Raw genomic sequence first — 115,343 nt, 5'->3', positions numbered from 1 at the left:
CTAATGGTTTAATTAGAGAAAAATTTCCTAAAAAATTTAATTTTTCAAACACTACTAAAAATGCAGTTCATAAATTTATATTGTCTTTAAACCAAAGACTAAGAAAAATACTAAATTATCTTTCGCCAATCGAATATTTGGTTAGAAAAATAATTTAGTTGCACTTAACTTTACAATTTGGCATTTAAAAAAATCTCGTATAAAATATATATGGGAAAAAGAAGTAGGTGTGAATAATGGAATTTAAATATAAGCGATGTTTATTAAAAATTAGTGGTGAAGCTTTAGGCGGTGTTAGCATTTATGATCCACAACGAATGAAAAATATTGTTAAACAAATTATTACTTTATCGCAAGAAGGAATTGAAATTGCTGTTGTTGTTGGTGGTGGTAACATTTGAAGAGGAGTTAATGCTAAAATCGCTGGTTTGGATAAGGTTAATGCTGATTATATGGGGATGTTAGCTACGGTAATGAATGCTTTAGCTTTAGAAGCTGAATTTAAAAATCAAAACTTTGATAAAGTAATTATTCAATCATCAATTGAAATGAATAAAATTTGTGAACCTTATTATTTTAAAAAATGTCTATCACGATTATCTAAGGGTTATGTTGTTATTTTAGCAGCTGGAACGGGATATCCTTATTTTACAACTGATACCGCAGCAGCATTACGAGCGGCGGAAATTAAAGCTGATGTCTTATTAATGGCTAAAAATGGTGTTGATGGTGTTTATAGTGCTGACCCAAAAATAGATAACACTGCTACTCATTATAAGTTTTTAACTTATGAGGATATAACGCAAAAGCAATTACGGGTAATGGATTTAACAGCAATTACAATGAGTATGGAAGCTAATTTAAAGATTATTGTGTTTGATATTAATGAACCAGATAATATTGTTAAAGCTTTACAGGAAAATACTAAAATTACAATTATTAGTAGTAGCAATAAATAGTTAAAGTTTTTAAGAAATAAGATTAAATTACAGTAATAAAAGTAAGGAGAATAATTAATGTTAATTGAGGCATTACAATTAGAAATTGAACAAATAAAAGAAGAAATGGAAAAGGTTTTAGAAAGTTTACGATATGAATTAAGTAAGATTCGTACAGGAAGAGCTAATCCTTTAATTCTTGATTCTGTTTTGGTAAATTATTATGGTAGTTTAATGCCAGTTAATCAAGTTGCTGCAATTACGGTTGTTGAAGGGCGACAACTTGTTATTAAACCTTATGATCGAAGTATTATTAAGCAAGTTATTGCTGCGATTACTAAAGCTAATTTGCAAGTTTCATTGCAAGACCAAGGTGATTATATTAGAATGAATGTCCCGCAGTTAACTGAAGAAAAACGCAAAGAATTTGTTCGGCAAGTAAAAAAGATTACTGAAGAAATGCGAGTTCGGATTCGTAATTTAAGAAGAGATATTAATGAAATTATTAAAAAATCTAAATTGCCTTTAGATGATGTTAAATCTTATCAAGAAGATATTCAAAAATTAACTGATGAATATATTGCTAAGGCTGATGCTATTGCGTTAGAAAAAGAAAAAGAATTAATGACAGTTTAATGGAAATAAAACTCTCCTTTATTTAGGAGAGTTTTATTTTTTAAAGTTATTTATGAGCATATTTTTTACAGTAATATAAATTTCAATATAATGCGGGACAAAATAGGAAAATCAGAATTAGAGCGGAGACAGCAATCTCGCGATAACTGCATCACATTGTTCCACCAAAATCTTCAATTCTAATAAGCGACATTGTTGCTACTAAAGTTAAGAGAATTAAGGCAAGCAATGAAATGCTAAAAAGCACAATTGCTATTTTTGCTTTTATTTGACTGAAATAAGAAAAAATTTGTAAACTGATAAAGATAATACTAAAAGTAACAAAGGTTATAAAATAATGAAATGGAAAAAAAGTAACATTATTTGGGATAAGACATTTTTCAAGAATAATTTTAATTTCATCATAGGCATTGGCACGATTACTTCCAGTTAAACTATTAGGGCTGAATTATACTTGTAAGTGCAAGTAAATAAAATTGCAAAAGATTTCATATAAAAATTTCATGATGCTAAGTTTATTTTAGAAAAAGTAAATTTAAGGAGTTTTTATATGGGATACAAACATCTTGGCATAGATGAAAGAATTTATATTGAGAATCAATTGAAATTTAAAGTAAAAATTAGTGAAATAGCTAAAAATCTTAATCGAAGTATTAGTACTATTAATCGAGAAGTTAATAGAAATAAAGATAATAATCATTATTTTTCATTAATTGCACAAAATAAAGCAGAAAATAGAAAACAATTACATGTTTATTTTCATAAATTTAAAAATAGAGAATTAGTAAAATATGTACAACAAAAATTATTATTAGGTTGATCGCCTGAACAAATTTATGGCAGAATTAAAAATTTTCATCAAGAATGAATTATTAGTTTTAAAACAATTTACAATTGAATTTATTCTGGATTACTTGAAAAGGTTACTAGTAAAAATTTAAGAAGAAAAGGTAAGAAACGAAAATCTCAAGAAAATCGGGGTAAATTTAATGGTAAATCCATTAAAGAACGAAATGTTAATAATCGCATAACTCTTGGCCATTGAGAAGGTGATACTGTAGTATCATCACGAGGTAAAAGTAAATCATGTTTAATAACTTTAGTTGAAAGAACATCAAGATTTACTTTAGCAATATTAGTTGAAAATAGAACTACTAAAGTTATTAACAAAAATATTAGTCATTATTTATCAATTCTTCCAAATAATCTTGTTAAGACTATAACATTTGATAGGGGTAAAGAATTTGCTAATTGACAACAACTTGAAAAAAATTTAAATGTGAAAATTTATTTTGCTGATGCATATTCACCTTGACAAAGAGGTACTAATGAAAATACTAATGGTTTAATTAGAGAAAAATTTCCTAAAAAATTTAATTTTTCAAACACTACTAAAAATGCAGTTCATAAATTTATATTGTCTTTAAACCAAAGACCAAGAAAAATACTAAATTATCTTTCGCCAATCGAATATTTGGTTAGAAAAATAATTTAGTTGCACTTAACTTTACAATTTGGCAGGATAAAGAAACATCATTGTTATTCAAAAAATAATGTTGAGGATTAGCCACACTGTTGTGACTGTAAAAACTATGTTGCGATTTGTCATATGTTTTTCTCAATCAGTTCTGTTCAGCGGTCTTTTCAGTGAATGGCACAATCTGGATAAGGCCCTCCTCAGCAATCTGTTCAAGTGTGGTATCTAATTCTATCAAGATCACTAACATAGCACTAACATAGTGAAATTTAATTTCATCACCATTATCTAGTTTATCTTGTGAAAATAGTCCAATTCAATCATAACTAAATCGTTTTCATCAATTTAATCCGTTGTTGATAATGCATAAGGCACTAAAATATCTAGCTAGTACTTTTGTATTCATTATTTTTACCTCTTTCTTAAAAGATCTTATTTTATTTTTTAAAAAGCAAAAATATTTTTTAATTTGGTCAAAACCCCTCCTTATTAAATTTTATTATAGCATTGATTGTCTGAATATATTTTCACAATTAGATGCGATTTTATTCTTTCAATTTAATTATCAGTTATAATTAGTTAATATTGATAGAAGGAGTGCTTAAATGAAAAAGCGAATTATTACTAGTATCTTTTTAATTTCTTTTGCAATTTTATATTTATTTGTTGGGGCGATATATCAAGAGTGAAAAGGTTTTAATGTTTGATATATGCCATATGCATTTTTAACAGTTAATAGTATTTTATTAGGGATTACAATTTTTGAGGTGATGAATTTAAGTAAAGGAGAAAGTTTTAATTGAATTATTAAAGCTATTATTTTTGTTTTTGCAATTATATTATTATGGTTTCCCATAGCAGAGAATATTAAGTATGAACCGTATTGAAATAAGTACGATGGTCCAAGTCGTATTGAATGATGACAATCATGAATGGTATTGTTAATTTATATGATATTTTTATTAGTTATTTTACTAATGGTGAAAGTTTTTAAGAAATTTAGTGCTAATGATGCGCTATTTATATTTTGTATGACACTTTATTTAGTATTTGCTTTTAAAGCAATGAATTATATTATGCTCCAACCAGGGTTTGGTTGACCAGCAGTTAGTGTAGTTTTATTAATTACTATTAGTAATGATACATTTGCTTATATTGGCGGAACATTAGTTGGCAAAAATGCTCTTGCTCCAAAAATTAGTCCTAGTAAAACATGAGAAGGGGCGATTATTGGTATTTCAGTAACCTTGGTGCTTATTTTAGGATATATTGTGTTATTAACGGAATTTACGAAGTATCAGCCATTTGTTAACTTTTTTACAACGAAAACAGATGATTATAAATATGTAATTTATTTCTTGTTAATTTTATTTTTATCATTAATAAGTCATATTGGTGATTTACTTTTTTCATTTATTAAACGGAATCATAATGCAAAAGATTTTTCTAAGGTTTTACCAGGTCATGGCGGATTTTTGGATCGGATTGATAGTTTGTCGTTAGTATTAATATTTACTGGATTTTTTATGTTAATCCAGAGTTTTTCAACAATTTAAGTCAGGGGTGAAAGTATGGAAAAGAATTTACAGCAATTGTGAAAAATAATGAAGTTTTCTTTAAAAAATGACATTTTACAACAAGCAAAATTATTGAAAATAGAATTTAAGAAAAAGAATGATACGCTGTATTTTACATTGCAAATTAACAAAATTTTACCAATTGAAATTATTAGAGAACTTGAACAATGTTTATTGAAACTTGATTTTCGTAGTAAAATAACTTTTTTATGTGTTGATGCTAATTATGTAATAGAACAAATTGTTAATTATTGAGAATATATTAAGCAAACTAAGACAAAACAAAAAGAGTACATTAATAGTAATATTTCTTGTGATAATTTAGTGTTGGAAAATAATGATTTACTTATTAAAGTTCATAATGAATCACAAGGGGCATTGACTAATCGGCATTTAAAATATTATCAGGAGCGAATGCGTCGGTATGGTTTTCAAAACTTGTCTTTAAAAATAAAAATTGAACAATATGATGTTTCTGTTGATCCAGCAATGATACAAATTGAAGATGAAGAACGAATGAAAGTCCAACAAAGAGAACAACAACAAGTAAAGGCTTTGCCTGCAAAAAAACGGGCGTTTAAAGGCAATTTGTCTAGTAGTGACAATTTATTGTCGCAAGTATCGTGTAAAATTTCAGAATTGGAAGAAGATGTGCGGGGGGTTTCTATTCAAGGACAAATTTTTCGTAAAGATTGTAAATTAACAAAAACTAAACGATGAATTTATTCAATATTAATTAGTGATTTTAGTGATGCGATTGCTTTACGATATTTTACAAGTGATGATATGAAAGACAAGCTTTTGGAAGAACTACAAGAAAAGGATTGAGTTGTTGTTAAAGGTGATGTGCGGTTTGATAATTTTTCTTGTGAACAAGTTTTGTGAGTAAATAAAATTCAAAAGATTGCTGATCCGCATTTACGAACTGATGATATGGTAGAAAAGCGGATTGAATTTCATTTACATACAAAAATGAGTGCGATGGATGGGGTTACAAGTATTGGTGAATATATTAAACAAGCAAGTCTTTGAAAACATTCAGCAATTGCGATTACTGATCATTTAAATGTTCAATCATTTCCTGATGCGCAAATCGCCCAAAAGAAATATCCTACTGTTAAGGTTATTTATGGTGTGGAAATGCAAATGATTGATAGTAGTGTTAAAGCAATTACTAATGCTACTAGTGATGCGATTAATGCTTGTAAGTTTGTTATTTTTGATATTGAAACAACAGGATTATCTAGTCGTTATGATGAAATTATTGAATTTGGAGCGGTAGTTATTGAGGGTCGAGGATTAAGCAATAAAAAATATGATTTTTTAATTAAACCCAAAAGTAATGTTAGTGCTTTTAGTGAATCATTAACTGGGATTAGTAACGAAATGTTACAAGATAAGCCCCCAATTGAAATTGTGGTTGCTGAGATTAAAGAAGTTTTACAAGATGCTGTCCTTGTGGCTCATAATGCATCGTTTGATGTTGGTTTTATTCAAGAACTGTGAAATCAAATGGGTTATGGAAAACTTACTAATCCGATTATTGATACCTTGCAATTATCACGGTTATTACAGCAACAGTTACGCTATCATCGTTTAGGAACGGTTGCTAGAAAATATAATATTAAGTATAATGAAGAAATTGCTCATCGTGCTGATTATGATGCTGAAATATTAGCTGATGTGTTTGCTGTGATGTTAACGGATTTAGAAGATAATTATCAAGTAAAAACATTATTAGATATTGAAAAAATTAATTATGAACCAATTTTTGCCAAGTTATTTGGTAATCATACGACAGTAATTGCTAAAAATGAGCAAGGATTGAAAGATTTATTTTCGTTAGTTTCGTTATCGCATACTAAGTACTTTTATAGTAGTCCTAAAATTACGATTGCGGCATTGCAAGAAATGCGTGCTAATGTTTTTATTGGTTCTGGTTGTGTTAATGGTCAGGTTTTTGAGTTTGCTCGTAATCGGAGTCAACAAGAATTGGAAGCAATAATGCAATTTTATGATTATATTGAAGTACAACCGCTAAGTGTTTACAATCATTTAGTTGAAAGTGGTGAGATGACAGTTGAACATTTAATGCGGATTGTAAAAAATATTGTTCATACTGCAAAGAAACTTAATAAAGTGGTTATTGCTTCTTCTGATGTTCATTATTTAAATCCGCAAGATAAGATTTTTCGTGATGTATATATTAATACTAAGGGTTTAGGAGGAAGAATGCATCCTTTATTTGACCGTAAAGGTCGTGTTAAAAATAATCCTGAGCAACATTTAAGAACGACTGCTGAGGTGTTAAATGAGTTTAGTTTTTTAGAAGATGAAGTTTTAATTAAAGAGTTGGTTGTTATTAGTCCTAATTATTTAAATGAGCAAATTTCGTGGTTGCGACCGATTAAAGATGATTTGTATACCCCAGTAATTGATAATGGTAATGTTGATAGCAATTTGAAAAGATTATGTTATGATAACGCGAAAAAAATTTATGGTGCAGTATTGCCAATAATGGTAGAAGAAAGGTTAACGCGGGAGTTAGACGCGATTTTAAAGCATGGTTTTGGGGTTGTTTATTGAATTGCTCATTTGTTAGTTACAAGGTCATTAAATGATGGTTATTTGGTTGGTTCTCGTGGTTCTGTAGGGTCATCATTAGTTGCGACAATGGCGAAGATTACCGAAGTAAATCCATTAGTGCCACATTATGTGTGTTCGCAATGTCAATATAGTGAATTTGTTAGTGATGAAAATATTCGTAGTGGTTATGATCTACCACCAAAAAATTGTCCGCAATGTCGGCATCTTTTAACTGGTGATGGTCATGATATTCCGTTTGAAACCTTTTTAGGTTTTGATGGTGATAAAGTACCAGATATTGATTTGAATTTTTCTGGTGAGTATCAAATGATTGCTCATAATTTTACTAAAGAGATGTTTGGTGCGGATAATGTGTTTCGGGCGGGAACAATTTCTACCGTGGCACAGAAAACAGCATTTGGTTATGCTCGTGGTTATTTGGAAGATGTGAAAGGTAATCATTTTGTTAAAAAGGCGTATTTGGAATGATTAGCACAAGGTTGTGAGGGTGTTAAACGAACAACCGGACAACATCCGGGGGGAATTATTGTTGTTCCTAAGAACTATGATGTTAATGATTTTACGCCAGTAAATTTCCCAGCTGATGATATTACTTCGCAGTGAAAAACAACGCATTTTGATTTTCATGCTATTCATGATAACTTGTTAAAGTTAGATATTTTGGGACATGTTGATCCCACAGCTTTAAAAATGCTACACGACCTTACTGGATATGATCCGCAAAATATTTTGTGTAATGATGCCGAAGTGCTTTCATTATTTAGTTCCCCAGAAATTATGAAGATTACTAGTAGTGATATTAATAATGAAAAAACTGGAGCGGTGGGCTTACCTGAGTTTGGCACTCAATTTGTTCGTAAAATGTTAGAAGAAACAAATCCGACGAGTTTTGCTGATTTAGTGCAAATTTCTGGATTATCGCATGGTACTGATGTGTGAGTAAATAATGCTCAAACATTAATTACCCATCAAGATTTAAAATTAAAAGATGTTATTGGTTGTCGTGATGATATTATGACTTATTTAATTCATCGTGAAATTCCGTCAGATATTGCTTTTAACATTATGGAAACCGTTCGTAAAGGAAAAGGTATCACTGATGAGCAACAAAAAATTATGATTAGTCATAATGTTCCCCAATGATATATTGCATCGTGTCAAAAAATTAAGTATATGTTCCCTAAGGCACACGCGACAGCTTATGTTCTAATGGCTTTGCGAATTGCTTGATATAAAATTAATTATCCGCATGAATATTATGCGACTTATTTTTCAACACGATGTGATGTTTTTGATATTAAAACGATTGCTAAGGGAAGGAACGCTGTTTTAACAAAATTAACCGATATCTTATCACGAATGGATAATGGTTATAATGCTGTTAATAAGTTAACTCAAAAGGAGAAGGATTTAGTACCAGTGTTGGAAGTAGCATTAGAAATGTATGCTCGCAAAATTGAATTTATTGGTATTAATTTAGAATATTCTTTAGCAACAAATTTTGTTGTTCAAGAGTTTGCTGGTTTTAAAAAGATTGTTCCGCCATTATCAGCATTAGATGGTTTGGGTAGTACTGTTGCTAATTCAATTGTTGAAGCTAGAACTGAAAGAGCGATTGCTTCTTTGGAAGATTTGCAAAAAAGAACTAGTATTACTAAAACTCATTTAAAGGAATTTGAGGAGATGGGTATTTTATCAGGTTTAGATAAATTTGATCAAATATCTTTGAACTTTTTTGAATAGTTAAAAGTGAAAAAATGCATTAGTTAAGAGTTAAATAAAACCTATTAAGGTTTTACTTTTTCTGTAAGATGCTAAACAAAAATTTTTGTTGTTGCTTTTCTTTTATTAAAATGATACCTAAAATATGTAGTTTAGTTTTTTAAAAATATTTAATTTATATCGTTAAATAGTTAAAATTTGTGGTAATATATATTTACGGTTTTGAAATACTCCGAGGATATATATTGAATTTAATTGATTAAATATTGGTTTAAAAGATAATTAGAATTATTTTAAAAAAAGTTTAAATTTATGTTGACATTTATTTCCAAATTCAGTATTATCTTAAATGTACTAGTAATTAAGTCGTTAAACTTCTTACTATTACAAAATGATCTTTGAAAACTAAACAGAACAATCTGTCAATCTGATGAGTTATGAAACAAACAATAAAAATTGAAAACATTACTATAAAATGTTTTTTTATTTTCACTTTTTAATGAGAGTTTGATCCTGGCTCAGGATTAACGCTGGCGGCATGCCTAATACATGCAAGTCGAACGAGAGTGCTTGCACTCTAGTGGCGAACGGGTGAGTAACACGTATCTAATTTGCCTTTTTGAGGGGAATAACCGTTGGAAACGACGGCTAATACCGCATAGGTTATCGTTAGGCATCTAATGATAATTAAAGGTGCATTTGCACTACAAAAAGATAAGGATGCGTTGCATTAGTTAGTTGGTAAGGTAATGGCTTACCAAGACGATGATGCATAGCCGACCTGAGAGGGTGAACGGCCACACTGGGACTGAGACACGGCCCAGACTCCTACGGGAGGCAGCAGTAGGGAATTTTTCACAATGGGCGAAAGCCTGATGGAGCAATGCCGCGTGACTGATGAAGGCCTTCGGGTTGTAAAGGTCTGTTGTAAGGAAAGAATAGTAAGAATAGGAAATGATTCTTATTTGACGGTACCTTACCAGAAAGCCACGGCAAACTATGTGCCAGCAGCCGCGGTAATACATAGGTGGCAAGCGTTATCCGGATTTATTGGGCGTAAAGGGTGCGTAGGCGGTAATATAAGTCTAAGGTTAAAGATCGAAGCTCAACTTCGATTCGCCTTGGAAACTGTATAACTAGAGTACAGGAGAGGTTAGTGGAATTCCATGTGTAGCGGTGAAATGCGTAGATATATGGAGGAACACCAGCGGCGAAGGCGACTAACTGGCCTGTAACTGACGCTGAGGCACGAAAGCAGGAGTATCAAATAGGATTAGATACCCTAGTAGTTCCTGCCGTAAACGATGAGTACTAAGTGTCGGCTTTAATGTCGGTGCTGCAGCTAACGCATTAAGTACTCCGCCTGAGTAGTATGCTCGCAAGAGTGAAACTCAAAGGAATTGACGGGGACCCGCACAAGCGGTGGATCATGTGGTTTAATTCGAAGCAACGCGAAGAACCTTACCCAGACTTGACATCCAGTGCAATGCTATAGAAATATAGTGGAGGTTAATACTGAGACAGGTGGTGCATGGTTGTCGTCAGCTCGTGTCGTGAGATGTTGGGTTAAGTCCCGCAACGAGCGCAACCCTTATCATTAGTTGCTAACATTTAGTTGAGGACTCTAATGAGACTGCTAGTGCAAGCTAGAGGAAGGTGGGGATGACGTCAAATCATCATGCCCCTTATGTCTGGGGCTACACACGTGATACAATGGTCGGTACAAAGAGTCGCAAACTCGCAAGGGCAAGCTAATCTCAAAAAGCCGATCTCAGTTCGGATTGAAGTCTGCAACTCGACTCCATGAAGTTGAAATCGCTAGTAATCGCGGATCAGCAATGCCGCGGTGAATACGTTCTCGGGTCTTGTACACACCGCCCGTCACACCACGAGAGTTGGTAATGCCAGAAGTTCGTATCTTAACAGTTTACTGAGAGAGCGACCCAAGGTAGGATTGACGATTGGGGTGAAGTCGTAACAAGGTATCCGTACCGGAAGGTGCGGATGGATCACCTCCTTTCTATGGAGTTTATATTTATAAACTAATTACATTAGATTTTAACAAATAACTTTGGTTGAGGATGTTCTGTTTAGTTTTGAGAGATTATTTATCTCTCAAACGCAATATGAGAAATTACACTGTAATTTCTATGAGCATTGTTCTTTGAAAACTGGATATAAACATTTATTTTTATAATTGCAATAGGTTTTTCTTTTGACAAAGAAAAATTAGTAAGTTAATAAGAGCATATAGTGGATGCCTTGGGATTAGGAGCCGATGAAAGACGTGACTACCTGCGATAAGCCTTGGGGAGCTGGAAGTAAGCTTTGAGCCAGGGATTTCTGAATGGGGCAACCTACTATTCTTAATCGAATAGTGTCATATGATGAATACATAGTCATATTGATGGGATACCTAGGGAAATGAAACATCTTAGTACCTAGAGGAAAAGAAAGCGAATGCGATTCCCTTAGTAGCGGCGAGCGAACAGGGAACAGGACAAACCACTCTTCGGAGTGGGGTTTGGACCATCTATATAGAGTTTTAGAAAATTTTTTGATAGTAGAAATCGCTGGGATGCGATGCCATAGAGAGTGAAAGCCTCGTATACGAAATTGAAAAGTCTCTTGATGGGATCCAGAGTACGGCGAGACACGAGAAATCTTGTCGGAAGACGCGCAGACCACTGCGTAATCCTAAATACTACCTAATCACCGATAGTGAACCAGTACCGTGAGGGAAAGGTGAAAAGTACCCCGAGAGGGGAGTGAAATAGTATCTGAAACTATATGCTTACAAGAAGTCGGAGCTCGTTAATGAGTGACGGCGTGCCTTTTGTAGAATGAGCCGGCGAGTTACGATTATATGCAAGGTTAAGTGGAAAACATGGAGCCGTAGTGAAAGCGAGCCTTAATAGGGCGTTTAGTATGTAGTCGTAGACCCGAAACCAGGCGATCTAGCCATGAGCAGGTTGAAGTTAAGGTAATACTTAATGGAGGACCGAACCAACGTTCGTGAAAAGACCGTGGATGACTTGTGGCTAGTGGTGAAATTCCAATCGAGCCTGGAGATAGCTGGTTCTCCCCGAAATAGTTTTAGGACTAGCGTCAAAATTAGCGCAACGGAGGTAAAGCACTGAATGTATGATGGCCCCACCTCGGGGTACTGAATGCAATCAAACTCTGAATGCCGTTGTTGTATGTTTGGCAGTCAGTCTGTGGGTGATAAGGTCCATGGACGAGAGGGAAACAGCCCAGATCATCAGTTAAGGTCCCAAAATCAATGCTAAGTGTAAAAGGATGTGGAATGACTTAAACAGCTTGTAGGTTGGCTTAGAAGCAGCCATCCTTTAAAGAGTGCGTAACAGCTCACAAGTCGAGTTATTTTGCGCCGAAGATGTACCGGGGCTAAGCATTGTACCGAAACTATGGATTTTAAATTATTTTAAAGTGGTAGGGGAGCGTTCTAAACGGGACGAAGGTAGATCGTAAGGACTACTGGACTGTTTAGAAGTGAGAATGCCGGCATGAGTAACGATTGAAAGTGAGAATCTTTCATGCCGTTTGACTAAGGTTTCCTGGGCAAGGTTCGTCCACCCAGGGTTAGTCGGGACCTAAGGCGAGGCCGAAAGGCGTAGTCGATGGACAACAGGTTGATATTCCTGTACCACCATGGTATGGAATGGAGTGACGGAGAAGGCTAGGATATCCCGGTTAATGGATTCCGGGCTAAGCGCAAAGAGGGTCATTTAGTAAATTTTATGGCATAACCTTGAAGCGTTATGGGGAGTGAAAGCTTCGGCAAGTAGCGAAGAGTCTGACGCCACGCTTCCAAGAAAAACTTCTACTATTAACTATCATGGTGCTCGTACCGAGAACGAACACACGTGGTCAAGGAGAAAATCCTAAGGCAAGCGAGATAACTATAGCTAAGGAACTCTGCAAAATCATCCCGTAAGTTAGCAAGAAGGGATGCTCATATAAGTAATTATGTGAGCCGCAGTGAAGAGGCCGGGGCGACTGTTTAGCAAAAACACAGCTCTCTGCTAAGTCGTAAGACGATGTATAGGGGGTGACGCCTGCCCAGTGCTGGAAGGTTAAGAGGATGGGTTAATAATTTATTATGAAGCTCAGAATTGAAGCCCCAGTGAACGGCGGCCGTAACTATAACGGTCCTAAGGTAGCGAAATTCCTTGTCAGGTAAGTTCTGACCCGCACGAAAGGCGTAACGATCCCGGCGCTGTCTCGGCTATAGACTCGGTGAAATTTTAGTACCTGTGAAGATGCAGGTTACCCGCAACTAGACGGAAAGACCCCGTAGAGCTTTACTATAACTTGATATTGATTTTTGATCTAATATGTACAGGATAGGTGGGAGACTTTGAAGTAGATACGCTAGTATCTATGGAGTTAACCTTGGGATACCACCCTTATTATTTTGAAAATCTAACCTTTATTCAGTTATCCTGAATAGGAACAGTGTCAGGTGGGTAGTTTGACTGGGGCGGTCGCCTCCTAAAGAGTAACGGAGGCGCCCAAAGGTACCCTCAGTATGTATGGAAATCATACGCAGAGCGCAAAAGTAGAAGGGTGCTTGACTGTGAGACTTACAAGTCGAACAGGAACGAAAGTTGGGTTTAGTGATCCGGCGGTCCTGAGTGGAAAGGCCGTCGCTCAACGGATAAAAGTTACCTCGGGGATAACAGGCTTATCTCCCCCAAGAGTTCACATCGACGGGGAGGTTTGGCACCTCGATGTCGGCTCATCACATCCTGGAGCTGAAGTTGGTTCCAAGGGTCGGGCTGTTCGCCCAATAAAGTGGTACGTGAGCTGGGTTTAGAACGTCGTGAGACAGTTTGGTCCCTATCTGTTGTGGGCGTAGGAAGTTTGAGGAGATCTGTTCTTAGTACGAGAGGACCGGAATGGACCTACCTCTGGTGCTCCAGTTGTCATGCCAATGGCACAGCTGGGTAGCTATGTAGGGAATTGATAAGTGCTGAAAGCATCTAAGCACGAAGCAAACTTCAAGATGAGACTTCCCATCCAGAAATGGAATAAGACCCCTTAAAGATTATGAGGTTGATAGGTTGGGTGTGTAAGTATGGTGACATATTTAGCTGACCAATACTAATAGGTCGAGGACTTACTTTATTTTAAAAGTAATTCCTATTGTTGAAAGTCTAAAATAATGTTTATGTCTAGTTTTGAGAGAGCAATCTCTCTATCTGGTGCCTATAGCGGCGTGGCCACACCTGTTCCCATTCCGAACACAGAAGTTAAGCATGCCAGCGCTGACGATACCTTCACGGGGAAAATAAGACGGTGCCAGATTTTTTAATTTATTAATTCACTTTTTTTATTAAAAATATAATACAATAATAATTGTATTATATTTTTAATAAAAAAATGTTAATAAGGTGTTGAGATTAATGAGTCGCAAAGTATCTAATACATTAATAGTCATTATTATTGGCTTTGTTATGTTTTCAGTTACTTTGGGACTTTTATTAAGTTATGTTAATTTTAATCCTATGACTTATAACATTAAAACTGATAATGTTAGTTGTAATATTAAAGGATTAGAAATTTCCGAACAAATTGTTAATGATTCAATTCGTAAAGAAAATTCTTTATTAAATTCTGATGTTTTTCAAGAATTGAAAATTGCTCAACAAGAACGAGGCGCAAAAGGTGAAACTAATTTTGTAATTCGTAATTTAACAAAGTATGATGTCAAATTTTTACGAAATTGTGAGGCAGTACTTTTTAAAAAAGCTTCTTTAAAAAGTACTGAAGAGTTTAATAAAGTTAATAAAAGTTTAACTAATTTTAAAAGTTTTGATGCATTACAAAATGATTTTAATAATACAAAATTGAAATCATCTATTAATGTTGATATTAGATGAAATGAATTATTGGATAATCTTAATAATAGTGATAAAATAATGATGAAAGCTGAATTACTAAAGTTTTATAATACATTTGCCCATTATTATGATAAAGATAGTATTTTAAAATTAATAATTTTAATAATAATACTGTTGCGGTTACAAGAGCAAATGTTGCTCGTTTATGACAATATATAGTTTTTTCTAATAATTTTAATAATTATGAAAATATTAGAGATCAATTTGAAAATGGATATTGGTCAGCAAATAATATTACAACCGTTATTGTTCATGAATATGGTCATGCGATTGAAAACTTTTTAAATTCATTATTCCATACTAGAAGTAGATTTAATAGTAATTATTATCCTTGTGAAGATAAAAATTTAAACCCTTCAATAGGAATGTGTTGAAAATATTATGCTAATGCTTGTCCTAATAATAGTACTGTTTCATCTTTAAAATCCTTTAAAAATCGTAGTGATGAAAAAAGAATTCAAACAGCTAGTGATTATTTAGTAGAATGACTTGCCCATCAAATTGGTATTGAAGAAATTATGCAAAAAAGATTATTTGCGTGGTCTATTATTAGAAGTAATTATGGTCGAACTAATAGTTTGCGAGAACTTTTTGCTGAAGCTTTTTCACAATGATTATTAACAGAAGAAGAATATAAAACGGTAATGTGAGAATTACTAAATAAGTTTTTTACCCAATTTTTACCTAAATATGATCCGCTTGAGTCGCCTTCTTATTAAATTTGTTTGGTAACTGTGATATAAGAAATTATGAAATTAATTACACTTTTTGATTTTTAGTTTCATTTTTAGTTAGAAATATTTATAAAATTTTATGAATGTTTATAATGACATTATTACTAATTTGCAAAGGAAGGTGATAAATGAAATAATAGTAATTTTTTAATTCTTAATATTTTTAAATATTAATAAAATTGAAAGGAATATTAATGATGAGAGGTCATTTTTTAGGATTTGCTAGCATATTTATAATGGGTTCATCTATTAATATGCTATATCCAATTATTAATAATGAAATAACAGAAAAATTATGTAAAGTAATAGGATTATCAAAATATAAAGAAGTTATTAAGAAACAAATTGTTGATGAAATTAATTATCTACCAACTTCATCGCAAATTGATGCTGTTATTAAATTTTATAATAAATTGTATGTTCAAGGAATTATTAATATTATTGAGGATAATAAGAAATTAAAAATTGTTCATAATATTTCATTTAGTGAGGAATTTAAATCTTCTTATATTGGGGTTAATAAAATTGATTTTTTTTGGTGAGGATTTAATTTTTATCTTGATGAGTCAATTGGTAAAGGTATTTCTATTGGTGGCATAATAAATGGTGGTTTTCAAACGATTGTTGCTGCTCTTAGTAAAGTATTATTAGGGGAAGTGCAGCAGTTGCCCCTGCATTGCTGATAATTGCTGCGGCCTTATTAATTCAAGGTAGTATTATGGCGGAAGTTAGTAATGGATGTGGCACAGGTGCTACAATGTCATATTTTTTGCCAGGTATTTTAGTAAATTATTGAGCTCAACCATGTTAAGGAGTAATTAATGGATGCAAAATTAAAACAAGAATTAATGACTCAATATACTAGTAAAAATAAGTTATTAGTTTATAAAATGATTTTATTTTTTATTCTTTTTCTTCAAGGATTGTTTTTAATTTTAGCGATAATTTTCTTGGTATATAATGGAATTTCCATTGCTACGATTTTTGGAATTGGTCTTTTAATGTTACCATATGCTTATTATTTATTTAATCGTTTATATAATCAATATTTTTATGGTTATCGATGCTATTTACAATTAGAAAATAATTCTCAAGTTAATGTTGAAGATTTAGTTTTTTTTAAACATTATCGTTTTAGAAAATGAAAAAAGAAAATTTTATAGATAATAATATATTATAATAATGCTAGAAGTTTCTAGCATTATTATTTTGTTTAAAGAATTAAATCATAAAATTCATAAATTTTGATTTTATTTTACTTTTTCCAAAATTTTATAGATTTATCATTGAGAATTATATTTTTTTATGCCAAATTGTAAAGTTAAGTGCAACTAAATTATTTTTCTAACCAAATATTCGATTGGCGAAAGATAATTTAGTATTTTTCTTGGTCTTTGGTTTAAAGACAATATAAATTTATGAACTGCATTTTTAGTAGTGTTTGAAAAATTAAATTTTTTAGGAAATTTTTCTCTAATTAAACCATTAGTATTTTCATTAGTACCTCTTTGTCAAGGTGAATATGCATCAGCAAAATAAATTTTCACATTTAAATTTTTTTCAAGTTGTTGTCAATTAGTAAATTCTTTACCCCTATCAAATCTTATAGTCTTAACAAGATTATTTGGAAGAATTGATAAATAATGACTAATATTTTTGTTAATAACTTTAGTAGTTCTATTTTCAACTAATATTGTTAAAGTAAATCTTGATGTTCTTTCAACTAAAGTTATTAAACATGATTTACTTTTACCTCGTGATGATACTACAGTATCACCTTCTCAATGGCCAAGAGTTATGCGATTATTAACATTTCGTTCTTTAATGGATTTACCATTAAATTTACCCCGATTTTCTTGAGATTTTCGTTTCTTACCTTTTTTTCTTAAATTTTTACTAGTAACCTTTTCAAGTAATCCAGAATAAATTCAATTGTAAATTGTTTTAAAACTAATAATTCATTCTTGATGAAAATTTTTAATTCTGCCATAAATTTGTTCAGGCGATCAACCTAATAATAATTTTTGTTGTACATATTTTACTAATTCTCTATTTTTAAATTTATGAAAATAAACATGTAATTGTTTTCTATTTTCTGCTTTATTTTGTGCAATTAATGAAAAATAATGATTATTATCTTTATTTCTATTAACTTCTCGATTAATAGTACTAATATTTCGATTAAGATTTTTAGCTATTTCATTAATTTTTACTTTAAATTTCAATTGATTCTCAATATAAATTCTTTCATCTAGGCCAAGATGTTTGTATCCCATATAAAAACTCCTTAAATTTACTTTTTCTAAAATAAACTTAGCATCATGAAATTTTTATATGAAATCTTTTGCAATTTTATTTACTTGCACTTACAAGTATAATTCAGCATATAATTAAAAAATAAGTTAATACCATTTATTTATTAGAATAATGCATAACTAATAAATAAAATAACTTAGGATGACTTACCTATTAGCATTGAAAAATAGTCAGTTTTTAAATATTTTTAGAAACTATAGCAGTTTGGGAATGTGTTCTGCAATAAAAAAATGATTAAGGTTTAAACTTTGTAAAGTTTAAACCTTTTTACTTTACTTTATTAATAAAACAAAAATGAGGATTTAAATCATTTGAATAAGAATGATAAAAAATAACTTCAATAAAGAGTGTGAAACTAACAAATTTTTATGTTTTAATCTTAAAAAATAAAAAAATGCTCTGCCAATAAATTTTAGCAGAGCATTTTTTGTGTTATTTTTTATTACTAAATTGTTTTTCTTGTCCAGTAAAAATTCGATAAATATTTTGATAGTGTCGTAAAATAACAATTAAAACAATCAAACCAACAATTAATTGCGTTCAATAATTAGGCAATAAGTATGAAAAAAATAACTCGGAGTGATTAATTCACATATTTACAGGCAAATTGTTTATTTGCGTAATTCAAGAGCAACAAAAAATAGATATAGCACATATTAATGAGGCAATAGAAACAATGCGAATAGTTAGAAATATTGTTCATCATACAATAGTTGCAATAATGAAATAAATTGGATTAAGAAAAAGTGTAAAGCCTAAAAAGGGTCCAACACCTTTACCACCTTTAAATTTATGATAAATTGGCAAGCAATGTCCGAAAACAACAAAAACAGCACTAATATAAACTGAGCTTTCACTAAGAGTAAAGCTTGGTGAATTAATTAGTGATAGTAATTTTACAATTGCTAAAACAAGACCAATTTTTAAACCATCTAAAATAAGAATAATTAAACCAAATTTGGTTCCCATAATTCTGGCAGCATTAGTAGCACCGGCATTTTTGGAATAATGGTTACGGACATCAGTTTTAAAATAATATTTACTAATAAGAATTGCTGGTGATAGTGAACCAACTAAATAACCAATAACACATCCCAAGGTTGTCATAATGATTGATGCAGTACTCATATAATCATCTCTTTTCTAATATTAATTATTTAATATTATATTACTATTATAAGGTAATTTTATTATATTATTGTTTAATTTAAAATTTATTGCTTAATTTAAAATTTATTGCTTAATTTATAATATAATCATTATATATGGCATAATTCTTATAATAGTTTTAGTCATCAGATATTCAAAGTAACATTATAGAAATTAAGTTTTGTACTTAAAGTAGTAATTTTAGAAAAGGAAGATGGAAAAAATGCAAGAATTAAAAATTTTATCGTTTGATAATAATGAACTTCATTTATATATATGAGATCAAGTCATTAAACCTAAAGGGGTTATGCAATTAGTGCATGGGTCAAGTGAATATGCTTTTCGTTATGATGAATTTGCTAAGTATTTAAATGCTAATGGTTGAATCGTTATTGGTAATGATCTTCGGGGACATGGAAAAACGGTTACTGATAAAGACCACTTAGGATTTTTTAGTGTTAAGGATGGTTGAGATAAGCTGGTATTAGATTTAAAAGTAGTGAATGATTATATTGTTCATAATTATCCCAAATTAGGAATTACAATGTTAGGGCAATCAATGGGTTCATTTTTAGCGCGACATTATGCAACATTATACTCTTATACTATTGAATCATTAGTTATTTGTGCCACAACTTGAAAATCAAAAATGCAATTATGAACTGGTAAATTTATTGCTAAATATTTACAAAAACGACAACCATTACATTCTCCTAGTAATTTTATTAATAATTTAACTTATAAAAAATTTAGTAAGAAAATTAAAGAAAAAGATAATGATTTAGCTTGACTAACTCGTGATAAAAATATTCAAGAAAAATTTAGAAATGATCCCTTAACGGGACAAATATTTACTGCTAGTGCTTTTAAAGATATGTTTACAGGTTTATTGTATATTATGAAAAAGAAAAATATTATTAAAACTCGGAAAACTTTACCAATATTTTTTATTGGGGGAATGAGTGATCCGGTTGGTAATTTTGGTAAAGATGTTGAAAAAACTGCAAGAAAATATCGTCAATATGGTTTTAAAAAAACAAGCATTTTATTATATTCAGGAATGCGTCATGAAATTTTAAATGAAATTGGTAAAGAACAAGTATATCAAGATATTTTAAATTTTATTAATAAGTATAATAGTAAATAATAATTAACAACAATAAAGGGGTGAATTAAAATGCTAAATACCTATGATGAATCTTCAATTCAAGTTCTTGAGGGATTAGATGGTGTTCGTAAACGACCGTCAATGTACATTGGGTCAAAAGATAGGAAAGGGTGGCATCATCTCGCATGAGAGATTTTTGATAATTCGATTGATGAAGCATTAGCTGGATATTGTAATGAAATTAAGATTACTATTAAAAAAGATGATTCAATTATTATTGCAGACAATGGTCGGGGGATTCCTACGGGAATGCATAAAAAAGGAAAATCAACACCAGAAGTTATTTTTACAATGTTACATTCTGGTGGTAAATTTGATGGTAATAGTTATAAAACATCAGGTGGTTTACACGGTGTGGGGGCATCGGTTGTTAATGCGTTAAGTGAATTTTGTTATGTAACAATTTATCGTGATAAAAAAATTTACGAAATTGGTTTTAAAAATGGGGGTCATTTAGCACGACATTTAAAATTAATTGGTAAAACAGTAAAAACTGGTACTGTAGTTCATTTTCGCCCTGATAGTACGATATTTAATAATTTTAAGTTTTCATATTCAATGATTTGTGAGCGAGCTCGCGAGTCAGCATTATTAATTAGTGGTTTAAAAATTATTGTTGTTGATGAACATAGTAAAAAAGAAGAACAATTTTGTTTTACTAATGGCTTAGAAGAATTTGTTAAATATTTAATCGCTGATGAAAAAATTATTAGTCCAATTATGCTTTTAAAAGGTGAAATGGATAATGTTCAATTAGAAGTGGGGATGCAATATAGTAATGCTTATAGTGAAAATATTATTAGTTTTGCTAATAATGTTAAAACTATTGATGGGGGAACCCATGTTGTTGGTTTTCGTACTGCCATAACGAAAGTTATTAATGATTATGCTAGAACAGAAAATCTTTTAAAAGAAAAAGAAAAAAACTTTGAAGGTAGTGATGTTCGTGAAGGATTAACAGCAGTTATTTCGGTACGGATTCCTGAAAATATGATTCAATATGAAGGACAAACTAAAAGTAAATTAGGAACTAATGAAATTAAAAATATTGTTGATAATATTGTCACTAAACAATTTTCTTTTTGATTACAAGAAAATAAGACTGTTGCTTATGAAATTTTAACAAAGATTATTAAAACTAGAGAAGTAAGAGAAGCTACAAGAAAAGCTCGCGAACAAGCAAGAGGACAACGACAATCAAAAGGTTTAAAAGACCGAATGTTAATTGGCAAGTTAGCGCCAGCGCAAAACCGGAATCGTAATAAAAATGAATTATTTCTTGTTGAAGGTGATTCGGCTGGTGGTACTGCGAAAATGGGGCGAGCGCGAAGTTTTCAAGCCATTTTATCTTTAAAAGGGAAGATAATTAATGCTGAAAAATCTAATTTAGCAACATTATTAAAAAATCCTGAAATTAATATGATTACTAATGCTATTGGTGGTGGCATTGGTGAGCATTTTGATTTAGATGATGTTAATTATGATAAAATTATTATTATGACCGATGCTGATGTTGATGGCGCTCACATTCAAATTTTATTATTAACTTTTTTTTATCGTTATATGAAGCCTTTAATGGCTGCGCAAAAGATTTATTTAGCATTACCACCGTTATATAAAATTAGTAACAAAAAATCTAATGAAATTAGTTATGCTTGAAATCAAAAAGATTTATATAAGCAATTAGAAAAACATACTAAAAGTGAAATTCAACGCTATAAAGGACTTGGAGAAATGAATGCCGATCAATTATGAACAACAACAATGAATCCAGAAACTAGACAACTAGTGCAAGTTACTATTGGTGATCGCCATAAAGCTGAAAAAAAGATTATTACTTTAATGGGTGATGATAGTGATAAACGCAAAAAATGAATTGAAGCTAACATTAATTTTACATTAGAAGATAATTTTGTTATTGCTTCATAAAATGAAAGGAGGAATGAAATGAAAAGTAACAGAAATAGTGTGGTTCATGAATTAGATGAAATTGTTGCTGAACGGTTTGGTTTATATGCGAAATATATTATTCAAGAACGAGCATTGCCTGATGTTCGTGATGGCTTAAAGCCAGTGCAAAGAAGAATTTTATATGCAATGAATAATTTAGGGTTATTTTTTGATCGGCCTCACAAAAAATCAGTTCGGGTTGTTGGTGAAGTAATTGGTAAATATCATCCGCATGGTGATGTTCCCATTTATGAAGCAATGGTGCGAATGGCGCAACCTTGAAAGTTAAGAGTACCACTAATTGATGGTCATGGTAATTTTGGTTCCATTGATGGTGATTCAGCAGCGGCAATGCGATATACCGAAACGCGTTTAAATGCAATTTCTAAGTATTTATTACAAGACTTAGATAAAAAAACTGTTGGTTGAACCCCTAACTTTGATGATTCAGAAACTGAACCGACAGTATTACCAGCGTACTTTCCTAATTTGCTTTTAAATGGTTGTATGGGTATTGCTGCTGGTTATGCAACCAATATTCCGCCTCACAACTTATCGGAATTAATTGTTGCCTTAGTTTATCGTCTTAATAATCCTGAATGTTCATTAAAAGAAATTATGAAAATTATTAAAGGGCCTGATTTACCTACGGGTGGTATTATTCAAGGACGGGATGGAATATTAAATGCTTATAAAACTGGTCGTGGTAAGATTATTATTCGTAGTAAAATGGAATTACAAGGGACACCGCGTCATCGAAAATGAGTTATTAAGGAGTTACCTTATGAAGTTGTTAAAAGTGATTTAGTAACGCGAATTGCGGATATTAAAGAAGAACAAAAACTTAGTGGTATTAAGGATATTATTGATTTAAGTGATATGTCAGGAGTTCATATTGAAATTAATTTACAACAGGATGCTGATGCCGAGACAATTCGGAAATATTTATTAAAACATAGTAATTTACAAGTATCTTATAATCTTAATATGGTTGTTCTTGAAGATAACAAACCAATTTGTGCGGGGATATTAAACTTATTAGATGCTTATTTAAAACATCAATTTGATATTGTTCAAAAAAGAACTAAATACGATTTAGAAAAAGCGATTGTTCGTTTAGAAATTGTTAGTGGTTTAATTAAAGTTACAACAATTTTGGATAAGGTTATTGCTACGATTCGTAAATCAACTGATAAGGCTAATGCTAAGAAAAATTTAATTAAAACTTATCATTTTACGGAATTACAATCAGAAGCTATTGTTTCGTTACGATTGTATCGTTTAACATCAACTGATGTTAATGCTTTAAAAGAAGAGGAAAAATCTTTACAAAAAGAAATTAGAACTTGACAAGAAATTATTAAGAAAAAAGAAAAACAAAAAGCTTTGATTATTCAACAATTACAAACTATTTCGCAAGAATTTAATTCGCCACGAAAAACAGTTATTGAGAATATGGTGGAAGAAATTATTATTGAAAAAACAGAAATAATTAATGAAGAAAATATTTTTGTTACGATATCGCGTGATGGTTATATTAAAGTTATTAATGAAAAAGTAGTTGCTAAACAAGATATGAAAGATTATGGCCGAAAACCTTTAGATATTAATGTTGCTTCATTATCAACTACTTCATTAAGTACTTTATTACTGTTTACTAGTCAAGGTAATTATTGTATTGTTCCTTTACATAAAGTAAAAGAAAGTCGTTGAAAGGATATCGGACAGCATGTTAATAACTTTTCAACAATGACGGGTGACGAAAGAGTTCTTGGTGCGATATTAATTAATGATTTTGATATTCAAGACCAATTTGTTATTTTAGCAACTAAGTTAGGATTTATTAAAAGAACTGTTATTAGTGATTTTAAAGCAACAAGAATATCTAAAGCTTTAAAAGCGATTAATTTACAACCCAATGATGAGGTTGTTGGTTTTGATTTAAGTAATGGTAAAAAACAAGTTATTTTAACAACTAAAAAAGGTTTTGTTGTTAGATATGATGAAAATGATATTGCAATTATTAGTGCCAAAGCTAAAGGTGTTAAAGCGATTAATTTAAAAGATGATGATAAAGTTGTATCATTAAATGTTGTTAATGATGAGCATGATAGTTATGTTTCTTTTACTACAGCGGGGGTTAAAAAAATTAAAATTAATAATATTCCTTTACTACATCGTTCAGCGAAAGGGGTTCATTCTTTTAAAATAACTAAAACTATTATTCCCTATGTAATTACATCGTTTGTAATTCCTAATAATAGTAAAGTTCACATTTTAACTAAAAATAATACGATTGAAAATTTTGCCATTAATAAAGTTCATTATGGTCGTTTATTAGAAAGTGTTAGTTATTTTTTAGAGGATGTTAATGTAGAATGAATTCAAGATGACCGTTATTATGATTTAAGAAAGCATAATTTACAATCAGCATCATTAATTTCTTCTTTAAAAAAGGATAAAAAAATATCTAATGCTAATGATCAAATATCATTATCAATGGACGATATTTTAAATGATTAATAAATGAAAGGAAACTTATGATTCAAAAAAGTTTTTTAGAAAAAATAAAACTATATGAATGATTAGTAGAAAAGTCACACAGTTCTAATGATTTAAATAAAAAAGGTATTTATGCTTTATATATTCAGTTGCCAACAGTTAAACTTAATAAACTAATTCCTGTTTATATTGGTTAATCAAAAAATAAAAATGGGATTGGTGAGAGATTTAAGCAACATAAAATTCAGTTAAGCAAACTATTAAAAATGTCACCTCTTGATTATGAAGAGCATATTGAGTCTGGAAAACAAGATGGTAAACATTTTTATAGTAAACTCCATGATTTTGTTAGAAATATTAATGGTAATATTAATGATATTAAAATTAAATTATTAGAAGAATTTGTTGAACATCCTAATTGTAATGTCAAAAAATGTCAGTGTTTAGATGAAAAAGAACAATGATGAATTAATGAATTTAAAGTCAAATATTTTGGTTTTAATCAATTAGCTTTTGTTATTAATTGACATAAATTAGTAAATTCTTTAAGAAATAATTATTATGATAAATTAGTTAGCAAAAAATTTATTAATGACACGAAAGCGTTAGGGCAAAAAGTTATCGCTAATCATAATGACGAGTATTTACAATATGGTTATTATGATTTTAATTTAGCCAAATTGTAAAGTTAAGTGCAACTAAATTATTTTTCTAACCAAATATTCGATTGGCGAAAGATAATTTAGTATTTTTCTTGGTCTTTGGTTTAAAGACAATATAAATTTATGAACTGCATTTTTAGTAGTGTTTGAAAAATTAAATTTTTTAGGAAATTTTTTTCTAATTAAACCATTAGTATTTTCATTAGTACCTCTTTGTCAAGGTGAATATGCATCAGCAAAATAAATTTTCACATTTAAATTTTTTTCAAGTTGTTGTCAATTAGCAAATTCTTTACCCCTATCAAATGTTATAGTCTTAACAAGATTATTTGGAAGAATTGATAAATAATGACTAATATTTTTGTTAATAACTTTAGTAGTTCTATTTTCAACTAATATTGCTAAAGTAAATCTTGATGTTCTTTCAACTAAAGTTATTAAACATGATTTACTTTTACCTCGTGATGATACTACAGTATCATCTTTTCAATGGCCAAGAGTTATGCGATTATTAACATTTCATTCTTTAATGGATTTACCATTAAATTTACCCCGATTTTCTTGAGATTTTCGTTTCTTACCTTTTCTTCTTAAATTTTTACTAGTAACCTTTTCAAGTAATCCAGAATAAATTCAATTGTAAATTGTTTTAAAACTAATAATTCATTCTTGATGAAAATTTTTAATTCTGCCATAAATTTGTTCAGGCGATCAACCTAATAATAATTTTTGTTGTACATATTTTACTAATTCTCTATTTTTAAATTTATGAAAATAAACATGTAATTGTTTTCTATTTTCTGCTTTATTTTGTGCAATTAATGAAAAATAATGATTATTATCTTTATTTCTATTAACTTCTCGATTAATAGTACTAATACTTCGATTAAGATTTTTAGCTATTTCACTAATTTTTACTTTAAATTTCAATTGATTCTCAATATAAATTCTTTCATCTATGCCAAGATGTTTGTATCCCATATAAAAACTCCTTAAATTTACTTTTTCTAAAATAAACTTAGCATCATGAAATTTTTATATGAAATCTTTTGCAATTTTATTTACTTGCACTTACAAGTATAATTCAGCATTTTATTAAAAACTGCTTGTGTTTGTCATAAGTCTGTGGTATATTACAATTAGTACCAATATTGCCAGATAATATGATTAATAAATTAAATGATATAACAATACAATAAATTTTCATATTAAAATAATATTATTTAAAATTCTAAAAATATGATAATATTAGTATATAAAGATATAGTAAAGGTAATAAAAAAATGAATAAAAACTTATTAAAATTAAACAATATTGTTTTTAATCTTGATGTTAATAGTCAAGATGATGTTTTTAATGAAATTGCTCGTTTAGCTGCTAAAAATAATATTATTAACAGTCAAGATAATACTATTTTAATTACAGCACTAAAAGCAAGAGAAGCTTTAACATCAACAGGAATGGGTGCCGGTTTAGCAATTCCGCATGCCCAAGATGATGTCATTAAAAAACCAGCAGTAATGTTTTTGCGTTTTAAACAAAAAATGGATTGAAAAGCAATTGATGATCAACCTGTACAAATGGCAATTGTTTTACTTGTTCCTAAAATTCAAGCTAGTGATTTACACTTAAATATTTTAAGTTCCATTGCTCAAAGATTATTAGATGAAAAAGTTAAAGAAATTTTAACAAATAGTCTTAGTAAAGAAGAAATTATTAATGCTTTGTTTTGCGAAGAAGCTAATGAACCAAAGATAGTATCAAAACCAACAAATATTTTAGCCATTACTGCTTGTCCAGTTGGTGTTGCTCATACTTATATTGCTGCTGACAAGTTAAAACAAGCAGCAAAGAAGTTAGATTATGGCATTAATGTGGAAACTCATGGAGCAGCGGGAGTTAAAAATTCATTTACTAATGAAGATATTGCTAATGCTGATGCAGTTTTAATTGCATCTGATATTGGCGTTGATTTAAGTCGTTTTGCTAATAAAAAAATTTTACAAGTTAAAGTAAGTCAAGCAATTAAAAATCCTGAACAATTATTAATTGATGCTTTAAATAGTAATAAAGTATTGTCTGCAATTAATTTTAGTACTAAAAATAAACAAAATAATAGTTCTATTTTAAAACACTTTATGACCGGTGTTAGTTATATGGTACCTTTTGTTATTTTGGGAGGGATTTTAGTTGCACTATCTATTAGCTTAGCAAAAATTATTACAGGAAACAATAATGCTACCCCTAATGATATTGAATTTTTAAAATATTTAAATATTATTGGAGCTAGTGCCATGTATTTAATGATTCCTATTTTAGGTGGTTTTATTGCTTATTCAATTGCGGGTAGGGCTGCTTTAGTGCCAGCAATGGTAGCATCATTAATAGGAAACGAGGGAAATAATTTTTTTAAGTTTTTTAAAGTAAATATTATTGACTCAGTTACAAATAAACCAATTGATATGGTACCAATGGGTTTTGTTGGTGCATTAATCGCTGGATTAGTAGCAGGATATTTAGTAAAATGAATTAATTCGTGAAAAGTACCACAATCACTATCAGCAGCCATTCCAATTTTTGTTATTCCCATTTTGGTTGGAGGATTGTTATCTTTAACATTTATTTTTGTTATTGGTGCCCCAATTTCTTATGTTATGACTTGAGTGCAATATGGTTTATCCTGAGTTTATGGTAATCAAAATATTGGCTTAGGAATTGCCTTTGCAATGGGGTTATTAATTGGAGCAATGGCAGGATTTGACATTGGTGGTCCAATTAATAAAGTTGCTTTCTTTACTGCTAGTACATTAGTTACAATGAAAATTTATCAACCAATGGGAACAATAGCAGCCGCTATTCCCGTAGCACCGCTTGGAATGGGTTTAAGTACAATAATTTTTCGTAAATATTTTGATGCTGAAAGTCGACAAGCAGGAATTGCCTCATTAATTATGGGAACAATTGGTATATCTGAAGGTGCAATTCCTTTTGCAATTAGGGACCCTAAAAGAGCTATTATTGCTAATGTTATTGGCTCATCAATTGCTGGTGGATTAGCGGGAATTTTTTCAATTCAAAATTATGCCCAACATGGAGGACCAATTATGGCATTCCTTGGCGCCGTTCCATATGGGTCACAAACAGCAATTTTCTTAATTATCATTGCTGTTGGAACCTTAATAACTTGCTTTTCATATGGACTATTACTAATGATAAAAAATAATGAATTAAATTTAAAAAAATATAATTTTATGAAATATACTACTTGATTTAAAAGAGGGAAATAATTAATGTCACAAATTTTAAAATTAAAACCGCAATTTCTTAAAAAAATATGAGGCTCTCATCGCCTTCAAAATTGAGGATATGATATTAATAATGAAACAAATATGGGAGAAGCTTGAGTAATTAGTGCTTTAGATTCAAATCCTACTGCTATTATAAACGGTTCATTTCAAGGACTAACATTAAAAGAGTTTTATGAAAGAAATAAAAATTTATTTAATTTAACTTATAATGAATTTCCATATATTAAGTAAGATTATTACTAGTGATGATTATTTAAGTGTTCAAGTTCATCCCAATGATGAATATGCTAAAACTCATCATCAAAGTCTAGGAAAAGCAGAGTGTTGATATATTCTTGATTGTCCCAAAGATGCTAAAATTATTTATGGTCATAACGCTAATGATAATCAACAATTAACAACAATGATTAATGAAAAGCAATGAAAGCATTTTTTAAAAGAAGTTGCCATCGTTCCCGGAGATTTTTTATATGTTCCGCCTGGTAAAGTTCATGCGATAACCCCCGAAGTTACAATTTTTGAATTACAACAATCTTCTGATATTACTTATCGTCTTTATGATTTTGATCGTAAAGATGATGAAGGAAATTTACGAGCATTACATTTAAAAGATAGTTTAGCAACAATTACTGTTCCTGATACTAACTTAGATGTTTATTCATCGTGAAAATGGATTATTAGTTAATAATGAATATTTTTCATTACATTTAATTAATAATTCATTGCCAACAACTTACGATTTTAATGAAACTAAGTGATTACAATTAACAGTTGTTAGTGGAGCAGGAACAATTAATGATGAACCTTTTAAAATGGGTGAATCAGCAATCATTTTAGATGATAAAATAATGCAATTAACAATTACGGGAACAATAAAATTACTAGTTAGTTATTGTAAATAAAATTTTAAAAAATAATCAATCACTTGATTATTTTTTTATTATTCTTTGATATCATAATAATTAAGGAGAGTGCTTAATTGTGAAATTTTCAATATTATTTAGTATTGTATTATAGGAACTTTATTAGGAAGTAATAGTGTTGTAGCTACAATAATAAATAGTAAAAATGATTATTTATTATTTTCTAATAACGATACTAATATTAATTCTTGATATAAAAATGTTAAAATATTAATAAACGAACAATTAGAAGTTGTTCAAGATCCTAATTTAACAAATGAATACCGGTTAAATGAATTTATTCGTTTGCAAAATGAAATTGATGTTTTAGTTACAAAAATTAAAAACTTACAAATTCAAATTTTTCAAGATTTATCAATTAATAAGGTAAATAAACTAAAATACTTAAATGATTGAAAAACTAAATTAAAAACAATAATGACACAGGTGAAGAAACATAATCGGTTAATAATATCTAATTTATTAATTTTAGGAAACTATGAACGCGAGCAAATGTTAATCATCATTAGTAATATGATAATGAATCTTGATAAATATATTATGACTTTAAATGATGAAGAAGAAATAAATGAAGAAGAAGATTTTAATGACCTTATTATTAAAGCTGAATTATACTTGTAAGTGCAAGTAAATAAAATTGCAAAAGATTTCATATAAAAATTTCATGATGCTAAGTTTATTTTAGAAAAAGTAAATTTAAGGAGTTTTTATATGGGATACAAACATCTTGGCATAGATGAAAGAATTTATATTGAGAATCAATTGAAATTTAAAGTAAAAATTAGTGAAATAGCTAAAAATCTTAATCGAAGTATTAGTACTATTAATCGAGAAGTTAATAGAAATAAAGATAATAATCATTATTTTTCATTAATTGCACAAAATAGAAAACAATTACATGTTTATTTTCATAAATTTAAAAATAGAGAATTAGTAAAATATGTACAACAAAAATTATTATTAGGTTGATCGCCTGAACAAATTTATGGCAAAATTAAAAATTTTCATCAAGAATGAATTATTAGTTTTAAAAGCCAAATTGTAAAGTTAAGTGCAACTAAATTATTTTTCTAACCAAATATTCGATTGGCGAAAGATAATTTAGTATTTTTCTTGGTCTTTGGTTTAAAGACAATATAAATTTATGAATTGCATTTTTAGTAGTGTTTGAAAAATTAAATTTTTTAGGAAATTTTTCTCTAATTAAACCATTAGTATTTTCATTAGTACCTCTTTGTCAAGGTGAATATGCATCAGCAAAATAAATTTTCACATTTAAATTTTTTTCAAGTTGTTGTCAATTAGCAAATTCTTTACCCCTATCAAATGTTATAGTCTTAACAAGATTATTTGGAAGAATTGATAAATAATGACTAATATTTTTGTTAATAACTTTAGTAGTTCTATTTTCAATTAATATTGCTAAAGTAAATCTTGATGTTCTTTCAACTAAAGTTATTAAACATGATTTACTTTTACCTCGTGATGATACTACAGTATCATCTTCTCAATGGCCAAGAGTTATGCGATTATTAACATTTCGTTCTTTAATGGATTTACCATTAAATTTACCCCGATTTTCTTGAGATTTTCGTTTCTTACCTTTTCTTCTTAAATTTTTACTAGTAACCTTTTCAAGTAATCCAGAATAAATTCAATTGTAAATTGTTTTAAAACTAATAATTCATTCTTGATGAAAATTTTTAATTCTGCCATAAATTTGTTCAGGCGATCAACCTAATAATAATTTTTGTTGTACATATTTTATTAATTCTCTATTTTTAAATTTATGAAAATAAACATGTAATTGTTTTCTATTTTCTGCTTTATTTTGTGCAATTAATGAAAAATAATGATTATTATCTTTATTTCTATTAACTTCTCGATTAATAGTACTAATACTTCGATTAAGATTTTTAGCTATTTCACTAATTTTTACTTTAAATTTCAATTGATTCTCAATATAAATTCTTTCATCTATGCCAAGATGTTTGTATCCCATATAAAAACTCCTTAAATTTACTTTTTCTAAAATAAACTTAGCATCATGAAATTTTTATATGAAATCTTTTGCAATTTTATTTACTTGCACTTACAAGTATAATTCAGCTAAATAAAAATAAACTAAGAATTATCTAAAAATTCTTAGTTTTTCTTTGTTAATTTAATTGACATCACGATAAAATCGTATATAATCGTTTTGTAATTAAACTTAATGTTTACTAATACTAAACAAAGAATGGTGGTGTTTTATGGATATTGGTAAGAAAATTAAAGCATTACGGTTAAAACAAGATTTAACAATTGATGAATTAGCACAACGATGTGAATTAACTAAGGGGTTTATTAGTCAATTGGAACGAGATTTAACATCACCAAGTATTGAAACATTACAAGACATTATTTCGGTATTGAATTGTTCTTTAAGTGATTTTTTTAAAGATGATGAAAAAAATAAAAGTTATGTATTTTCTAGTGATGCGATGTCAATTTTAGAAGAAACGGATTATCATATTAAGTGACTTATTGCTACGAGTCAAGCTCATAATATGGAACCAATTTTAATAACATTAAAAGCAGGAAAAAGTTCACCAAAAGTTAATCCTTTTATTGGGGAAGTGTTTGGATTAGTTTTGGCTGGTCGGGTTGTTGTCATTGTTGGTAATAAACAGATTACTGCCAATGCGGGCGATGCTTTTCATTTAGAAGTTAATGAAGAACATTATTTAAAAAATAATATGTTAAATGGTGACAGTAAAGTTCTTTGAATTACAACACCACCAAGGTTTTAAAAAGATATTTACTATTTAGGAGTGATGAAAAAATGATTGATACAGTAATTAAACCTAATATTTTAGAATTACGAAATATTACGAAAGATTTTTCTGGTGAAGTGGTTTTAAAGGGAATTAGTTTAAATATTAAAGCTGGTGAATTTATTACTTTATTGGGACCGAGTGGTTGTGGAAAAACTACTACTTTAAGAATTATTGGTGGTTTTGATGACCCTAATAGTGGTGAAATTCTTTTTGAAAGTCAGAATATGCTTCGGGTGCCAATTCATAAACGCAAAATTAATACAATTTTTCAAAATTATGCGTTGTTTCCGCATTTAAATGTTTATGAAAATGTTGCGTATGGTTTAAAAATTAAAAAATTAAAAATTGATGTTATTAAAAAGGCAGTTTTAGAAGCATTGGAATTAGTTAATTTAGTTGGTTTTCAAGATAAGGATATTGATGAATTATCTGGTGGTCAAAAGCAACGCGTAGCAATTGCAAGAGCATTAGTTAATAAACCTAAAGTTTTATTATTAGATGAACCATTAGCAGCTTTAGATTTAAAATTAAGACAACAAATGCAGTTAGAATTAAAACGATTACAAAATGATTTAGATATTACTTTTATTTTAGTAACGCATGATCAAGAAGAAGCATTTACAATGTCTGATCGGATTGTTGTGATGAATGAAGGACAAATTCAACAAGTAGGAAGTCCAGAAAATATTTATAATGAACCAGAAAATAAATGAACAGCTAAATTTGTTGGGGCATCAAATATTATTGAGAATGCAGTATTTGTTCACGATAATTTAGTTCATTTTGATGGTCGTGATTTTCGTTGTTTAGATAAAGGATATGGTACTAATGAAACTAATATTGATATTGTAATTCGTCCGGAAGATATTGATATTGTTGGTGAAAAGAGTGGATATTTTCGTGGTACCGTTAAGAGTGTAACTTTTAAAGGTGTTTATTGAGAAATTGTTATTGCAACGCGAAAACGAAATTTTTTGGTGCATTCAACAGATACAGTTATTGTTGGTAAAAAAGTTGGTGTTAAGTGGTCAGTAGAAGACATTCATGTAATGTGAAAAGAGGTTGAATAAGGTGAAAAAAGATAAAGATAAAAATAACTTTTTTAGTCGGATAACATATAATGTCAAAATTCGGTTTCAATGACTACGAGAAAATTTTAAAAAGAATTTACAAAATATTAAGGAAAATCGTTTTATTAAAAAAAGTAATAATAGTTGAGTGCCATTAATGATTCCTTATGTTATTTTAATGATATTATTGATTGTTGCACCACTTTTTATTCTCTTACTATATTCGCTAATTAGTCCTACTAATGATGTTTTAATTTTTGATTTTACAATAAATAATTTTAAAAGTTTTTTTTATGAGCAATCATTTTTAGCATCATTAGGTCGTTCATTATTATATGCAACTGTTGCGACATTTTTTGCCATTCTTATTGGTTATCCCGTAGCATATTTAATGGCTTTTTCAAAGTCAAAATTAGTATCAAAAAATATTTGAATATTAGTAACATTACCAATTTGAATTAATATGTTAGTAAAAACTATTGGTTTAAAAACAATGTTTGATTTAATTGAAAGAATAACTAATGTGCATTTACTAGGAACACCAATAGCAATCGTTATTGGAATGATTTATATGTTTATTCCTTTTGTTATTATTCCTATATTTAATAGTTTGGATAAAATGGATCGTAGTTGAATTGAAGCGAGCAAAGATTTAGGTGCTAGTCCTTATCAAACATTTTGAAGAATTACTTTTCGTTATTCAATGCCAGGAATTATTACCGGAATTATTTTTATGTTATTACAAGCGGCAACAAGTTTAATTGTTGTTAAGTATATGGGACAAGAAAAAATTACTTTAATATCTTCTATTATTGAAGCATATTTTTTTCAAGGTGCTAATTTTGGTTTAGCAGCTGCAATTTCAGTATTTTTAGGATTTATAATTTTATTATTAGTTATTGTGTTGCGCTTATTAGGAAAAAGAATTTATGGTAAGGTAGGACGAAATAATGATTAAAAAAATCTTTAAAAGTTCTTATTTACTTTTAGTATTATTATTTATTTATGTGCCCATTAGTATTTTAATTTTTTATTCTTTTAATGATGAGCGAAGTTTAACACATTTTAATGGTAATTTTTCGTTAACTTGATATGAAAAGTTTTTTCAAGATCGGTTGTTTCTTGAATCAATTATTTCTAGTTTGTTAGTAGCGGTTATTGCAACAATTGTTTCAGTTATTATTGGAACTTTAGCTGCCATTGGTATTAGTAAAGCTAAAAAAGTAACGCAATCGTTAACATTAAATATTTCTAATATTCCTTTAATTAATGCTGATGTTGTTACTGCGGTATCGTTAATGATGTTATTTATGGCTTTAGGTTTTAACTTTGGTCTTTTTAGTTTAATTTTAGGACATATTTCTTTTAATATTCCTTATGTAATTATTACGGTTTTACCACGATTAAGAAGAGTTCACCCATCAATTATTGAAGCATCATTGGATTTAGGTGCTAGTCCGAGATATACTTTAAGAAAAGTTATTTTACCTTTAATTTGACCCGCTATTGTTGCTGCTAGTGTTATTTCTTTTGCGATGTCGTTTGATGATTTTATTATTTCTTATTTCACAGGTGGCAATGTAACTAATGTTGCTACATATATTTATACTTTAAAACGACTAACGCCGGTTGTTAATGCTTTTGGCACAATATTAATTTCAATTGTGGCGATTTTAGTTTTAAGTTGAAATTGTTATACCATTATTAGTACGCAGATTAAGTCACGAAATCATAAAATTTTAACAGAAAAATATCGGGCTAAAATTATTATTAATAGTGAAAGAAAACTATTGCAGTTATATTTGCAGTTAAATAATCTTAATCTTGTAAAAAATCTTAATATTTTAAAATTAAAACGAAAAATTTTTCATTTAGAAATTAAAGTAGATAAAGAAAAGTTATGAATTAAATCAAAAAAAGCACAAATTATTCGTCGCGATAAACGACAAGAACGAATTAGTGAGAAAAGAAGAGAGAAATATTATTGATTAGTTCGTTGACCTTGGCGAGCAATTATTATTGTGGCATTAAGTTTTACCTCATTAGGAGCTTTAACATTTGTTTATGTGCAAAATAATCTTTATGATTTTAAATTAGGAATTTGAGGAGAATATATTAATAGTTCGGTTGTGGAAAGATTTGAAACGGCACATAACATTAAGATGAAAGTAGAAACTTATGATAAGAATGAAGTTTTATATAATAAGATGTTTACTACTGATTATGATGTTATTGTTCCTTCTGATTATATGGCTTCAAGACTTATTGCTGAAAATAAGGTTGAAAAATTGGATTGAAGTCGCTTAATGCCAATTGGTAATGATCAAGTTTCTAGTGGGAATAGTTGTTCAGATTTAGATGGTACCAAGCCAGTAGATAGTTTATGAACTTATCTTGATTGTGGTATTAAAAAAGTAATTTCTGCTGCTGGTTATAAAACAGAAAAGGGATTATTAAGTGATTATGCTGTTCCTTATTTTTGAGGTGATTTAACAATATTATTGAACTTTGAAAAACCAGAAACTAAAAATTGATTAATTGAAAAAGGTGTTGAAATTTTAACTACTAATGATGAAAAAAAAGAGGAATATTTAAATCCGACAACAGTATCATGAGAATTAATATGACAAGCTGCCCGAGAAGGTAAAAATGTTTTTGCATTAAGTGATTTTCGTAGTTTATATGGTTTAGCATTTCAAAGAATTAATCAAACAGTTAATCCTGAAAGAAAAGAAGATGTTGAATTTGCAACAAAATTATTAAAAGAATTAATTGTTGATTACAAGAATAATGTTACTTTACAAAGTGATGAAATTGTTAATAGTCTTTCAGCACCATATGATCCGGAGTCTAGTCGTTTATTTGATATTGCCGTAATGTATAATGGTGATGCTGTTGCTTCGTTTTATGATAAAAATCAAAATATTCGTGATCGTAATTTTAAAAGTGTGCGACCACGAAAAGCAATTCCAAAGATTGATTCGACAACAGGAATATCTAATCTAGATGTTTTAACATCGCAAGGAACAAATGTTTGAGCTGATGTGGCGATGATTACTAAACATAGTTCTAATAAGGATTTAGCATATAAGTTTTTACAATTTGTTTTACAAGATAAAGTACAAACAGAGTTATCATTAGAATTTGGTTATAATACGCCTTTGTTTAAAGATACACAAGATATTGTTAATGATGAGTATAAATCTGTTGCTAGTATTTATTTACCAGTTGCTAATTTTATTAATGGTCAGTGAGTTACTGATATTCAAACTGCTGATGCTGGTTTTCAAAATAAATTTATTAAGGAAATTACTGATTCCTATACACGGATAATAAGTGCTGGTTTAGGTGGTTATTAGATTATCAGGAATGACAATTAACAAATTTGTCATTCCTTTATTTATTTTTTTAAAATAGCTTATTAATTAAATTTCAAAGTAAAAAAATTGCAGATTAAAGATTTATCCTCGCTTGCTTGGTTTTTTTTATGATGTTCCTAGTACAAGAGTTTTATTTAGTTGTTGTTGCTATGATTTTCTTAAACTAAGCAAGGTTAACGATAATTTTAATCTAATTTAAAAAAAGACTGAATTTTATTTCAGTCTTTTTTTAGTTTTAAAATATTTGGTTGATAATTATCAATTAAGTGAGTTTATTGAAACACTATAATTAACTGTTACTGTGCCAGTATAAATAGCTGAATTAAGTGAACTAATTTTTGCATTGTTATTAGTAATATTTTCAATTTTAATTTTATTAATATCTAATTGTGGATTTAATTGTTTTACTTTTTCTTTGATTTGTTGTTCTGTTGGATTTTTTAATTTCTCAGTTATAAATTCACCTAAATTAGATATAGTAATTTTTTTACTTAAATCAACATTAACTGTAAAAGTAATATTTATTGTATCTGTATAAATATTAGGTCATTTATAAATTAATTTTGCATTTGAAGTAGTTATATTTTTAATTTCAGTATTATGTAAGATACTAATACTATTTGTATCTTGTAAAGTAGGATTTGATTGTTTTACTTTTTCTTTGATTTGTTGTTCTGTTGGTAAAGTAAATCCATCAGTTAATATTGAACCTAAATTAGTTGTTTTAATAAATGAATTTAATGAAATAGTATAATTAACTGTTACTGTGCCGCTGTAAATTGTTAAGTCAGTTGAACTAATTTCTGCACTGTTATTAGCAATTTTTTCAATTTTGATTTTATTAATATCTAATTGCGGATTTAATTGTTTTACTTTTTCTTTGATTTGTTGTTCTGTTGGTAAAGTAAATCCATCAGTTAATATTGAACCTAAATTAGTATTAGTAATTTTTGTTTTTATATCAAAAGATTTATCAACTGTAAAGTTAATAGTTTTTATACCACTAAAACCAATTATACTAATATTTGCACTGTTATTAGTAATATTGTCAATTTTCATTTTATTAATATCTAATTGCGGATTTAATTGTTTTACTTTTTCTTTGATTTGTTGTTTTGTTGGAATTTCATTACCATTGGTTTTGAATATGTGTTTTGAGTTTTGTTGTTGATTTGTAGTTCTTTTATTTCTAGTTGTGTTTAAACCGGTTCAATTCAATTTAGATAAAGCTTTAATTTTATTTGATATTGTATTTTTTTCATAGGATGCAGGTACCACAGAAATAACAGTTGGTATTGTAGTTGTTGTAATTGCAATTGTTTTTAAAATATTTATTAAATTTTTCATATATTATTTTCCTTTCATTTTATTTTGTATTAATTATGTTATCATGCAATTGAATTTATTGAAATACTATAATTAACTGTTACTGTGCCTGTATAAACAGTTGAATCAAGTGAACTAATGTAGGCACTGTTATTAGTAATATTGTCAATTTTGATTTTATTAATATCTAATTGCGGATTTAATTGTTTTACTTTTTCTTTGATTTGTTGTTCTGTTGGATTTTTTAATCCCTCAGTTATAAATTCACCTAGATTAGCATTGACAATAATGGATGATAATTTAAAAGAATTGTTATTTCTTTCAATTATTTGGGGTTGATTTTTTTCTTGATATATTGATATTGAAATAATAACAAAAATCCCTATTAAAATTAGTAAAATTAAACTAATAATTCATCATTTTTTTAATGTCATAATTCGCATTCAATTTTGAGTTTTGTTGTTGATTTATAGTTGTGTTTAAACCGATTCAATTCAATTTAGATAAAGTTTTAATTTTATTTGATATTGTATTTTTTTCATAGGATGCAGGTACCACAGAAATAACAGTTGGTATTGTAGTTGTTGTAATTGCAATTGTTTTTGAAATATTTATTAAATTTTTCATATATTATTTCCTTTTCATTTTATATTAATTATTTTTATTATTTAAGTGAATTTATTGAAATACTATAATTAACTGTTACTGTGCCTGTATAAACAGTTGAATCAAGTGAACTAATGTAGGCACTGTTATTAGTAATATTTTGAATTTTAATTTGATTAATATTTAACTGCGGATTTAATTGTCTTGCTTTTCTTTGATTTGTTGTTCTGTTGGATCTTTTAATTCCTCAGTTATAAATTCACTTAGATTAGCATTGACAATAATGGATGATAATTTAAAAGAATTGTTATTTGTTTCAACTCATTTGGAGTTGATTTTTTTCTTGATATATTGATATTGAAATAATAATAAAAATCCTTATTAAAATTAGTAAAATTAAACTAATAATTTATCATTTTTTAATGTCAGAATTATATTGTATTCTTTTTTTTTTAAAAATTCTACCTAGAATTTAATTTATAAATTTTTCGCATTCAAAACAAAATATTATTGCCAAAAGAATATACCCTAAATAATTTATAAAAACCAAAGGTACTAAACATCTGTGGTTTCTACAGTTTTTAATAAAATATTATTGTAGTTTTATAATTAATGTGTAATAATATTTATTGTATATATGGCACTGTGGCCAAACTGGTTTAAGGCATTGGACTGCAACTCCTTGATTATCGGTTCGAATCCGATCAGTGCCTCCATAAGATATTAAGTAAAATCACAGTTAAGTGATTTTTTTAATTAACCAATAGGTAATAAAAAATAATTTGTGATATTACTAATTAAAGTTATGAAATATGAAATTTTTGTTGTCAACAGAGCGGTAATAATATATAATAACTTTGTTATTTAATGACACCATAGGCGCCCATAGCTCAATTGGATAGAGTGCTTGACTACGGATCAAGAGGTTGCGGGTTCAACTCCTGTTGGGCGCACCATTTTATTTTAATACGGGAAGTAGCTTAGCTTGGTAGAGCGCTCGGTTTGGGACCGAGAGGTCGTAGGTTCGAATCCTATCTTCCCGACCATATTTGGCGAGATAGCTCAGTTGGTTAGAGTGTTCGGTTCATACCCGAAAGGTCGAGAGTTCAAGTCTCTCTCTCGCTACCAAGTTATGTTTACAGTTTGAAAACGACTTTATTTAAAAAATAAAGTCGTTTTTTAGTGTTTCTTTTCTTTTGGTTCTAAACTTTCCATATATTCAACAAAGTTTTGTACTTCTTCATAAATTTCTTCATAAGCGTGCTCTTCCGAATAATGTTCGTTAATATATTCTAGTAAGTGTTCAAGAGTATATTGAAGTTCTTCATTATCAATTTCTAATTCTCAAAAGGCAATTAAGTTGTTAGGAAGATAAATGCTGTCATATTTGATAATGATTCTTTGTAATACTTCTCTAATAACATCAAAGCATCGTTGTAAGGGATTATCTTTTAAAAAGTATTTATAATATACAGGATATAATAAGTAATCAAAGAGATAATATTTATTTAAGGGAATGTTAAAGTGACTATTGGCAAGATGATTATTTTTCATTGACATTTGGTAGTATAACCATTTAACTAGTCGTAAAGTTTGCAAATAATAAGTATTAGTGATTTTATTTTTTTCTTGAATGTTTATTATTTCAATTTGTGGGAAACGAGTATAAAAATCACGACTTCTTAGACGATAAAAAATACCTTCTAAATATGTCTTTTTACTACGAAGTGAATAATTATCAAAATGAAAATAACGAAAGGTTGGAATTAACCTGAGATGAAAGCCGGGAAAAATTTGTTTAAATAAAATAAATCCTAAATCAAAGTAGAAATCATTTTTGTCTATTAAATCTCATTTTTGAGTAATGAAGTGTTTAATTGCTTTACTAAAAAGAAAGTATTTAGCATCCTTTCAGCGTGGAAAATCTTGTTTAAATTGACTTATTTGGCGTTTTGTAAAGCGATAACCACTAGATGGCATTTCTCAATGGTATCATTCATAACACATTAATAGGACATTAGAAGTCGTTATTGTTTTGTGAGTAATATAAAATGTAATTTCATTTTTAACATCAATTGTTGTATTTCAAGAGCATTCTTCATCTAATAAAATTTCAATACAATCTTTTTCATTATTAAACTGAAAATTTTTAAAAATTTCTTTTAGTTGTTGGTGAATTTCAAGAATTGCATTCATTTTTTGAGATGGATTACCATATATTTTAAGTTGTTCGTTAGTCATAATTTGCCACCTCTCGTTTACTATCGTTAATCTTATTATCTATTAATAGTAATAAAAATAAAAGTAAAAGTTTTAGTTATTTTTCTAATTGTTAATCAGATATTTTGCAAATAGTAAAGCAGATAAATATTTTTTATTGTATAATTATTCTAAATTCAAAATGGTTTTTTAGGAAAGGATATATTTATATGAACAAAGATAAAGATGATGAAAAAAATAATTCTTCTAAAAAATTTAAAGGTGGTTTTTTTAAAGTAGTTGCTTTTTACTATAAAAGATATTTATGACAATGTTGTATCATAATGCTTTTTACAGCCTTAGGGTCGATTTGTGTCATTATCACCCCAAAAATAACGCAAAAATTAGTTAGTCCTGATGTTTTACAAGGACCTTATGGCATGTTAATTAGTTATGTAATTATTATCATTAGTCTTTATCTTGCTTCCGGAATTTTTAATTTCTTTCAAAGTTTTTTAGGAGGCATTGTTGCTAAAAAGATTGAAATTGATATTCGAAATAAAGTGTTAAATAATTTAGTTGATTTAGATATGCAATTTTATACGAATAAAAAGACTGGTGAAATTTTAACTAAAGTTATTGCTGATACTGCTACTATTGGTGACCAAGCACAACAAATATCAATTAGTTTTCTTTCAGCAATTTTTACTTTTGTTGGAGCAATTGTAATTCTTTTAACTATTAGCATTAAATTAACTATTGTTGCTTTAATCGCAGCATTAACAATTTTAGTTACATTATTAGTAATGTTTGGTATTTTTAAAAAAATAACTTATAAAGTTCGCAAAGTTTTGACAAATATTAATGGTGATGTTACTGATCGCATTAGTGTTATTCGTTTAATTAAATCATCAGGAACAGAAACTTATGAAAAAGAGCGTTTTGTGGATATTCATAAAATTTATTATAAAACTTCACTTAAACAAGTAACATTATCATCAGTAATTGTTTCTTTTATGATAATGGGAATTTCTAGTTTGAATATTATTATTTTATTAGCAGGGATAATAATGATGCATAATCAAACTTTGGTTGCAGATAATTCTGAAGCAATTCCAATTATTATTTCATTTGTTTTAGGAATTAATATTTTAATTTTTCCAATTATGACATTAGTTCGTACTTTTAATAATTTAGCTAATGCATCAACATCGTCAATTAGAATTAATGAATTATTAAATGAAAAGCCACAAATTAATCGTAATTTAGAGCAACCAATTATGAAGACTGTTACGGGAAATATTATTTTTGATAATGTTAGTTTCTATTATCCTAATAGTGATCAGCTTATTTTGAATAAATTTAATTATCATTTTGAACAAGGTAAGTCTTATGCTTTCGTTGGTGAAACGGGAGTAGGAAAATCAACAATTTCTAAATTATTATTAAGGTTTTATGATCCTTCTATGGGTACAATTTACATTAATGCTGATCAAGATTTAAAAAAAATTAATTTAACTTCTTATTTACAACATGTTGGTTATGTTGAACAAGAACCCCAAATTTTTAATGGTACTTTCTTTGAAAATATTAGTTATGGAGTTTTTAAAGTTACTAAAGAAGAAGTTATTGTTAGCTTGTAAAAAAGCAGAGTTGCATGATTTTATTATTGGTTTAAAAAATGGTTATGATACTATTTTAGGTGAACGGGGATTTATTTTATCTGGTGGTCAAAAACAAAGATTAGTAATTGCAAGAATGTTTTTAAAAAATCCTGAAGTTTTAATTTTAGATGAAGCAATAAGTTCTTTAGATAATATTGTGGAAAAAGAAATTCAAGAAAATCTTAATCAATTAATGAAAGGAAGAACAACCTTTATTATTGCGCATCGTTTATCAACGATTAAAGATGTTGATGAAATTCTTGTTTTAGAAAAAGATAAAGGTGTTGTTCAAAGTGGTAATTTTGAAACATTAAAAAATCAAGAAGGTCGCTTTAAAGCATTATATACTGCAGGATTAATGGCTTAGTTTAAAAAACTAAAAGTTGATTTATAAATTATAGATAATGAATCTAAAAATCGGATAAAATGGTGGTTATAAAGTGAAATTAATTGATGTTGATAAAATTGCTCACATTATTAAGCAAGTTGTATCAATAACACCAGGTGTTGTTGCGTTTGCTTATAGTCGTGAAAATAAAGAAAATGAAGATGCCATTGCTTTAGAAAAAGACATTACCCCAGCAATTGATGTTAAAAAAATTGAACCAAATCATTATGGGGTTAAAATTCATATTATTAGTTCAATTCATACTAATATTTTTGAAGTTTTACAAGAAGTTCAACATCGCGTTAAATATGAATTGGAAAAGCAAATGGAATTTGATAGTAATTTTAAAATTGATATTTGCATTGATGATTTAATTAGTGAATAATATTTATTAAGAGGTAGGTGAAATAAAATGAAAATTGATGCAAAATTATTTAAAATCATGCTTATTAGTGCTGCTAATAATTTATATAATTATCATTTAGAAATTGATAAATTAAATGTTTTTCCTGTTCCAGATGGTGATACGGGAACAAATATGAATTTAACAATGGAAAATGCTATTAAAGAAATTAAAAAATATGAAACTTCTAGTATTACTGAAATAGCAAATGTGTTTAGTCGTGGTTTGATTATGGGCGCTAGGGGAAATTCAGGAGTTATTTTGTCCCAAATTTTTCGTGGTTTTAGTAAAGGATTAGTTCATGAAGAATTTATCAGTACTAGCGATTTACTAAAAGCATGAACTTATGCTAAACAAGTAGCTTATAAAGCAGTTATGAAACCTGTTGAAGGAACAATTTTAACTGTTATTAGACTTGCTAGTGATGATACTAAACTTGAAACTAAGGAAACAATATTGCCATTAAAATTTATGGATAAGTTTTTGGAAAATGCTAACAATGCATTAGCACAAACCCCTAACTTATTACCAATTTTAAAAGAAGTTGGTGTTGTTGATTCAGGTGGTTTTGGATTAGTTAAAATTATTGAGGGAATGGTTTATTCATTAGAAAAAGGTAAAGAAATTAAAAAGAAAAAGAATTTAGTAGCTAGTGATAATAAAGAAGTTGTTATTAAATTAGATGATGAAAATTTTGGTTATTGTACAGAAACGATTGTTATTTTAAGTGAAATGAAACAAAAAAATTTTCCTTTAGAAAAAGTTCGCTTTTCGTTAGAAGAACAAGGTTGTAAATCAATCGTTGTTGTTCAAGATCAAGATATTTTTAAAGTTCATGTTCATTCGTTAATGCCAGGGCAAATATTAGTTTATTTACAACAATTTGGTGATTTTCAAAAAGTAAAAATTGAAAATATGGGGTTACAAGCAAAAAAGAATAGTACAGAAATTAAAGAACTTCGTAGTTTAAATAACTCTTGAGCAATTATTACTGTTGCTGCTGGTAAAGGTTTAGCAAAATATTTTATGAATGACTTGCAAGCATCGTATGTAGTTAATGGGGGACAAACAATGAACCCATCAACTGATGATTTTTTAAAAGCGATTGAATTAGTTGATGCTAAAGATGTTTATATTTTACCAAATAATTCCAATATTATTTCAACTGCACAACAAGCAGCGAAACTAGAAAAGAAATCTAATGTTTATGTTATCCCCACAACTTCAATTCCAGAAGGAATGCTTAGTATTCTTAGTTTTAATAAGGAAGAAAAAAGTGCTAAAAAAAATTTTAATAATATGAAAAATGCTATTAAAAAGATTGTGTCAGCAAGAATTACTAATGCTGTTAGAACAACAACTATTGATGGTGTTGCTGTGAAAGAAGGAAATTATCTTGGTATTTTAGATAAAAAAATTTATACTCAAGAAGCAGATTTAGTTTTAGTAGCAAAAAAATTACTAAGTAAAATGATTAGTAAATCATCATCACAATTGGTAACAATTTTTATTGGTGAAGATGCTAAACGCCAAGATTTACGATTAATTGAAAAGTATATTGATGAAAACTTTGATGTTGAATATGAAAAAATTGAAGGTGAACAACCAGTATATCCTTTCATATTTGGTGTTGAATAGATATAATTTAATTGTTAAAAAGAGGTGAAGTTTGTGAAAATTGCAGTAGATGTTATGGGCTCAGATTTAGGACATAAGCCACTAATAAGTGGTGTCATAAAATTTTTACAACAATATAATGACATTGATATTATTTTAGTTGGTAACGAACTGATAATTAAAGAATATTTAATTGGTTTTAAATTAAATGAAAAGTTATTATCGCGGATTAGTTTTAAAAATGCTAATGAAGAAATAATGATGACTGATAGTATTTTAGATATTAGAAGAAAAAACGATAATTCAATGAGTAAAGCAATTGAATGTGTTGCTAATAAAGAAGCTGATGCAGTATTAACAGCAGGGGCTACGGGTCCTTTTTTAGCAGCTAATCATTTTATTTTAAAAGAAATAACTGGTGTTACTCGTCCAGCTTTTATGGCAATTATGCCAACAAAAATAAAAAATAAGCAAGTTGTGCTTATTGATGTGGGCGCTAATGTTGAAAATGATAGTAATGATTTAGAAATATTTGCTATGATGGCAAATATTTATGTTCAAAAAATTTGAGAATTATCGCAACCAAAAGTAGCATTATTAAATATTGGTACAGAAGAGAAAAAAGGTAAGGAATATCATCAAGAAACTTATATAAAATTAAGTAACAATTCACAATTAAATTTTGTTGGTAATATTGAACCTAATAATTTTATGAATGGTGATATTGATATTGTTGTAACTGATGGTTTTACTGGTAATATTTCCTTGAAAGCGGTTGAAGGGACGGCACGGAATTTATTGCAAGTTTTACGAAATCAGTTTACTAAGAATATCTTTCGTAAGTTAGCATCATTATGTTTGAAAAAAGCATTTAATGAAGTTAAAGAAATTTTTGACTATCGAAATACGGGCGGAGCAATTTTAATTGGTGTTAATGGCATTGTTTTTAAAGCGCATGGTAGTAGTGATGTTAAAGCATTTTTTAGTACTTTAAAATTAGTTCGGAAAGCGCTTTTAGAAGATGTATTATCACTAATTAAAAATAATGTTGTTAAAGAAGAAGGAAAATAAGGATTTATGTTTATTGAAGAAATTAAAATTTTGTTAAAAGCATTTAATTTAGAACCACGAAATATTAATTTATATGAACAAGCTTTGATTCATAGTTCATATGCTAATGAAAAGCAATTAAATTATAATTATCAACGATTAGAATTTTTAGGTGATGCGGTGTTGCAAATGTATACAACATTATATTTATATCGAATAAATGATGATTTAAATGAAGGCGAGTTAACAATTTGGCGAAGTCAAATTGTTAGAGAAGAAACCTTAGCACAAGTGTGTAGATTTTATAAGATGAATGAATATATTCGCTTAGGTAAAGGCGAAATTCAAACGGGTGGTCGTGAAAAAGATAGCATTTTAGGTGATGTTTTTGAAGCGATTGTCGGTGCTATTTATTTAGATTTAGGCCAACAAGCGGTTAATACATTTTTAATGCAAACATTATTTAATAAAATTAAAGATAAAAGTATTTATTTAGTTAAAGATTATAAAACTTTATTACAAGAATATTTACAAACTGAACGCCAAGATCCTATTGAATATAAAGTTATTTTTGAACATAAAGATAAAAATAGTTATCAATATGTTGCTATTGTAAAAAGTGGTGACATTATTTTTGGTAAGGGAAGTGGTAGTTCACATAGTAAAGCTGAGCAAGCAGCTGCAAAAGATGCTTATTTAAAATTAGTTAAGGTTGTTAAATAAAAGGATAGCAATTAATGAGGTAATTAGATGTTAAAGTTATTTAAAAGTATTATTTATAGTTTTTTTCAAAACTTTTTTCAAGTAATTAGTTTACTAATTGTTATTTTAATAATGTTAGTTATCCTTTTAGGGATATTTTCATCAACATTATACCAAATTATTTTACTTCTGAAAATAAACTTGATATAGAAATTTTTAAAAAAGCAACTCTATCAATAAGTCATCTTACTGAATTTGATAAAGAAGAAATTTTAACAATGAATCACGATGTTCAGCAATATTTAAATGCTAATATTTCAACAATTTATAAGGTAACATATTGTGATGAACCTAATAAGATTAAAATTGGTTGTGATAGTTCTAAAATTTCAAATAAAGGATATTGATTTGTTAATAGTCAAATAATTAATAATGATGGATTAGGAACACCTTATGTTTCTGAACTTTTTGAAAAATATCAACAATATGATTACTTTCATTTAATTACTACTAATGAGGCAGAAAATTTATTAACTATTAATCAAGAGTTAGAACAATTGCACAAAGATAATTTACAAGATAACTTTCCTCGTAATATTACTAGTGATACAATGCGTGAGCATATTGATTTATATTGATTTATTGCTTCATCAATTAGTTTTAATCGTTTAGAATATGTTGAGTCATTAGACATTACTGAGTTTTTAACATCAGGAAATGCCTATCGTGTTAAGAGTTATGATGCTACTAGTTATTTTAATAAACCTTATATAATTAAAGAAAATGGTAAATTTAATTTAAATGATGGTAGTAATTATGTCTTTGTGTTTAAAAGATTTGCTGATGTTAATAATCTATCGTTAGGTAGCAAATTTCGGATTATGGGACAAGAAGTTATTATTGCTGGCTATGCTACTGATGTTAATGATGCGTATTTTTTAATGCAAAGTGGAGAAATGCCTAGTTTATCAAGTTCAACTGTTGTATGAGTTAATAAGCAAACTTATAATAAATTAAAGGGTGATGTTGTTGATCATAAGTTAGGTGAAAATAAAAAAAGTATTTATGGGTTTAAGCATCAAAAAAATACTGATTTAAATTTTAATTTTCAAACTTTAAAACAAGAATATAATCGCTTTTCGTTGTATTGAAATCTTAAATTAAATAATAATGATTTTGCTGTTATTTGAAATCCTTATTTAATGACAAAAGAAGCTTTGAATGCAAGAATATTAATAATAAATAGTGTTGCAACAACTTTTTCATTGTTAATTTTTGGAATTAATTTGTTAATTATTTTTATTTTAATTCATAAATCAGTAATAAATAATCAGCAATCATTTGGAATGTTAAAATCATTAGGTTATTCAACAATAAAAATATCATTAGTAATGACAATTGCTCAAATGATACCAATTATTTTTGTTAGTATTGGTAGTATTTTTTTATCGTATTATATGCAGAGTTTTTTTAATCAAACTTATATTGATTTTTTTGTTTTTCCTGAATATGGTATTTCATTTAATGTTTTAATTATTATTTTAATTATTGTTGTACCACTTTTAATTATTGCTTTTTTTACTTTTATTTTTGCTTTTTTCTTATTACGAAAAAATCCATTAACATTAATGTCTAAGTCAATTAATTATAGTTATAAAACTGTTGTTAAATCAAAAACTAGTAATAAAAGTAGTTTTTTTAATAAAATTGTCGATTTTAGTTTTAAAACTAAAATAACCTTTTTCTTTGCTAATAATAGTTTCTCTAAATTGTCATTGACATTTGTTTCAACTTTAGCAGCATCAACATTATTATTCTTTTCATTATCAGCTTTTAAGATTAATAATACAATTTTACAATCAAAAATTATTGATGGTAAGTTTATTTTAGAAAAAGTAAATTTAAGGAGTTTTTATATGGGATACAAACATCTTGGCATAGATGAAAGAATTTATATTGAGAATCAATTGAAATTTAAAGTAAAAATTAGTGAAATAGCTAAAAATCTTAATCGAAGTATTAGTACTATTAATCGAGAAGTTAATAGAAATAAAGATAATAATCATTATTTTTCATTAATTGCACAAAATAAAGCAGAAAATAGAAAACAATTACATGTTTATTTTCATAAATTTAAAAATAGAGAATTAGTAAAATATGTACAACAAAAATTATTATTAGGTTGATCGCCTGAACAAATTTATGGCAGAATTAAAAATTTTCATCAAGAATGAATTATTAGTTTTAAAACAATTTACAATTGAATTTATTCTGGATTACTTGAAAAGGTTACTAGTAAAAAATTTAAGAAGAAAAGGTAAGAAACGAAAATCTCAAGAAAATCGGGGTAAATTTAATGGTAAATCCATTAAAGAACGAAATGTTAATAATCGCATAACTCTTGGCCATTGAGAAGGTGATACTGTAGTATCATCACGAGGTAAAAGTGCTGAATTATACTTGTAAGTGCAAGTAAATAAAATTGCAAAAAATCTCATATAAAAATTTCATGATGCTAAGTTTATTTTAGAAAAAGCAAAGCAAGGAGTTTTTATATGGGATATAAACATCTTGGCATATATGAAAGAATTTATATTGAGAATCAATTGAAGTTTAAAGTAAAAATTAGTGAAATAGCTAAAAATCTTAATCGAAGTATTAGTACTATTATTCGAGAAGTTAATAGAAATAAAGATAATAATCATTATTTTTCATTAATTGCACAAAATAAAGCAGAAAATAGAAAACAATCACATGTTTATTTTCATAAGTTTAAAAATAGAGAATTAGTAAAATATGTACAACAAAAATTACTATTAGGTTGATCGCCTGAACAAATTTATGGCAGAATTAAAAATTTTCATAAAGAATGAATTATTAGTTTTAAAACAATTTACAATTGAATTTATTCTGGATTACTTGAAAAAATTACTAATAAAAATTTAAGAAGAAAAGGTAAGAAACGAAAATCTCAAGAAAATCGCGGTAAATTTAATGGTAAATCAATTAAAGAACGAAATGTTAATGTTAATAATCGTATAACTGTTGGCCATTGAGAAGGTGATACTGTAGTATCATCACGAGGTAAAAGTAAATCATGTTTAATAACTTTAGTTGAAAGAACATCAAGATTTACTTTAGCAATGTTAGTTGAAAATAGAACTACTAAAGTTATTAACGAAAACATTAGCCATTATTTATCAATTCTTCCAAATAATCTTGTTAAGACTATAACATTTGATAGGGGTAAAGAATTTTCTAATTGACAACAACTTGAAAAAAATTTAAATGTGAAAATTTATTTTGCTAATGCATATTCGCCTTGACAAAGAGGTACTAATGAAAATACTAATGGTTTAATTAGAGAAAAATTTCCTAAAAAATTTAATTTTTCAAATACTACTAAAAATGCAGTTCATAAATTTATATTGTCTTTAAACCAAAGACCAAGAAAAATACTAAATTATCTTTCACCAATCGAATATTTGGTTAGAAAAATAATTTAGTTGCACTTAACTTTACAATTTGGCATATATATATATATATATATATTATACAAAAATTCTTAAAATCATTAGAAAAATGGCAAAACCGATTAAAAATTGAAAGGTATAGTAAAAGGCTGGCACTGTTTTAAAAACTGGAAAAATGACAGTTGAAAAGTTAACTGTTGCTTTTGCAATAATCGCTAATGGTCGTAAAATCGTAATGACTTGTGAAGCCGTAAGCATTCAGTTTAGCATTTTGATACCGGCATTTTGAATGGCACATCCAATATTATTAAAGGTTGGTATTCACCGTCCAGAATATTTACAATTTGCTGGTGGAATTAAATCATTTCATTCACTGTTATTTGAACCATCAGGGATAAAAGCTGTTGAATTTAAGACATTAAAGTCATAAATTTTAAAATTGTAGTTAGAGATATTACCTTTGTAATAAAGCGGAAAGGTTAAGGTAAAAATGTTAATACCATAACGAATATCAATGTCCGTATTAAGATAATTAATTTTGCTATTTATTGCTTCAGTTGGCAGGGTAATAAGTTTATTATCATAAGATTTAAGCACATTGAACTCAATTTGGTAGATACTATTTTTATTTTTAATGGCATTATAGTTCTCTTGGTGCGTTTTTTTATCAAAAGTAAAAAAATAACTTCTTAGTAGCAGTTCCGAATTACCAGTAATATTGATTAAATATTTTTTAGGATAAAAGGTAATTAAAGAACGATAAAAGAAGCCGATTTGAATAAAGTGGTCCTTCTTATAGTTATCTATGCCTTTAAAATAAATTTCGGTATGAGTTTTTTCGTCCATGTCAAAAGTGGCGTAAAATAAGCTGGCAAAGAAGTTTCCAAGAATTTCATAGATTTGATCAAAGACATTTTTGTAATCGCTGTTGTTAATACTAGGAATGTTGTTTTTAAAATAAAGATAAATATCGTTCTTTAATTCAGGGTCGTATCTTAAAAAACTAAATTTAACATCAAGATAATTTAAAGTTCCAAAAAGATGCTTAATTAGGTAATAATCGTTAGCATTTGCAGTATCATATTTTCAGATTTCCTTTTCACCGTGTAATAATTGTAAATAATTGTTTCCGGCAATTAGGGTTTTGTTAAATGCCTTGATTTTAAGGATATTTTCATTAATATTGTTTAAATCTGTCGATGTTTTGTGATAAAAATAGCTTTCGTTTTTAAAGCCGTGATTTTTAATGGTGAATTCTTTATAGTAACCTTTTTCTAAGGTGCCAATGAAATTAAATATTGGTGTTCAATAAAGATAAGAGTAATTAAATTTGTCAAAATCACCACGATGAATCATTAAATAGTCAAGGTTCTCAATAATATCACTGTATTTATGGTTGCCATCAAAATTAGTTGTTGTTGTCGGTAATTCAATATCGGTACTTTCTTTTTTGGTTTCAATTTCAAAATCATTTGTACTATTTAATGTGTAATCTCATATGTTATTAATAACTGATTCTTTGAAATTAGTTAAATTTGTCCCTTGTGCTTTGATTGTTATTTTTTTATTAATTACTCAAAATTTGGAACCATTTATCTCTGTTATTTCTTGTCCGTGTGTAGTTATTAGTTGTTTAATATTATTTTGTTTATTCTGATTATTTTGTAATTCTTGTGTGAATTTAAAACTAAGATTGTTTAAATATCTTAATTCTGGTAATTTTTCATTTAGATTGTTATTATCTATTTTATTTACTTGAACTTGTGTAAGATAATTTTTGCTTGGTGAGAAATGAAATTTCACTTTTTGCAAGTCTTTTATTTCAAAATCATAAATTTTATTATCTTCTCTTTTATTTCTAACTAGTTGTGCTGTGGTTTTTTCGTTGTTAATGTTTGCGGGAATAGTAAAAATGTTATTGAAACTAATAATTAACACGGTAAATATTTTCATAAACATTTTTATCACTCCTTTTTAAAATATTTTATTTTTCATTATTCTTTTATTTTTAATCTTTTTTAATACAAAGCGAATTAAAGAGTTTACCATTTCTGTTATGGTTACTCACACTAATGAATAACCTATAATCATTAACTTACCAATTGCTCCAAAATTTTTAATAAATTGTTGCAAATTTTCAATATCTGTATGTAATAATAAAACTATACTTAAAGATATTAATATAATGTAATTAAGTATTATTCATCAATATTTTTTTAAAGAGCTAATTAATTTGTTTGATTTCATTTTTAAAGGCTCTTTTTGCTTTAATTTTCTGAATAATCAAGCGGATTAATTTTTCAAATTTAATTGCAAAATATATTGCTCCGCCTCATCAAAAAACAAATATTCCTGAGAGCATAATACCACTATTGAACTTGCCAAAAAAATCAACCATCTGTTTATTCATAAAATTATTAAATTCGTCGCTTGTTCCAGTTATTCATTTAGTATCGATTACTGTTAATGCGCAAATTAATAAGCTTATAAAAATGAAAATGATACTTAATACTATTTTTAACCACTGCTTTTTAAAAGAATTTTTAATTCTTAATTTTAATGGCATTTTTTCTTTTGAATTATCTTTTTTAAATAATTTTCCTAAAAGTTTTTTCATTTTAATTCTCCTTTCATATTTTTATCGTCCTTTAATCACAATAAATAAGGCAATAAGTACACAAGTAACGCCAAGAATGGTAAAAATTGGGTGTTGCGAAAATGTCCGAGCCATTGGTTTAAATAGTTCTAAAATTGTTAAATTGCTAGTAATAAATTTTTGGAAATTAGCAAGCTCTTCGCTAATATAAGTTCGTTAAGGTTTCAAAATGACTACCTGCTAATAACCCAAGAACAGTTATTAAGATAAAAATAATAATTAGTTTAAACATTGTTAGTTACCTTGCTTTGTTTTTATTGGTTTTATTTGTTTTTTAGTTTTTCCTCACGCACTTAAACGCCCTTTATTTTTAACCGCATATTGGCGTTGTTTTTCTAAATTAACTTGTTGACTACCAAATCCAAGAATAATTGCCATAAGAAATTCTACAGCCAGTGTTAAGAACAAAGGAAATATTAGTTGAATATTTGTTCCCGGCACCTCTAAACTTCAAATTAAGTCAAAAACTTTATAAAGCATTTGAGCCAGAAAGTCGGACATTTTTGCGAGATTTTCCATTTTTTATATTATTCCTTTTCTTTCATTTTTCTTAAAAATTTGCTAAATTTATCCATTTTTAAGTATTCTAAGTCTTCTAAATCAATTGCTGTGTCAGTATAGTATTTGTCTTCATAGTCGGGATTTACTTTTGAATTTAAGTAATCTCTTAAAAATGCTAGGTAAAAAGAATTGTAAGTGTTTAATATTGGTAGAGGAATTTTTAGTTTAAAAAAATAAATATCAAGTTCAGGAATATCGCGATATTTAATGCGACGCCCTTTTTTACTATTTTTCGCATCAATTAAGGTGTTTCGTCAGCGTTCATATTCTTCAATGCTCGTAAAGGTGCCATAGATGACTTTTAAGTAGGGACGAAAAATATTAACGGGTTTTTTGCGAATTCCCACAATCACATTATTGGCAATATCACGAACTTTAACTCAAATATGTTTATCTCTTTGACCGCTAGCAAGCACAATATGACCGAAATGGCGTGCCAAAGCGAAATATTCTTGAATACCGGTTTCTTCGTTTTTGGTATTATTTTTTTCTCAATCAGTTCCTTCTAAAAATAAATTGGTTTCATCTCACAAAAGTAACGTTTTGTCTGGCAATACCGGATAATCAAAGTCTAATAACCTCATATGCCCTAAACTTAATTTTTGGGTTTCTAATAATGGAAAGGTTGCGGCGATGTGATATTTCTTCTTTTTTAGTAATTTTGCTGCGTATACTAGAAAAGCAGTTTTTCCAGTTCCTAATGAACCAATCACAATATTTAATGGTGAATTTTTTAAGAAATTAATAACTTTGTTAATTTGTGTTAAATTACCGATTTTAAAAAGGAAAATTAAAATACAACCGGCTAAAAATAAATAGCTCACAATGTTTTTGAAATAACCGTTGTAAATGTATCAAATTGCTCCTCAATGTCATAAAATTAAAAATGAGGTGCGATTCAATTCAATAAAATGGTTATTTTTTTCTATTATTCATTTGCAAAATTTCATCTTGCACCTCACTTTATTTTTTTGTTAGCGGACTGCGCCAAGTAGTTTTTCAAACATTTTAAAGCAAATAAAGAATATTGCCAAAATAAATGGAAAAATGAAGATTCAGTAGTCAGCAAAGAAGTTACCGACTTGTGGCATATTAACAGCAATAATTTCTCACATTTTAGTAAATGCCGTTATAATTGCATTTCACAATTTAGTCATCGCATCGCTAGCTGTTATTTTTGCTGGTGCATCGGCTAAGAAAGTTCCAATCATATAATCACCCCCTTTCTTCTTGAGGCATTCGTCATTTGTCTTTATCTAAATACTGATATGGTTTTTCAAAGTAGCATTAGAATAAATCACACCATAATCGCTGTTAAGAATCAAAAAGCAATGTTTGCTATTAAAAGTCAAAGTGTTTTTTGGGTTAAATCAATTTCTTTACCACCACTAATATGAGCCGGGATAGTTGTAATTTGAATAAATAAATCTCAGAAAGTTTGTTTAATTTGCTCTCAATTAAATTCTTTTAAATTTACCGTCATTTTTTATTTCCCAAAAATCATTTTTATTGGTAAATACATAATTGAAATTAATGCGAAAAGAAAAGTAATGATAATAATTAATCCGGCAATAAAAGCAACTTGTGCAGGCATTTTTTCTATCGGAACAAACAGTTTTAAGAACTCCATGATAATTTCTCAAAACATTATTTTTTATCCTTGTTATTTTCTTTTGAATTAGGAGCTTTAACTCATTCTTCAAAGCGAGCAATAAATACTTTTTCGTCTTTTGTGAAATTACCAGTATTATTTTTAATGGCATTTTTATATTTAATTCTAATTTTTATTTTGGCATAAATTTTATAAGCAAAATATGCTGACAGCATTATGCTGACAATAATAAATATTAGTCCAATTGCAATATTCATTTTTAAACTCCTTTAAAATAGTTATAATTCATATCTTTTTTGTTATTTTCTTTTTCGGCAATGAAGAAACCTAATAATTCTCGGCCTTTAATTAACTTCGTTTCTTGTTCTTGTTGATTAATTGAAATTACTTGATATTTACTATCTTTTATTATTCCAATACAAATTGAATTTTCGTATTTTCCTTTATAAACAAATCGCTTTGGAAACCAAATGCCGATTTGTTTATTAAATCACGGAATTTTTGGCGCTTTAATAAACATTGCGTTTTGCGTTTCTTTTAAAAGATACTTCTTAGTATTTAAGAAAATGTTTTTAATGTTTTTCATAGTAAATTACCTTCCTTATAGATAAACTAAGTTATATTAACTAAGTTAGTTAACTTAGTTTTTTAAACACTTATATATCGCAGATTTAAGTGTTTAACAAGCTTTGTTAGTAAATTTTGTTTTTTTATTATTATTAGATAAAGGTTTTAATAATTTTAAACTTAGCATACCCCTATATAGAAATTTCTACACTTTAATATCCGCATCCTACCCTTGGAACTAATTTAATAGCGTGTATATTTTTAGGAAATCCACCCATTCATTTTTTATTGCAAAACGAAACAAATTGCTATAGCTAATAGGGTGTTATCTATTAACTGGTAAACTTCTTTTGGTTATGGCGACCACCCACAATTTATCGTGCTTTAATACATACCAACATTATTAATTCACTTGTATTTAATTTTCAAAGAACAAATTTTAACACCTTATAAAATAAAAAGACAATCATTGCCGACTGCCTTAATACTTATTCAAATCTTTACCCACCTAACAAAACTTTATGCGCCCATGAATGATTTAATTGAAGGAACTAAAATTACGGGAGAAATTATTTATCAACAAAAAAATATTTATGATAATAAACAAGATATTATTGCTTTAAGAACTACGATTGGTATGGTTTTTCAAAAACTTAATCCTTTTCCAAAATCAATTTATGATAATGTTGCTTATGGACTAAGAAGTTTAGGAATTAGAAATCGAAAAAAATTGGATGAAATAATTGAAGATTCATTAAAAAAAGCGGCATTATGAGATGAAGTTAAAAATGATTTAAAAAGTCCAGCTTTAAGTTTAAGTGGTGGTCAACAACAAAGATTATGTATTGCTCGAGCAATTGCTATTAAACCAGAAGTGCTATTAATGGATGAACCAACTTCAGCATTAGATCCGATTGCTACTGGTAAAATTGAGGAGTTAATATTGCAATTAAAAAAAGATTTTACAATTATTATTGTGACCCATTCAATGCAACAAGCAGCAAGAATTTCTGATCAAACAGCATTTTTTTTAATGGGTAAAATTGTTGAAGTGGCAAGAACAAGAAAATTATTTTTATCACCACAACAAAAGGAAACTGAAGATTATATTGCAGGACGGTTTGGGTAATGATTTAAAAATGATATAATTAATATTGGAGTAGGTGATATAATGCAATGTTATTTTGCTCATTTTCAAGATGAATTCGGCAATTTAATTTTTAATGATATTGATACTCATCATTTAGTTAATGTTTTAAGATTTCAAATTAATGACTTGTTAATTGCTGTATATAATGGCAAAAAATATCAAACGAAGATAATTGAAAAGAAACCACAATTAAAAGTTGAAATTCAAAAAAATTTATTGGAAAATACCGAATTAGAAATAGTTGTAACATTATTAATGCCATTGCTTAAACAAGATCGTAATGATTGAATTGTTCAAAAAGCGACTGAATTAGGTGTGACACAAATTATTGGTATTGCTTTAGAACGAAGTGTTACTAAGATTAAACGAAATGATGATAAGAAAAAAAAGATGATGCGTTGACAAAAGATTGCTAAAGAAGCAGCACAACAGTCGAATCGTAATCAAATTCCAAAAATTGTTGATATTATTACTGATTTTACTGCTATTATTCCTTATAAGAGCGAGTTAAATTTAATTGCTAATGAATTATCATTAGCAACCCGTTCATTGTCGGCACTAATGTTACCATTATCCAAGTCAACAAGTATTACTTTTATTTGTGGACCTGAGGGTGGTTTTAGTGATAAAGAATTAGAATTTTTTAATTTTGAAGGTTTTCATGCAATTAATTTAGGAAAAAGAGTTTTAAGATCAGAAACAGCTGTTTTAGCATTTCTTGCTAATATCGGTTATGAACATGAAAAGTTAAAGGAGCAATAAGAATGTCTTTAAGTTCAAAGCGAATGGGTGCAATTTTAAATTTATTATTTGCAATTAATTGATTGTTTTTAACAATGGTATTTATTAGTGTTCAAAAATCAAATTTACCTTTAAGTGGTGGTTTTGAAATTGCTAGTTATTTAATTCCATTAATAACTTTATGTTTAATAATGGTTTATGTTTGATTAACTTATGTATCAAGTAAGAATTTTGATATTAAATATCAATTTAAAGCATATAAATACTTAATATTAATCGTATTGATGGCAGTGATGTCAATTTTAGCCAATTTATTAATTTTAATTGCTAAAAATCACCAAAATGCTATTTTAGCGTTTGGTTTATCAATTGGAATTTCTGGAATATTTGGTTTAGTAACAATTATCTTTGATATTAAGTTTTTTATTCAAAGGTTAAAATGAGAGGCATTATCAAAAAGTGAAATTTCTACCCTAAATGATGAATTAATAATTAAAAATAAATAATTAGTAAGGAGATCTGCTTGTTTTATGAAACTGAATGAATTTATTGATTATACTTTATTAAGTTCACATGCTACGAGTCATGACATTCAAAAAATTTGTTTGGATGCTGAAAAGCACAAATTTGCTAGTGTATGTGTTAATCCTATTTATGTTAGTCATGCTAAAAATTTGTTAAAAAAGACAAAGGTTAATGTTTGTACTGTTGTTGGTTTTCCATTGGGTTCGGTGCCTACAAATATTAAAGTGTTGGAAACTGAACAAGCTGTTCGTGATGGTGCCGATGAGATTGATATGGTTATTAATGTCGGAGCTTTAAAAGAAGGGGCATATACGGTAGTATTAAATGATATTAAACATGTTCGGGCTGTATGTCCAAAACAAATTTTAAAAGTTATTATTGAAACTGCATTATTAACGAAAGAAGAAAAAATTCAAGTTTGTAAATTAGCTTTGCAAGCACAAGCAGATTTTATTAAAACTTCAACAGGATTTGCTAAAAGTGGTGCTAAAGTTAAAGATATTAAATTAATTCGTAGTATTGTTAAAGATGCAATGTATATTAAAGCGTCAGGGAAAATTAAAACTAAAGCACAGGCAATAAAACTTATTAAAGGTGGAGCAGACCGACTGGGGATTAGTAAAGCAGCGTTATTGATGGTTTAGTTGCTAATTAATTTTAGTTGCTGAATTATACTTGTAAGTGCAAGTAAATAAAATTGCAAAAGATTTCATATAAAAATTTCATGATGCTAAGTTTATTTTAGAAAAAGTAAATTTAAGGAGTTTTTATATGGGATACAAACATCTTGGCATAGATGAAAGAATTTATATTGAGAATCAATTGAAATTTAAAGTAAAAATTAGTGAAATAGCTAAAAATCTTAATCGAAGTATTAGTACTATTAATCGAGAAGTTAATAGAAATAAAGATAATAATCATTATTTTTCATTAATTGCACAAAATAAAGCAGAAAATAGAAAACAATTACATGTTTATTTTCATAAATTTAAAAATAGAGAATTAGTAAAATATGTACAACAAAAATTATTATTAGGTTGATCGCCTGAACAAATTTATGGCAGAATTAAAAATTTTCATCAAGAATGAATTATTAGTTTTAAAACAATTTACAATTGAATTTATTCTGGATTACTTGAAAAGGTTACTAGTAAAAATTTAAGAAGAAAAGGTAAGAAACGAAAATCTCAAGAAAATCGGGGTAAATTTAATGGTAAATCCATTAAAGAAGTAAATCATGTTTAATAACTTTAGTTGAAAGAACATCAAGATTTACTTTAGCAATATTAGTTGAAAATAGAACTACTAAAGTTATTAACAAAAATATTAGTCATTATTTATCAATTCTTCCAAATAATCTTGTTAAGACTATAACATTTGATAGGGGTAAAGAATTTGCTAATTGACAACAACTTGAAAAAAATTTAAATGTGAAAATTTATTTTGCTGATGCATATTCACCTTGACAAAGAGGTACTAATGAAAATACTAATGGTTTAATTAGAGAAAAATTTCCTAAAAAATTTAATTTTTCAAACACTACTAAAAATGCAGTTCATAAATTTATATTGTCTTTAAACCAAAGACCAAGAAAAATACTAAATTATCTTTCGCCAATCGAATAATTTGGTTAGAAAAATAATTTAGTTGCACTTAACTTTACAATTTGGCAGTAAAAATGGTTTTAATTTTTTGTGAATTTTGTTTCATTATTTGCAATTTTATATCATATTTATTAAATCATTTGCATTTTATAGCAAAAAAAATTATAATTATAGGGTCTAGCTATAAAATATTCATATGTAAAAAAATATAGGAAAATGGAGTTGAAAATTAAATGGCCACAGTTGTTGTAAAAAAGGATGGAGAAGATATTGATCAAGCTTTACGCAGATTTAAAAAAGCTGCTTCTCCAATTAAAAGAGAATTAGAAAAGCGTAAACACTTCCTTTCTCCCAGAGAAAAACGTTTATTTAAACAAGCACAAAATCGTAAATTTTCTCGTTAATAATTAACGAGATTTTTTTATGTTTTACAAGGAAAAAAATATTAGATAAGTAAAAGTAGTAATGGGGATTAAATGTTGTATCCATTAATATGACAAGAGCAAAAAAATGATTGTGCTGTTGCTTGTTTAGCAATGTTAATTAAGTATTATCACAAGCAACGAATTTCATTAGAAACTTTAAAACAAGAAGCATCATTTCAATGAGAATATTGAAGTATTAAAACATTGAAAGCGGTAGCCTATTCACAGGGAGTATTATTAACACCATATCATTGTAATTTTGAGCAACTTCAAAAGTTATCGTTAAAAACGCCTTGAATTTTATATGTTAATAATGACAATGGTGAAGCTCATTTTATTGTTGTTTATAAAAAACATCGAAAAAAATTTTTAATTGCTGATCCTAGCAAGGAAAAATTACAATGAGTAACAAATGAATATTTACAAAATATTTATTTGGATACTTTAATTATTAGTGCTAAAACAATAATTCTTGCTAGTAAACAAAAAAATATGTTATCTTGTTTATTATTTTATTTATTGCAACCATATTTAATGATAATTTTAGGGCTATTGATTATTAATTTATTATTAACGGTAATTAATTTTTTAGCAAATATGTTAGTAAAAGTATTTATTGATAGTCATCATCTTTTTATTTTAAATAGTATTTGATTAAAGATTTTATTAGGTTTTATAATTATTATTTTAATGAAAATGATTGTTAGTTTTTGTCAACAAAAAATAATTTTAATGTTAACTCATAATTTTATTACTAGTATGACACATCGATATTATTTTGCTATTAGTGAAAGTAATTTTATAATAATGGAACAATATCAAGATAGTGATTGATTGCAAAGAGTTGAGGATTTAACTATTGTTTGTAGTTTATTAACAACAAAGTTATTACAAGGTATTCATATTTTTGTTATGGCAATTATTAGTACTATATTGTTATTTTTTATTCATTGATGATTTTTACTAGCGATTGGATTGCAGTCATTAATTTTGTTATGTATTAATTTGTTATTTCATAATTTTTGTTATCATCAACAAATTAAACAAAAACAAGAAACGATTTTTCATTATCAACAATATTTACAACTAATTCAATCATCAACGCAAAGAATAGGTTGTGATGTTAATGATGTTGTTTTATTTAAAATTCAACAAAGTTATGACCAATTACAAAAAACTAGTATTAGTTTATCTAATGCTGAAGTTAAAGTTAATCACTATGAACAGTTGATTATTAGTCTTTGTAATTTATTAATATTGTATTTAGCAAGTAAGTTACTTGCTAGCAATATGATATCTTTAGGACAAATAATATTGCTAGTTCATTAACAGGCTATGTAACAAACTTTTTTCAAGAAATTGGTCAGCTAATTATTACGAGAAAAAAACTGAAGCAAGCGATTAATCGTGTAAAACCCCTGTTATTTTTTAAAAAGGAAATTAAGCATAATTCTTTGTGCGAAACAACTATTTCAACAATCTCATTGCAAAATGTGTCGTTTAAATATTGTGATCAAATTATTTTTCAAAAAATTAATTATCAATTTAAAAAACTAATTTTATTAGTGGGGTTTCTGGTAGTGGGAAATCTACTTTATTAAAACTTATTGGTGGAATGTATGATAACTATCAAGGAATTATTTTGTTAAATAATCAAGATATGCGATTTCTTGCTCATAATGAAATTATTTGTTATTTGCAACAACATCCCTATGTTTATGAGGGAACAGTTTTAGATAATATTGTTAATTTTAATTATCAACTAGTAAATTTAGCAAAATTGGAAAAATTAAATGTTAGTGTTCTTTTACAAGCAATAAATTTGAATATTAACACTAAATGTGATAATAATGGTAGCAATTTAAGTTCTGGTCAACGACAAGTTGTTGCTTTTTTATCATTATTCTTTCATCATCAGTGGAAAATAATTTTAATTGATGAATCATTAAGTAATGTTAACCAGCAATTAAAAATTAAATTAATTAAATTGTTATTAACATATTTTGATGATGCTTTAATTATTTTTGTTAGTCATGATAGTAATTTGAAGACTTATTTTTCGCAAGAGGTAATAGTATCGTCATTCGGAGTAATTACTAGTGAAACCAATAATTCATAAGTCAATTCATAATAATGGTGTTTTAATTTATTTTTTAGTCATTGGATTGTTGATTTTAACTAGTATTTTGGGATTATCAAAAATAACAAAACCACAAACAACTAGTGGTTATTTAACTGTAATTAAAAAACAAGATAGTTGTTATTATGTCTTTAATAGCATTCATTCTTTATCTAATAAATATCTTGACCGGATAATTATTAATTATCAAGAAGAAGTTATTTTGTCTGCTAATGATTATCAAATTGAAAATACTAGGGTTGTTTTTAATACTGTTATTAGTTGTTTTTCATATTTTTACTATCAACCAGCGACCATTATTTATAGTGAACAAAGTTTATTAAGTTATTTTTATGAGATATTTTCGGTATCAGGAAGTTAATAATTTTCTTTTTCAAGAAATTAATTACTTGAATTTAAGGATAAATGCATCAATTATTTAAATAAGATTAGTTATTAGTCTTATTTTTTTATTTAAATAAAAATAATATCTTAAAAAGAAAAAATAATTATGTAATTTTAGAGTCTAGATAATACTAGATTCTTTTTATCCTTACATAAAAAAAGTAGTAATTAATTTAATCATTTAAATTTAAATGAAGAGAGGAAACGAGAATTTATGGATCAAAATCAGCAAGAGAAAAATAAATTAGAAAAGCAATTTTTAGAAATGTATAAAGTTCAATAACAAAGAATCCAAATTGAAGATATTAGAAGAATTGAACAATATAAGAAAAAACAAATTCATATCATGAAATTAAATAAGTTTAATGATTCAATTTTTAATAAAGAAACTTTAATAGGAAAGTTAGAAATAACTAAAGAAAATCTGAATAATCCAATGCTTTTAAATAATTTGTTTGTTGGAGAAAACTATTCTTGTTTGGATGATTTTTTATGTGTAGCAAAAGAATGACAAGATATGCAACTTCATTTTAATGCAGCAACAGCTCACATAGAAATAGAAAATAAAATGGTGGAACAAGAAAATCAACGCCGAGAAATAGAAAAGAAATTTAAAAAAATTAATGAATTAAATATCAAAAAATTAAAATGTGGTAATTTAAATGATGCGGAATTAAAGATTTTTAATTCGTATCAACAAGATCTTGATTCTTTAGGTATTGTTAATTATTACGATGATATGTTTCAGTGAGAACAAAGTTCCAAAAATAAATATTTGCTAGCAGCTAAAGAAAAACTGTTAGTAATTAATGAAAAAGAATTAAAGCGAAGAAAAATGAGTAACGAAATGTGAATACATCAACAAAAAGAGATTTTATATACAATGAAATCAAAAAGAGAGTTTGAAAATGATTTAATAGTTTATAAACAAAAATTAGAGAAAGAAAATAAGATTATAGCAGAAGAAGATAATAAATATCAAGATGTTATACCGGTAGCATTAGTTAAAGAACGAGCTATAAAAAATACACTTAGAAAATTAGAAAGACAAGAATATAACAAGCAAGCTAACTTAATTCAAGAAGAAATAAAAAGAAATGATGTTTGAACAAAATTATGAGATTTAGAATGTAATTGAAGAAGAATAATTAATAAAACTAATGATGGCAATATGAAGTTGATTTTCAAACAAGAAATATCTAATTTAGATATTCTTTCTCAACATCTTATTAGTACAGAAGCTGTTCCTCTAAAATCTAATGTTAAGAGGCGAGCTAAAATAGTGAGTGCAACCGATAAAGTATTGTCAGTTCCTTCTACTAGTGCAATAAGCAAAGAAACTGTTATTGATTTAACTTCTCTTGAACAAGTTGAAAAAAAAATCAGATTCCTTTTGATGAAATAACATTTATGAACTGTGATTCTAATATTTTATCTAATGAAACAGTTGATAGGCAACTATCTCAGTTGCCAATTTTTTCCTCCGATAATAGTACTCAACAAGAACAACTAGGTTGTCCTTTAATTGATTTAATGGACTTTACTATCAATACTAATAGTTCTAATTATTCCGAAATAGAACTTAATAAGAAAATAACTAATGATAAAAAGACGCAAGAAAATACACAAAGTGAAGCAGAAAAAGGAATATTAGAAGATATTCTTAAACTTGAAGAAGAAACTGCCAAAGTAGCAGAGCAAATGTTAGCACAAAAAGATAGGGAAAGACAAGTAAGAGAACAAAGACAGCAATGATTAACTGAATAATCACTTAAATTTAACGATTGGTTAAAATTATTTCTTATTGTTAAGATTAGCAGATTAATTAACTTAATTACTTAAAAATTAAAATTAAAAAAGGAAATGAAAATTTATGAATAAATTTCAACAAGAAATTGCTAATATCGAAAAAGAAGTTTTAAATGTATATAAGATTCAAAAAGAACGAATCGAAAAAGAAGAAATTAGAAGAAATAAAGAATATAAACAAAGATATACTGATTTGCTAAAGCAAAGTCAATATAGTTTTTCAATGTTTGGGACTGGAAGTTTTATGGAAAGAATCGGAGTGACAGAAGAAAAAATGTATAACCCTATGATTTTATATAGTATTTTTTCAGGAGAAAACTTTGAACATTTAACTTGTTTTATATCTAAGTTAAAAGAATGACAAGATAGGCAATTTGATTATGCTAAAATACTGCTAAAAATAGAAATAGAAGATAAGATAATTGAACAAGAAAATAAGCGTCGAGAAATAGAAGAGCAAATAAAAAAAATTAATGACTTGGAAATAAAACAATTACAAGGTCAAAACTTAACAAGTAAACAAAAGAAAGATTTAAATAATTCTAACAAATTCATTAAATCTTTTAATGTAGTTAATTATAATGATATTAATAAGTGAGAACAAAATTGCAAAAATAAATGATTACTAGAAATAATGCCAAATTGTAAAGTTAAGTGCAACTAAATTATTTTTCTAACCAAATATTCGATTGGCGAAAGATAATTTAGTATTTTTCTTGGTCTTTGGTTTAAAGACAATATAAATTTATGAACTGCATTTTTAGTAGTGTTTGAAAAATTAAATTTTTTAGGAAATTTTTCTCTAATTAAACCATTAGTATTTTCATTAGTACCTCTTTGTCAAGGTGAATATGCATCAGCAAAATAAATTTTCACATTTAAATTTTTTTCAAGTTGTTGTCAATTAGCAAATTCTTTACCCCTATCAAATGTTATAGTCTTAACAAGATTATTTGGAAGAATTGATAAATAATGACTAATATTTTTGTTAATAACTTTAGTAGTTCTATTTTCAACTAATATTGCTAAAGTAAATCTTGATGTTCTTTCAACTAAAGTTATTAAACATGATTTACTTTTACCTCGTGATGATACTACAGTATCACCTTCTCAATGGCCAAGAGTTATGCGATTATTAACATTTCGTTCTTTAATGGATTTACCATTAAATTTACCCCGATTTTCTTGAGATTTTCGTTTCTTACCTTTTCTTCTTAAATTTTTACTAGTAACCTTTTCAAGTAATCCAGAATAAATTCAATTGTAAATTGTTTTAAAACTAATAATTCATTCTTGATGAAAATTTTTAATTCTGCCATAAATTTGTTCAGGCGATCAACCTAATAATAATTTTTGTTGTACATATTTTACTAATTCTCTATTTTTAAATTTATGAAAATAAACATGTAATTGTTTTCTATTTTCTGCTTTATTTTGTGCAATTAATGAAAAATAATGATTATTATCTTTATTTCTATTAACTTCTCGATTAATAGTACTAATACTTCGATTAAGATTTTTAGCTATTTCACTAATTTTTACTTTAAATTTCAATTGATTCTCAATATAAATTCTTTCATCTATGCCAAGATGTTTGTATCCCATATAAAAACTCCTTAAATTTACTTTTTCTAAAATAAACTTAGCATCATGAAATTTTTATATGAAATCTTTTGCAATTTTATTTACTTGCACTTACAAGTATAATTCAGCATATAAATAGAAAAAAGCAATTAGAACAAAGAAAAATTGCTGATCAGATGTGAGAATGTCAACTAAAAGAAATAAGTGGAGAATTTGATAACAAGTTAAGATGTTGTAATAATTCCTTGCAAGATACTAATAAAATAACATTAGAAGGACTTGCTGAACGACTTATCAACAGCAGTTTTTTAGATTTAGAGGATCAGCAATATCAAGAAAAAGTTGATTTAAATAACCAAGCAAATCAAAATACTGTGTGAACAGAATTACGAGATTTAGAATCGCGCTGATGAAAGAAAAGTGATATGATTTATGCTGATAGTCTAAAATTGATTTCTCAAGAAATGGTTGGTGATATTGAACTTATTGATTTAACATCCTCTCCAATAGTAGATGAATTTGATTCTCAACCTTCTACTAGTACTAAAACACAAATAAATAATATTGAACTTATTGATTTAACATCCTCTGCAATGGATAATACAATTTTTAAACTTGAAGCAGAGATTGCCAAAGTAGCAGAAGAAATGTTAGCCCAACAAGAGCAGGAAAAACAAGCAAGAGAAAAAAGACAACAAGCGAAGGAAAAACAAGCAAGAGAAAAAAGCCAACGAGAGCGGGAAGAACAACATCAAATTTGAAAAGAAAGCGAATTAGTAGCACAACAAATGCTAGCACAACAAGCAAGAGAAAAAAGAAAAAGAAAATTACAGGAAGCACAAAATCAAAAAACAACTGGTAATGAGCAATATGCAAGAGTAGCTCCTGTTAGTTCTATTTTAAATAATAAATATTCTTGTAATAAACTAGGTTGTTCTTCACCTGATTTTTTATGTTGTAGTCTCACAACTGGTGCTTCTACTAGTACAAAAGTAGGAGATCCAATACAAACTGCACCACAAGCAGGAACTAGTTTTGATCGCAATAGAATTTTTGAACTTGAAGCAGAAACTGCCAAAGTAGCAGAGCAAATGTTAGCACAACAAGCGATGGAAAGACAAGCAAGAAAACAAGAAAAAGCAGAACAAGAAAGAAAAAAAAGAAGTAAAGAAAAAAGACAGCAATTATTAACTGAATAATTACTTAAATTTAATGATGGATTAAAAGGATTTCTTTTTGCTAATAAAAAGGATAATAATTTGAGTACATTGTGTTAATATTTAACTAAGTAATTCTAGTAATAGTTTTACTTAATGCTTACGCATATTGAAAGAGTTGAGAAAATATGTGTATTAAGTTTTTGGAGGAAACAATTTAATTGTTTCCTTTTTAGTTGTATTGGTAAATTTTTCAAAGTCTTTTAAGTATGATATAATATCTTTGGAGATTTTTTATTATAATGAATTCAGGAATTTTACTAATTGATAAACCTACTGAGATGACATCGCATCAAGTAGTATCTTATCTTAAAAAAAAGTTTAAATATTATAAAGTTGGTCATGCCGGAACTTTAGACCCTCTAGCTACTGGTGTACTAATAATTTTGGTCAATCAAGCGACAAAGATTTCTTCATTATTATTGAACGAAACGAAAGAGTATTTAGTAACAATGCAATTTAATATTTTAACTAATAGTGGTGATATTACTGGTAATGTTATTGCTAATGATAATAAGTTAATTACAAAAGAGCAATTTCTTAATTGTTTAAAGTTTTTTCCGTTATCATACAATCAAATACCACCTAAATATTCGGCGATTAAGTTTCAAGGGAAAAAACTTTATGAATATGCTCGCAAGGATCAAGAAGTATTATTAGCAAAACGACTTGTGAAGTTAGATTATTTAGAGTTAGTAAGTTTTGATTTTCCTTATGTTTCCCTAAAAGTTAAATGTTCAAAAGGAACATATATTCGTAGTTTAGTAGTAGACATTGCTAAAACTTTAAATACGATAGCAACAGTAAAAAAATTGCAAAGAATAGCTAGTGGTGCATATAAGATTAGTAATTGTTGCGAACTTGATAAAATTCAAGAACAAAATATGATTTCATTATCAAATGTATTACAAGACTATATGCCACTTATTAATATTAAGGAAACAAAAGATATTAAAAATGGTAAGGCTATTCAATTAAAAGAGATTGAAAGTGATACTGTGTTGTTAACTGATAATAATCAAATCCCATTAGCAATATATGTTAAGGGACTAGATAATAAATATTATTGTAAAAAAGGATTATGAAATGATGAAAATAATTAATACTATTGATGAAAAACAGCAATTTTCAAATAAACAAGTAGCGTGTTTAGGATTTTTTGATGGGCTTCATATTGGACATCAGTTATTAACTCAAACAGTATTAAAGGAAGCTAAAGAAAATAATTATCAATCACTATTTTTTACTTTTTCAATCGCACCAAAGAAAATAATTTTACAACAACAATATGATGACTTGCTTGATATGGATGATAAGCAAAAATTAGTTTCATTAATGGGATTTGATAATTTTGTTATTTTTCCATTTAATGATAATACAAGAAAATGATCAATTGAACAGTTTATTTTTTATCTTAAACAATTGAATATTGATATTATCGTTGTTGGTGATGATTTTCGTTTTGCAAATTTTGGTTTGGGAAATATTAGTCATTTGCAGAAAAATTTTTCTAAAGTAATTGTTGTTAATAAAGTTTTAATTAATAATGATATTCGGGTATCAACAACATATATTCGTCAGTTACTACAAAAAAAACAAATTGTTAGTGCTAATAAGTTATTATTGCAACCTTATAATATTAAAGGTATTGTTGTTAAAGGTAATAAATTAGGTAATAAAATTCAATTTCCAACAGCAAATATTCATTTAAATGATAATTTTTCAATATTAAATGAGGGTGTCTATATTACTAATGTTAGTTTAGATAATAAAAACTATCAAGCAATTTCTTGTATTATTAGAATTGATAATGTTTTAAAATGTGAATCATATATTCTTAAGTTTAATAATAATATTTATGGTGTAAAAATTAAAATTTCCTTTTTAAAGTATTTACGAGATAATGTTGCTGTTAAAAGTTTAGAACATTTAAAACAGTTAATTAGCGAAGATTACAGCAAAACCCTTGAATATTTTCGTAAAATAGGTTAATATTTATACGAATACGACTATTACAAGTTTTTAAAATACCTTCTATTTTATTAATTGGTTTTAGTTAAGTTTATAATTATTGGAGGATTTATTAAATGGCAATTACAGCTGAGGATAAAAAACAAATTATTGCTAAATTTGGGAGAAAAGAAAAAGATACGGGTTCAGCAGAAGTACAAATAGCACTTTTAACAGAGAAAATTATTAATTTAACGGCACATTTAAAAGTACATCGTAAAGATGTTATTACTGAACGAAGTTTAGTAAGAAAAGTATCACAAAGACGAAATATGTTAGATTACTTAAAAGATCATGATATTAATCGTTATCGTAAAATAATTGAACAATTAAAACTAAGAAAATAATAAATTGAAATTATTAAGAAAGAGAATTAGATGCTGATTCTTTTTCTTTTTATAAGATATTAAGGGTTGATATGATGAAAAAAAACAAAATATTCAAAATGGCAATTATATTGACAATTGTTTTATGTTTTTTTGAAAATATCTTTTTTTGGTTTTGGTGGCGGTAATGCCGTAATGCCTTTAATTAAAAATGAAGTTGTAGTTAAGAAGCGATGAATAACTGAGGATGAATTTAATCATTTATTAATTTGCCAAATTGTAAAGTTAAGTGCAACTAAATTATTTTTCTAACCAAATATTCGATTGGCGAAAGATAATTTAGTATTTTTCTTGGTCTTTGGTTTAAAGACAATATAAATTTATGAACTGCATTTTTAGTAGTGTTTGAAAAATTAAATTTTTTAGGAAATTTTTCTCTAATTAAACCATTAGTATTTTCATTAGTACCTCTTTGTCAAGGTGAATATGCATCAGCAAAATAAATTTTCACATTTAAATTTTTTTCAAGTTGTTGTCAATTAGTAAATTCTTTACCCCTATCAAATGTTATAGTCTTAACAAGATTATTTGGAAGAATTGATAAATAATGACTAATATTTTTGTTAATAACTTTAGTAGTTCTATTTTCAACTAATATTGCTAAAGTAAATCTTGATGTTCTTTCAACTAAAGTTATTAAACATGATTTACTTTTACCTCGTGATGATACTACAGTATCACCTTCTCAATGGCCAAGAGTTATGCGATTATTAACATTTCGTTCTTTAATGGATTTACCATTAAATTTACCCCGATTTTCTTGAGATTTTCGTTTCTTACCTTTTCTTCTTAAATTTTTACTAGTAACCTTTTCAAGTAATCCAGAATAAATTCAATTGTAAATTGTTTTAAAACTAATAATTCATTCTTGATGAAAATTTTTAATTCTGCCATAAATTTGTTCAGGCGATCAACCTAATAATAATTTTTGTTGTACATATTTTACTAATTCTCTATTTTTAAATTTATGAAAATAAACATGTAATTGTTTTCTATTTTCTGCTTTATTTTGTGCAATTAATGAAAAATAATGATTATTATCTTTATTTCTATTAACTTCTCGATTAATAGTACTAATACTTCGATTAAGATTTTTAGCTATTTCACTAATTTTTACTTTAAATTTCAATTGATTCTCAATATAAATTCTTTCATCTATGCCAAGATGTTTGTATCCCATATAAAAACTCCTTAAATTTACTTTTTCTAAAATAAACTTAGCATCATGAAATTTTTATATGAAATCTTTTGCAATTTTATTTACTTGCACTTACAAGTATAATTCAGCTCTATTAACTTCTCGATTAATAGTACTAATACTTCGATTAAGATTTTTAGCTATTTCACTAATTTTTACTTTAAATTTCAATTGATTCTCAATATAAATTCTTTCATCTATGCCAAGATGTTTGTATCCCATATAAAAACTCCTTAAATTTACTTTTTCTAAAATAAACTTAGCATCATGAAATTTTTATATGAAATCTTTTGCAATTTTATTTACTTGCACTTACAAGTATAATTCAGCATTTTAGCAAATACTATTCCTGTGGACCAAGCATTTTTCAAGTATCAGCTTCTGTTGGTTATAAAATAGCTGGTATTACTGGAGCACTATTAGCATCGTTTGTTGCATACTTGCCTAATATGATTGCTTTTATTTTTCTTGCAACTTTACAATTTGGCTATTTTTTAATATCTTTTTTTGGTGGTTTTGGGTTTTTATATTTTTATTTTATTGTCCAAAATTAGTTAATAAATAGCTGAATTATACTTGTAAGTGCAAGTAAATAAAATTGCAAAAGATTTCATATAAAAATTTCATGATGCTAAGTTTATTTTAGAAAAAGTAAATTTAAGGAGTTTTTATATGGGATACAAACATCTTGGCATAGATGAAAGAATTTATATTGAGAATCAATTGAAATTTAAAGTAAAAATTAGTGAAATAGCTAAAAATCTTAATCGAAGTATTAGTACTATTAATCGAGAAGTTAATAGAAATAAAGATAATAATCATTATTTTTCATTAATTGCACAAAATAAAGCAGAAAATAGAAAACAATTACATGTTTATTTTCATAAATTTAAAAATAGAGAATTAGTAAAATATGTACAACAAAAATTATTATTAGGTTGATCGCCTGAACAAATTTATGGCAGAATTAAAAATTTTCATCAAGAATGAATTATTAGTTTTAAAACAATTTACAATTGAATTTATTCTGGATTACTTGAAAAGGTTACTAGTAAAAATTTAAGAAGAAAAGGTAAGAAACGAAAATCTCAAGAAAATCGGGGTAAATTTAATGGTAAATCCATTAAAGAACGAAATATTAATAATCGCATAACTCTTGGCCATTGAGAAGGTGATACTGTAGTATCATCACGAGGTAAAAGTAAATCATGTTTAATAACTTTAGTTGAAAGAACATCAAGATTTACTTTAGCAATATTAGTTGAAAATAGAACTACTAAAGTTATTAACAAAAATATTAGTCATTATTTATCAATTCTTCCAAATAATCTTGTTAAGACTATAACATTTGATAGGGGTAAAGAATTTGCTAATTGACAACAACTTGAAAAAAATTTAAATGTGAAAATTTATTTTGCTGATGCATATTCACCTTGACAAAGAGGTACTAATGAAAATACTAATGGTTTAATTAGAGAAAAATTTCCTAAAAAATTTAATTTTTCAAACACTAATAAAAATGCAGTTCATAAATTTATATTGTCTTTAAACCAAAGACCAAGAAAAATACTAAATTATCTTTCGCCAATCGAATATTTGGTTAGAAAAATAATTTAGTTGCACTTAACTTTACAATTTGGCATAATCATAATTTAACTTTTAATATTGCAAAAGAGTATTGCCAGTTTAGTGTTGACATTAATTGTTGCAGTTTTTATGTGTTAATAATTTGTTAGTAATTTGTTAGTAATTTGTTATATAATTTAATATATTGGGTATAAAAGGAGGAACAAGGATGCGTGAAGGTATTACATTACGTTGTGAAATTTGTAAAGAAGAAAATTATATTGATAAGAAAAATAAAAAGTTGCATCCCGAACGAGTAGAATTCAATAAATATTGTTCGCGTTGTAACGCAAAAACAATGCATAAAGAAAAGAAATAATCCTTTTCTTTTTTTATATTGCTGAATTATACTTGTAAGTGCAAGTAAATAAAATTGCAAAAGATTTCATATAAAAATTTCATGATGCTAAGTTTATTTTAGAAAAAGTAAATTTAAGGAGTTTTTATATAGGATACAAACATCTTGGCATAGATGAAAGAATTTATATTGAGAATCAATTGAAATTTAAAGTAAAAATTAGTGAAATAGCTAAAAATCTTAATCGAAGTATTAGTACTATATAATCGAGAAGTTAATAGAAATAAAGATAATAATCATTATTTTTCATTAATTGCACAAAATAAAGCAGAAAATAGAAAACAATTACATGTTTATTTTCATAAATTTAAAAATAGAGAATTAGTAAAATATGTACAACAAAAATTATTATTAGGTTGATCGCCTGAACAAATTTATGGCAGAATTAAAAATTTTCATCAAGAATGAATTATTAGTTTTAAAACAATTTACAATTGAATTTATTCTGGATTACTTGAAAAGGTTACTAGTAAAAATTTAAGAAGAAAAGGTAAGAAACGAAAATCTCAAGAAAATCGGGGTAAATTTAATGGTAAATCCATTAAAGAACGAAATGTTAATAATCGCATAACTCTTGGCCATTGAGAAGGTGATACTGTAGTATCATCATGAGGTAAAAGTAAATCATGTTTAATAACTTTAGTTGAAAGAACATCAAGATTTACTTTAGCAATATTAGTTGAAAATAGAACTACTAAAGTTATTAACAAAAATATTAGTCATTATTTATCAATTCTTCCAAATAATCTTGTTAAGACTATAACATTTGATAGGGGTAAAGAATTTGCTAATTGACAACAACTTGAAAAAAATTTAAATGTGAAAATTTATTTTGCTGATGCATATTCACCTTGACAAAGAGGGACTAATGAAAATACTAATGGTTTAATTAGAGAAAAATTTCCTAAAAAATTTAATTTTTCAAACACTACTAAAAATGCAGTTCATAAATTTATATTGTCTTTAAACCAAAGACCAAGAAAAATACTAAATTATCTTTCACCAATCGAATATTTGGTTAGAAAAATAATTTAGTTGCACTTAACTTTACAATTTGGCTATTTAATTTATTAATACGAAAGGATAAATATTATGCAACATAAAATTGTTAAAAAACTATTAAAAGAACAAAAAGTTGATGCTTTATTAATTACATCTGATTATAATCGTTTGTGATATACAACATTTTCTTCAACAGCAGGATATTTATTAGTTACTAAAGAAAAGTCGTTTTTAATTTTAGATGGACGATATATTGAAGATGGAAAAATGCAAGCAAAAAATATTGATAACATTATTTTAATGGAAAATATTTATGAACAATTAAATGAATTAATTAAGAAATATAACATTATAACATTAGGCTTTGAAAGCGAATATACTTCATATGCTTTATTTACAACTTGAAGTGAAAAATTAGCGGTTTCATTAAAAGCTGTATTAGTAAATAAAATCCGTATGATTAAAACTAAGGATGAAATTAAAAAATTAAAACAGGCTGCTAAGATCGGTGATAAAACATTTAAAGCAATTATTAAAAAAGTAAAGCCTAATATGACTGAAAAGCGATTAGAAAGAATTATTATTGATAATTTCCTTAAATTTGGTGGTGAAAAACCGAGTTTTGATTGCATTGTAGCATCAGGCGTTCGTTCATCGTTACCCCACGGTAGGGCTACTAATAAAGTAATAAATAATAATGAAATTATCACTTGTGATTTTGGTGTTATTTATCAAGGATTGTGTTCTGATATGACAAGAACTTTTGTTATTGGTAATAAACTAGATAAAAAATTGGAAGATATTTATAAGATTGTTTTAGAAGCTCAAGATTTAGGAATTAAGGCGATTGCTCCTGGAATATCATCAGGTACAATTGACAAAATATGTCGTGAATATATTACTAAAAAAGGTTATGGTAAATATTTTACTCATAGTACTGGTCATGGTTTAGGCATTGAAGTTCATGAATATCCATATATAACCAATAATTCGGATATTATTTTAGAAGTAGGAATGGTAATTACTGTTGAACCAGGAATTTATATTCCTCAATTAGGTGGTGTTAGAATTGAAGATGATATTTTAGTAACTAAGAAAGGTTATGAAATATTAACTAAGTCTTCAAGAGATTTAATATTTGTAAAATAATTTATGTTAAAAAATGATAAAATAAACTTAATAGGAGGTAGGTAATATTGAATAATAGAAGAAAAATAGTTTTAGTTGGTTGTGGAGCAGTAGGCTCATCATTCTTGTATTCTTGTAATACTGGTTTAGCATCAGAATATGTTTTAATTGATGCTTTTCAAGATGTTGCCCACGGTAATAGATTAGACTTTGAAGATACTTTAGCATGACAAGAAAGACCCTTTCATAAAGTAACAAACGGGTTCGTATCTTGATTGTAAAGATGCTGATATTATTGTTGTTACCGCAGGTCGTCCGCAAAAACCTGATGAAACAAGACTAGATTTAGTAGTTGATAATGCTAAAATAATTAGTAATATTATGAAAGAAATTAAAAATTCTGGATTTGGCGGTATTGTAATTATTGCTTCTAATCCTGTTGATGTATTAACATTTGTTGCTCAAAAAGTTAGTGGTTTTGCTACAAATCGTATTTTTGGATCAGGAACAATTCTTGATTCTTCACGATTAATGTTTGCTTTAGGAGAACATTTTAAAATTTCACCAACATCGGTGACCGCATATATTGCTGATGAACACGGTGATTCATCTGTTGCATTATACTCCAAAGCAATTGTTGGTGCTGAAAATTTAATGACTTTAAAGAAAAACCAGTTAATTAATGATGAAACATTAAAATCAATTCATAAATTAGTTATTCAAAAAGCTTATGAAATAATTAAATTAAAAAAAGCTACTCATTATGGAATTGGTGTTTGTTTAGCAAGAATTGTTAAAGCAGTTTTAAATGATGAACAAGTGATTTTACCTGTTGGTGTTTATTTAAACGGTGAATATCACCAAAAAGATATTTATACAGGTATTCCCGCAGTCATAGGAAGTAATGGCATTGAAAGAGTAGTACAATTGGATATTAGTGAACAAGAACAATTTAATGGACGCATAAAGTTTTGTTAGGTAGGTAAAGATTTGAATAAGTATTAAGACAGTCAGCAATGATTGTCTTTTTATTTTATAAGGTGTTAAAAATTTGTTCTTTGAAAATTAAATACAAGTGAATTAATGATGTTGGTATGTATTAAGACACGATAAATTGTGGGTGGTCGCCATAACCAAAAGAAGTTTTACCAGTTAATAGATAGCACCCTATTAGCTATAGCAATTTGTTTCGTTTTGCAATAAAAAAATGAATGGGTGGATTTCCTAAAAATATACACGCTATTAAATTAGTTCCAAGGGTAGGATGCGGATATTAAAGTGTAGAAATTTCTATATAGGGGTATGCTAAGTTTAAAATTATTAAAATCTTTATCTAATTAAAAAACAAAATTTAATAACAAAGCTTGTTAAACACTTAAATCTGCGCTATATAAGTGTTTAAAAAACTAAGTTAACTAACAACTTAGTTAATATAACTTAGTTTATTTATAAGAAAGGTAATTTATTATGAAAAACATTGAAAACATTTTCTTAAATACTAAAAAATATCTCTTAAAAGAAACACAAAATGCAATGTTTATTAAAGCACCTAAAATTCCCTGATTTAATGAACAAATCGGCATTTGGTTTCCAAAAAGATTTGTTTATAAAGGAAAATACGAAAATTCAATTTGTATTGGAATAATAAAAGATAGTAAATATCAAATAATTTCAATTAATCAAAAAGAAAATGAAACCAAATTAATTAAGGGACAAGAATTATTAAGCTTCTTCATTGCCGAAAAAGAAAACAACAAAAAAGATATAAATTATAACTATTTTAAAGGAGTTTAAAAATGAATATTGCGATTGGAATAATATTTATTATCATTTGCATAATGCTATTGGCATATTTTGCTTATAAAATTTATGCCAAAATAAAAATTAGAATTAAATATAAAAATGCCATTAAAAATAATACTGGTAATTTTATAAAAGACGAAAAAGTATTTATTGCTCGCTTTGAAGAATGAGTTAAAGCTCCTAATTCAAAAGAAATTAATGAGAATAAAAAATAATGTTTTGAGAAATTATTATGGAATTCTTAAAACTGTTTGTTCCGATAGAAAAAATGCCTGCACAAGTTGCGTTTATTGCCGGATTAATTATTATCATTACTTTTCTTTTCGCATTAATTTCAATTATGTATTTACCAATAAAAATAATTTTTGGGAGATAAAAAATGACAGTAAATTTAAAAGAATTTAATTGAGAACAAATTAAACAAACTTTCTGAGATTTATTTATTCAAATTACAACTATTCCGGCTCATATTACTAGTGGCGAAGAAATTAATTTAACGGAAAAACCACTTTGACTTTTAATAACAAACATTGCCTTTTGGTTACTAACGGCGATTATGATGTGATTTATTCTAATGCTACTTTGAAAAACTATATCAGTATTTAGATAGAAGCAAAATTAATGTCAAGAATTTACATTGTGATGCATTCCCAAAGAAATTCAAAATTAATTAGGAAAAAATACAATCGTGTTAAGGTTAACCGTGGTTTTAACAAATTTAAGAAAAACTTTGAATATAAATGATGAATGTTTTAAAAAGAAAGGGGGTGATTATATGTTTGGAACTTTCTTAGCCGACGCACCAGCAACAGTAGAAAAAATAACAGCTAGCGATGCGATGACTAAATTGTGAAATGCAATTATAACAGCGTTTACTAAAATGTGAGAAATTATTGCTGTTAATATGCCACAAGTCGGTAACTTCTTTGCTGACTACTGAATATTCATTTTTCCATTTATTTTGGCAATATTCTTTATTTGCTTTAAAATGTTTGAAAAATTACTTGGAGCAGTACGCTAATAAAAAAATAAAGTGAGGTGCAAGATGAAATTTTGCAAATGAATAATAGAAAAAAATAACCATTTTATTGAATTAAATCGCACCTCATTTTTAATTTTATGACATTGAGGAGCAATTTGATACATTTACAACGGTTATTTTAAAAACATTGTAAGCTATTTATTTTTAGCAGGTTGTATTTTAATTTTCATTTTTAAAATCAGTAATTTAACACAAATTAACAAAGTTATTAATTTCTTAAAAAATTCACCATTAAATATTGTGATTGGTTCATTAGGAACTGGCAAAACGGCTTTTCTAGTGTACGCATCAAAATTATTAAAAAAGAAGAAATATCACATCGCCTCAACCTTTCCATTACTAGAAACCCAAAAATTAAGTTTAGGGCATATGGGATTATTAGACTTTGATTATCCAGTATTGCCAGACAAAACCTTACTTTTGTGAGATGAAACCAACTTATTTTTAGAAGGAACTGATTGAGAAAAAAATAATACCAAAAACGAAGAAACAGGTATCCAAGAATATTTTGCTCTGGCACGACATTTTGGCCATATTGTTCTCGCTAGTGGTCAAAGAGATAAACATATTTGAGTTAAAGTTCGTGATATTGCCAATAATGTGATTGTGGGTATTCGTAAAAAACCTGTTAATATTTTTCGCCCCTACTTAAAAGTCATCTATGGTACCTTTACGAGCATTGAAGAATATGAACGCTGACGAAACACCTTAATTGATGCTAAAAATAGCAAAAAAGGTCGCCGCATTAAATATCGTGATATTCCTGAACTTGATATTTATTTTTTTAAACTAAAAATTCCTCTACCAATACTTAACACCTACAATTCTTTTTACCTAGCGTTTTTAAGAGATTACTTAAATTCAAAAGTAAATCCTGACTATGAAGATAAATATTATACTGACACCGCAATTGATTTAGAAGACTTAGAATATTTAAAAATGGATAAATTTAGCAAATTTTTAAGAAAAATGAAAGAAAAGGAATAATAAAAAATGGAAAATCTCGCAAAAATGGCTGACTTTCTTGCCCAAATGCTTTATAAAGTTTTTGATTTAATTTGAAGTCTTGAAGTACCGGGAACGAATATTCAACTAATATTTCCTCTATTCTTAACGCTTGCTGTAGAATTTCTTATGGCAATTATTCTCGGATTTGGTAGTCAACAAGTTAATTTAGAAAAACAACGCCAATATGCGGTTAAAAATAAGGGTCGATTAAGTGCATGAGGAAAATCTAAAAAACAAACAAAACCAATAAAAACAAAGCAAGGTAACTAACAATGTTTAAACTAATTATTATTTTTATCTTAATAACTGTTCTTGGATTATTGGCTGGTAGTCATTTTGAAACTTTAACAAACTATATTAGCGAGGGGCTTGCCAATTTCCAAAAATTTATTACTAGCAATTTAACAATTTTAGAACTATTTAAACCAATGGCTCGGACATTTTCGCAACACCCAATTTTTACCATTCTTGGTGTCACTTGTGTACTTATTGCTTTATTTATTGTGATTAAAGGACGATAAAAAATATGAAAGGAAAATAAAAATGAAAAAACTTTTAGACAAATTATTTAAAAAAGATAATTTAGTATTTTTCTTGGTCTTTGGTTTAAAGACAATATAAATTTATGAACTGCATTTTTAGTAGTGTTTGAAAAATTAAATTTTTTAGGAAATTTTTCTCTAATTAAACCATTAGTATTTTCATTAGTACCTCTTTGTCAAGGTGAATATGCATCAGCAAAATAAATTTTCACATTTAAATTTTTTTCAAGTTGTTGTCAATTAGCAAATTCTTTACCCCTATCAAATGTTATAGTCTTAACAAGATTATTTGGAAGAATTGATAAATAATGACTAATATTTTTGTTAATAACTTTAGTAGTTCTATTTTCAACTAATATTGCTAAAGTAAATCTTGATGTTCTTTCAACTAAAGTTATTAAACATGATTTACTTTTACCTCGTGATGATACTACAGTATCACCTTCTCAATGGCCAAGAGTTATGCGATTATTAACATTTCGTTCTTTAATGGATTTACCATTAAATTTACCCCGATTTTCTTGAGATTTTGGTTTCTTACCTTTTCTTCTTAAATTTTTACTAGTAACCTTTTCAAGTAATCCAGAATAAATTCAATTGTAAATTGTTTTAAAACTAATAATTCATTCTTGATGAAAATTTTTAATTCTGCCATAAATTTGTTCAGGCGATCAACCTAATAATAATTTTTGTTGTACATATTTTACTAATTCTCTATTTTTAAATTTATGAAAATAAACATGTAATTGTTTTCTATTTTCTGCTTTATTTTGTGCAATTAATGAAAAATAATGATTATTATCTTTATTTCTATTAACTTCTCGATTAATAGTACTAATACTTCGATTAAGATTTTTAGCTATTTCACTAATTTTTACTTTAAATTTCAATTGATTCTCAATATAAATTCTTTCATCTATGCCAAGATGTTTGTATCCCATATAAAAACTCCTTAAATTTACTTTTTCTAAAATAAACTTAGCATCATGAAATTTTTATATGAAATCTTTTGCAATTTTATTTACTTGCACTTACAAGTATAATTCAGCATTATAGAAATATTCAAGCTGGTGGAATGTGGTCTTTATTTAACAATTTAAAAATGGGTTTTCACGATATTAAAACTGCAGAAATTCCGAAAAATATTAAAACCTTTTATCGCTGAATTAAATCTGACTCTCGATGAAAAGAATTAAAACAACAAATCAAACAAACAAAACGTCATTTTAAGCGTTATGAAGTCTCTGAGATTGGTCTTTTACAAATGGATGCCAAAATCATTACCACATCAAATTTTCCGGTTGATAAAAAGTATTATATTTATGATTTCATTGATGAAATGACACGCATAGTATTTGGTTATGTTTATGATAGTTTAGGAACCAATAACGCGATTAACGCCGTGCAAAGAGCAATGAAAGATTTTAGCGAACTTGGCATAACCATTAAACGCCTTCGCACTGATAATGCTCCGGAATTTATCACCACTAATTGAAGTAATAAAAAAGCATACAAAGTAAAAGAAAGGCCTTTTACAGCCTTTCTTTCAAGGAACGGTGTTACCCATGAAACCACTCCAATTCGTTCGCCACAGAGTAAGGGTAAAATCGAACGGTTTCATCAACATTATACCAAATTATTTTATGCTAAGGATAAAAAAATAAATCAAAACGAACTACAACATTTCTTAAATCAATATTATTACTATTACAACTTCCAACGCTGTCATTCAGCATTACAAAATAAATCACCATTTCAAAAATTACAAGAATTAATAAATTAATTTCTCCTTTTTTAAAATTTTTCTTGATTGTGCAAAACATCTGTGGTATATTACATCTTAAAAAATTACCGTTTAAAAGTTAGAAGAATCTTTTTTAATTTTATTTAAAATATCTTCAATTTTTCTACTTTCACTTAATGATTGATCATAAACAAAAATTAATTGCGGAACTTTATAAATCGTTAACTGTTGACCTAATTTTTTTCGGATTAATCACAAATTTTGTTTTATCGCTAATTCAATAATCTGCTTTTGTTCTTGGAAAACCAAAGAATCATAATATACTTTAGCAATTGTGCGATCATTATTTAATTTTACTCCCGTAATTATTAATTTTTGCAAAACTTCATTCTCATCTTTAACTTCTTTTTGCAAAATATTTGTTAGCAAACGTTGAATTGTAGTTTGTAATCGTTGAAACTTAACATTTACCATTACTTAATTTCCTTCAATAAATAAGATTCAATAACATCATTTTCTTTTATATCATTAAAGTTTTTAATAGTTAACCCACATTCAGTTCCTTGTCGTGATTCTTTAATATCTTCTTTTTGATGTTTTAAAGATGATAAATCACCATCATAAATAACAATACCATCTCGTAAAACCTTTACTTTACTTTGACGACTAATAACACCTTCAATAACCATACATCCCGCAATGACACCAACCTTAGAATAATGAAATAATTGGCGCACAGCAGCTTGTCCTAAAACAATCTCTTCAAACTTTGGATCTAATAAACCTCTGGCTGCTTGTTGCAATTCTTCAATTACTTTATAAATAACATTATGAAGATGAATCTCAATGCCTTCATCTAATGCCAATTTTCGCACAACAGAATTAGGTCGCACATTAAAACCATAAACTAAAGCTTTTGAAGCAACAGCTAAGGTAATATCTGATTCACTAATTGTTCCAACTGAAGAACGAATAATTCTAATACTAATATCATCAATTTTAATTTTACTTAATGACTGTTTTAAAGCTTCTAAACTTCCCTGAGTATCAGTTTTTAAAATAATATCAATATGTTTCAAATTACCAGCTGCAATTTCATCAGATAAATTTTCTAAATTTAAAGTTTTAGTTTTTCTTCGCTCATTAATTTCATCTTGTGTTTTTCTTGATAACGCTACTTCACGAGCTAACTTATCATCACCAAACACCATAAATGGTTCACCCGCCTTAGGAACAAAATCTAAACCATGAATTTCAATTGGCATTGAAGGTTTTGCTTCCTTAATAGCAACATTACGATCATTTTTCATATCACGAACCCGACCAAAAGAAACTCCTGCTACCAAAGCATCTTTAATTTTTAAAGTGCCATTTTGAACTAACAATGTACAAACGGGACCAACATTACGATCTAAATGCGCCTCAATAACTGTCCCACTAGCAAAACAATTTGGATTAGCTTGTAAACCTTGCATTTCCGCTAATAATAAAATTACATCTAATAATTCATCAATTCCTGCACCAGTTAAAGCACTACCTTTAACAAAAATTGTATCACCACTTCACTCTTCCGAAATTAAATCTAAAGTTGCTAAATCTTTCATAATTAATTCCACATTAGCAGACGGCAAATCCATCTTATTAACAAACACAATAATTGGCACATTAGCAGCTTTAGCATGATCAATTGCTTCTTTAGTTTGTGGCATAACACCATCATTACTAGCAACAACTAATACAACAATATCAGTAACTTTAGCGCCCCGAGCACGCATTTGCGCAAATGCTTCATGTCCAGGCGTATCCAAAAAAGTAATAATTTTACTATCCTTTGTTTTAATTTGATAAGCACCAATATGTTGCGTTATACCACCAAATTCTTTCTCAGTAATTTTAGATTTTCTAATATTATCTAACAAAGTTGTTTTACCATGATCAACATGACCCATAATGGTCACAACTGGTGGCCGTTCTTTTAAATCATTAATATCATCAATAATATCTAAATTTTCTAACAAATTTTGATGCGTAATAACAGTTTCCTTTTTAAAATCTAAACTAAATTCTAAACATAACTCACCAATTAATTCTTCATTCAAAAAATGATTTTGCGTTAACATTTGTCCGTTATTAAAAAAGTATTTAATAATTTTCACAACAGGAATATTTGTTTTTTTAGAAAACTCAATAATTGATAATGGTTCACTAAAAATAAAAATCCCATTATCAAGATGTGAATCACTTCCTGTTTTTAATTGATTTTTAATAACTGTTGTTTGCTTTTTTCTTTGATTACTTTTTTTCATACAATCACCACCCCTAATTAATTACTATGCTCCTGTTTTTTTACAACTTTGAGTAATAATAAATAAATATTATCAACAATTTGTGTTTTAAAAATCTTTTCTAATAATTGTTTTTTTTGCATTTTTTCAATAATAGCAACTTCTCGCTTAACATAAGCACCTTTACCAGCAAGACAATAATTTAAATCAACCAAAACTTGTTCTTGTTTTGTTTTAACAACTCTTATTAACTCACTTCGTAAAACAACAACTTTTGTAACGATGCATTGCCGATATACTAATTTTTGTTTTGCCACCAATAATTTTTTCCTTTATTTAATCTTTATCTAATTCATCACTATCTAATTCAGTATTAGTATTATCAACATTATCTATTTCTTCAATACTTGTTTCTAACCCTACAAGCAAATTATCTTTCTTGATTTTAAATTGATATTTATTTTGTAATTCTTGCATTTGCTGTTCCGATAAATTACCATTTCATTTAAAAATAATATTTTGATTTAAAACATCACTTAAAGAAATAATATTAATTTTTCATTTTGTTAATTTTGCTGTTAATTTTGCTGTTATTCCTTTTTTACCAATAGCTAATGAATAATGCTCATCAGCAACGATAATATTAGCTTCATTAGTTTGTTCATCTAAACTAATAGAAATTGCTTTAGCTGGCGATAACGCATTAATAATAAATGTTTTTATTTCCGCATCTCACTTAATAAGATCAATTTTTTCATCATTCAATTCTTCCATAATACTTTGAATTCTTTTTCCTTTATTACCAACACAAGCACCAATCGGATCAATAGTTGGGTCATTACAAAATACTGCAACTTTTGATCTTTGTCCTGCAATTCTTGCAATGACTTTAATTTCAATTATTCCTTCATAAATTTCTGGAACTTCAATTTCTAATAATCTTTTTAAAAATCCTGGATGAGTTCTTGAAGCTAAAATTTGTCCAAAATTTTTCGTTTTATTAACATCCTCAACATAAAACTTTACTTTATCACCTAAATAAAATTTCTCTGTGGGAATAATATTTTTTTTAGGTAAAATTGCAAAAGTACGATCAACAATTTTTAATAAATAGTAGTTTTCTTCAATATTATCAATTGTGCCAATTAAAATATCATCTTTCTTAGAAATATATTTTTCATAGACAACTTCTTTTTCTGCTTCTCTTAAATGTTGTTTTAAAATTTGTGCTACTTGTAACGCTGCTAAACGAGAAAATTCATCAGTATCAACAGGCTCATAATATATATTATCAATTGTTAAATTTTTCTCTAAATTTTTAACATCATCTAATAAAATTTCAGCAAACTCATCTTCAATCTTACTAACAATTTTTAATAAACGATAAACTTTAATTTGACCAGTTTGTTCATCAAAGTCTACTTTTATTAAGGCTTGTGGGTCCAAATATTTTTCATAAGCTTTTATTATTCCTTCTTTAATAGCCTCAATAATTAAACTGCGATCAATTTTCTTTTCTTCCACCAAAAGATCAATTGCTTTTAAAATTTCTATTCCATCAATCATCTTATTTTACTCCTTCTAACACTATTATTGTCAACATTTTAATTATGACTTTTAAATTAGATGAAGGTGAGGAAACCCTCACCTTCATCTGCCCTAATTACTTGTTAATTATATAGTATTTTGACTACTATTACAAGAACTAAATTAATCATTCCCTAACTATAGAAAAACTGTAAACTTTTTAAGTTTACAGTTTTTAAATAATATTAATTTTGTTAAACTAAATTCCAAATTGCTAATTCAGAAATGCTCATTAGCATTACTTCTAATGGCATCAGAACTAATAATCCATTGTGATTTTTTAAATAACTCATTTATTGTAAGAATTCAACTTTTTGGCAAAACTGATAAAAATATATTCAAATTTGACAATGAGATTTTATTAATGATTTTTAATATTTGACAATGAATCTAAAATATTTAACAATATTTTTAAAAATTTATTACCATTTACTTTGACTTAAATCATAAATAATATCTCCTAATTGTTCATGAACCCAACTTGTTGGATGAATAAAATCAAAGAAAAAATAATCATTAATATTATAAAAATCACAATCTTCATTAAACTCAGGTTTAACATTCAAACCAAATAAAATACAACTGTAATTAACATCAGTAGAACCCTTATTAGTAATTCCACCTTTTTTTTGAAATTCATCTAAATTTTTATTAAAAACAACATTCAAATCAAATAATTTAATAATTTGTGGATATTTTGTTTGTAATTGCTTCATTCCTTCTAATCATACACTGTTAAAATATTCCGAAAGATTTTTTGCTTTATCCATATTATATGAATTTAAAAACGAAGGAGTCTTGCTAATATCAGGAGCATTAGCAACAATAATTTTACGAGCATTATTATTAATTAGATTAATAATAGTAGCTTTTTGAATATTGATAGCATTATTGATAGTAGCTTTACTTTCATTAATATCAGAAATGTTAACTGCATTTATTAATTCATTACCACCAATATTAATAATAACTAAATCATTTTCAGTTAATTGATGATGTTTAAGCAAAGCCTTTGCTTGTTTAGGCAACGAAAAATTATTGCAGAAAATACTTTTAAGTTTTCAAAAAGGTAACTTTGTTATTTGTGCACCAGCAACAGCGTAATTATTACCAATCTTTTCATAAATTTGTTTTAAAAACTTAAATCTTCAAGCAGGAACTAATTTGATTCCTAATTTATTAGCTAAAATTTGTGAATATGTCGGACCATTACTACAAAAATCTTTGTAAAGTGGAGCTTCAAATTCTTGTGATTTAAAAATATTAAAAATATTAAATTCTCTAGCAACACCAATAAACGCTCCACTATCAGATAAACTATCACCTAAAAAATATAAATTATTATATCTGATATCTGAATTTGATTTAGTTGCTATCATTTGATTATTAATTTCGTTTTCTCGCAATAATTTAATTTTTCTTTCATCTGCTTCTGACAAGACAATTGAAAGGGGTGAAACTTTTTTTCATTGAAAATATGAATATTAGCTCCATTTGTTAATAATAACTGTATCATTAATGTACGATCGCCAATAGAAGTAGCAATATGAAGTGGCGTAGTGCCTACTTGATTACAAGCATTAATATTAATGCCACTCTGGATTAATTCCTTTGCTAAACTTAAATTATTAATTTTTACTGCTAAATGAAGTAAAGTATCACCATTCTCATTAGTAAATGCCAAATTGTAAAGTTAAGTGCAACTAAATTATTTTTCTAACCAAATATTCGATTGGCGAAAGATAATTTAGTATTTTTCTTGGTCTTTGGTTTAAAGACAATATAAATTTATGAACTGCATTTTTAGTAGTGTTTGAAAAATTAAATTTTTTAGGAAATTTTTCTCTAATTAAACTATTAGTATTTTCATTAGTACCTCTTTGTCAAGGTGAATATGCATCAGCAAAATAAATTTTCACATTTAAATTTTTTTCAAGTTGTTGTCAATTAGCAAATTCTTTACCCCTATCAAATGTTATAGTCTTAACAAGATTATTTGGAAGAATTGATAAATAATGACTAATATTTTTGTTAATAACTTTAGTAGTTCTATTTTCAACTAATATTGCTAAAGTAAATCTTGATGTTCTTTCAACTAAAGTTATTAAACATGATTTACTTTTACCTCGTGATGATACTACAGTATCACCTTCTCAATGGCCAAGAGTTATGCGATTATTAACATTTCGTTCTTTAATGGATTTACCATTAAATTTACCCCGATTTTCTTGAGATTTTCGTTTCTTACCTTTTCTTCTTAAATTTTTACTAGTAACCTTTTCAAGTAATCCAGAATAAATTCAATTGTAAATTGTTTTAAAACTAATAATTCATTCTTGATGAAAATTTTTAATTCTGCCATAAATTTGTTCAGGCGATCAACCTAATAATAATTTTTGTTGTACATATTTTACTAATTCTCTATTTTTAAATTTATGAAAATAAACATGTAATTGTTTTCTATTTTCTGCTTTATTTTGTGCAATTAATGAAAAATAATGATTATTATCTTTATTTCTATTAACTTCTCGATTAATAGTACTAATACTTCGATTAAGATTTTTAGCTATTTCACTAATTTTTACTTTAAATTTCAATTGATTCTCAATATAAATTCTTTCATCTATGCCAAGATGTTTGTATCCCATATAAAAACTCCTTAAATTTACTTTTTCTAAAATAAACTTAGCATCATGAAATTTTTATATGAAATCTTTTGCAATTTTATTTACTTGCACTTACAAGTATAATTCAGCTTTACAAAAGATAAATATTAGCGTATTATAATAATTAAAATAGAAAGATTATATTTTAATGGAAAAAGAAAAAAAGGGTTTAACACATATTGGTTTTATATTATCAGCCTTAGCTGGTGCTGTTGGTTTGGGAAATATTTGAGGTTTTCCAACGCAAATGTATCGCAACGGTGGTGCTGCTTTTTTAATCCCATTTTTTATTGCGATTTTAGTTTGTGGTTTGCCAATTTTAATTTTGGAAATTAATTTAGGAAATAAGTGAAGGAAATCTCATATTAAAATATTTGAAGAATTTGCTGGTAAAAAGGGCAGATATTTTGGTTGGTTGCAATCAACTGTTGTTTGAGTTATGGCTTCGTTTTATGGTATTTTAGTAGCATATTTAGTTGTTTGAGGTATTGTTATTGGAATTGTTAGTTTGGGTATTGAAAAAGGAATAGGTAAAGCTAATAAGATTTTTATGCCAGGATTATTTATTATGTTAGTTTGTATGGCAATATATTCGGGAACTTTAACTGGTGCGGGAATAGGGTTACAACATTTATTTGAACCTAATATTGCTAAATTAAAAGAAATGAAAACATGAACGAGTGCTTTTGGATCAGGTTTTTTTACTTTAAGTATTTGTACAGCGGCAATAATTATCTTTTCTGGTTATGCTCCTAAAAATCAGGATAATACTAATCAAGCTTTTATTATTGTTTTTGGTGATGTTTTAGTTAGCAATGATTGCGGCGATTACAATTTTTGCTGGTATTGGAAACATTGCTACTTTAGAAAATAAGAATTTTGAAGAAGTATTTGGTGCTGGTGAAACTTCGTTAGTGTTTAGTGTTTTTCCAAAGATATTTGCAGAAATTAATAATGTTACTTATGGTCTTGGTAGTTTTCTTGGGATTATTTTCTTTTTAACGATTTTCTTTGCTGGAATTTCATCATTAATTATGGCAACAGAGGGGGCAACATCACCACTTCATTTAGATTTAAATGTTAAACGATTACCAGCAACAATAATTGTTGCTGGTGTTGCGATGATGTTAGGATTTATTTTAGTATTTAAAAATTCAGCATTGTTAATTGATGGCATTGCTTCGTGAGTTGCTGGTTTATGACAATTAATTATTGGTATTATTGAAATTATTGGGGTATGTTTTGTTTGAAAAAAAATTCAAATTATATGTGATTATAATAATAAGAATTCTTGAATTAAATTAAGAAGATTATTTAAGTTAACATTGTTTGTTGTTGCACCGTTAGTTTTAATAATTAGTATTACTATGAATTTCTGAGTTTTTGTTAATAACATTATTAGTCAGCCCTTTATTTTTGCAGCAGTTGGTGATATAATTGGTATAACGGTAGTTGTTATGCTTGCTTTTATATTAGCTTTTAATAAAGAAATTAAACAATTATTTCAAAAAATATGAAGTGAAAGGAAAAAAAGGTAATGTCAGGATTAGCTATTAGTATGATGGTATTTATTTTAACAAGTTTAGTTTTAGGGTTTTTATTCTTTTTGTATCGTCAATATCAATGTCAAAAGCAAACAAAAAAAAATGAAAGATGGTAATTAGTAATTAATTATCATCTTTTTATTTTATTTATGTGCTAAAATAAATTTTAAGAATGATGAAGGAGGTATATTTTACTAAAGATATTTTGTAAGGAAGGTTACTTAATGAATAGTTTTATATCAGTATTAAGTAGTATCACTATTGGATTAACAAGTGTGACGCAATTAGCTTCTAGTAGAATTCAATTAGTTAGTCAAAAAAGTAATGTAGTATGTTTGCAAACAATAAAAAACCATCGCAAATGGATATATCAAATTATGATGCTACTGTTAAAGCAATATTTAATTTTGATATTAAACCATTTAGAGATGCGAAAGTATGAACAGAATCTTATAATGCTGGTTGAAAATTTTAAAATTCAGGTTTAAAAATTTTTTTTAATAAACAAACAGTACAAGCCACAAAAGAGGTTTTACGATTTAAAAATGTTTCTAGTTATTCCGATATAAAAAATACTTTGACAATATTTTTTAGTAAATAGCTGAATTATACTTGTAAGTGCAAGTAAATAAAATTGCAAAAGATTTCATATAAAAATTTCATGATGCTAAGTTTATTTTAGAAAAAGTAAATTTAAGGAGTTTTTATATGGGATACAAACATCTTGGCATAGATGAAAGAATTTATATTGAGAATCAATTGAAATTTAAAGTAAAAATTAGTGAAATAGCTAAAAATCTTAATCGAAGTATTAGTACTATTAATCGAGAAGTTAATAGAAATAAAGATAATAATCATTATTTTTCATTAATTGCACAAAATAAAGCAGAAAATAGAAAACAATTACATGTTTATTTTCATAAATTTAAAAATAGAGAATTAGTAAAATATGTACAACAAAAATTATTATTAGGTTGATCGCCTGAACAAATTTATGGCAGAATTAAAAATTTTCATCAAGAATGAATTATTAGTTTTAAAACAATTTACAATTGAATTTATTCTGGATTACTTGAAAAGGTTACTAGTAAAAATTTAAGAAGAAAAGGTAAGAAACGAAAATCTCAAGAAAATCGGGATAAATTTAATGGTAAATCCATTAAAGAACGAAATGTTAATAATCGCATAACTCTTGGCCATTGAGAAGGTGATACTGTAGTATCATCACGAGGTAAAAGTAAATCATGTTTAATAACTTTAGTTGAAAGAACATCAAGATTTACTTTAGCAATATTAGTTGAAAATAGAACTACTAAAGTTATTAACAAAAATATTAGTCATTATTTATCAATTCTTCCAAATAATCTTGTTAAGACTATAACATTTGATAGGGGTAAAGAATTTGCTAATTGACAACAACTTGAAAAAAATTTAAATGTGAAAATTTATTTTGCTGATGCATATTCACCTTGACAAAGAGGTACTAATGAAAATACTAATGGTTTAATTAGAGAAAAATTTCCTAAAAAATTTAATTTTTCAAACACTACTAAAAATGCAGTTCATAAATTTATATTGTCTTTAAACCAAAGACCAAGAAAAATACTAAATTATCTTTCGCCAATCGAATATTTGGTTAGAAAAATAATTTAGTTGCACTTAACTTTACAATTTGGCAAATAATAATCTTCAACAAATAATAAAAAATCATTCGCAAAACTTTCATATGATTCAAAAGGCGTTTAAAGATTTTTTAATTGTGCTTTTTGATATTGTTCCGCAAGATAAAAATATTGGTATGAAATTAGTTGAAGATTATTGACCATTTTTAAGTGAATATGCTCCTAACATTGTTAATTTTTTATTAAAAGAACAAGTTAGTAGTATTATGAAAGTATTAAATCAGATTAATAATGTCTTTAATAGGCTTAATAGCATTTTCTTTTTAGGAATACCTACTGTGATTTTAGGAGCGATTTATAAATTAGCATCAAGTTTTTTTATAAATATGATTAAGATTGATCAAGGAAAGGGAGTATATTTCTTTATTAGGTTGTATATTTATCCTGAAGGTTTTGAACCGTTATAATAAATAAAAAGATTTTCTTGAAAGGTAACAGTTAGTTTAATTGTTACCTTTAAATTTAATATAAAAAATTGGTAACCTTGTAATATTTACATATGTTGAAGACCGGTCAAGAAAAATTATTTTTAGCGAAAGTTTGAGAAATGTTTTATAATTAAATTCCAAACGAAGAATATTTTAGATTAAAATTTGGAGAAAGAAATTTTTATTGTTTAATTTGCTTTGTATTAATTTAAATATCTTTGCACATATAAATGTCAATATGTTAATAACAAATAAAAAGGAGGATACAAGATTGAAAAAATTATTAAATTTATTAAGTGCAGTAAATTTAATTGCCATTGGATTAATTTCAGTTGTTAGTTGTGGTAGTAGCAGAGCTAAAATTAACCCAATTGCTAAACCAAAATCAGCAGAAGAAACAATTAATCATGAGCCGACATTACGTGCTTCTAATCCTAATAACTTCGAATTTGATCTAAGTAAAATTAGTCAAAAAGAAATATTATTAAATGAAACATCTAATGATGAATTTTTAACAAGACAGTCAATTCTTGAAACAGACATTAGTGAAAAAGTAAAAAGGGCGGTTTTAGAACTTTTAAAAGAAAATGATAATTCTTTAACTGAAAATGATTTTATCGTTGATTTTAGCGAAAATTTTCCAGTTGACATAAGAAATAAAACAAATATTAATATTAAAGCAAAGGTTAGTGAAAAAAATAATAACAATAATGCCGAAATAATAATAAATATTAAAAGAAGGTTTTATACAAATGTTAAAATTATATCAATTGAATCACCAACAAAGATTATTGCTAACGATCCAACAAAAGTTACTAAAGAAGAATTAAAAACAGCATTATTGCCAGAAATTTTAAAAGCATTAGAAAAATTAAATTCTGGATTTCCTAATGCTGTAAATATAAAATATATATTAATCAAAGAATTTGAAATAGAAAATCTAAATTTTCCCCTTGATTTATCTTCTGAAAAAATATTAACAAAGTTTAATATTAGTTTTAAATTTATAAGTGGTGTAATACCAGTTTTAATGTTTGCTCCAAACATAATTTTAAATAATTTTAAATTACCGATGGCATTAAAAAATTAGTTAAATATAAAGAAGGATTGTAAATTTTGATTTCTTCTTAGAAAGAAAGGTTAATAAAAGACCTTTCTTTTTATTACTTTGATTAGTAGCAAATTTTTTAGTTGGATTTTTTTATATCTTAGAGAGGAACTTATTTAAGCCAAATTGTAAAGTTAAGTGCAACTAAATTATTTTTCTAACCAAATATTCGATTGGCGAAAGATAATTTAGTATTTTTCTTGGTCTTTGGTTTAAAGACAATATAAATTTATGAACTGCATTTTTAGTAGTGTTTGAAAAATTAAATTTTTTAGGAAATTTTTCTCTAATTAAACCATTAGTATTTTCATTAGTACCTCTTTGTCAAGGTGAATATGCATCAGCAAAATAAATTTTCACATTTAAATTTTTTTCAAGTTGTTGTCAATTAGCAAATTCTTTACCCCTATCAAATGTTATAGTCTTAACAAGATTATTTGGAAGAATTGATAAATAATGACTAATATTTTTGTTAATAACTTTAGTAGTTCTATTTTCAACTAATATTGCTAAAGTAAATTTTGATGTTCTTTCAACTAAAGTTATTAAACATGATTTACTTTTACCTCGTGATGATACTACAGTATCACCTTCTCAATGGCCAAGAGTTATGCGATGATTAATATTTCGTTCTTTAATGGATTTACCATTAAATTTACCCCGATTTTCTTGAGATTTTCGTTTCTTACCTTTTCTTCTTAAATTTTTACTAGTAACCTTTTCAAGTAATCCAGAATAAATTCAATTGTAAATTGTTTTAAAACTAATAATTCATTCTTGATGAAAATTTTTAATTCTGCCATAAATTTGTTCAGGCGATCAACCTAATAATAATTTTTGTTGTACATATTTTACTAATTCTCTATTTTTAAATTTATGAAAATAAACATGTAATTGTTTTCTATTTTCTGCTTTATTTTGTGCAATTAATGAAAAATAATGATTATTATCTTTATTTCTATTAACTTCTCGATTAATAGTACTAATACTTCGATTAAGATTTTTAGCTATTTCACTAATTTTTACTTTAAATTTCAATTGATTCTCAATATAAATTCTTTCATCTATGCCAAGATGTTTGTATCCCATATAAAAACTCCTTAAATTTACTTTTTCTAAAATAAACTTAGCATCATGAAATTTTTATATGAAATCTTTTGCAATTTTATTTACTTGCACTTACAAGTATAATTCAGCATTTCTTATTTTTTTTAATTGGTTTTATTACAAAATAATATAGTAAATACCAAAATATTAAACTAGTTGCAACTAAACTAAAGGCAATGATAATAATTATTTTTGTACCAATTTTATTTTTTTCTTCAATTAATTTTTTTATCGTTGACGATTGTGGTCCATTATTTAATTTTGGTTGTTCTAATATAGGAATTGATTCAATATGGGAACCAAAAATATATTTGCTATTATTAGTTGCTTGAACAATAATGTTTCGATTTACAGTTCAATTGCTATCATTTAAATTATCAGTGTTAATATAATAATCATTTTTTTTCAGTAATTCCTGGAAATTTATTTTCTAATTGTGTTTTTATTTTTTGAACAATATCATTTTTAATGACTGTACCTTCTATTGTGCTGACATTTTTACTGTTAATTATTTTATATGGTTGTAAATTAAATGGAACAGTTTTTATATGTGGCTTTGCTATTATTTTAGCATCTAATAATAATTTAAAAATTCTTTTCTCCACTGAATAATACATATTATTATTGTTATCAAAAGAAATTGCATTAATAGCACCATTTATTCCATTAATTTTTCTCACTGTTGTTTCACCACTTTTTAAAACTTCTATCCCCGCAACTGTTCCAAAGTAAACATCATTATTACTATTAATAGCAATCGCACGAACAGCATCATCAACACCATCAATTTTAGTTGCAGTAGTTGCACCAACTTTCAAAACATATGCGCCATTGCTAAAAGTACCAAAATAAATATTCTTATTGCTATCAATAGCAACGACACGAATATGGCGATATTCATTAACATTTAAAGCATCCTTACATAATAATTTTGCTTTGTTAGTTTTTTGGTCAATAACATAAGCACCGTGATAAGTTCCAAAATAAATGTTATTATTAACACTATCAACTGCAATAGTACTCATATTATGAAGTAATTCCTCCTTATTACGATTTCTTCACCAAGCGGTTTAATATCATTATTAATAACAGTCTCGATATTACTTGTTGGCACTGGTAATGTTGGTGCTGTTAAACTCATTATACTTGCAATAGATAATAATACTTTCATTTGTCAGCTCCTTAAATATGATTATTTACCATAAATTTTAAGATTTTGGATTAGAAATATTATACTATTTTTTTGATAATTTTTATTTATTTTTGATAATTTTAATTTTAGATACTATCTTCTAGTTGTTTACTCCTTAACATACAAGCATTTACAGCATCACTAATAATATTTTGCAAGTTATTAGTTTCAAAAACTTTAATTGCTGCCATTGTTGTACCATCAGGCGATGTTACATTTTCTTGCAATTTTTTTAGCTCTAAATCACTATTTAAAATATTTGTCGCAACACCAAGTAATAAACCACCAACAATTGTTTTGGCTTCATCTTTACTAAGATTATTATTTTCAGCAATTTCTATTAACGGTTGTAATCAATGATATAAATAACCACTAGCATTACCACAAATAGCAATAAACAAATGAATTTGTTTTTCACTTAATGAAATGGTTTTACCACAATAATTAAAAATGTTTAATGCTTGCTCATTAGCAATAACATTACCCTCTTCACAAATCATTGTCATTGAATTATTAAACTGACAAGAAGTATTGGGCATTACTCTTGTAACCTCACAATCTTTAAATATTGTTTTTAACAATGTCATATTAATTCCCGATGCCACAGAAATTATTATTTTCTGAGTAAATAAATTTGTTAACTGCTCTTTTAATTTTAAAATATCTTGTGGGGTTAATGCTAAGATAATTATTTCACAATCCCTTAAAAATTCTCATTGTTTACTTACACTAATATGACGATTATTTCAATATTGAAAACTTTTATCACTATTAATAACAACTTTAATATTTTCATTAGTAAAAGCATTAGTATTTAATAACCCATCAATAATTGCTTTCCCCATATTACCAGCACCTAAAAATCCAATTTTCACTTTAATTAACTCCTTTATATGTTTGTAATAATTATGACATAAAAAAAATAACCTTTTAGGTTATTTTAAGCTCGGTGCTGATATTTACCATCAACTGTGGAAACAACAATATAATCATCTGTATTAATAAATAATGGTACTTGTAATGCTAATCCAGTTTCAGCAACTGCTCTTTTGCTTGGCGAAGAACTACTATCACCTTTAACAGCCTGTTCAGCTTCAATAATTTTTAAAGTTACTTTATCTGGTAACGAAATCGTTAAAATTTCATTATCATATTGTAATACTTGAACTGGTAAATTAGAAGTTAAAAACTTTAATTCTCATGCCATTTTTGTTTTATTAATTTCAACTTGTTCATAACTTTCATTATCCATAAAAATCAAGTTATTGCCATCACTATATAAATATTGCATCACGCGTTTATCAAGATGCGCCCGTTCAACTTTATCACCACTAGTAAAAGTTAAATTAATAATTGCATTGCTTCGCAAATTTTTAACTTTAGCTTTAACATTTGCTTGGCCTCTTCCAGCTTGAGCACGACCAGTATCTAAGACTAAAAATAGATTACCACTATGTCTAAAAGTCATGCCATTGCGTAAATCATTAACATTAATCATCTTTATTTCTCCTTTTGCTTTTGCAATTTATTTCTAATTAACAAAACTTGTAAATTCATTATGGCATTAATTTGATTTGGGGTTAATTTATTGATAATATTTTCATAATGAAAAAGTTTGTCGGTTCACATTTTGTTAAATAATAACTCATATTTATTTTCTAAATTTAGTCCAAACATAATTTGTTCATCACTAACAATTAAACAACCGTGCGTTTTATTAATAACAATAATCTCATAAATAAAATTATTATCTTTAATTAATAATTCGTCTTCAATAAAATAATTGTGGTCTTGGACTCATTTACGAATTTTAGACATTTCATTATTTGTTTGAATTATATAACGATTAATTGATTGATAATCATTAGTTAAAATATTAATAATTGTCTTGGCACCTAATCCCGCAATAATAACACAATTAATGTTATCACTAGCATTAATTCATTTAATGCCATCTCCTAAAATTGGAAAAATATTATTTTGTAATTGATTTTGAATAATATTTTTCTGAGCTTGTACTAATGCTTTAGGATTAATATCACTAACAAAAATATTATTCATTCCTTTTTTCTTTACTAAATAAATAGCAACTAAACCGTGGTCACAAGCAATATCAGCAACAATATCATTAGGATTAACTAAATTAGCAATTGTTGCTAAACGATGAGATAGTTTCATTATTAACCTTTATAAAAATCTTTCAAAATTCTTGACTTTGAAGGACTTCTTAGTTTGCGACAAGCTTTAGCTTCAATTTGACGAATTCTTTCTCTGGTAACACCAAATTCACTACCAACTTCTTCTAATGTTTTTGGTGAATCATACTTAGTTAAATGTTTATCAATAACATAATCATTTAAATTAATTACCTTTTCAATTGGCGTATCAAACTTAAAATCTAAATTCATTATTTCACTAATTAATTCATCTTTTTCGCTTCCCTCTTCTGCTAAATCAACTAGCGATCGAAGTTTAGTTGGTAGTAAACCAAAACGCATCCGAATAACCTTTTCCTCGCGTTTATTTAAGATTTCTTCAAAAACCTTATCTAATTGTTCTCGTAATGATTCTCGTTCAGCATAATCATCTGGTGAAAAAATATCTTTGTCTTCAACAAAATCAGCAAAGTGTGTATCATCTTCTTCGCCAATTGGTTTTTCTAAAGAAACTGGTTCCATTGATAATCGTTTAATTTCACGAACTTTTTCAGCAGTCATTCCCAAACCAATTTTTTCTGCAACTTCAGTATGGGTTGGGTCCCGACCTAATTCTTGAGTTAATTGGCGTTCAATTCTTGTTAATTTATTAATAGTTTCCACCATATGAACCGGTATTCTAATCGTTCTTGCTTGATCAGCAATCGCTCTTGTAATTGCTTGACGAATTCATCAAGTTGCATAAGTAGAAAATTTAAATCCTCGGCGATAATCAAAACGATCAACTGCTTTCATTAAACCAATATTTCCTTCTTCAATTAAATCTGAAAAATCTAAACCACGATTAGTATGCCTTCTAGCTACTGAAACAACTAACTTTAAGTTAGAAATAATTAACTTATTTCGTCCATATTGTTTAATTTCAAGATCAGATGAATCCAACATTCTTGCATATTTTACTTCTTCTTCTTTTGTTAAAATTTTACTTGAACCTAAACGATTAAAGTAGGCTTTAATAATGTCATGAATTTTAGTTTCATTAGAAATACTTGGACCATTATTTTTAAAGTTAATAATAATATCATCATCTTCATCAAAAATAGCTCGCTCTTTAACAATATCATCATCTTCAAAATCAGAATGTTCTAAATCAATATCAACTTCAACTTCATCATCATCAACTAAATCGGTTCAAACAACACCATCATTTTGTAGTTCATTAATAAAAGATTCTAAGAGTCCATCTTCAATATCTAACATTTCAAATGCTTTTAAAACCTCTTCTTGACTAATATGATTATCATTTTTTTTAATCTTTTTTAATAAGTCATACTTAATCTCATCAAAAGTTTTTATTTTTTTAAATATTCTTTTTCGCATCTATTGACCACTCTTTTCTCTTTTAATATTTTTTGACAAACTAATAATTTTTTCCCCAATTGCTATTTTTTCATTAACATTATTAGTTGCTAATCATTTTTTTGCTCATTTATCTTTTTCTAATTTAATTAAATAATTATAAATAGTTTCTTGACAATCATTAATTAACTTAGGGCGATAAACAAATTCTTGTTTATTATAAAGACTATAAATCATTTCTAACGACTTTTTTACTTGTTCTTGTTGTAATGATTTTAGAAAATCTTCATAATTTACTTTTCCTGCTTGCGGATTTTTATCATATCAACTAATAATTTCTGATAATAAAACTTTTTTAATGGGATCAATTAAGGAAAAATTATTTAATTCGCTATTAGTTATTGTTTCTTTTGTATAAAGTAACGAAAATATAATAATATTTTCCGATTTCTCAATCGGATTTAAATATAAATTCTTATTAGCCCCAGCATTTTTAGGATTTATTTTATCAGTAGTTTCTATTGTTTGCTTAGCAAACAATGTTTGTTCAAGGATTTTTTTATTCAAATTAGTTATTGTTTCCAACTTATTTAAATAAAAATTTACTTCAACAGCACTATGTAATAACTGAAAAAATGGAGTAACTTTTTTTAAAAGTTCAGTCACATTATCAATTTTCTTTAAATCTAAATTATTTTGAAAATAATTTAAAACAAAGTCTACAGGATGAATACTATTTTTAATTAAAGCGCGAACTGCTACTGCACCTTCTTTTTTAATTAAATCATCGGGATCCAATGTTGTTGGATTGTTTACTACTTTAACATTAAATTTGTGATATCATAATTCACTAATCATTTTAAACGTAGCTATAATTCCAGCATCATCACCATCCAAAAATAAAATAATTTCATTAGTAACCTTTTTTAATATTGAACAATGTTGTGCACTTAAACTTGTTCCCATAATGGCAACGGCATTGTTAATGCCAATTTTGCTTAAAGCAATAATATCCATAAATCCTTCACAAATTAATAAATACTTATCTTGATGCAAATGATTTTTTGCAAAACTTAAGTTATACAATGATTGATTTTTTTTAAAAATATTAGTTTCTAAGGTATTCATATATTTTGGTTGTTGATTTTCCAAATATGAACGGCTCGAAAAACCAATGATATTATGTTCTATATCACGAATCGGAAACATAATCCGATTTCTAAAATAATCATTAAAATGATTATTTTGATAAACAACTAAACCAGAAATAACTAATTCACTAGGTTTATAACCTTTTTGTTGTAAATATGCTACTAGTCCATCTTCGCTAGGCGCCAATCCAATACTAAATTGTTCTCTTAACTTATTATCAATATTTCGCTGTTCTAAATATTTTTTTGCTTGAATACCAATTTTGCTATCTAAATGATACATAAAGTATTCACAAGCTAAAGCATTAATCGCAAATATTTTCAAAGTTTCACTATCATATTTATTTTTTGTTCATTGCTCTAATTCTTGTAAATCAATATTTACAAGTGCTGCTACTTCTTTTAAAGCTTCTAAAAAGGAAATTTTTTTATATTTTTGCAAAAAAGTAAATACATTCCCAGAAGCTTGACAAGAAAAACACCGATAAATTTGTTTTTCAGGAGAAACACTCATTGAAGGCGCATTGTCTTCGTGAAAAGGACAAACTGTTCAATAGTTACGACCTTTTTTTTGCAATTTTAAATATTGACCAATAATTTCAGTAATATTAGTTCTCGTTCTAATGAGAGAAATTTTTTCAGGATTAACCATACTAGCTTTATTTCTCCTTACACTTTAATTTTGTTCTTGCAAGTGTTTAAGGTATTTTCTTAATTTTCTAACTTTTACTCGTTTTTGCACCATCGTGTCGCGAAAACGCACCGTTACACTTCTTCTTCACCGTCTTAAGCTTTTAAAATCAATCGTAATACAATAAGGCGTTCCAATAGCATCTTGACGACGATATCTTTTCCCAATATTTTGCGTTTCATCATAAGTTGCTAAAAAATCGTTAGCTAACTCTTCATATAATTTATACGCTTCTTCATTTAATTGCTTACTTAAAGGTAAAATAGCAATATAATAAGGAGCCAAATTATGATTTAATCGCAATATCGTGCGTTTACTATTATCTGGCAAAATCTCAACATCATAAGCATCATTTAAAATGGCCAACATTAATCTGCCAACACCGACTGACGGTTCAATAACATTCGCAAATATCTTCGCATTTAATTCTGAATCTAAATAACTTAAATCTTCACCACTATGTTCACTATGCGTTTTTAAATCAAAAGAAGAACGATTACTAATACCCCATAACTCTTGCTTACCAAAAGGAAAATTATATTCAATATCCACAGTTCGCTTCGCATAATGAGCTAAAACACTATCTTCGTGTTCATTTAAACTAAAATTACCCTGTTTAATACCAACATCTAATAAAAATTGCTGACAATAACTTAATCAATAATCAAATCACTCCGTTTGATCATTAGGATTAAAAAAAAATTCCAATTCCATTTGCTCAAATTCTCTTGTCCGAAAAATAAAGTGTCCCGGAGTAATTTCATTACGAAAAGCTTTTCCAATTTGACCTACCCCAAAGGGCAATTTCTTTCTTAAACTTCGTTGAATATTTTTGAAATTTACAAAAATTCCTTGCGCTGTTTCTGGTCGTAAACAAACAACACCTTGATCATTTGCTAAAACCCCTTGTTGAGTTTTGAACATCAAATCAAATGAACGAACCGCTGTAAAATTATTATTCTTACAATTAGGGCACACAACTTGATGTTCTTTTAATAAGGCTTGCAATTCATCAGCACGCAATTTTTGAAAATCAACAGTCACATTGCTTAACAAATGATCCACCCGAAACCGCTTAATACAACTTTTACAATCCACAAATAAATCGTAAAAATTATCAAGATGCCCCGAAGCCTCCCAAACACTACTGTTCATAATAATGGCACTATCCAGTCCAACATTCAAAGGATGCTTCGTCACAAATCGTTCCCATCACAAATGTTGCAAACGATTTTTTAACTGTGCTCCCAACGGACCATAATCCCAACTATTACTTAACCCACCATAAATTTGCGAACCCTGAAAAACAAAGCCATACTCCTTCAAATGATTAACTAACAATTCCATTCTTTTATTAATATCCGCCATAGCAACCCCGCTCTAAAAAACAAAGACCCAAGACATTATTCATTCAAATACTACTTAAATAAAACCCGAGTTCTTTACAATAATTGTATTAAATTTTTATTTACTTTTTATATATGCAATAGCAATATCTAATGCACCAAACAAGTATAGAATATACCGTATATTTTGTCAACCTATTATAAGGGTGTGTTACTTGTAGATTACACAGTCTTATTACATAAATTCACTAATTTTAAATATTAGAAAATATTAAATAGTTATTTCATCAATATATTCCATTTGACTAACTAATAAAATTAAACCAAAGATCGTTCCTAATAACATTGGAAAACCTAACATAATAATACTAATGGTAATAATTAAAAGTTTAATAGAACTAATTATTTTATTAGTTAAAACAATTGTTGTTAAAATAACACTAATAATTCCTACAATACAGAAAAATATTATAAAAATTAATGCTTGAGTTTCAAAATGAGCAATACTTTTTGCTAATCATGCAAAGTAATTACTAATGCTAAAAATAATAATTGCTTGTGCAACTGGCAAAATAGCCATTACTAAAGCTCCTTTTGAACCTATGGAAAACATTTTTTTGCTATTACGATTAATAAAAGTATTATTTTGTGATGATAATACAATCAATATTCCTGTAAAAATAAAAAATATTGTAAACATACTTGTAGCACTAATTAATATTCCATGAATAATCCGAAAATATGAATATCTTAAGAAAAATCCAATAATGTTTACTAATAAGCCAATAATCATGGCACCAAAATTAATCATCAAAGAGACTCATATTCACTCAGTTGCTTTTCAATTTTCTTGAAAATAACCATATAAATAAGATAAATCAAATAAACAGAACGGTAAAAAAATAATAAGAAAGATTTGAATAGTTCCTGAAATAACTATCCCACTATAAAATAATTTATCTTTATCTAAAATCATATTTTATTTTCCCATCACATAGTCTATTTTCCAACAAAATAAAGCGGTATTAAAGCATAAAAATGAATAACCACGCCATTATTATTTGCTCAATAACTAAAATCTGCTCCCATTATAGAAATAATGCCAGAAACAATAGAAGTTACATTTCCCACAAAGTTTGGTAATTGATCACCAATTATACTACCAATATCTCCGCCATTATTTAAAACATGGGCAATATTTAAGCAATCACTAGCATCTAAATGTAATTTTCAATAACCAAATCAATATCAATAAAATTCTGATCAAACATACATAACGGTTTCATTCTTTTTTACATTTAAAATAATTTTATTATTTTCAATTGTTAAAACATTATTAATAAGTAAATATGAAATAATAGTTTTATAGTTTTTTTCATTAAAAACACTTATAGCATTAATCGGTAAACTATTATATCATTCATTAAGATTATTAGTTAATTTAATATCACCTTTAGGTCGCGTTTAGTTTTCTTAGGTATTGCTTTGAAGAAGTAAAACAATCAGCTAATTACATTATTTAATTACTAAACTAACCTCGCCTTTCTTGTTATTGTCATTTTATTCGTTATGATTTTATCATATTATTGAATTTTTACACAATAAAAATTATTAATATTATTAAATTTTCACTAATATATATTAATTTTATATTTTTACTTACTTAAATCTATTATATTTATTTGTTACAGCATTACCTTTATAATTAATTCAACTATCATCATTTTTATTATTATATTTATTTCATAATGAATTTTTATATATTTCTTTTCTGATTTCTATTTCTGAATTAATATTTTCATTAATGTAATGTAATACATTTAATTTGTTTAAATTTGCCATTCTTAAATGTAATAAGTTATTTAAATTCTTATGATTATATATTTTTGCTCCATATCCTAATTGTTGTTTTATTAAATGTGATACATCGCTCTCGATGCTACAACCGATATTTCATTCTAAATTTTGATGATGAATACCGTGCTTATTATTTTTAAAATAATTACTCGCCCTCCTTAAATTTGTTTTAATATCTTTATTTAATTCATTTTTAGCAACATTCCGAATACTTTTTACTAATTCTTGATGATTTTTTTCCATCATTATATAATTTAATTCAACTATTTAGTGTTACTTTACGATTTTCAAAAATAATATTAAATGCTGTTTGTTTTAATTTTTTAATAGCGTGATAACCGTCTAAAATATATCTAACATTACCAAAACTATTGGCAATTTCTCTAATTCAAGTAGCACCCTCGCCACAAACAATTATCTTGTCATAATTAATATTCACATAATGTTTTTGTAATTCTCTAATTAATAAATCACGATAATCCATTGTATTTATTCGTTTACCAACTTTTAACATTAGAAAATGACCTCGTTTGTTTTCTGATTCTCTACGAGCATTTTTATAATTTTTTTCTTTATGTCCGGTATGAAAAGTAACTAAACGAATTCTTTGGTCTTGTTTAACTTTATGGTCTAATGTCGCTAAAAATGTCTCATCTAGCTGAATATATAAATCCTTATTTTTGACATCAATGCTAGTTTTAGTTTCTTTTTCTGCTAGTTGAAAATATTCGGCAATATCGTATTTATTTAAAATATTTGAAATACTACCTTTTGAAATATAACAATGATTTAGAGCATCTAAAACATCACGATAGCGTTTGCCATCACCTAGAAGACTTAAAACTTTAAATTGGACATCAAAATAAATGCGTTGTTTGGGTAATAGACCAATTTCTTTATCTAATAAACATACATATTCAAATTTACCTAATTTTTGATTTCAATATTTATATCGGCGTCGTTTAAAAGTAACCTCACCAAAAATTGTAATAATTGTTCTTGATGAAAAATGAACTACTTTATAACCTTGTTTTAACCGATAATGATATTTATATAAGTATTCATCTAATTTTTCATATTCATTAGCTAGTTGTTCGCATTTGTTGGTGTACATATTTTTATGGGTTGCGAATAAACTGAATCAATGTTTATTTTCTAAGGTTTTTACATTATTATTAATTTTTAACATAATTACCTTTCTTGATAGTAATTTTAATAAAGTTTAGTTAGTTTATTTTCCTGCTTTAATGAAAAATGTTTTTTAGAAATAGTATTCAATATCCTGAAAAAATGATAGAAATTATTATTTAATGATATATAATGAAATTATAGTTATAATAAGTAAAAAAATGAAAGAAAAAAAATATATGAAGAAATTACTTAGTTTATTAAGTGTAATAACTATTAGTGGAAGTACAATGCCATTATTGCTTGCCATTAGCCCTACCAAAAAATCAATAGATAATTTTATATCAAAAAAAGATTTAGAAGAAGCCGGACCATCAAATAGAATTTGTTGTGATTCATCAGATGCCAATAATTCAGAAAATGACGAAAATAAAACAATAGATGATCTAAAGAATTTATCTGATTTAATAGTTTTTCTGGGTTTAGAAATTAAAAAATGTAAAATTAATTCATTAAGCTGAATTATACTTGTAAGTGCAAGTAAATGCTGAATTATACTTGTAAGTGCAAGTAAATAAAATTGCAAAAGATTTCATATAAAAATTTCATGATGCTAAGTTTATTTTAGAAAAAGTAAATTTAAGGAGTTTTTATATGGGATACAAACATCTTGGCATAGATGAAAGAATTTATATTGAGAATCAATTGAAATTTAAAGTAAAAATTAGTGAAATAGCTAAAAATCTTAATCGAAGTATTAGTACTATTAATCGAGAAGTTAATAGAAATAAAGATAATAATCATTATTTCTATTAATTGCACAAAATAAAGCAGAAAATAGAAAACAATTACATGTTTATTTTCATAAATTTAAAAATAGAGAATTAGTAAAATATGTACAACAAAAATTATTATTAGGTTGATCGCCTGAACAAATTTATGGCAGAATTAAAAATTTTCATCAAGAATGAATTATTAGTTTTAAAACAATTTACAATTGAATTTATTCTGGATTACTTGAAAAGGTTACTAGTAAAAATTTAAGAAGAAAAGGTAAGAAACGAAAATCTCAAGAAAATCGGGGTAAATTTAATGGTAAATCCATTAAAGAACGAAATGTTAATAATCGCATAACTCTTGGCCATTGAGAAGGTGATACTGTAGTATCATCACGAGGTAAAAGTAAATCATGTTTAATAACTTTAGTTGAAAGAACATCAAGATTTACTTTAGCAATATTAGTTGAAAATAGAACTACTAAAGTTATTAACAAAAATATTAGTCATTATTTATCAATTCTTCCAAATAATCTTGTTAAGACTATAACATTTGATAGGGGTAAAGAATTTGCTAATTGACAACAACTTGAAAAAAATTTAAATGTGAAAATTTATTTTGCTGATGCATATTCACCTTGACAAAGAGGTACTAATGAAAATACTAATGGTTTAATTAGAGAAAAATTTCCTAAAAAATTTAATTTTTCAAACACTACTAAAAATGCAGTTCATAAATTTATATTGTCTTTAAACCAAAGACCAAGAAAAATACTAAATTATCTTTCGCCAATCGAATATTTGGTTAGAAAAATAATTTAGTTGCACTTAACTTTACAATTTGGCAATAAATTATATTTCTATTATGAAAAAACAGTCGCTTTGTTAACACAATGGAATTCAGAATATAGTGCATCACCAATCTTTGCTGAAGAAATCCAATACATTAATAATGAAGTTCAAAAAATAACAATTAGCAAAGAACAACTAGATAGTATTATTAATATGATTAATTATCGGATTAAGACATTAAATACTAATTATACTCAACAAAAGGAAAAGGAAATTTTTAATTTTTTACAACAATTAATTACTATTCAAAATATTTCAGCTATTAAAACATATTTACAAAATACACCGATAAATTTAAATATTGATCAATCAATATTTATTATGGCAATGAGGGTTTATCGCGATGAAAAATCTGATGTAATTTTAGCAATTTTACAATTATTAATTGATTATGGTATTAATATTAAGGCTGTGTATAAAAGACCAATATACAGCCTTACATTTTGCTATTGAATTTAATAATGTTGCGATTATTCAATTATTAATTGAAAATGGTATTAATATTAACGCTCAAAATATTAATGGTGAAACAGGGATTCATTTAGCAGTTATGGAAAATAATATAGAAATAGTAGAATTACTAATAAATGCTGGTGCTGATATTGAAATTGAAACCAATGATGAAGAGACAGCATTATGTATTGCTATTGCTGATAAAAATAAGGAAATGGTATGATTATTATTTAAAAATAATGCTAATGTTAAGTTTGAAGCAAAAAGTGGTTGAAATTTTTTACATTTAGCAGTGCAAAATAATAATATTGATATCACAAAGTTATTAATTGAACAAGGTGTTAACATTAATCTGCAAAATAGAGCTGGTGAAACCCCACTTCATTTTGCAATTTGAAAAGGTTATATTGAGACAGTGATGTTATTAATAGAAAATGGTGTTGATATTGAGATTAAAGATAATCAAGGTTATTCTCCTTTATATTTGGCAGTATATATGAATAATATAGAAATTTTTCAATTATTAATAGATTTTGGTGCAAATATTAATAATGAACATTCTGAGCATCAAGCAATGTTAAAAATTGCTCAACAAAATCAAAATAAGAAGATGATTGCGCTGTTAAAAAGCAATGCTTCTCTTGCATGTTGCAATTTATTGTAATATTAAGCATTCTAATAATATTTTTAGGATTAAATAGAGAAATTTATTTTAAATCTCCGTTTTCTGTATTATTTTTTATGTAATTTATTGTTTACTATAAGTAAAAAGGATATAGGTAATAATTGGAAGGGTCATAGGAAATGATTATTAAGTCGATAAAGCCCATTACTGAACAACAAATAGATATAATAAATAAAGAGGTTGCAAGTATTCGTAGTATTAACAATCAAGAAACTTATACTGAAGAATTAATTAATTTAAATTCTGAATGTTTAATGTGTTTTTATATGCTGAATAAATTAGCAAGAAATTGTGTTCAAGCAACAAGATATTTAGATAGTTGAAGTTTCTCACATAGTAATAATAAAAAATCAGTGATATATCAACGCGATAAAGTGTTTAAAAATAAAAATGCTAGTTATAGGCGAAAAATATTAATTGGTTTAATTATTACTATTAAATGATTATTTTTTTTATCTATTACGCCAATATTTTTATTGCTTTAAACATACTATGATCCGTATCAAAATAATTTTTGTCGACAACATTTTGGATTTCGACCAATTAAAAAAGAACAAAAAAGACGAAAAACAATCTATTTTATTTTTTCTAGTATATGATTATTAATAGTTACGATATTATGCTTACATTTTATGAAAGTATGAATATTTAAATAGAATTTATTTGAATTCGAGAAAAGAGGAGATTAATAATGAAAAATATTAAATTGGTTGCTAATGATTTAGGAATTAAAGATGATGATTTAATTGTTTATGGTTCAGCAATGGCAAAAATTAAATTTCAAAATATTAATCAACCCCGTAAAGGAAAATTAATCCTATTTACTAGTACTAATCCAACACCATCTGGTGAAGGAAAAACAACAATGAGTATTGGTTTAGCACAAGGTCTTAAACAATTAAATCAGAGTGTTTGTCTAGCATTACGAGAACCTAGTTTAGGTCCAGTTTTTGGGATTAAAGGGGGTGCCATTGGCGGCGGATTAAGTATTATTCAACCTAAAGATAATATTAATTTACATTTTACGGGTGATTTTCATGCTATCACTACGGCTAATAATTTAGTTAGTGCCATTATTGATAATTATATTTTTCAAGGTAATAGTCTTGATATTGATATTAATAACATTATTTGAAAACGATGTTTAGACCTTAATGACCGTTCACTTCGTAATGTTGAAGTTACAATTTCAAAAACTATTAAAAGAAAAGAACAATTTCAAATTACTACTGCTAGTGATATTATGGCAATTATGGCCTTAGCAAAAGACTTTGAGGATTTAAAAGTTCGATTAAAAAGAACAGTAGTTGCTTATAGCAATACGGGGAAAGAAATTACGATTGCTGATTTACAAATTGTTGGTTCACTTTTAGCGATTTTAAAAGATGCTTTAAACCCTAATCTTGTTCAATCATTAGAAGGTGTTCCGGCATTAATTCATTGTGGTCCGTTTGCTAATATTGCTCACGGTTGTAACTCTGTTATTGCTACTGATTTAGCATTAAAATTAAGTGATTTTGTTATTACTGAAGCTGGGTTTGGTGCTGATTTAGGATTAGAAAAATTTATGAATATTAAAGCAAGAAAAACAGACATTATACCAGATATTGTTGTTATTGTATCAACAATTAAGGCTTTAAAACTTCATGGTATCACCGATAGTAATAACCCTAATGAATTAGAAAGATTGCAAACAGGAATTGCTAATTTATCTCGTCATATAAATATTGTTAAAACTTTTAACCGTAAGTTGGTTGTTTGTATTAATCGTTGACCAGATGATAGTGATGAAGAAATTGCAATGTTATTACAATGATGTGAAAGTCAAAATATACCAGTAGCAATATCAACTGCAGTTAAAGACGGTGGCGCTGGTTCAATAGCATTAGCAAAAGTAGTTCTTGAACAATTAAATAAGCCAGAACAACAATATCTTCCGATTTATGACAGTAATAATTCGCTACGAGAAAAAATTTTAACTGTTGTTCAAAAGATTTATCAAGGAAATAATGTTATTTATACATCACAAGCAGAAGAAAAATTACAACAATTAGAAAATAGTTCTTATGCTCAATTACCAATATGTTTTGCTAAAACCCCCGTATCTTTAACTGATAATCCTAAAATTTTAGGAGCTCCAAAAAATTTTGATATTACTGTTCGTAATTTAAAAGTAAATAGTGGTGCTGGTTTTATTATTATTAGTACGGGAGATATTATTACAATGCCAGGATTAAGTAAGAGTCCACAAGCATATAATATTGATGTTGTTAATAATGAAATCATTAATATGAATTAATATTAAATGAAAGGATACTAACTATGCGAAAAATAGTAAGTGGATGTTTAATATCCGTTATTACATTAGGAAATAGTTTTTATCAAGCGATTAATAATAATAAAATTAATGAAATTTATTCTCATAATTATTTTGAAATCTTACAACGCGAAAAAGTTTCTTTTGACCGAAATGTTGATTTTATTAACTTAATTATGCAACCTAACGATGATATTTCTGGATGGTTTATAGATATTTTAAAAGAAAATCATAAAACTAAGTTAGATAGTAATGATAAAATATTTTTAAGCAAGTGAGATAATATTTTGACTCGCAAAGCATCTAACAAGGCCAGTAAAATAAAAGATGGATTGGAAACAATTGGATCATATTTTGAGTTTAATACTTTAGAAGCAATAAACAATATTTGAAACGATAATGATGAAGTTAATTGAATGCCTTTTTTTAAAATTAATACTGTAGGTGAAATGAAACAAGCATTTATATCTTTTTTTGGACAATTAAATTTTCTTTATGGTAAAAAATTCTTGAAAAATAGTTTAACAAAACTTCAATGAACTTATATTCAAAAATTGAATGGCTTGAATGGTATTGTTAATAAAGACGATGATAATCAAATGATAAATTTATTACTTTTTGGTGCTGGTGTTAATAAAGAAGATGCTTGAAAGTGATATCAAGGTGATTGAAATATAATTACTTATAATGGTCAAGAATTTAAAGATTATATTGTGAATCCTACTAGTGCTGCTCATAATGTTTTTGTTCATGAATATGGGCACTTAGTTTCTTATTATACATATTTTAAAAATAATAACCAAAGCGGAGCATTTCACCTTTGAGAATGATTAAATAAAAAAATAAATTTTAATAATTATTTATCGCAAATGTTATTTTCGTGAATTTTAGTTCCCAGTAATTATCATATTTTCCATCCGTTAGAATCTACTTGAATTGAAGAGTGATTTGGTGAGGCTTTTGCCTATTGAATGTTAACTCCGAAGCATTTACGAACTTATGGATGAGAAATATTAAATCAATATTTTATGTTAGAGTTACCAAAAATTATTAAAAGTTAATTTAGTTAATTAATTTAGAAAATACTAAGAATTTTAAAATTCTTAGTATTTTTGTTTATTCCTATGATTTCTTGTTAATTTAAGAAATAGCAAATGCTTATTAATAAAATATTTGTTATAATAGTAAAAGTTATTACAATATTTTAAAACTGAATTAATTTGATATAATTTAATTAGTGAGGTAAGATATGAAAAATAATTTTGATATCATTAATAATACTGAATTTGATGTCACATTTTATACTGACTCGTGACATAAAATTTTAAATACCATAACCGATATGTTAAATATTGATGATGCTTTAGAATTATCGTTAAACATTATTAGTAAAGAAATGAGTTTGAAATTAAATCAAACTTATCGGCAAAAAAATTATGTTGCTGATGTGCTATCTTTTCCCGTTGAAGCAGATAATCAAAAGCTTTATGCGATGATTAATATGCGAATTTTAGGTGATATTTTTATTTGTTTTGAATTAGCACAAGAACAAGCCGATAAATATGAACATAGTTTATTGCGCGAGTTATCGTTTTTATTTTTACACGGTTTATTACATTTATTGGGATATGATCATCAAACTAAATCAGAAGAAGATATCATGTTTGCTTTACAAGATGAAGTATTAACAAAACTAAAAATTCCTAGAAATAAATAGAGGAGAAATTATGAAAAAAGATTATTTAAAAATATTAAAAGAGTTAAGTAATAATTCTTATAGTCCATATTCAAAGTTTCAAGTAGCAGCAATATTACAAATAAAGGATGATATAATAATTAAAGGTGTTAATGTTGAAAATATCGCTTATGGTGAAACTATTTGTGCTGAAAGAGTAGCTTTGATGCAAGCCTATACGCAAGGTTTTACAAAAAAAGATTTAATTGCCATTCATCTTTATACAAAAATAGGAATAACTCCTTGTGGTAGTTGTCGGCAAGTAATGAGTGAATTATTAACGGCAAATTGTCAAGTTTATATTTACAATGAAACAGAAATAGTTGGTGTATATAAAAATGAACAATTATTGCCGAATCGTTTTAAATCAATTAACTAAATAACATTAGAATAAAGAAATATGTTTAAAATAAGTTATAGTAATGGAGCATAATTTTATGAAGGAAACAAATAGTAATTTATTATTAGTTGACATAAAAAATTTAAGTAAAAAATATCGTCAAAAATGAGCTTTACAAAATATTAATTTGCAAATTTATTGTGGCGAGCGAATTGGTTTAATTGGTGCTAATGGTAGTGGTAAATCAACCATTTCAGAAATTATTGTGGGAATAAGAAAGCCAACAGCAGGAGTAGTTTGAAAAAAGTCAGAATTAGTTATTGGGATTCAGTTTCAAGATTCTAAATATCCGATGGGTATTACTATTTTAGATATGATTCAATATTACTTAGAAACTTTTAATATTAAATATCATTATGATGATTTAGAAAATTTGTTAAAAACATATCAACTAGATGGTATTAAGAAAAAACAAATTAATTCTTTATCTGGGGGTCAACAACAAAGATTAAATATTTTATTAGCAGTTATTCATAAACCGCAATTAATTATTTTAGATGAAGTATCAACAGGTTTAGATATTGAAGTGCGTGAAGATATTTTTGAATTTTTAGAAGAAAATATTGTTAAGAAAAATGTAACGATGATTTTAGTAACCCATATTATGAGTGAAGTAGAAAAGTTTTGTGAAAAAATCATTTTTTTACATAATGGTTTAATTAAAGAACAAATTACTGTTAAAGAAGTTATTGAACAATATGGTACCGTTGCTGAATATACAAAGGTAAAATTTAAATTTTATAAAGAACAAGATAAAAATAATAATTCTTCTTTAATGATATTAATAATTGATTTCATTATTTTTTCCAGTGAATTACCTAATGTTGATAATGAATTTTTATTAAGCAAAATAAAAAATATGATTGCGGGGGCATTAATGATTCAAGTAATGATTATTGGGTTTCAAATTATTTCAGGAACAATTGTTGAATTTTGTAATTCAATAATTATTAAACATTTTGGATCAATTAATATGAAACCCAGAACTTTTTTCTTAACTGTTATTTTATTTGGTTGTATTTTAAGTTTATTTACAATTTTAATAACATTATTTTGAACTATCATTATTTTTGGGCGTCAATTTAATATTAGTGAACTTTTAAGTTTTATTAATTTACCAGTTATTGGTTATTTAATATTTTCTATTATTATTAGTATTAGTTTTGGAGTCTTATTAGCAACATTTTTTAAAACTCAAAAACAACATATGTTAATTTCTAATGCTTTTTAGTGGCGTATTTTTATCAAATTTAAATTTTGATAAAAATTTAATTTTTAAGATTTTTAGTTATTTATCAATTTTTAAATATCCAAGTAGTTTATTAATGAATAATATTGCTAACAATAGTATCTTATCCAACACAAATTTTATTATTAATATTTTAGTTTCTAGTGCTTTACCCTTAATATTTATTGGCGTTGCGATTAAATGGTGAAAATGATATGAATAATAATTTTCGTTCTGGTTTTATTGTCATTGTTGGTGAACCAAATGTTGGTAAATCTACTTTATTAAATACTTTAATGTTAAAAAAAATTGCTATTATTAGTAATAAACCGCAAACAACAAGAAATCGAATTCAAGGAATTTTGACTACTGATGATTATCAAATAATTTTTATTGATAGTCCAGGAATTCATAAGTCTACTAATGAATTAGGAAAAAGTTTAAATCGGGTGGCAATGCAAAGTACTAAAGGTGTTGAAGGTATTTTATGATTAGTTAATAGTTATGAAGAAATTTCATTAACACATCAATATATATATAAGTCTTTGCAGGAACGAGAGGTACCAATTTTTTTAGGATTGACAAAAATTGATTTAATTACTTCTGAGCAATTAGAGCAAAAAATTAAATTATGAAATGAACGATTTAATGTTCAAGAAATTATTGGTATTAGTTGTTTAAAAAATATTAATATTAGTTTTTTATTAAATAAGCTGATGATGACATTACCGCTTGGACCGCAGTATTTTCCTAAAAATATGTTTCAAGATCAACAAGAAGATTTTTTTGTTAAAGAAATTATTCGTGAGAAAATTCTCTTATTAACTCATCAAGAAGTACCACACGGTGTTGCAATTTTAATTGAGGAATTTAAAAAAGAAAGAACAAAAAAAATTATTCGTGTAATCGCTACTATTGTTGTTGAAAGAGATTCGCAAAAAGGAATTTTAATTGGTAATGGTGGTAAAATGATTAAAAATATTGGTTCGCAAGCAAGAATTGAATTAGAAGAAATTTTTGCAACCCAATTTTATTTAGAATTATTCGTTAAAGTAATAAAAAAATGAAGAGATAGTCCTAACATATTAGCAAAATTAGGTTATGGTAAAAAATAAAGGAAATAAAGTGCATTGACAACAAAAATTTCGGGAATAATTGTTAATAAACAAGATTATCAATTGGTTGATGCCATTGTTAATATTTATACTATTAATGGCATTATTGCTATTTATTGTCCGGGGGTACGAAAAATCACTTCTAAAAATCAAGCATTTTTACAATTATTTAATTATTGTGAATTTGAATTATTTTTTGCTTATAGTAAAAATAAAATGCATCGCTTAAAAACCGGAGTTATTCTTGAAACATTCCCTAATATTCATAGTAACTATGAACGCTTAATGGTCACTAATTATTTAGTTAAACTTTATAGTGAACTTAGTGAGGATACTAATATTATTTTTAATGAATTATTAGTTATTTTACAAACTATTAATAGTGATAAAAATGAAGTTAAAAAACTTTTCTGTTTTTTTAACTTTTAAAGTGTTAAAACTTTTAGGATTACAATTGCAACTAAACCATTGTAGCATTTGTAAAAGTAATAAGAATATTAAAACAATAAATTGATCAGCTGGTGGGTTTGTTTGTCGTGGTTGTTTTAAAAACGAACAACAAATATTTCCAATTTCACTTTTACAAGCACTATATGAATTAAATCATGAACCAGAATTTGAACAATGAGAGATTAATCAAGATGATTTATATGTTCTAATTCCATTTTATTATGAATATCTAAGCGAGCGCGGAGTTTTAAGTTATCAATCTTTAAAACCGATTAAAGAAAAATGAATTTTAGCATCCATTTGTAAAGTTAAGTGCAACTAAATTATTTTTCTAACCAAATATTCGATTGGCGAAAGATAATTTAGTATTTTTCTTGGTCTTTGGTTTAAAGACAATATAAATTTATGAACTGCATTTTTAGTAGTGTTTGAAAAATTAAATTTTTTAGGAAATTTTTCTCTAATTAAACCATTAGTATTTTCATTAGTACCTCTTTGTCAAGGTGAATATGCATCAGCAAAATAAATTTTCACATTTAAATTTTTTTCAAGTTGTTGTCAATTAGCAAATTCTTTACCCCTATCAAATGTTATAGTCTTAACAAGATTATTTGGAAGAATTGATAAATAATGACTAATATTTTTGTTAATAACTTTAGTAGTTCTATTTTCAACTAATATTGCTAAAGTAAATCTTGATGTTCTTTCAACTAAAGTTATTAAACATGATTTACTTTTACCTCGTGATGATACTACAGTATCACCTTCTTAATGGCCAAGAGTTATGCGATTATTAACATTTCGTTCTTTAATGGATTTACCATTAAATTTACCCCGATTTTCTTGAGATTTTCGTTTCTTACCTTTTCTTCTTAAATTTTTACTAGTAACCTTTTCAAGTAATCCAGAATAAATTCAATTGTAAATTGT

The 115,343-nt window shown here is 26.8% G+C and carries 130 protein-coding genes, 4 tRNA genes and 3 rRNA genes (2 of these 137 running past the window's edge); 93 read left to right on the top strand and 44 right to left on the bottom strand.

Annotation, left to right across the window (positions count from 1 at the left end):
• The 4 genes from AAHN02_RS04480 to AAHN02_RS04465 all read left to right on the top strand — a co-directional run.
• Window positions 1-158: the final stretch of an IS30 family transposase gene (locus tag AAHN02_RS04480; RefSeq protein ID WP_342277444.1), read on the top strand. 787 nt of this gene lie to the left of the window's left edge; only the last 158 of its 945 coding nucleotides appear in the window; its start codon lies beyond the left edge, outside the window; it ends in the stop codon at window positions 156-158.
• Between the two features lie 78 nt (window positions 159-236).
• Window positions 237-959 carry a UMP kinase gene (pyrH, locus tag AAHN02_RS04475; RefSeq protein ID WP_342189892.1) on the top strand — a complete coding sequence of 241 codons (723 nt, stop codon included), beginning with the start codon at window positions 237-239 and terminating at the stop codon, window positions 957-959.
• 57 nt (window positions 960-1,016) lie between these two features.
• A complete protein-coding gene (gene frr, locus AAHN02_RS04470) occupies window positions 1,017-1,574 on the top strand; it encodes a ribosome recycling factor (protein ID WP_342277443.1) in 558 nt (185 codons plus the stop codon).
• 550 nt (window positions 1,575-2,124) lie between these two features.
• On the top strand, window positions 2,125-3,069 hold the full coding sequence (locus AAHN02_RS04465) for an IS30 family transposase (protein ID WP_338966716.1): 945 nt from the start codon (window positions 2,125-2,127) through the stop codon (window positions 3,067-3,069).
• Here the strand turns inward: AAHN02_RS04465 and AAHN02_RS04460 are convergent.
• Window positions 3,053-3,457: a hypothetical protein gene (locus AAHN02_RS04460; protein WP_342277442.1), complete on the bottom strand. Its 405-nt coding sequence runs from the start codon at window positions 3,455-3,457 to the stop codon at window positions 3,053-3,055. The genes AAHN02_RS04465 and AAHN02_RS04460 overlap by 17 nt on opposite strands.
• A 199-nt stretch (window positions 3,458-3,656) precedes the next feature.
• Here AAHN02_RS04460 and AAHN02_RS04455 point away from each other — a divergent pair, with 199 nt between their 5' ends.
• The 9 genes from AAHN02_RS04455 (at window position 3,657) to AAHN02_RS04415 (ending at window position 16,781) form a co-directional block, all read left to right on the top strand.
• On the top strand, window positions 3,657-4,607 hold the full coding sequence (locus AAHN02_RS04455; RefSeq protein ID WP_342277441.1) for a phosphatidate cytidylyltransferase: 951 nt from the start codon (window positions 3,657-3,659) through the stop codon (window positions 4,605-4,607).
• Window positions 4,608-4,622: 15 nt separating this feature from the next.
• Window positions 4,623-8,978 (top strand): PolC-type DNA polymerase III, encoded by a 4,356-nt coding sequence (locus tag AAHN02_RS04450; RefSeq protein ID WP_342277440.1) that lies wholly within the window; start codon window positions 4,623-4,625, stop codon window positions 8,976-8,978.
• Window positions 8,979-9,452: 474 nt separating this feature from the next.
• Window positions 9,453-10,977, top strand: a 16S ribosomal RNA gene (locus AAHN02_RS04445).
• A 210-nt stretch (window positions 10,978-11,187) separates the two neighbouring features.
• Window positions 11,188-14,108: ribosomal RNA gene (locus tag AAHN02_RS04440) — 23S ribosomal RNA — on the top strand.
• 73 nt (window positions 14,109-14,181) lie between these two features.
• Window positions 14,182-14,288, top strand: a 5S ribosomal RNA gene (gene rrf / locus AAHN02_RS04435).
• The 16S, 23S and 5S rRNA genes sit together here, the layout of an rRNA operon.
• Window positions 14,289-14,386: 98 nt before the next feature.
• Window positions 14,387-15,043, top strand: a complete 657-nt coding sequence (locus AAHN02_RS04430; RefSeq protein ID WP_342277439.1) for a hypothetical protein — start codon at window positions 14,387-14,389, stop codon at window positions 15,041-15,043.
• A 206-nt stretch (window positions 15,044-15,249) separates the two neighbouring features.
• Window positions 15,250-15,603 carry a hypothetical protein gene (locus AAHN02_RS04425; protein WP_342277438.1) on the top strand — a complete coding sequence of 118 codons (354 nt, stop codon included), beginning with the start codon at window positions 15,250-15,252 and terminating at the stop codon, window positions 15,601-15,603.
• Window positions 15,604-15,812: 209 nt separating this feature from the next.
• Window positions 15,813-16,304, top strand: a complete 492-nt coding sequence (locus tag AAHN02_RS04420; protein ID WP_342277437.1) for a hypothetical protein — start codon at window positions 15,813-15,815, stop codon at window positions 16,302-16,304.
• 135 nt (window positions 16,305-16,439) lie between these two features.
• Entirely contained in the window at window positions 16,440-16,781 is a 342-nt protein-coding gene (locus AAHN02_RS04415) for a hypothetical protein (RefSeq protein ID WP_342277436.1), read from the top strand.
• A gap of 168 nt (window positions 16,782-16,949) precedes the next feature.
• Here AAHN02_RS04415 and AAHN02_RS04410 read toward each other — a convergent pair whose 3' ends face one another.
• Together AAHN02_RS04410 and plsY are read right to left on the bottom strand one after the other, a co-directional pair.
• The gene (locus AAHN02_RS04410) at window positions 16,950-17,894 is read right to left on the bottom strand and encodes an IS30 family transposase (RefSeq protein ID WP_342277435.1); all 945 of its coding nucleotides are present in this window, start codon (window positions 17,892-17,894) and stop codon (window positions 16,950-16,952) included.
• A 472-nt stretch (window positions 17,895-18,366) separates the two neighbouring features.
• The gene (plsY, locus tag AAHN02_RS04405; protein ID WP_342277434.1) at window positions 18,367-19,062 is read right to left on the bottom strand and encodes a glycerol-3-phosphate 1-O-acyltransferase PlsY; all 696 of its coding nucleotides are present in this window, start codon (window positions 19,060-19,062) and stop codon (window positions 18,367-18,369) included.
• Window positions 19,063-19,306: 244 nt separating this feature from the next.
• On the opposite strand from plsY, the gene AAHN02_RS04400 reads away from it, so the two are divergent.
• From AAHN02_RS04400 to AAHN02_RS04385, 4 genes are all read left to right on the top strand, one after another.
• Window positions 19,307-20,230, top strand: coding sequence for an alpha/beta hydrolase (locus tag AAHN02_RS04400; RefSeq protein WP_338968689.1), 924 nt, complete (start codon window positions 19,307-19,309; stop codon window positions 20,228-20,230).
• Between the two features lie 30 nt (window positions 20,231-20,260).
• Complete coding sequence (gene parE, locus AAHN02_RS04395) at window positions 20,261-22,180, top strand: DNA topoisomerase IV subunit B (protein ID WP_338968691.1); 1,920 nt, start codon at window positions 20,261-20,263, stop codon at window positions 22,178-22,180.
• Between the two features lie 18 nt (window positions 22,181-22,198).
• Window positions 22,199-24,724 (top strand): DNA topoisomerase IV subunit A, encoded by a 2,526-nt coding sequence (gene parC, locus AAHN02_RS04390; RefSeq protein ID WP_342277433.1) that lies wholly within the window; start codon window positions 22,199-22,201, stop codon window positions 24,722-24,724.
• Window positions 24,725-24,969: 245 nt separating this feature from the next.
• Window positions 24,970-25,389: a hypothetical protein gene (locus tag AAHN02_RS04385; protein ID WP_342277432.1), complete on the top strand. Its 420-nt coding sequence runs from the start codon at window positions 24,970-24,972 to the stop codon at window positions 25,387-25,389.
• 12 nt (window positions 25,390-25,401) lie between these two features.
• On the opposite strand, the gene AAHN02_RS04380 is transcribed toward AAHN02_RS04385, so the two are convergent.
• Window positions 25,402-26,346, bottom strand: coding sequence for an IS30 family transposase (locus tag AAHN02_RS04380; RefSeq protein WP_342277431.1), 945 nt, complete (start codon window positions 26,344-26,346; stop codon window positions 25,402-25,404).
• 302 nt (window positions 26,347-26,648) lie between these two features.
• Here AAHN02_RS04380 and AAHN02_RS04375 point away from each other — a divergent pair, with 302 nt between their 5' ends.
• From AAHN02_RS04375 to AAHN02_RS04360, 4 genes are read left to right on the top strand one after another with little or no spacing between them, the layout of a single operon-like run.
• Window positions 26,649-28,652, top strand: coding sequence for a fructose-specific PTS transporter subunit EIIC (locus tag AAHN02_RS04375; protein ID WP_342190119.1), 2,004 nt, complete (start codon window positions 26,649-26,651; stop codon window positions 28,650-28,652).
• A gap of 3 nt (window positions 28,653-28,655) precedes the next feature.
• Window positions 28,656-28,904, top strand: coding sequence for a type I phosphomannose isomerase catalytic subunit (locus tag AAHN02_RS04370; RefSeq protein ID WP_342277430.1), 249 nt, complete (start codon window positions 28,656-28,658; stop codon window positions 28,902-28,904).
• Window positions 28,882-29,358, top strand: a complete 477-nt coding sequence (locus AAHN02_RS04365) for a class I mannose-6-phosphate isomerase (RefSeq protein WP_342277429.1) — start codon at window positions 28,882-28,884, stop codon at window positions 29,356-29,358. Before AAHN02_RS04370 ends, AAHN02_RS04365 begins: the two co-directional genes overlap by 23 nt.
• Complete coding sequence (locus AAHN02_RS04360) at window positions 29,324-29,575, top strand: hypothetical protein (protein WP_342277428.1); 252 nt, start codon at window positions 29,324-29,326, stop codon at window positions 29,573-29,575. The genes AAHN02_RS04365 and AAHN02_RS04360 overlap by 35 nt, the downstream gene beginning before the upstream one ends.
• A 497-nt stretch (window positions 29,576-30,072) precedes the next feature.
• Here the strand turns inward: AAHN02_RS04360 and AAHN02_RS04355 are convergent, their stop codons facing one another.
• Window positions 30,073-30,249: a hypothetical protein gene (locus tag AAHN02_RS04355; protein ID WP_342277427.1), complete on the bottom strand. Its 177-nt coding sequence runs from the start codon at window positions 30,247-30,249 to the stop codon at window positions 30,073-30,075.
• A 58-nt stretch (window positions 30,250-30,307) separates the two neighbouring features.
• On the opposite strand from AAHN02_RS04355, the gene AAHN02_RS04350 reads away from it, so the two are divergent.
• Window positions 30,308-30,670 (top strand): helix-turn-helix domain-containing protein, encoded by a 363-nt coding sequence (locus tag AAHN02_RS04350; protein ID WP_342277426.1) that lies wholly within the window; start codon window positions 30,308-30,310, stop codon window positions 30,668-30,670.
• On the opposite strand, the gene AAHN02_RS04345 is transcribed toward AAHN02_RS04350, so the two are convergent.
• Window positions 30,654-31,598 carry an IS30 family transposase gene (locus tag AAHN02_RS04345; RefSeq protein ID WP_342277425.1) on the bottom strand — a complete coding sequence of 315 codons (945 nt, stop codon included), beginning with the start codon at window positions 31,596-31,598 and terminating at the stop codon, window positions 30,654-30,656. The genes AAHN02_RS04350 and AAHN02_RS04345 overlap by 17 nt on opposite strands.
• Window positions 31,599-31,848: 250 nt before the next feature.
• Between AAHN02_RS04345 and AAHN02_RS04340 the strand changes: the two genes are divergently transcribed.
• The 4 genes from AAHN02_RS04340 to AAHN02_RS04325 are packed head-to-tail and all read left to right on the top strand — an operon-like array spanning window position 31,849 to window position 36,844.
• Window positions 31,849-32,388 (top strand): helix-turn-helix domain-containing protein, encoded by a 540-nt coding sequence (locus AAHN02_RS04340; protein ID WP_342277424.1) that lies wholly within the window; start codon window positions 31,849-31,851, stop codon window positions 32,386-32,388.
• 47 nt (window positions 32,389-32,435) lie between these two features.
• A complete protein-coding gene (potA, locus tag AAHN02_RS04335; RefSeq protein ID WP_425289512.1) occupies window positions 32,436-33,485 on the top strand; it encodes a spermidine/putrescine ABC transporter ATP-binding protein in 1,050 nt (349 codons plus the stop codon).
• A 1-nt stretch (window position 33,486) separates the two neighbouring features.
• Window positions 33,487-34,443 carry a spermidine/putrescine ABC transporter permease gene (gene potB / locus AAHN02_RS04330; protein ID WP_342277422.1) on the top strand — a complete coding sequence of 319 codons (957 nt, stop codon included), beginning with the start codon at window positions 33,487-33,489 and terminating at the stop codon, window positions 34,441-34,443.
• Window positions 34,436-36,844: an extracellular solute-binding protein gene (locus AAHN02_RS04325; protein WP_342277421.1), complete on the top strand. Its 2,409-nt coding sequence runs from the start codon at window positions 34,436-34,438 to the stop codon at window positions 36,842-36,844. Before potB ends, AAHN02_RS04325 begins: the two co-directional genes overlap by 8 nt.
• 276 nt (window positions 36,845-37,120) lie before the next feature.
• Here AAHN02_RS04325 and AAHN02_RS04320 read toward each other — a convergent pair whose 3' ends face one another.
• From AAHN02_RS04320 to AAHN02_RS04310, 3 genes are read right to left on the bottom strand one after another with little or no spacing between them, the layout of a single operon-like run.
• Complete coding sequence (locus AAHN02_RS04320; protein ID WP_342277420.1) at window positions 37,121-38,212, bottom strand: hypothetical protein; 1,092 nt, start codon at window positions 38,210-38,212, stop codon at window positions 37,121-37,123.
• Between the two features lie 38 nt (window positions 38,213-38,250).
• On the bottom strand, window positions 38,251-38,625 hold the full coding sequence (locus tag AAHN02_RS04315; RefSeq protein ID WP_342277419.1) for a hypothetical protein: 375 nt from the start codon (window positions 38,623-38,625) through the stop codon (window positions 38,251-38,253).
• Window positions 38,597-38,818: a hypothetical protein gene (locus AAHN02_RS04310; RefSeq protein WP_338968013.1), complete on the bottom strand. Its 222-nt coding sequence runs from the start codon at window positions 38,816-38,818 to the stop codon at window positions 38,597-38,599. The genes AAHN02_RS04315 and AAHN02_RS04310 overlap by 29 nt, the downstream gene beginning before the upstream one ends.
• 618 nt (window positions 38,819-39,436) lie before the next feature.
• Between AAHN02_RS04310 and AAHN02_RS04305 the strand changes: the two genes are divergently transcribed.
• From AAHN02_RS04305 to AAHN02_RS04290, 4 genes are all read left to right on the top strand, one after another.
• Window positions 39,437-39,513: transfer RNA gene (locus AAHN02_RS04305), tRNA-Cys, on the top strand.
• A 163-nt stretch (window positions 39,514-39,676) separates the two neighbouring features.
• A tRNA-Arg gene (locus AAHN02_RS04300) sits at window positions 39,677-39,753 on the top strand.
• A 13-nt stretch (window positions 39,754-39,766) separates the two neighbouring features.
• Window positions 39,767-39,843 (top strand) — tRNA-Pro (locus AAHN02_RS04295).
• 5 nt (window positions 39,844-39,848) lie between these two features.
• Window positions 39,849-39,925, top strand: a tRNA-Met gene (locus tag AAHN02_RS04290).
• A gap of 51 nt (window positions 39,926-39,976) precedes the next feature.
• Here the strand turns inward: AAHN02_RS04290 and AAHN02_RS04285 are convergent.
• Complete coding sequence (locus AAHN02_RS04285; RefSeq protein ID WP_342189549.1) at window positions 39,977-41,038, bottom strand: hypothetical protein; 1,062 nt, start codon at window positions 41,036-41,038, stop codon at window positions 39,977-39,979.
• A gap of 188 nt (window positions 41,039-41,226) precedes the next feature.
• Between AAHN02_RS04285 and AAHN02_RS04280 the strand changes: the two genes are divergently transcribed.
• The 9 genes from AAHN02_RS04280 (at window position 41,227) to AAHN02_RS04240 (ending at window position 50,326) form a co-directional block, all read left to right on the top strand.
• Window positions 41,227-42,639 (top strand): ABC transporter ATP-binding protein, encoded by a 1,413-nt coding sequence (locus tag AAHN02_RS04280; protein ID WP_342277418.1) that lies wholly within the window; start codon window positions 41,227-41,229, stop codon window positions 42,637-42,639.
• Window positions 42,626-43,027, top strand: coding sequence for an ATP-binding cassette domain-containing protein (locus AAHN02_RS04275; protein ID WP_342277417.1), 402 nt, complete (start codon window positions 42,626-42,628; stop codon window positions 43,025-43,027). The genes AAHN02_RS04280 and AAHN02_RS04275 overlap by 14 nt, the downstream gene beginning before the upstream one ends.
• 73 nt (window positions 43,028-43,100) lie before the next feature.
• Entirely contained in the window at window positions 43,101-43,433 is a 333-nt protein-coding gene (locus tag AAHN02_RS04270; protein ID WP_338968004.1) for an Asp23/Gls24 family envelope stress response protein, read from the top strand.
• 27 nt (window positions 43,434-43,460) lie between these two features.
• Window positions 43,461-45,089, top strand: coding sequence for a DAK2 domain-containing protein (locus AAHN02_RS04265; protein WP_342277416.1), 1,629 nt, complete (start codon window positions 43,461-43,463; stop codon window positions 45,087-45,089).
• A gap of 33 nt (window positions 45,090-45,122) precedes the next feature.
• The gene (gene plsX / locus AAHN02_RS04260) at window positions 45,123-46,139 is read left to right on the top strand and encodes a phosphate acyltransferase PlsX (RefSeq protein WP_342277415.1); all 1,017 of its coding nucleotides are present in this window, start codon (window positions 45,123-45,125) and stop codon (window positions 46,137-46,139) included.
• Between the two features lie 6 nt (window positions 46,140-46,145).
• The gene (gene rnc / locus AAHN02_RS04255; protein WP_342277414.1) at window positions 46,146-46,841 is read left to right on the top strand and encodes a ribonuclease III; all 696 of its coding nucleotides are present in this window, start codon (window positions 46,146-46,148) and stop codon (window positions 46,839-46,841) included.
• A gap of 257 nt (window positions 46,842-47,098) precedes the next feature.
• Window positions 47,099-49,141 carry a helix-turn-helix domain-containing protein gene (locus tag AAHN02_RS04250; protein WP_342277413.1) on the top strand — a complete coding sequence of 681 codons (2,043 nt, stop codon included), beginning with the start codon at window positions 47,099-47,101 and terminating at the stop codon, window positions 49,139-49,141.
• Window positions 49,101-49,286, top strand: a complete 186-nt coding sequence (locus AAHN02_RS04245) for a hypothetical protein (protein ID WP_342277412.1) — start codon at window positions 49,101-49,103, stop codon at window positions 49,284-49,286. Before AAHN02_RS04250 ends, AAHN02_RS04245 begins: the two co-directional genes overlap by 41 nt.
• Window positions 49,287-49,375: 89 nt before the next feature.
• Complete coding sequence (locus AAHN02_RS04240) at window positions 49,376-50,326, top strand: IS30 family transposase (RefSeq protein ID WP_342277411.1); 951 nt, start codon at window positions 49,376-49,378, stop codon at window positions 50,324-50,326.
• A 45-nt stretch (window positions 50,327-50,371) separates the two neighbouring features.
• On the opposite strand, the gene AAHN02_RS04235 is transcribed toward AAHN02_RS04240, so the two are convergent.
• The 9 genes from AAHN02_RS04235 to AAHN02_RS04195 form a co-directional block, all read right to left on the bottom strand.
• Window positions 50,372-52,246: a hypothetical protein gene (locus AAHN02_RS04235; protein ID WP_342277410.1), complete on the bottom strand. Its 1,875-nt coding sequence runs from the start codon at window positions 52,244-52,246 to the stop codon at window positions 50,372-50,374.
• 271 nt (window positions 52,247-52,517) lie between these two features.
• The gene (locus AAHN02_RS04230) at window positions 52,518-52,910 is read right to left on the bottom strand and encodes a hypothetical protein (RefSeq protein ID WP_342277409.1); all 393 of its coding nucleotides are present in this window, start codon (window positions 52,908-52,910) and stop codon (window positions 52,518-52,520) included.
• A 273-nt stretch (window positions 52,911-53,183) separates the two neighbouring features.
• Window positions 53,184-53,468: a hypothetical protein gene (locus tag AAHN02_RS04225; protein ID WP_342277408.1), complete on the bottom strand. Its 285-nt coding sequence runs from the start codon at window positions 53,466-53,468 to the stop codon at window positions 53,184-53,186.
• Window positions 53,469-53,476: 8 nt separating this feature from the next.
• Entirely contained in the window at window positions 53,477-54,460 is a 984-nt protein-coding gene (locus tag AAHN02_RS04220) for a hypothetical protein (RefSeq protein WP_342277407.1), read from the bottom strand.
• A gap of 24 nt (window positions 54,461-54,484) precedes the next feature.
• On the bottom strand, window positions 54,485-54,721 hold the full coding sequence (locus AAHN02_RS04215) for a hypothetical protein (RefSeq protein ID WP_338967064.1): 237 nt from the start codon (window positions 54,719-54,721) through the stop codon (window positions 54,485-54,487).
• Window positions 54,722-54,762: 41 nt separating this feature from the next.
• On the bottom strand, window positions 54,763-54,993 hold the full coding sequence (locus AAHN02_RS04210) for a hypothetical protein (RefSeq protein WP_342277406.1): 231 nt from the start codon (window positions 54,991-54,993) through the stop codon (window positions 54,763-54,765).
• Window positions 54,994-54,996: 3 nt separating this feature from the next.
• Window positions 54,997-55,158 (bottom strand): hypothetical protein, encoded by a 162-nt coding sequence (locus AAHN02_RS04205; RefSeq protein WP_338981383.1) that lies wholly within the window; start codon window positions 55,156-55,158, stop codon window positions 54,997-54,999.
• A complete protein-coding gene (locus AAHN02_RS04200) occupies window positions 55,158-55,379 on the bottom strand; it encodes a hypothetical protein (protein ID WP_342277405.1) in 222 nt (73 codons plus the stop codon). The genes AAHN02_RS04205 and AAHN02_RS04200 overlap by 1 nt, the downstream gene beginning before the upstream one ends.
• A 2-nt stretch (window positions 55,380-55,381) precedes the next feature.
• The gene (locus AAHN02_RS04195) at window positions 55,382-55,708 is read right to left on the bottom strand and encodes a hypothetical protein (protein WP_342277404.1); all 327 of its coding nucleotides are present in this window, start codon (window positions 55,706-55,708) and stop codon (window positions 55,382-55,384) included.
• Between the two features lie 450 nt (window positions 55,709-56,158).
• Between AAHN02_RS04195 and AAHN02_RS04190 the strand changes: the two genes are divergently transcribed.
• The 13 genes from AAHN02_RS04190 to AAHN02_RS04130 all read left to right on the top strand — a co-directional run bounded on the left by AAHN02_RS04190 (window position 56,159) and on the right by AAHN02_RS04130 (window position 65,131).
• Window positions 56,159-56,818: a phosphate ABC transporter ATP-binding protein gene (locus AAHN02_RS04190; RefSeq protein ID WP_425289511.1), complete on the top strand. Its 660-nt coding sequence runs from the start codon at window positions 56,159-56,161 to the stop codon at window positions 56,816-56,818.
• A gap of 42 nt (window positions 56,819-56,860) precedes the next feature.
• A complete protein-coding gene (locus AAHN02_RS04185) occupies window positions 56,861-57,601 on the top strand; it encodes a 16S rRNA (uracil(1498)-N(3))-methyltransferase (RefSeq protein ID WP_338967547.1) in 741 nt (246 codons plus the stop codon).
• 2 nt (window positions 57,602-57,603) lie between these two features.
• Window positions 57,604-58,086 (top strand): hypothetical protein, encoded by a 483-nt coding sequence (locus AAHN02_RS04180; RefSeq protein ID WP_342277403.1) that lies wholly within the window; start codon window positions 57,604-57,606, stop codon window positions 58,084-58,086.
• A gap of 24 nt (window positions 58,087-58,110) precedes the next feature.
• Window positions 58,111-58,749, top strand: a complete 639-nt coding sequence (deoC, locus tag AAHN02_RS04175; protein WP_342277402.1) for a deoxyribose-phosphate aldolase — start codon at window positions 58,111-58,113, stop codon at window positions 58,747-58,749.
• Between the two features lie 127 nt (window positions 58,750-58,876).
• On the top strand, window positions 58,877-59,350 hold the full coding sequence (locus AAHN02_RS04170; RefSeq protein WP_342277401.1) for an IS30 family transposase: 474 nt from the start codon (window positions 58,877-58,879) through the stop codon (window positions 59,348-59,350).
• Window positions 59,347-59,730, top strand: a complete 384-nt coding sequence (locus AAHN02_RS04165; RefSeq protein WP_342278188.1) for an IS30 family transposase — start codon at window positions 59,347-59,349, stop codon at window positions 59,728-59,730. The genes AAHN02_RS04170 and AAHN02_RS04165 overlap by 4 nt, the downstream gene beginning before the upstream one ends.
• A 212-nt stretch (window positions 59,731-59,942) precedes the next feature.
• Entirely contained in the window at window positions 59,943-60,113 is a 171-nt protein-coding gene (gene rpsU / locus AAHN02_RS04160) for a 30S ribosomal protein S21 (protein WP_338967572.1), read from the top strand.
• Window positions 60,114-60,188: 75 nt separating this feature from the next.
• Window positions 60,189-61,463: a cysteine peptidase family C39 domain-containing protein gene (locus AAHN02_RS04155; protein ID WP_342277400.1), complete on the top strand. Its 1,275-nt coding sequence runs from the start codon at window positions 60,189-60,191 to the stop codon at window positions 61,461-61,463.
• 286 nt (window positions 61,464-61,749) lie between these two features.
• The gene (locus AAHN02_RS04150; protein WP_342277399.1) at window positions 61,750-62,253 is read left to right on the top strand and encodes an ATP-binding cassette domain-containing protein; all 504 of its coding nucleotides are present in this window, start codon (window positions 61,750-61,752) and stop codon (window positions 62,251-62,253) included.
• Window positions 62,234-62,635, top strand: a complete 402-nt coding sequence (locus tag AAHN02_RS04145) for a hypothetical protein (RefSeq protein WP_342277398.1) — start codon at window positions 62,234-62,236, stop codon at window positions 62,633-62,635. The genes AAHN02_RS04150 and AAHN02_RS04145 overlap by 20 nt, the downstream gene beginning before the upstream one ends.
• Before the next feature lie 369 nt (window positions 62,636-63,004).
• Window positions 63,005-64,063, top strand: a complete 1,059-nt coding sequence (locus AAHN02_RS04140) for a hypothetical protein (protein ID WP_342277397.1) — start codon at window positions 63,005-63,007, stop codon at window positions 64,061-64,063.
• A gap of 5 nt (window positions 64,064-64,068) precedes the next feature.
• A complete protein-coding gene (locus AAHN02_RS04135; RefSeq protein ID WP_342277396.1) occupies window positions 64,069-64,425 on the top strand; it encodes a hypothetical protein in 357 nt (118 codons plus the stop codon).
• Window positions 64,426-64,531: 106 nt separating this feature from the next.
• On the top strand, window positions 64,532-65,131 hold the full coding sequence (locus tag AAHN02_RS04130; protein ID WP_342277395.1) for a hypothetical protein: 600 nt from the start codon (window positions 64,532-64,534) through the stop codon (window positions 65,129-65,131).
• Here AAHN02_RS04130 and AAHN02_RS04125 read toward each other — a convergent pair.
• Window positions 65,128-66,072 carry an IS30 family transposase gene (locus AAHN02_RS04125; protein WP_338966716.1) on the bottom strand — a complete coding sequence of 315 codons (945 nt, stop codon included), beginning with the start codon at window positions 66,070-66,072 and terminating at the stop codon, window positions 65,128-65,130. The genes AAHN02_RS04130 and AAHN02_RS04125 overlap by 4 nt on opposite strands.
• Before the next feature lie 68 nt (window positions 66,073-66,140).
• Between AAHN02_RS04125 and AAHN02_RS04120 the strand changes: the two genes are divergently transcribed.
• The 5 genes from AAHN02_RS04120 (at window position 66,141) to AAHN02_RS04100 (ending at window position 69,916) form a co-directional block, all read left to right on the top strand.
• Window positions 66,141-67,250, top strand: coding sequence for a hypothetical protein (locus tag AAHN02_RS04120; protein WP_342277394.1), 1,110 nt, complete (start codon window positions 66,141-66,143; stop codon window positions 67,248-67,250).
• 260 nt (window positions 67,251-67,510) lie between these two features.
• Window positions 67,511-68,371 (top strand): tRNA pseudouridine(55) synthase TruB, encoded by an 861-nt coding sequence (truB, locus tag AAHN02_RS04115; RefSeq protein ID WP_338967876.1) that lies wholly within the window; start codon window positions 67,511-67,513, stop codon window positions 68,369-68,371.
• Window positions 68,358-69,260, top strand: a complete 903-nt coding sequence (gene ribF, locus AAHN02_RS04110; RefSeq protein WP_342277393.1) for a riboflavin biosynthesis protein RibF — start codon at window positions 68,358-68,360, stop codon at window positions 69,258-69,260. The genes truB and ribF overlap by 14 nt, the downstream gene beginning before the upstream one ends.
• Window positions 69,261-69,355: 95 nt before the next feature.
• Window positions 69,356-69,625 carry a 30S ribosomal protein S15 gene (gene rpsO, locus AAHN02_RS04105; RefSeq protein ID WP_338967879.1) on the top strand — a complete coding sequence of 90 codons (270 nt, stop codon included), beginning with the start codon at window positions 69,356-69,358 and terminating at the stop codon, window positions 69,623-69,625.
• Window positions 69,626-69,757: 132 nt separating this feature from the next.
• On the top strand, window positions 69,758-69,916 hold the full coding sequence (locus tag AAHN02_RS04100; protein WP_342277392.1) for a chromate transporter: 159 nt from the start codon (window positions 69,758-69,760) through the stop codon (window positions 69,914-69,916).
• Here AAHN02_RS04100 and AAHN02_RS04095 read toward each other — a convergent pair.
• Complete coding sequence (locus AAHN02_RS04095; RefSeq protein ID WP_342277391.1) at window positions 69,900-70,844, bottom strand: IS30 family transposase; 945 nt, start codon at window positions 70,842-70,844, stop codon at window positions 69,900-69,902. The two genes, AAHN02_RS04100 and AAHN02_RS04095, sit on opposite strands and share 17 nt — an antisense overlap.
• A 90-nt stretch (window positions 70,845-70,934) precedes the next feature.
• Complete coding sequence (locus AAHN02_RS04090) at window positions 70,935-71,084, bottom strand: helix-turn-helix domain-containing protein (protein ID WP_342277390.1); 150 nt, start codon at window positions 71,082-71,084, stop codon at window positions 70,935-70,937.
• 68 nt (window positions 71,085-71,152) lie between these two features.
• Between AAHN02_RS04090 and AAHN02_RS04085 the strand changes: the two genes are divergently transcribed.
• From AAHN02_RS04085 to AAHN02_RS04015, 16 genes are all read left to right on the top strand, one after another.
• Window positions 71,153-71,416, top strand: coding sequence for a hypothetical protein (locus tag AAHN02_RS04085; protein WP_342277389.1), 264 nt, complete (start codon window positions 71,153-71,155; stop codon window positions 71,414-71,416).
• Between the two features lie 118 nt (window positions 71,417-71,534).
• Window positions 71,535-72,479, top strand: a complete 945-nt coding sequence (locus tag AAHN02_RS04080; protein ID WP_342277388.1) for an IS30 family transposase — start codon at window positions 71,535-71,537, stop codon at window positions 72,477-72,479.
• Window positions 72,480-72,657: 178 nt separating this feature from the next.
• Window positions 72,658-72,807: a 50S ribosomal protein L33 gene (gene rpmG, locus AAHN02_RS04075; protein ID WP_215826806.1), complete on the top strand. Its 150-nt coding sequence runs from the start codon at window positions 72,658-72,660 to the stop codon at window positions 72,805-72,807.
• Window positions 72,808-72,986: 179 nt separating this feature from the next.
• Window positions 72,987-73,052 carry a hypothetical protein gene (locus tag AAHN02_RS06430; protein ID WP_425289510.1) on the top strand — a complete coding sequence of 22 codons (66 nt, stop codon included), beginning with the start codon at window positions 72,987-72,989 and terminating at the stop codon, window positions 73,050-73,052.
• Entirely contained in the window at window positions 73,024-73,881 is an 858-nt protein-coding gene (locus tag AAHN02_RS04070) for an IS30 family transposase (RefSeq protein WP_342278178.1), read from the top strand. The genes AAHN02_RS06430 and AAHN02_RS04070 overlap by 29 nt, the downstream gene beginning before the upstream one ends.
• A gap of 57 nt (window positions 73,882-73,938) precedes the next feature.
• On the top strand, window positions 73,939-74,997 hold the full coding sequence (locus tag AAHN02_RS04065) for a Xaa-Pro peptidase family protein (protein WP_338967885.1): 1,059 nt from the start codon (window positions 73,939-73,941) through the stop codon (window positions 74,995-74,997).
• Window positions 74,998-75,101: 104 nt separating this feature from the next.
• Complete coding sequence (locus AAHN02_RS04060; RefSeq protein WP_342277387.1) at window positions 75,102-75,257, top strand: hypothetical protein; 156 nt, start codon at window positions 75,102-75,104, stop codon at window positions 75,255-75,257.
• Window positions 75,258-75,267: 10 nt separating this feature from the next.
• Window positions 75,268-75,954 (top strand): lactate/malate family dehydrogenase, encoded by a 687-nt coding sequence (locus AAHN02_RS04055; RefSeq protein WP_342278187.1) that lies wholly within the window; start codon window positions 75,268-75,270, stop codon window positions 75,952-75,954.
• A 489-nt stretch (window positions 75,955-76,443) separates the two neighbouring features.
• Window positions 76,444-76,770, top strand: a complete 327-nt coding sequence (locus tag AAHN02_RS04050; protein ID WP_215826298.1) for a hypothetical protein — start codon at window positions 76,444-76,446, stop codon at window positions 76,768-76,770.
• Window positions 76,771-76,772: 2 nt separating this feature from the next.
• The gene (locus tag AAHN02_RS04045; protein ID WP_342277386.1) at window positions 76,773-76,994 is read left to right on the top strand and encodes a hypothetical protein; all 222 of its coding nucleotides are present in this window, start codon (window positions 76,773-76,775) and stop codon (window positions 76,992-76,994) included.
• Window positions 76,994-77,155 carry a hypothetical protein gene (locus AAHN02_RS04040; RefSeq protein ID WP_342277385.1) on the top strand — a complete coding sequence of 54 codons (162 nt, stop codon included), beginning with the start codon at window positions 76,994-76,996 and terminating at the stop codon, window positions 77,153-77,155. Before AAHN02_RS04045 ends, AAHN02_RS04040 begins: the two co-directional genes overlap by 1 nt.
• A 3-nt stretch (window positions 77,156-77,158) precedes the next feature.
• A complete protein-coding gene (locus tag AAHN02_RS04035) occupies window positions 77,159-77,389 on the top strand; it encodes a hypothetical protein (protein WP_342277384.1) in 231 nt (76 codons plus the stop codon).
• Between the two features lie 165 nt (window positions 77,390-77,554).
• The gene (locus AAHN02_RS04030) at window positions 77,555-77,800 is read left to right on the top strand and encodes a hypothetical protein (RefSeq protein WP_342189776.1); all 246 of its coding nucleotides are present in this window, start codon (window positions 77,555-77,557) and stop codon (window positions 77,798-77,800) included.
• A 24-nt stretch (window positions 77,801-77,824) separates the two neighbouring features.
• Window positions 77,825-78,808, top strand: coding sequence for a hypothetical protein (locus AAHN02_RS04025; protein ID WP_338967126.1), 984 nt, complete (start codon window positions 77,825-77,827; stop codon window positions 78,806-78,808).
• 6 nt (window positions 78,809-78,814) lie between these two features.
• On the top strand, window positions 78,815-79,099 hold the full coding sequence (locus tag AAHN02_RS04020) for a hypothetical protein (RefSeq protein WP_342277383.1): 285 nt from the start codon (window positions 78,815-78,817) through the stop codon (window positions 79,097-79,099).
• A 2-nt stretch (window positions 79,100-79,101) separates the two neighbouring features.
• On the top strand, window positions 79,102-79,350 hold the full coding sequence (locus AAHN02_RS04015; protein ID WP_215826579.1) for a hypothetical protein: 249 nt from the start codon (window positions 79,102-79,104) through the stop codon (window positions 79,348-79,350).
• A gap of 47 nt (window positions 79,351-79,397) precedes the next feature.
• Here the strand turns inward: AAHN02_RS04015 and AAHN02_RS04010 are convergent, their stop codons facing one another.
• Entirely contained in the window at window positions 79,398-80,312 is a 915-nt protein-coding gene (locus tag AAHN02_RS04010; protein WP_342277382.1) for an IS30 family transposase, read from the bottom strand.
• Between the two features lie 68 nt (window positions 80,313-80,380).
• Here AAHN02_RS04010 and AAHN02_RS04005 point away from each other — a divergent pair, with 68 nt between their 5' ends.
• Window positions 80,381-81,154, top strand: coding sequence for a DDE-type integrase/transposase/recombinase (locus tag AAHN02_RS04005; RefSeq protein WP_342277381.1), 774 nt, complete (start codon window positions 80,381-80,383; stop codon window positions 81,152-81,154).
• Window positions 81,155-81,226: 72 nt separating this feature from the next.
• Here the strand turns inward: AAHN02_RS04005 and rbfA are convergent, their stop codons facing one another.
• The 7 genes from rbfA to AAHN02_RS03970 form a co-directional block, all read right to left on the bottom strand.
• Complete coding sequence (gene rbfA / locus AAHN02_RS04000; RefSeq protein WP_342190088.1) at window positions 81,227-81,589, bottom strand: 30S ribosome-binding factor RbfA; 363 nt, start codon at window positions 81,587-81,589, stop codon at window positions 81,227-81,229.
• A complete protein-coding gene (gene infB / locus AAHN02_RS03995) occupies window positions 81,589-83,421 on the bottom strand; it encodes a translation initiation factor IF-2 (protein ID WP_342277380.1) in 1,833 nt (610 codons plus the stop codon). Before infB ends, rbfA begins: the two co-directional genes overlap by 1 nt.
• Window positions 83,422-83,438: 17 nt before the next feature.
• Window positions 83,439-83,717 (bottom strand): YlxR family protein, encoded by a 279-nt coding sequence (locus tag AAHN02_RS03990; protein WP_342278186.1) that lies wholly within the window; start codon window positions 83,715-83,717, stop codon window positions 83,439-83,441.
• 19 nt (window positions 83,718-83,736) lie between these two features.
• Window positions 83,737-84,966, bottom strand: a complete 1,230-nt coding sequence (gene nusA, locus AAHN02_RS03985; RefSeq protein WP_342277379.1) for a transcription termination factor NusA — start codon at window positions 84,964-84,966, stop codon at window positions 83,737-83,739.
• A gap of 443 nt (window positions 84,967-85,409) precedes the next feature.
• Window positions 85,410-86,426, bottom strand: coding sequence for an SGNH/GDSL hydrolase family protein (locus AAHN02_RS03980; RefSeq protein ID WP_342277378.1), 1,017 nt, complete (start codon window positions 86,424-86,426; stop codon window positions 85,410-85,412).
• A complete protein-coding gene (locus AAHN02_RS06425) occupies window positions 86,360-86,671 on the bottom strand; it encodes an ankyrin repeat domain-containing protein (RefSeq protein ID WP_425289498.1) in 312 nt (103 codons plus the stop codon). Before AAHN02_RS06425 ends, AAHN02_RS03980 begins: the two co-directional genes overlap by 67 nt.
• Before the next feature lie 19 nt (window positions 86,672-86,690).
• A complete protein-coding gene (locus AAHN02_RS03970; RefSeq protein ID WP_338968677.1) occupies window positions 86,691-87,635 on the bottom strand; it encodes an IS30 family transposase in 945 nt (314 codons plus the stop codon).
• 166 nt (window positions 87,636-87,801) lie between these two features.
• Between AAHN02_RS03970 and AAHN02_RS03965 the strand changes: the two genes are divergently transcribed.
• From AAHN02_RS03965 to AAHN02_RS03945, 5 genes are all read left to right on the top strand, one after another.
• A complete protein-coding gene (locus AAHN02_RS03965; protein WP_342277376.1) occupies window positions 87,802-88,527 on the top strand; it encodes a hypothetical protein in 726 nt (241 codons plus the stop codon).
• Complete coding sequence (locus AAHN02_RS03960; protein ID WP_342277375.1) at window positions 88,469-89,191, top strand: hypothetical protein; 723 nt, start codon at window positions 88,469-88,471, stop codon at window positions 89,189-89,191. Before AAHN02_RS03965 ends, AAHN02_RS03960 begins: the two co-directional genes overlap by 59 nt.
• Window positions 89,192-89,905: 714 nt before the next feature.
• Entirely contained in the window at window positions 89,906-90,850 is a 945-nt protein-coding gene (locus AAHN02_RS03955) for an IS30 family transposase (protein WP_342277374.1), read from the top strand.
• 19 nt (window positions 90,851-90,869) lie between these two features.
• Window positions 90,870-91,286, top strand: coding sequence for a hypothetical protein (locus AAHN02_RS03950; RefSeq protein WP_342277373.1), 417 nt, complete (start codon window positions 90,870-90,872; stop codon window positions 91,284-91,286).
• Between the two features lie 292 nt (window positions 91,287-91,578).
• Window positions 91,579-92,397, top strand: coding sequence for a lipoprotein (locus AAHN02_RS03945; RefSeq protein ID WP_342277372.1), 819 nt, complete (start codon window positions 91,579-91,581; stop codon window positions 92,395-92,397).
• A 162-nt stretch (window positions 92,398-92,559) separates the two neighbouring features.
• Here AAHN02_RS03945 and AAHN02_RS03940 read toward each other — a convergent pair whose 3' ends face one another.
• The 12 genes from AAHN02_RS03940 to AAHN02_RS03885 all read right to left on the bottom strand — a co-directional run bounded on the left by AAHN02_RS03940 (window position 92,560) and on the right by AAHN02_RS03885 (window position 104,463).
• Window positions 92,560-93,504, bottom strand: a complete 945-nt coding sequence (locus tag AAHN02_RS03940) for an IS30 family transposase (RefSeq protein ID WP_342277371.1) — start codon at window positions 93,502-93,504, stop codon at window positions 92,560-92,562.
• A gap of 401 nt (window positions 93,505-93,905) precedes the next feature.
• Complete coding sequence (locus AAHN02_RS03935) at window positions 93,906-94,547, bottom strand: hypothetical protein (protein WP_342277370.1); 642 nt, start codon at window positions 94,545-94,547, stop codon at window positions 93,906-93,908.
• A gap of 253 nt (window positions 94,548-94,800) precedes the next feature.
• Window positions 94,801-95,589, bottom strand: coding sequence for a pyrroline-5-carboxylate reductase (locus AAHN02_RS03930; protein WP_342277369.1), 789 nt, complete (start codon window positions 95,587-95,589; stop codon window positions 94,801-94,803).
• Window positions 95,590-95,654: 65 nt separating this feature from the next.
• Entirely contained in the window at window positions 95,655-96,212 is a 558-nt protein-coding gene (gene efp / locus AAHN02_RS03925; protein WP_342190035.1) for an elongation factor P, read from the bottom strand.
• A gap of 2 nt (window positions 96,213-96,214) precedes the next feature.
• Entirely contained in the window at window positions 96,215-96,892 is a 678-nt protein-coding gene (locus AAHN02_RS03920) for a class I SAM-dependent methyltransferase (protein ID WP_338967955.1), read from the bottom strand.
• 2 nt (window positions 96,893-96,894) lie between these two features.
• The gene (locus tag AAHN02_RS03915; RefSeq protein ID WP_342277368.1) at window positions 96,895-98,250 is read right to left on the bottom strand and encodes a sigma-70 family RNA polymerase sigma factor; all 1,356 of its coding nucleotides are present in this window, start codon (window positions 98,248-98,250) and stop codon (window positions 96,895-96,897) included.
• Complete coding sequence (gene dnaG / locus AAHN02_RS03910) at window positions 98,251-100,032, bottom strand: DNA primase (RefSeq protein WP_342277367.1); 1,782 nt, start codon at window positions 100,030-100,032, stop codon at window positions 98,251-98,253.
• Window positions 100,033-100,056: 24 nt separating this feature from the next.
• A complete protein-coding gene (locus AAHN02_RS03905) occupies window positions 100,057-101,430 on the bottom strand; it encodes a glycine--tRNA ligase (protein ID WP_425289509.1) in 1,374 nt (457 codons plus the stop codon).
• Window positions 101,431-101,688: 258 nt separating this feature from the next.
• Window positions 101,689-102,393 (bottom strand): hypothetical protein, encoded by a 705-nt coding sequence (locus AAHN02_RS03900; protein WP_342190031.1) that lies wholly within the window; start codon window positions 102,391-102,393, stop codon window positions 101,689-101,691.
• Window positions 102,394-102,416: 23 nt separating this feature from the next.
• Window positions 102,417-102,692 carry a hypothetical protein gene (locus tag AAHN02_RS03895; RefSeq protein WP_342277365.1) on the bottom strand — a complete coding sequence of 92 codons (276 nt, stop codon included), beginning with the start codon at window positions 102,690-102,692 and terminating at the stop codon, window positions 102,417-102,419.
• A 384-nt stretch (window positions 102,693-103,076) separates the two neighbouring features.
• The gene (locus tag AAHN02_RS03890) at window positions 103,077-103,517 is read right to left on the bottom strand and encodes a hypothetical protein (protein WP_342277364.1); all 441 of its coding nucleotides are present in this window, start codon (window positions 103,515-103,517) and stop codon (window positions 103,077-103,079) included.
• A complete protein-coding gene (locus tag AAHN02_RS03885; RefSeq protein WP_342277363.1) occupies window positions 103,468-104,463 on the bottom strand; it encodes an Mbov_0401 family ICE element transposase-like protein in 996 nt (331 codons plus the stop codon). Before AAHN02_RS03885 ends, AAHN02_RS03890 begins: the two co-directional genes overlap by 50 nt.
• Window positions 104,464-104,623: 160 nt before the next feature.
• Between AAHN02_RS03885 and AAHN02_RS03880 the strand changes: the two genes are divergently transcribed.
• The 14 genes from AAHN02_RS03880 (at window position 104,624) to AAHN02_RS03815 (ending at window position 114,735) form a co-directional block, all read left to right on the top strand.
• Window positions 104,624-104,980: a hypothetical protein gene (locus tag AAHN02_RS03880; RefSeq protein ID WP_342277362.1), complete on the top strand. Its 357-nt coding sequence runs from the start codon at window positions 104,624-104,626 to the stop codon at window positions 104,978-104,980.
• Window positions 104,981-105,056: 76 nt separating this feature from the next.
• Window positions 105,057-105,218, top strand: coding sequence for a helix-turn-helix domain-containing protein (locus AAHN02_RS03875; protein ID WP_342277361.1), 162 nt, complete (start codon window positions 105,057-105,059; stop codon window positions 105,216-105,218).
• The gene (locus tag AAHN02_RS03870) at window positions 105,206-106,000 is read left to right on the top strand and encodes an IS30 family transposase (RefSeq protein ID WP_342278185.1); all 795 of its coding nucleotides are present in this window, start codon (window positions 105,206-105,208) and stop codon (window positions 105,998-106,000) included. The genes AAHN02_RS03875 and AAHN02_RS03870 overlap by 13 nt, the downstream gene beginning before the upstream one ends.
• Window positions 106,001-106,489 carry a hypothetical protein gene (locus AAHN02_RS03865; protein ID WP_342277360.1) on the top strand — a complete coding sequence of 163 codons (489 nt, stop codon included), beginning with the start codon at window positions 106,001-106,003 and terminating at the stop codon, window positions 106,487-106,489.
• Window positions 106,422-107,147: an ankyrin repeat domain-containing protein gene (locus AAHN02_RS03860; RefSeq protein ID WP_342277359.1), complete on the top strand. Its 726-nt coding sequence runs from the start codon at window positions 106,422-106,424 to the stop codon at window positions 107,145-107,147. Before AAHN02_RS03865 ends, AAHN02_RS03860 begins: the two co-directional genes overlap by 68 nt.
• A gap of 140 nt (window positions 107,148-107,287) precedes the next feature.
• Window positions 107,288-107,653, top strand: coding sequence for a hypothetical protein (locus tag AAHN02_RS03855; protein ID WP_342277358.1), 366 nt, complete (start codon window positions 107,288-107,290; stop codon window positions 107,651-107,653).
• A 206-nt stretch (window positions 107,654-107,859) separates the two neighbouring features.
• Entirely contained in the window at window positions 107,860-109,467 is a 1,608-nt protein-coding gene (locus AAHN02_RS03850; RefSeq protein ID WP_342277357.1) for a formate--tetrahydrofolate ligase, read from the top strand.
• Window positions 109,468-109,490: 23 nt separating this feature from the next.
• Window positions 109,491-110,546 (top strand): hypothetical protein, encoded by a 1,056-nt coding sequence (locus AAHN02_RS03845; protein ID WP_342190164.1) that lies wholly within the window; start codon window positions 109,491-109,493, stop codon window positions 110,544-110,546.
• A gap of 188 nt (window positions 110,547-110,734) precedes the next feature.
• Window positions 110,735-111,202: an rRNA maturation RNase YbeY gene (ybeY, locus tag AAHN02_RS03840; protein WP_342190163.1), complete on the top strand. Its 468-nt coding sequence runs from the start codon at window positions 110,735-110,737 to the stop codon at window positions 111,200-111,202.
• Between the two features lie 10 nt (window positions 111,203-111,212).
• The gene (gene cdd, locus AAHN02_RS03835; protein WP_342277356.1) at window positions 111,213-111,599 is read left to right on the top strand and encodes a cytidine deaminase; all 387 of its coding nucleotides are present in this window, start codon (window positions 111,213-111,215) and stop codon (window positions 111,597-111,599) included.
• 58 nt (window positions 111,600-111,657) lie between these two features.
• Window positions 111,658-112,851: an ABC transporter ATP-binding protein gene (locus tag AAHN02_RS03830; RefSeq protein ID WP_342277355.1), complete on the top strand. Its 1,194-nt coding sequence runs from the start codon at window positions 111,658-111,660 to the stop codon at window positions 112,849-112,851.
• A gap of 182 nt (window positions 112,852-113,033) precedes the next feature.
• Entirely contained in the window at window positions 113,034-113,963 is a 930-nt protein-coding gene (gene era / locus AAHN02_RS03825) for a GTPase Era (RefSeq protein ID WP_342277354.1), read from the top strand.
• A 15-nt stretch (window positions 113,964-113,978) separates the two neighbouring features.
• Window positions 113,979-114,392 carry a DNA repair protein RecO gene (recO, locus tag AAHN02_RS03820; RefSeq protein WP_342277353.1) on the top strand — a complete coding sequence of 138 codons (414 nt, stop codon included), beginning with the start codon at window positions 113,979-113,981 and terminating at the stop codon, window positions 114,390-114,392.
• Between the two features lies 1 nt (window position 114,393).
• Window positions 114,394-114,735 (top strand): DNA repair protein RecO C-terminal domain-containing protein, encoded by a 342-nt coding sequence (locus tag AAHN02_RS03815; RefSeq protein ID WP_342277352.1) that lies wholly within the window; start codon window positions 114,394-114,396, stop codon window positions 114,733-114,735.
• Here AAHN02_RS03815 and AAHN02_RS03810 read toward each other — a convergent pair.
• Together AAHN02_RS03810 and AAHN02_RS03805 are read right to left on the bottom strand one after the other, a co-directional pair.
• Window positions 114,732-115,127, bottom strand: coding sequence for an IS30 family transposase (locus tag AAHN02_RS03810; RefSeq protein ID WP_342278184.1), 396 nt, complete (start codon window positions 115,125-115,127; stop codon window positions 114,732-114,734). The genes AAHN02_RS03815 and AAHN02_RS03810 overlap by 4 nt on opposite strands.
• A 54-nt stretch (window positions 115,128-115,181) precedes the next feature.
• Window positions 115,182-115,343: the end of an IS30 family transposase gene (locus AAHN02_RS03805; RefSeq protein ID WP_342277351.1), read on the bottom strand. The gene runs 333 nt beyond the window's last position; only the last 162 of its 495 coding nucleotides appear in the window; its start codon lies beyond the right edge, outside the window; its stop codon occupies window positions 115,182-115,184.

This window comes from Spiroplasma endosymbiont of Nephrotoma flavescens, assembly GCF_964030835.1.
Lineage (GTDB): Bacteria > Bacillota_I > Bacilli_A > Mycoplasmatales > Nriv7 > Nriv7.
The sequence above is the reverse complement of the archived record's forward strand: the minus strand, read 5'-3'. Positions and strand labels throughout refer to the sequence as shown.